The organism is Bacillus sp. N1(2025) (assembly GCF_053470005.1).
This window is the reverse complement of sequence record NZ_JBLTJB010000009.1, coordinates 1-115,343: the sequence shown is the minus strand read 5'-3', so window position 1 is coordinate 115,343 and position 115,343 is coordinate 1. Positions and strand designations below refer to the sequence as shown.

The 115,343-nt window shown below is 46.0% G+C and carries 84 protein-coding genes; 41 read left to right on the top strand and 43 right to left on the bottom strand.

The features are described from left to right. The first annotated feature begins 192 nt into the window (after nucleotides 1–192). The 4 genes from ACNFN4_RS17830 to ACNFN4_RS17815 all read left to right on the top strand — a co-directional run bounded on the left by ACNFN4_RS17830 (nucleotide 193) and on the right by ACNFN4_RS17815 (nucleotide 2,831). Nucleotides 193–627: a dUTP diphosphatase gene (locus tag ACNFN4_RS17830; protein ID WP_003154017.1), complete on the top strand. Its 435-nt coding sequence runs from the start codon at nucleotides 193–195 to the stop codon at nucleotides 625–627. A gap of 307 nt (nucleotides 628–934) precedes the next feature. After that, the gene (locus ACNFN4_RS17825; RefSeq protein WP_448200364.1) at nucleotides 935–1,759 is read left to right on the top strand and encodes a poly-gamma-glutamate hydrolase family protein; all 825 of its coding nucleotides are present in this window, start codon (nucleotides 935–937) and stop codon (nucleotides 1,757–1,759) included. A gap of 105 nt (nucleotides 1,760–1,864) precedes the next feature. Continuing rightward, nucleotides 1,865–2,014, top strand: a complete 150-nt coding sequence (locus tag ACNFN4_RS17820; protein ID WP_014418013.1) for a hypothetical protein — start codon at nucleotides 1,865–1,867, stop codon at nucleotides 2,012–2,014. Then, a complete protein-coding gene (locus ACNFN4_RS17815; RefSeq protein WP_014418014.1) occupies nucleotides 2,001–2,831 on the top strand; it encodes a prohibitin family protein in 831 nt (276 codons plus the stop codon). Before ACNFN4_RS17820 ends, ACNFN4_RS17815 begins: the two co-directional genes overlap by 14 nt. A 27-nt stretch (nucleotides 2,832–2,858) precedes the next feature. Here the strand turns inward: ACNFN4_RS17815 and ACNFN4_RS17810 are convergent, their stop codons facing one another. Beyond that, on the bottom strand, nucleotides 2,859–3,308 hold the full coding sequence (locus ACNFN4_RS17810) for a YndM family protein (protein ID WP_014418015.1): 450 nt from the start codon (nucleotides 3,306–3,308) through the stop codon (nucleotides 2,859–2,861). A gap of 153 nt (nucleotides 3,309–3,461) precedes the next feature. On the opposite strand from ACNFN4_RS17810, the gene ACNFN4_RS17805 reads away from it, so the two are divergent. After that, nucleotides 3,462–3,890 carry a hypothetical protein gene (locus ACNFN4_RS17805; protein ID WP_014418016.1) on the top strand — a complete coding sequence of 143 codons (429 nt, stop codon included), beginning with the start codon at nucleotides 3,462–3,464 and terminating at the stop codon, nucleotides 3,888–3,890. A 338-nt stretch (nucleotides 3,891–4,228) separates the two neighbouring features. Here the strand turns inward: ACNFN4_RS17805 and lexA are convergent, their stop codons facing one another. Next, nucleotides 4,229–4,849, bottom strand: coding sequence for a transcriptional repressor LexA (gene lexA / locus ACNFN4_RS17800; RefSeq protein WP_007611720.1), 621 nt, complete (start codon nucleotides 4,847–4,849; stop codon nucleotides 4,229–4,231). Between the two features lie 155 nt (nucleotides 4,850–5,004). On the opposite strand from lexA, the gene yneA reads away from it, so the two are divergent. From yneA to ACNFN4_RS17770, 6 genes are all read left to right on the top strand, one after another. Beyond that, nucleotides 5,005–5,316: a cell division suppressor protein YneA gene (gene yneA, locus ACNFN4_RS17795; protein WP_003154001.1), complete on the top strand. Its 312-nt coding sequence runs from the start codon at nucleotides 5,005–5,007 to the stop codon at nucleotides 5,314–5,316. Nucleotides 5,317–5,331: 15 nt separating this feature from the next. Next, the gene (locus ACNFN4_RS17790) at nucleotides 5,332–5,982 is read left to right on the top strand and encodes a YneB family resolvase-like protein (protein ID WP_021493418.1); all 651 of its coding nucleotides are present in this window, start codon (nucleotides 5,332–5,334) and stop codon (nucleotides 5,980–5,982) included. Nucleotides 5,983–6,050: 68 nt separating this feature from the next. Continuing rightward, entirely contained in the window at nucleotides 6,051–6,284 is a 234-nt protein-coding gene (locus tag ACNFN4_RS17785; protein WP_003153997.1) for a DUF896 domain-containing protein, read from the top strand. 166 nt (nucleotides 6,285–6,450) lie between these two features. Beyond that, the gene (gene tkt / locus ACNFN4_RS17780; protein ID WP_448200363.1) at nucleotides 6,451–8,454 is read left to right on the top strand and encodes a transketolase; all 2,004 of its coding nucleotides are present in this window, start codon (nucleotides 6,451–6,453) and stop codon (nucleotides 8,452–8,454) included. Between the two features lie 151 nt (nucleotides 8,455–8,605). Further along, complete coding sequence (gene sirA, locus ACNFN4_RS17775) at nucleotides 8,606–9,052, top strand: sporulation inhibitor of replication protein SirA (RefSeq protein ID WP_003153995.1); 447 nt, start codon at nucleotides 8,606–8,608, stop codon at nucleotides 9,050–9,052. Between the two features lie 85 nt (nucleotides 9,053–9,137). Then, nucleotides 9,138–9,356, top strand: coding sequence for a YneF family protein (locus ACNFN4_RS17770; protein WP_003153994.1), 219 nt, complete (start codon nucleotides 9,138–9,140; stop codon nucleotides 9,354–9,356). Between the two features lie 73 nt (nucleotides 9,357–9,429). Here the strand turns inward: ACNFN4_RS17770 and ACNFN4_RS17765 are convergent, their stop codons facing one another. Beyond that, nucleotides 9,430–9,603: an aspartyl-phosphate phosphatase Spo0E family protein gene (locus ACNFN4_RS17765; protein ID WP_012117647.1), complete on the bottom strand. Its 174-nt coding sequence runs from the start codon at nucleotides 9,601–9,603 to the stop codon at nucleotides 9,430–9,432. 201 nt (nucleotides 9,604–9,804) lie between these two features. On the opposite strand from ACNFN4_RS17765, the gene ACNFN4_RS17760 reads away from it, so the two are divergent. From ACNFN4_RS17760 to ACNFN4_RS17750, 3 genes are all read left to right on the top strand, one after another. Continuing rightward, nucleotides 9,805–10,512 carry a cytochrome c biogenesis protein CcdA gene (locus ACNFN4_RS17760; protein ID WP_088056486.1) on the top strand — a complete coding sequence of 236 codons (708 nt, stop codon included), beginning with the start codon at nucleotides 9,805–9,807 and terminating at the stop codon, nucleotides 10,510–10,512. A gap of 84 nt (nucleotides 10,513–10,596) precedes the next feature. Further along, a complete protein-coding gene (locus ACNFN4_RS17755; protein WP_007410327.1) occupies nucleotides 10,597–10,959 on the top strand; it encodes a response regulator in 363 nt (120 codons plus the stop codon). A 79-nt stretch (nucleotides 10,960–11,038) separates the two neighbouring features. Further along, nucleotides 11,039–11,530: a CcdC family protein gene (locus tag ACNFN4_RS17750; RefSeq protein WP_007611735.1), complete on the top strand. Its 492-nt coding sequence runs from the start codon at nucleotides 11,039–11,041 to the stop codon at nucleotides 11,528–11,530. A 27-nt stretch (nucleotides 11,531–11,557) separates the two neighbouring features. Here the strand turns inward: ACNFN4_RS17750 and ACNFN4_RS17745 are convergent, their stop codons facing one another. From ACNFN4_RS17745 to sspO, 4 genes are all read right to left on the bottom strand, one after another. Then, on the bottom strand, nucleotides 11,558–11,986 hold the full coding sequence (locus ACNFN4_RS17745; protein ID WP_007410325.1) for a DUF2621 domain-containing protein: 429 nt from the start codon (nucleotides 11,984–11,986) through the stop codon (nucleotides 11,558–11,560). 233 nt (nucleotides 11,987–12,219) lie between these two features. Next, nucleotides 12,220–12,591, bottom strand: coding sequence for an Hsp20/alpha crystallin family protein (locus ACNFN4_RS17740; RefSeq protein ID WP_007410324.1), 372 nt, complete (start codon nucleotides 12,589–12,591; stop codon nucleotides 12,220–12,222). 94 nt (nucleotides 12,592–12,685) lie between these two features. Then, nucleotides 12,686–12,832: a small acid-soluble spore protein P gene (locus ACNFN4_RS17735; protein WP_003153984.1), complete on the bottom strand. Its 147-nt coding sequence runs from the start codon at nucleotides 12,830–12,832 to the stop codon at nucleotides 12,686–12,688. 29 nt (nucleotides 12,833–12,861) lie between these two features. Further along, entirely contained in the window at nucleotides 12,862–13,008 is a 147-nt protein-coding gene (gene sspO / locus ACNFN4_RS17730) for an acid-soluble spore protein SspO (protein WP_003153982.1), read from the bottom strand. A gap of 231 nt (nucleotides 13,009–13,239) precedes the next feature. Here sspO and acnA point away from each other — a divergent pair, with 231 nt between their 5' ends. From acnA to ACNFN4_RS17695, 7 genes are all read left to right on the top strand, one after another. Continuing rightward, nucleotides 13,240–15,966 (top strand): aconitate hydratase AcnA, encoded by a 2,727-nt coding sequence (gene acnA / locus ACNFN4_RS17725; protein WP_017417878.1) that lies wholly within the window; start codon nucleotides 13,240–13,242, stop codon nucleotides 15,964–15,966. A 61-nt stretch (nucleotides 15,967–16,027) separates the two neighbouring features. Beyond that, complete coding sequence (locus ACNFN4_RS17720; protein WP_017417879.1) at nucleotides 16,028–16,537, top strand: TlpA family protein disulfide reductase; 510 nt, start codon at nucleotides 16,028–16,030, stop codon at nucleotides 16,535–16,537. 78 nt (nucleotides 16,538–16,615) lie between these two features. Next, nucleotides 16,616–16,741 carry an FbpB family small basic protein gene (locus ACNFN4_RS17715; RefSeq protein WP_012117651.1) on the top strand — a complete coding sequence of 42 codons (126 nt, stop codon included), beginning with the start codon at nucleotides 16,616–16,618 and terminating at the stop codon, nucleotides 16,739–16,741. Between the two features lie 63 nt (nucleotides 16,742–16,804). Continuing rightward, on the top strand, nucleotides 16,805–16,951 hold the full coding sequence (locus tag ACNFN4_RS17710; protein WP_003153977.1) for an acid-soluble spore protein N: 147 nt from the start codon (nucleotides 16,805–16,807) through the stop codon (nucleotides 16,949–16,951). Between the two features lie 24 nt (nucleotides 16,952–16,975). Continuing rightward, nucleotides 16,976–17,218: a small acid-soluble spore protein Tlp gene (gene tlp / locus ACNFN4_RS17705; protein WP_007410320.1), complete on the top strand. Its 243-nt coding sequence runs from the start codon at nucleotides 16,976–16,978 to the stop codon at nucleotides 17,216–17,218. A gap of 86 nt (nucleotides 17,219–17,304) precedes the next feature. After that, nucleotides 17,305–17,721, top strand: coding sequence for a YbgC/FadM family acyl-CoA thioesterase (locus ACNFN4_RS17700; RefSeq protein WP_448200362.1), 417 nt, complete (start codon nucleotides 17,305–17,307; stop codon nucleotides 17,719–17,721). 15 nt (nucleotides 17,722–17,736) lie between these two features. Beyond that, a complete protein-coding gene (locus ACNFN4_RS17695; RefSeq protein ID WP_007611759.1) occupies nucleotides 17,737–18,036 on the top strand; it encodes a hypothetical protein in 300 nt (99 codons plus the stop codon). Nucleotides 18,037–18,067: 31 nt separating this feature from the next. Here ACNFN4_RS17695 and ACNFN4_RS17690 read toward each other — a convergent pair whose 3' ends face one another. After that, nucleotides 18,068–18,355: a HesB/YadR/YfhF family protein gene (locus tag ACNFN4_RS17690; protein WP_007410318.1), complete on the bottom strand. Its 288-nt coding sequence runs from the start codon at nucleotides 18,353–18,355 to the stop codon at nucleotides 18,068–18,070. Nucleotides 18,356–18,443: 88 nt separating this feature from the next. Then, nucleotides 18,444–19,025, bottom strand: coding sequence for a glycerol-3-phosphate 1-O-acyltransferase PlsY (gene plsY, locus ACNFN4_RS17685; protein WP_007410317.1), 582 nt, complete (start codon nucleotides 19,023–19,025; stop codon nucleotides 18,444–18,446). Between the two features lie 151 nt (nucleotides 19,026–19,176). On the opposite strand from plsY, the gene ACNFN4_RS17680 reads away from it, so the two are divergent. The 3 genes from ACNFN4_RS17680 to parC all read left to right on the top strand — a co-directional run bounded on the left by ACNFN4_RS17680 (nucleotide 19,177) and on the right by parC (nucleotide 24,401). Then, entirely contained in the window at nucleotides 19,177–19,584 is a 408-nt protein-coding gene (locus tag ACNFN4_RS17680) for a CoA-binding protein (RefSeq protein ID WP_007410316.1), read from the top strand. A 423-nt stretch (nucleotides 19,585–20,007) separates the two neighbouring features. Next, nucleotides 20,008–21,975, top strand: a complete 1,968-nt coding sequence (parE, locus tag ACNFN4_RS17675) for a DNA topoisomerase IV subunit B (RefSeq protein WP_007611767.1) — start codon at nucleotides 20,008–20,010, stop codon at nucleotides 21,973–21,975. 2 nt (nucleotides 21,976–21,977) lie between these two features. Then, complete coding sequence (parC, locus tag ACNFN4_RS17670; protein WP_094295882.1) at nucleotides 21,978–24,401, top strand: DNA topoisomerase IV subunit A; 2,424 nt, start codon at nucleotides 21,978–21,980, stop codon at nucleotides 24,399–24,401. 53 nt (nucleotides 24,402–24,454) lie between these two features. Here the strand turns inward: parC and ACNFN4_RS17665 are convergent, their stop codons facing one another. Both ACNFN4_RS17665 and ACNFN4_RS17660 read right to left on the bottom strand, forming a co-directional pair. Next, complete coding sequence (locus tag ACNFN4_RS17665) at nucleotides 24,455–24,580, bottom strand: hypothetical protein (protein WP_003153957.1); 126 nt, start codon at nucleotides 24,578–24,580, stop codon at nucleotides 24,455–24,457. Between the two features lie 24 nt (nucleotides 24,581–24,604). After that, the gene (locus ACNFN4_RS17660; RefSeq protein ID WP_003153956.1) at nucleotides 24,605–24,958 is read right to left on the bottom strand and encodes a hypothetical protein; all 354 of its coding nucleotides are present in this window, start codon (nucleotides 24,956–24,958) and stop codon (nucleotides 24,605–24,607) included. Nucleotides 24,959–25,334: 376 nt separating this feature from the next. Between ACNFN4_RS17660 and ACNFN4_RS17655 the strand changes: the two genes are divergently transcribed. The 13 genes from ACNFN4_RS17655 to ACNFN4_RS17595 all read left to right on the top strand — a co-directional run bounded on the left by ACNFN4_RS17655 (nucleotide 25,335) and on the right by ACNFN4_RS17595 (nucleotide 37,904). Next, on the top strand, nucleotides 25,335–26,753 hold the full coding sequence (locus ACNFN4_RS17655) for an alanine/glycine:cation symporter family protein (RefSeq protein WP_021493412.1): 1,419 nt from the start codon (nucleotides 25,335–25,337) through the stop codon (nucleotides 26,751–26,753). Nucleotides 26,754–26,957: 204 nt separating this feature from the next. Further along, a complete protein-coding gene (locus ACNFN4_RS17650) occupies nucleotides 26,958–27,914 on the top strand; it encodes a sugar kinase (RefSeq protein WP_448200361.1) in 957 nt (318 codons plus the stop codon). Nucleotides 27,915–27,943: 29 nt separating this feature from the next. After that, nucleotides 27,944–28,963: a zinc-binding alcohol dehydrogenase family protein gene (locus ACNFN4_RS17645; RefSeq protein WP_414971891.1), complete on the top strand. Its 1,020-nt coding sequence runs from the start codon at nucleotides 27,944–27,946 to the stop codon at nucleotides 28,961–28,963. A gap of 13 nt (nucleotides 28,964–28,976) precedes the next feature. After that, nucleotides 28,977–29,612: a bifunctional 2-keto-4-hydroxyglutarate aldolase/2-keto-3-deoxy-6-phosphogluconate aldolase gene (locus tag ACNFN4_RS17640; protein WP_021493409.1), complete on the top strand. Its 636-nt coding sequence runs from the start codon at nucleotides 28,977–28,979 to the stop codon at nucleotides 29,610–29,612. A gap of 1 nt (nucleotide 29,613) precedes the next feature. Next, nucleotides 29,614–30,690: a mannonate dehydratase gene (gene uxuA, locus ACNFN4_RS17635; protein ID WP_128496658.1), complete on the top strand. Its 1,077-nt coding sequence runs from the start codon at nucleotides 29,614–29,616 to the stop codon at nucleotides 30,688–30,690. Then, entirely contained in the window at nucleotides 30,687–31,523 is an 837-nt protein-coding gene (locus tag ACNFN4_RS17630) for an SDR family oxidoreductase (protein WP_053285107.1), read from the top strand. Before uxuA ends, ACNFN4_RS17630 begins: the two co-directional genes overlap by 4 nt. Before the next feature lie 83 nt (nucleotides 31,524–31,606). After that, nucleotides 31,607–32,608 carry a substrate-binding domain-containing protein gene (locus tag ACNFN4_RS17625; RefSeq protein WP_014418031.1) on the top strand — a complete coding sequence of 334 codons (1,002 nt, stop codon included), beginning with the start codon at nucleotides 31,607–31,609 and terminating at the stop codon, nucleotides 32,606–32,608. Between the two features lie 76 nt (nucleotides 32,609–32,684). Then, on the top strand, nucleotides 32,685–33,956 hold the full coding sequence (locus ACNFN4_RS17620; protein WP_159354213.1) for an MFS transporter: 1,272 nt from the start codon (nucleotides 32,685–32,687) through the stop codon (nucleotides 33,954–33,956). Between the two features lie 118 nt (nucleotides 33,957–34,074). After that, nucleotides 34,075–34,890 carry a hypothetical protein gene (locus tag ACNFN4_RS17615; RefSeq protein WP_022553278.1) on the top strand — a complete coding sequence of 272 codons (816 nt, stop codon included), beginning with the start codon at nucleotides 34,075–34,077 and terminating at the stop codon, nucleotides 34,888–34,890. Then, a complete protein-coding gene (locus tag ACNFN4_RS17610; RefSeq protein ID WP_038461489.1) occupies nucleotides 34,887–35,495 on the top strand; it encodes a DUF4166 domain-containing protein in 609 nt (202 codons plus the stop codon). Before ACNFN4_RS17615 ends, ACNFN4_RS17610 begins: the two co-directional genes overlap by 4 nt. Beyond that, complete coding sequence (locus ACNFN4_RS17605) at nucleotides 35,489–37,117, top strand: YndJ family protein (protein WP_448200360.1); 1,629 nt, start codon at nucleotides 35,489–35,491, stop codon at nucleotides 37,115–37,117. Before ACNFN4_RS17610 ends, ACNFN4_RS17605 begins: the two co-directional genes overlap by 7 nt. Before the next feature lie 109 nt (nucleotides 37,118–37,226). Then, nucleotides 37,227–37,490, top strand: a complete 264-nt coding sequence (locus ACNFN4_RS17600) for a hypothetical protein (protein WP_014418036.1) — start codon at nucleotides 37,227–37,229, stop codon at nucleotides 37,488–37,490. A gap of 144 nt (nucleotides 37,491–37,634) precedes the next feature. Then, nucleotides 37,635–37,904 carry a hypothetical protein gene (locus ACNFN4_RS17595; RefSeq protein ID WP_014418037.1) on the top strand — a complete coding sequence of 90 codons (270 nt, stop codon included), beginning with the start codon at nucleotides 37,635–37,637 and terminating at the stop codon, nucleotides 37,902–37,904. A gap of 296 nt (nucleotides 37,905–38,200) precedes the next feature. Here ACNFN4_RS17595 and thsB read toward each other — a convergent pair whose 3' ends face one another. From thsB to ACNFN4_RS17580, 3 genes are all read right to left on the bottom strand, one after another. Then, complete coding sequence (gene thsB / locus ACNFN4_RS17590) at nucleotides 38,201–38,773, bottom strand: Thoeris anti-phage system ThsA activator ThsB (RefSeq protein ID WP_014418038.1); 573 nt, start codon at nucleotides 38,771–38,773, stop codon at nucleotides 38,201–38,203. After that, nucleotides 38,763–39,656 carry a Thoeris anti-phage system NAD(+) hydrolase ThsA gene (gene thsA, locus ACNFN4_RS17585; RefSeq protein WP_014418039.1) on the bottom strand — a complete coding sequence of 298 codons (894 nt, stop codon included), beginning with the start codon at nucleotides 39,654–39,656 and terminating at the stop codon, nucleotides 38,763–38,765. The genes thsB and thsA overlap by 11 nt, the downstream gene beginning before the upstream one ends. A gap of 296 nt (nucleotides 39,657–39,952) precedes the next feature. Next, a complete protein-coding gene (locus tag ACNFN4_RS17580; protein WP_326233322.1) occupies nucleotides 39,953–41,458 on the bottom strand; it encodes a cellulase family glycosylhydrolase in 1,506 nt (501 codons plus the stop codon). 443 nt (nucleotides 41,459–41,901) lie between these two features. Here ACNFN4_RS17580 and ACNFN4_RS17575 point away from each other — a divergent pair, with 443 nt between their 5' ends. Beyond that, nucleotides 41,902–42,213, top strand: a complete 312-nt coding sequence (locus ACNFN4_RS17575) for a DUF4870 domain-containing protein (protein WP_014418041.1) — start codon at nucleotides 41,902–41,904, stop codon at nucleotides 42,211–42,213. A 49-nt stretch (nucleotides 42,214–42,262) separates the two neighbouring features. Here ACNFN4_RS17575 and ACNFN4_RS17570 read toward each other — a convergent pair whose 3' ends face one another. The 18 genes from ACNFN4_RS17570 to ACNFN4_RS17485 form a co-directional block, all read right to left on the bottom strand. Beyond that, the gene (locus ACNFN4_RS17570; RefSeq protein WP_448200359.1) at nucleotides 42,263–43,663 is read right to left on the bottom strand and encodes an ATP-binding protein; all 1,401 of its coding nucleotides are present in this window, start codon (nucleotides 43,661–43,663) and stop codon (nucleotides 42,263–42,265) included. Between the two features lie 2 nt (nucleotides 43,664–43,665). Next, nucleotides 43,666–44,373: a response regulator transcription factor gene (locus tag ACNFN4_RS17565; protein ID WP_017417897.1), complete on the bottom strand. Its 708-nt coding sequence runs from the start codon at nucleotides 44,371–44,373 to the stop codon at nucleotides 43,666–43,668. Nucleotides 44,374–44,516: 143 nt separating this feature from the next. Next, nucleotides 44,517–45,788, bottom strand: a complete 1,272-nt coding sequence (locus ACNFN4_RS17560) for a glycoside hydrolase family 30 beta sandwich domain-containing protein (protein WP_014418044.1) — start codon at nucleotides 45,786–45,788, stop codon at nucleotides 44,517–44,519. 51 nt (nucleotides 45,789–45,839) lie between these two features. After that, a complete protein-coding gene (locus tag ACNFN4_RS17555) occupies nucleotides 45,840–47,378 on the bottom strand; it encodes a glycoside hydrolase family 43 protein (RefSeq protein WP_160216949.1) in 1,539 nt (512 codons plus the stop codon). 170 nt (nucleotides 47,379–47,548) lie between these two features. Next, nucleotides 47,549–55,408, bottom strand: a complete 7,860-nt coding sequence (gene bamC / locus ACNFN4_RS17550; protein ID WP_448200358.1) for a bacillomycin D non-ribosomal peptide synthetase BamC — start codon at nucleotides 55,406–55,408, stop codon at nucleotides 47,549–47,551. Between the two features lie 83 nt (nucleotides 55,409–55,491). After that, complete coding sequence (gene bamB / locus ACNFN4_RS17545) at nucleotides 55,492–71,583, bottom strand: bacillomycin D non-ribosomal peptide synthetase BamB (RefSeq protein ID WP_448200357.1); 16,092 nt, start codon at nucleotides 71,581–71,583, stop codon at nucleotides 55,492–55,494. A gap of 44 nt (nucleotides 71,584–71,627) precedes the next feature. After that, nucleotides 71,628–83,576, bottom strand: coding sequence for a bacillomycin D hybrid PKS/NRPS BamA (gene bamA, locus ACNFN4_RS17540; protein ID WP_448200356.1), 11,949 nt, complete (start codon nucleotides 83,574–83,576; stop codon nucleotides 71,628–71,630). A 19-nt stretch (nucleotides 83,577–83,595) separates the two neighbouring features. Further along, a complete protein-coding gene (gene bamD / locus ACNFN4_RS17535) occupies nucleotides 83,596–84,798 on the bottom strand; it encodes a bacillomycin D biosynthesis malonyl-CoA transacylase BamD (protein ID WP_020955900.1) in 1,203 nt (400 codons plus the stop codon). Nucleotides 84,799–85,357: 559 nt separating this feature from the next. Next, on the bottom strand, nucleotides 85,358–86,143 hold the full coding sequence (locus tag ACNFN4_RS17530) for a 3-hydroxybutyrate dehydrogenase (RefSeq protein ID WP_014418050.1): 786 nt from the start codon (nucleotides 86,141–86,143) through the stop codon (nucleotides 85,358–85,360). Between the two features lie 12 nt (nucleotides 86,144–86,155). Continuing rightward, nucleotides 86,156–86,818, bottom strand: coding sequence for a CoA transferase subunit B (locus ACNFN4_RS17525; protein WP_007410136.1), 663 nt, complete (start codon nucleotides 86,816–86,818; stop codon nucleotides 86,156–86,158). A 17-nt stretch (nucleotides 86,819–86,835) separates the two neighbouring features. After that, complete coding sequence (locus ACNFN4_RS17520) at nucleotides 86,836–87,537, bottom strand: CoA transferase subunit A (protein WP_007410135.1); 702 nt, start codon at nucleotides 87,535–87,537, stop codon at nucleotides 86,836–86,838. Between the two features lie 24 nt (nucleotides 87,538–87,561). Further along, entirely contained in the window at nucleotides 87,562–88,998 is a 1,437-nt protein-coding gene (locus ACNFN4_RS17515) for a GntP family permease (RefSeq protein WP_020955901.1), read from the bottom strand. Between the two features lie 303 nt (nucleotides 88,999–89,301). After that, nucleotides 89,302–90,498, bottom strand: coding sequence for a cytochrome P450 (locus ACNFN4_RS17510; RefSeq protein WP_015239958.1), 1,197 nt, complete (start codon nucleotides 90,496–90,498; stop codon nucleotides 89,302–89,304). 1 nt (nucleotide 90,499) lies between these two features. Next, nucleotides 90,500–91,519, bottom strand: coding sequence for a biotin synthase BioB (gene bioB / locus ACNFN4_RS17505; protein WP_007410132.1), 1,020 nt, complete (start codon nucleotides 91,517–91,519; stop codon nucleotides 90,500–90,502). Between the two features lie 2 nt (nucleotides 91,520–91,521). Next, nucleotides 91,522–92,223, bottom strand: coding sequence for a dethiobiotin synthase (gene bioD, locus ACNFN4_RS17500; RefSeq protein ID WP_448200355.1), 702 nt, complete (start codon nucleotides 92,221–92,223; stop codon nucleotides 91,522–91,524). Beyond that, nucleotides 92,220–93,380, bottom strand: coding sequence for an 8-amino-7-oxononanoate synthase (bioF, locus tag ACNFN4_RS17495; protein ID WP_448200354.1), 1,161 nt, complete (start codon nucleotides 93,378–93,380; stop codon nucleotides 92,220–92,222). Before bioF ends, bioD begins: the two co-directional genes overlap by 4 nt. After that, complete coding sequence (bioA, locus tag ACNFN4_RS17490; protein ID WP_065180820.1) at nucleotides 93,370–94,716, bottom strand: adenosylmethionine--8-amino-7-oxononanoate transaminase; 1,347 nt, start codon at nucleotides 94,714–94,716, stop codon at nucleotides 93,370–93,372. Before bioA ends, bioF begins: the two co-directional genes overlap by 11 nt. Then, entirely contained in the window at nucleotides 94,716–95,483 is a 768-nt protein-coding gene (locus ACNFN4_RS17485; protein WP_448200353.1) for a 6-carboxyhexanoate--CoA ligase, read from the bottom strand. Before ACNFN4_RS17485 ends, bioA begins: the two co-directional genes overlap by 1 nt. A 277-nt stretch (nucleotides 95,484–95,760) precedes the next feature. On the opposite strand from ACNFN4_RS17485, the gene ACNFN4_RS17480 reads away from it, so the two are divergent. The 3 genes from ACNFN4_RS17480 (at nucleotide 95,761) to ACNFN4_RS17470 (ending at nucleotide 97,733) form a co-directional block, all read left to right on the top strand. Continuing rightward, complete coding sequence (locus tag ACNFN4_RS17480; protein ID WP_014418060.1) at nucleotides 95,761–96,168, top strand: GtrA family protein; 408 nt, start codon at nucleotides 95,761–95,763, stop codon at nucleotides 96,166–96,168. A 6-nt stretch (nucleotides 96,169–96,174) separates the two neighbouring features. Then, on the top strand, nucleotides 96,175–97,068 hold the full coding sequence (gene galU / locus ACNFN4_RS17475) for a UTP--glucose-1-phosphate uridylyltransferase GalU (protein WP_014418061.1): 894 nt from the start codon (nucleotides 96,175–96,177) through the stop codon (nucleotides 97,066–97,068). A 74-nt stretch (nucleotides 97,069–97,142) separates the two neighbouring features. Further along, nucleotides 97,143–97,733: a DedA family protein gene (locus tag ACNFN4_RS17470; protein WP_007410125.1), complete on the top strand. Its 591-nt coding sequence runs from the start codon at nucleotides 97,143–97,145 to the stop codon at nucleotides 97,731–97,733. Between the two features lie 54 nt (nucleotides 97,734–97,787). Here ACNFN4_RS17470 and ACNFN4_RS17465 read toward each other — a convergent pair whose 3' ends face one another. The 11 genes from ACNFN4_RS17465 to ACNFN4_RS17415 all read right to left on the bottom strand — a co-directional run. Continuing rightward, the gene (locus ACNFN4_RS17465; protein ID WP_029973826.1) at nucleotides 97,788–99,317 is read right to left on the bottom strand and encodes an acyl-CoA carboxylase subunit beta; all 1,530 of its coding nucleotides are present in this window, start codon (nucleotides 99,315–99,317) and stop codon (nucleotides 97,788–97,790) included. 17 nt (nucleotides 99,318–99,334) lie between these two features. Further along, the gene (locus tag ACNFN4_RS17460; protein WP_100261827.1) at nucleotides 99,335–100,114 is read right to left on the bottom strand and encodes an enoyl-CoA hydratase; all 780 of its coding nucleotides are present in this window, start codon (nucleotides 100,112–100,114) and stop codon (nucleotides 99,335–99,337) included. 13 nt (nucleotides 100,115–100,127) lie between these two features. Then, nucleotides 100,128–101,027 (bottom strand): hydroxymethylglutaryl-CoA lyase, encoded by a 900-nt coding sequence (locus tag ACNFN4_RS17455; RefSeq protein WP_007410122.1) that lies wholly within the window; start codon nucleotides 101,025–101,027, stop codon nucleotides 100,128–100,130. Nucleotides 101,028–101,042: 15 nt separating this feature from the next. Then, a complete protein-coding gene (locus tag ACNFN4_RS17450) occupies nucleotides 101,043–101,255 on the bottom strand; it encodes an acetyl-CoA carboxylase biotin carboxyl carrier protein subunit (RefSeq protein ID WP_007410121.1) in 213 nt (70 codons plus the stop codon). Beyond that, nucleotides 101,252–102,601, bottom strand: coding sequence for an acetyl-CoA carboxylase biotin carboxylase subunit (locus ACNFN4_RS17445; RefSeq protein ID WP_021493381.1), 1,350 nt, complete (start codon nucleotides 102,599–102,601; stop codon nucleotides 101,252–101,254). Before ACNFN4_RS17445 ends, ACNFN4_RS17450 begins: the two co-directional genes overlap by 4 nt. A gap of 21 nt (nucleotides 102,602–102,622) precedes the next feature. Next, nucleotides 102,623–104,263, bottom strand: coding sequence for an AMP-binding protein (locus ACNFN4_RS17440; RefSeq protein WP_448200352.1), 1,641 nt, complete (start codon nucleotides 104,261–104,263; stop codon nucleotides 102,623–102,625). 45 nt (nucleotides 104,264–104,308) lie between these two features. Then, a complete protein-coding gene (locus tag ACNFN4_RS17435) occupies nucleotides 104,309–105,451 on the bottom strand; it encodes an acyl-CoA dehydrogenase family protein (RefSeq protein WP_003153894.1) in 1,143 nt (380 codons plus the stop codon). Nucleotides 105,452–105,590: 139 nt separating this feature from the next. After that, the gene (locus tag ACNFN4_RS17430) at nucleotides 105,591–107,129 is read right to left on the bottom strand and encodes a glycoside hydrolase family 10 protein (protein WP_426616751.1); all 1,539 of its coding nucleotides are present in this window, start codon (nucleotides 107,127–107,129) and stop codon (nucleotides 105,591–105,593) included. Nucleotides 107,130–107,249: 120 nt separating this feature from the next. Next, a complete protein-coding gene (locus ACNFN4_RS17425; protein ID WP_426616752.1) occupies nucleotides 107,250–107,630 on the bottom strand; it encodes a DUF1360 domain-containing protein in 381 nt (126 codons plus the stop codon). Between the two features lie 74 nt (nucleotides 107,631–107,704). Beyond that, nucleotides 107,705–111,508 carry a non-ribosomal peptide synthetase gene (locus tag ACNFN4_RS17420; protein ID WP_448200351.1) on the bottom strand — a complete coding sequence of 1,268 codons (3,804 nt, stop codon included), beginning with the start codon at nucleotides 111,506–111,508 and terminating at the stop codon, nucleotides 107,705–107,707. An 18-nt stretch (nucleotides 111,509–111,526) separates the two neighbouring features. Next, nucleotides 111,527–115,343 (bottom strand): amino acid adenylation domain-containing protein (locus tag ACNFN4_RS17415; protein ID WP_448200350.1); only part of this gene is annotated, 3,817 nt, incomplete at its 5' end.

Below are 115,343 nucleotides of genomic sequence, written 5' to 3'. Positions count from 1 at the left end.
CTGTCATGTGAAAATGGAGGAAAAAACTGATAGGAAGGGCCCTCATTTTAGGTTTATTCTCATTGACTTCGCTGTGCTTCCTCTTCGGCTGCAAATACACCAAAATCAACATTCTTATCAGTTAAATGGTATAATGGGGCACGGATTGGTCATCAATACGACTGAAATAGGGAAGCAAAAGGAGCAGCGAACATGACTTTACAAATCAAAATTAAATATTCAGATGATACGCAAACGAGAATCAGTAAAATTGAACAGGGCGATTGGATTGATCTGCGGGCAGCTGAAGATATCACAATCAAAAAAGGTGAATTCAAACTTATCCCGCTTGGAGTTGCGATGGAACTGCCGGAAGGATATGAGGCCCATGTCGTTCCGCGTTCAAGTACATATAAGCATTTCGGTATCATTCAGACAAATTCAATGGGAGTCATTGATGAATCATATAAAGGCGACAATGACTTCTGGTTTTTTCCTGCATTCGCGCTTCGGGATACCGACATTTCCAAGGGGGAGCGGATCTGCCAATTCAGAATCATGAAGAAAATGCCTGAAGTGGAGCTGATCGAAGTAGACAAGCTCGGGAACAATGACCGCGGCGGACTGGGATCAACAGGCACGAAATAAAACGAAAAAAGACTGCTTAACAGCAGTCTTTTTTTATGGAAACAGCAGTTACATTCAATTTGTTTCGGGATTCTTGAATTGGGAAATCATACGTCACGTTCGAATTTGACTTCGAAATAAGCGGCCGCTCCGTAACCGTCTATGCCAAGAGCAAATAGTTAAGCCTTCCGTCTCTTTGAACAGAAAGACTTTTTTAGGTTAAAGGATAGAAGTTGTTTTGATGTTTTTATTCTTCAAGATGAACGGAGGTTTTGTCCAACGTATATAATATTGTGACAAAAGTGTAAACAAAAGAAAGGATGATGTTATGGCAAAAAGGGTTAGAAGAGTAGACCGTAAAGTAGCTGGCAAAGAGGCAGAGCAGAAGAAACCGTCCAAAGTCACCCTGTTCTGCCGTTCGCTTCAAAGGCTGAAGCATTTGTATTGTAACATAAACATACAAATGCCATCAATAACCAAAAAAGGAATTTTAGTTTTGATTTTACCGTTTTTGCTCCTGCCGTTCTTTCAGGCTAATGCCGCTTCAGATATTTACGGCAGTTTCGAGGAATTAAAGCTGAATGAAAATCCTTCCGATTTTTCCATTTCAACGCGAGAACATAACCCTTCTGTCCTCATATTAGCTATACACGGCGGAGGCATAGAGCCGGGGACCAGTGAGTTAGCCAGAGAAATTGCCGAAAACCGGAGTTTATATTTATTTGAAGGGTTAAAATCAGCCGGTAATGCGGCTCTGCATTTGACAAGTTCGCATTTCGATGAACCTAAGGCCGTGCAAATGGTGAAAGAGCACTCTAATGTCATTTCATTGCACGGTTACGGCAGTGATGATAAAAAGATAAAAATCGGCGGTACAGACAGAGAACGGGCCGAACTTTTGACCGATGTGCTGAAACGGCACGGGTATCCTGCCGTTCTTCTCGGCATAAATGATAAATATGCAGGCGTCAGTCCGAACAACCTTGCCAATCAATCTTCATCCGGATTGAGTATTCAAATCGAAATGAGCACCGGCTTCAGAAAATCACTATTTGACACTTTTACGCTGAAAAGCAGAGCATCCACACAAAACGGGACCTTTTATCAATTCACAAAAACGATTTCTGATTTTATCAGTGACAATTATGAATAAGCACGCCTATTTTGTCGGCGGGGCTTTTTCTTTTGAAATTTATGAAACTTTAAGTTCTTAAGATCGTATACATAATTGACAGGATGAAAGAAAAGAGGTGGGCAAATGAAAGTGATGATCGGGTCTATCATTCTTCTTGTCATCATCGGATTCGGTTTATGGCTGATGCTTAGTCCAATCTTTAAACAAGTGGGAAGCAGAGCCAAAAAATTCAAAAAGTCATGGGAGGAAGAAGATCAGCATGAGCGAAAATAAGCGCGGAAACACAAAAAAAATTCTCGGCGGTGTGATTATAGGTGCAGCCCTTTTAATTGCGGGCGTTACAGCGTCACTATTCATTGAAAAAATACCGAACGGTTATGTCGGGGTTGTATACTCACCGAATGGCGGGGTAAAATCCGACACATTGGACCAAGGCTGGCACTTAGTCGGTTTATTTAATAAAGTAACGGAATATCCGGTGCGTATGCAGACAGTGAATAATGAAAATATAAAAGTGGCAACCTCAGACGGTAAAAATATAGAAATGGATATCGCTTACAACTATGTCGTGCAGCCTGATAAAGTAGTCGATCTGTTTAACAAATTCGGCGCGGTAAACGTTGAAACGATTGAAAATACATATTTAAAAACAAGGCTGTGGGATGCGGCGCGAAAATCAATCAGCAAATACTCGGTTATTGACACATACGGGCAAAAATCTGCAGAAGCCGCTGCCGATGTTCAAAAGAGATTTGCTGATGATATGAAGAGTCTTGGATTTTTAATTGATGATCTGACGCTTGGCGTACCGAAGCCGGATAAAGCCACACAGGAAGCTATCGATGCAAGGGTGAAGTCTTCACAGGAACTTGAACGGACACAAACTGAAATTAAAATAGCCGAAGCCGAAGCGAAAAAGAAAAAAATTGAAGCGGAAGGGATCGCTGATTACAACCAAATCATAAAGAAATCAATGTCCGATGAAATGATTAAATATAAATGGATTGAAAAATGGGACGGAAAAACGCCGAAAGCGACAGGCACAGACTCGCTGCTGCAGCTGCCGCTGGACGATCAGAAGCAAAAATAAAAAGAGAAGGAGGCGATTGCCTCCTTTTTATGTTTTTTCCTGAGGGTCTTTTTCCGGCACTAATTCTTCAGACGCCTCGGTTTGATAGCTCCATAGCGTGCTATCCGCCTCTGTTGTGTCCTGATAATCTTCGGGAAGTACATATTGCTGCAAATACCGGTGAAAAAATGCCTCAAAAACAGAAATGCCAAGTGCAGAGATAACCGATGCCGCGGCAGGAGAGACATTAAATCCGCCAATGTTCATAAGGAATATCCATAATATAATGAATGAAATTCCGAAATCAGCTGCAACGGCTGTGAAATTGCTTGTTCTCGGCAGAATCATGCAATCACCCGCAAAATAAGTGATTAAACTTAAGATCACTGTAATAAACAGAACGTTTAAAAAGGTTACTTGGTACATAAGATCCAGAACAATGTACAGTAAAGCAAGTGTGAGCGCCGTTTTAGAAGCGAAAGCAATTACGTGTTTCATTTGAACCACCTTCGTTATTTCGTTTAGTCTTCATTGTAAGCAATCCGCAAATTTTTAAACTGGTATATAGTGGTTATAAAGTATACGTTTTAATAAAATGTGAATAGACATCACAGGATTCACAAGTTAAAATATGTAAAAAGGGGGATGCAAATGAAAAAATACTGGATTTGTATTGCTGTTTTTTTATTATGTTTTAGCGGAATACACTCAGCTAAAGCGGCTACCACTGAATTCGGATCAAAAACAAGCTTCACTTTGGAGGGAAATGCAAAAGAGTTTCATATTGAAAATCCTGGGGCTGTAGCTGCCGACGATTACTTTTTAGGATATAAGTTCACCATCATGAACAACTCTTCGTGCGGTTTAAGCATGAAACTCCAGCGGATGGCGCTGAACGGAAATTTTTATACATTAAGTTCTAAAAACTACAGCGGCAGCTGGTTAAACCTCAGTGCCCAGGATAAAAAATCAATTGATCCGTATCACAAATACAGAATTCTGGTTGAAAGTTCTTCAAACGTCTGTGGCCCCGCCTATATTAAAGGGTTATACGGTGTAGAATATTATCATTTTGATTGAAAATAGATACTCGCTAAAGGCAGCGGGTTTTTTTATATTTAAATATAACCTATTGTACTATGTACTAAATATTCATATATAAATTTTGATCGCCCGCCCAAAAGAAAAGATAGACAAAAACAAATTCATCACGCACAAATATACAAAGTTGAAAAATGGATGAAAAGTTTCTTTAGGGAAACATTATTAGTTGACTTCAAAAGTGTGATGTCGGATAATAAGAATGTAAGTTTTTCCTCCTTAGCAGATTCGTTTCTTAAGCCAGGGCGAATCTGCTTTTTTTATGCAAAAAAACCCCTCTGTAAGGGGTTTTTTACGATAAATGAAGTTTAATAGAATTAATGTACGGCTCTGAATACGCCGATAACTTTCCCCAAAATGCTTACGTTTTGCAGGATAATCGGCTCCATCGTCGGATTTTCCGGCTGCAGCCGCACATAATTGTCTTCTTTATAGAAGCGCTTAACCGTCGCTTCATCATCTTCGGTCATAGCTACGACGATTTCTCCGTTATTGGCCGTGTTCTGCTGTTTGACGATGACGTAATCTTTGTCAAAAATGCCGGCGTCAATCATACTTTCTCCCATGATTTCTAACATAAAGACATGTTCGCCCGGAGGAACCATCCGGTCAGGAAGCGGAAAATACTCGTCGATATTTTCAACAGCCGTAATCGGAATACCCGCCGTCACTTTCCCGATGACCGGAACGTTTACGACCTGGCTTTTCGGAATTTGGACTTCTTCTTCATCCAATACCTCAATCGCTCTCGGTTTAGTAGGGTCCCGTCTGATCAGGCCTTTTGTCTCCAGCCGCGCCAAATGGCCGTGCACGGTTGAACTGGAAGCCAGTCCTACTGCTTCTCCTATCTCTCTTACAGAAGGCGGATATCCTTTCGTTTTTACCTCTTCTTTAATAAAACGCAGGATATCAAGCTGCCTTTTTGATAGCTTCGTCATATTTCGCACCTCAAAACGTCGATTTTAAGTAGATTATAGCATGATTTTCCTGACAGTACAAACATAGGTTCGAAAAAACGATTGACAGAAACATTTGTTCGTATATACTGAAAGGTATAAAAAGCGAACAAACATTCTTATTGGAGGTTGTTTACATGGCGAAAGAATCTATCATATTTGTCGGACTGTTTACTGCGATTTTAAGTGCCGCTATTTTACTTGTCTCATGTGCGGGAAATGATCAGTCCCTCAGCCAATATGTTAAAATAAAGGTTCAGGACGGCGATACACTCTGGTCACTTGCGGATCATGTAGCAGAAAAGAAACACATTAATAAAGAAGATTTCATTGAGTGGGTGACGGAGAATAATCATCTCCAAACTGCTGATATAAAGCCCGGAGACGAACTTATTCTTCCGGTTAAGAAGAAGCATCCGGCCGTATATCAGCTGGCCATTGTCAATTAGAGAGGAAAGAGAGAAATGAAGGCGCTCATTTATGCCCGCGTAAGCACAAACAAAGAACAGCAGCAAACGTCATTAAAAAGACAGGAAGAGGAGCTCAGTGAGATCGCTGCTGCAAACGGCATGGAAGTCGTGAAAGTCATTTCTGAGAAAGCCAGCGGTTACGAAATGGACCGCGACGGAGTATTTGAAATGCTTGATGAAATTAAAAAATCACATATTGACGCGATATTGGTGCAGGACGAAACGAGATTGGGAAGAGGAAACGCCAAGATTGCGCTTTTGCATTGCATTTACAGGGAGAACGTAAAGATATATACGACGGCTCATAAAGGTGAACTGGAGCTTTCCGAAGCTGATACGATGGTACTTGAAATCGTCAGTATTGTTGAGGAATATCAAAGGAAAATTCACAATATGAAAATCCGGCGGGGAATGAAAAGAGCCGTGAAAAACGGCTACAAACCTGAACGGAATCTGAAAAACAGGCATGAAAACAGCGGAAAAGAAAAAAAAGAGGTTCCGGTTTCGGAAATTATCAGGCTGAGAGCCAACAAGCTTACCTTTGCAGAAATCGCAGCGACCTTAAGAGGATTCGGCTATGATGTGTCCAAAGCCACGGTTCACCGGCGGTTTCAGGAATATACCGCAGATACAGAAGGCAGCTGACGCGCATCAGTTGTAAAAAAGACTGCGTTTTAGTAGTATATAATCAACACGCACCAAAGGAGCTTATTATGATTTCTAAAGAAAAAATCGCAAGAATTAACGAATTGGCTCAAAAAGCTAAATCAAACACAATAACGGATGAGGAAAAAGCTGAACAGCAAAAGCTTCGCCAGGAATATTTGAAAGGATTCCGCTCCTCAATGAAAAATACGTTAAAGAGCGTAAAAGTGATTGATCCGGAAGGCAACGATGTCACCCCTGAAAAATTAAAAAGAGAACAACAGAAAAATAATCTTCATTAAACAGAAAGAATACGGCAATACGTATTCTTTTTTCGTATATACTAATATCAGGATGTGCTTTACGACAATTTTCAACAAGTTTATCTCAAATTTAAGCTGAAAGAGTTGAGAAAAAGTCAGCATCGCTTTATGATGAAAAGGTACAACAATAAGGAAGGGGATTATAATGGATACAATTGAAAAGAAATCAGTTGCCACCATTCGTACACTATCTATAGACGCAATTGAAAAAGCGAATTCCGGACATCCGGGCATGCCGATGGGAGCCGCTCCGATGGCATATACGCTGTGGACGAAATTTATGAATGTAAATCCGCAGAATCCGGGCTGGTTTAACCGCGACCGCTTTGTTTTATCAGCAGGCCACGGTTCAATGCTTTTATACAGCATGCTGCATTTAAGCGGATATGACCTCAGCATTGAAGACTTGAAACAGTTCCGTCAATGGGGAAGCAAAACACCGGGACATCCGGAGTTCGGGCACACAGCCGGAGTAGACGCTACGACCGGACCGCTTGGACAGGGTATTGCAATGGCAGTGGGAATGGCAATTGCAGAACGCCATCTGGCTGAGACATATAACCGTGATTCATTCAACGTAGTTGATCATTATACATACAGTATTTGCGGAGACGGCGATTTAATGGAAGGCATTTCTTCCGAAGCAGCTTCTCTTGCAGGCCATCTTGAATTAGGCCGTCTGATCGTATTATACGATTCTAATGACATTTCCTTAGACGGCGATTTAGACCGTTCTTTCTCTGAAAATGTAAAGCAGCGTTTTGAAGCAATGAACTGGGAAGTTCTTTATGTTGAGGACGGAAACAACATCGCTGAATTGACGGCTGCAATTGAAAAAGCGCGCCAGAATGATAAAAAACCGACATTGATCGAAGTGAAAACGACAATCGGTTTCGGTTCTCCAAACCGCGCGGGCACATCCGGCGTTCACGGCGCTCCGTTAGGACAAGAAGAGAGCAAGCTGACAAAAGAAGCGTATGCTTGGACGTTTGAAGAAGATTTTTATGTTCCGGAAGAAGTATACGGGCATTTCAATCAAGCTGTAAAAGAAGCCGGCTCGAAAAAAGAACAGGAATGGAATGAACTGTTCGCGGCTTATAAAGAAAAATATCCTGAGCTTGCTGAACAGCTGTCACTCGGCATGAAAGGCGAGCTTCCTAAAGACTGGGATCAGGAAGTTCCCGTTTATGAAAAAGGCAGCAGCATTGCTTCCCGTGCATCTTCAGGTGAGGTGCTGAACGGGATCGCCAAGAAAATTCCTTTCTTTGTCGGGGGATCTGCTGACCTTGCGGGTTCAAATAAAACGACAATCAAAAATGGAGGAGACTTCACGGCCAAAGACTACGCCGGGAAAAACTTCTGGTTCGGTGTCCGTGAATTTGCGATGGGCGCTGCATTAAACGGAATGGCGCTTCACGGCGGCCTCCGCGTATTCGGCGGCACATTCTTTGTGTTCTCTGATTATTTAAGACCTGCCATTCGTCTGGCGTCATTGATGGGTCTTCCCGTCACTTATGTATTCACACATGACAGTATTGCCGTAGGAGAGGACGGGCCGACTCACGAACCGATTGAGCAGCTTGCTTCTTTACGCGCACTTCCTAACCTTTCTGTGATCAGACCTGCTGACGGAAATGAAACCGCAGCTGCATGGAAGGTTGCCGTTCAAAGCCAAGATCATCCGACAGCTCTTGTATTGACACGCCAAAACCTGCCGACGATTGATCAGCAGGCTGAAGAAGCGTATGCGGGCGTGGATAAAGGGGCTTATATCGTTTCCAAAGCCCAAACAGAATCACCGGCCGCTCTTCTTTTAGCGACAGGTTCTGAAGTCGGACTTGCGATCGAAGCTCAAGCGAAACTGGCTGAAGAAAACATTCACGTATCTGTAGTCAGCATGCCGAGCTGGGACCGCTTTGAAAAACAATCGGCCGAGTACAAAAACAGCGTGCTTCCTCCGAATGTGACGAAACGTCTTGCGATCGAAATGGGTTCAAGCTTCGGATGGGGCAAATTTACCGGTCTTGAAGGAGACGTTCTCGCAATTGACCGTTTCGGTGCTTCAGCTCCGGGAGAAACAATTATGAAAGAATACGGGTTTACTGCAGAAAACGTGGTTGACCGCGTGAAAAAACTTTTAAACAAATAACGAGACAAAAGAGGATGAGTCAAATCATCCTCTTTTTCCTGTTTATGCGACAAAAATAGAAGGGGCGGCATAACAGTAATAGACAATTCTTTCTTTTCTCCTTTTGTATAATAGAAAGCAATAACGAAGCGCTGTAAAAGGGGATGAGGAAATGGAACGTCATTACTATACGCACCTGATAAAGGATGAGTTTGCGAACCACTACTTCGGGCGGGAAACGGCTATGTTTGAGTTGTTTCGAGACTATCATTGGACAGATCTGACACCCCAGGAATATCAAATGACAGAAAAGCAAGTTCAATATATAACGGAACCGATTCCGGTGATACATATGCATCAGCGTCTCCAGCTGCATTTAAACCGAATGAGTTACAGCCGTTTGGATTCCATTTACCGGCTTACACTGCCCGGAGAAAAGGGCCGCGCCACCTTCATGATGAAAGACAGTTTAATTGAGATTGCAGCTTCGGGAGATTATGAGGCGGAAACGATTTTCTTTGAGATTCTGCGTAAAATCAGCCCCTGTTTTCTTGCAATGGATTTCAAGACACGGCGCTACGGGTGGTTAAATCCGGTCAGAGAAAGAAATTTTGTCTAAAAACGAGGAAAAAGAGATGTAAATGTTGTATAATAGCCTTTGGTTTAGTACACTTTAAACTAGACAACATGAAGGAGGAAATAAAATGACTTTATGGGTTGGCATCCTAGTGGGCGTTGTCGCATTGCTCATAGGTGTTGCACTCGGGTTTTTTATTGCTCGTAAATATATGATGAGCTATTTGAAAAAGAATCCGCCTATTAATGAACAAATGTTACGCATGATGATGATGCAAATGGGAATGAAACCTTCTCAAAAGAAAATTAATCAAATGATGAAAGCCATGAATAATCAAGCGAAATAATACGTACAGATTATGATATAGAGATACATGGTTATAAAAATAAAAAACCCGGAGAGGGTTTTTTATTTTGGCGTCATGTTTCACCCCAACTGCCGGTGTGCAGTTCTTTTTGATATTGTATGAGAAGGTGGTCAAGCTCCTGGCTGAGTTCTATCGTAATGTTTGATGTCATTCCGTTTGTCATGACGATTTTAAGCAGCTCTGCCCGTTTTTTTTCAATTTCATTTAATAGATGCTCTCTAATCACAGGGATATATCCTTTCATACATAAATCTTTCACCTGAGTCGCTATTATTATATCCACATTTATACTGTTTTTCAAATAAGAAGGAGTATAATATCTCGATGTCAAATTAAATTATATAAGCTTTTTCTATAAAAAGTAATCCTTCTCGGGAAAGTGTTAAAAAAATGAAATGATTTTGTCATAACTCGAAGGGAGTGTGTCATCGTGAGTTTTAATTACTTTCTGACGTTTGGGGCCGGATTTCTGTCTTTCATTTCTCCATGCTGTCTGCCGTTGTACCCCGCCTTTTTATCTTACATAACTGGTGTCAGTATGGACGAGGTGAAAACAGAAAAGGTGATGCTGCAAAAGCGCGGCCTCGTGCATACACTTTGTTTTTTGCTTGGTTTCTCCGTGATTTTTATCGCATTGGGATATGGAACTTCATTTATCGGCAGTTTTTTCACCCAATATCATGAAGCGATCCGCCAGTTTGGCGCTATCATGCTGATCCTTTTCGGGCTGATTACTGCCGGTGTGTTTCAGCCGAAATTCATGATGAAAGAGCGGCGCATTCACTTTAAGCGCCGTCCGGAGGGGTTTATCGGTTCGGTTCTGATCGGTCTTGCGTTTGCAGCCGGCTGGTCGCCGTGCAGCGGGCCCATTTTAGGAGCGGTATTTTCGCTGGCCAATACAAATCCTTCTTCAGCAGTGCCGTATATGTTTTTATATGTTCTCGGATTTGCGATTCCTTTTCTTGTTCTTTCATTTTTTATTACCAGAATGAATTGGATTCGCAAGCATCAGCTGCTTATCATGAAAATCGGCGGCATTCTTATGATTCTGATCGGAGTTATGCTGTTTTTTAACTGGATGAGCTACATTCTGATCGTTCTGTCAAATCTTTTCGGAGGATTTACGGGTCTGTAACGGATTAATAACTTTTGAACTATTATATACCCTTTTGTTTTTGGTACAATAAGACTAGTTAATGTTAAATATGTGGAGGGGAATATGACACGAGTTTTAGTTGTAGATGACGCCAAGTTCATGAGGGTGAAAATCAGAGAGATTCTGGAATCGGCGAATTACACAGTGGCCGGGGAAGCGGCTGACGGGGAGGAAGCTCTGGCAGTATATCAAAAAATCCGTCCCGACCTGGTGACTATGGATATTACCATGCCGGTCAAAAACGGTATACAGGCGCTGCAGGATATTTTAGCTTTTGACCCGAAAGCCCGGATCATCATGTGCACCGCCATGCGGCAGCAGCGGATCGTTCTGGAAGCTATTGAATTAGGCGCTAAAGACTTTATCGTTAAACCGTTTGAAGCATCTAAAGTGCTGGAAGCCGTAGGGCGGGTAACGGGAACGTAAACGTGTTCTCTTTTCAAATTGGTTTTTTTTATGTTTTTGGAGTATAGTATATAGTATCAAACTCCGTGCAAGCAAAGGAATGATAAAGATGATGATTATAATTTCATCCGTTATTGCAGCGGCCATGGCAATTTCCGTGATGATCGTCAGGATTAAATCCTCCGACAAGCCCGCTTCACCTAAAAAAATAATTCTCCCGCCGATTTTCATGAGTACGGGAGCGCTTATGTTCCTTTTTCCGATTTTCAGAGTGACGGGCGAAGAATTTTTGGAGGCCATTACGCTGGGCGTAATCTTCTCTATTTTTCTGATTAAAACATCTAAATTTGAGATTAAAAATAATGAAATCTATTTAAAACGGTCAAAAGCGTTTGTGTTTATCCTGATTGGTTTGCTGGTTATCAGAATCGCTATGAAATCCATTTTGAGCACGACGATTGATTACGGAGCTTTAAGCGGAATGTTTTGGATTCTGGCTTTCGGAATGATTGTCCCGTGGCGCATCGCGATGTTTTTGTCTTACCGCAAACTTTCGAATGAACTGAAGACCGCTGATATTCAGATGAATTAAAACCTTTCCGTCCGCCGGAAAGGTTTTTTATTTGAGCAGGGCTTGATAAGGAGTAAGATCAATCTGTTTTTCACGGAGATGCTTTTTTAAAAATTGATGATCACGCTTAGGAGTGGCCAGTATGTAACCCCTGATGATTAAATCACGGTTTATTTGTTCAGCTTCCTCCGCTAAGGAAAGTTCACCGATTTTTCCGGCGATTTTCGCTTTGGCTACATCCCGAAAGAGCTCCGGCACGGGGGCGACCAGTTCATCCAAAAACGCCTTGTCACCCTCATTCCATAAGTGCCTGCTTTTTTCAATATAATAGTCCTGCCAATCCAGTTCTGACCGGCCGTCTTCTTTCGGTAAGCGTTTTAAAAATTTTCGAAACATAAAAAACCCGCCGATAGACAGCAATCCGATCATCACGATGACCCAAAATAAAATAAACCACATAAACCAGCCTTCCAGCATTGTTCTATCTCCTCCTTACTTTAACCATATTGTAAACGAAGACAGAATAGAAGAACACATGAAAAAAAGAATAGAAAAAATGATAGATGTCCAGTCATTCCGGTTGCTAGAACATATTCTATCGTATAGTGATTCTGCTATTTGGCCATGGGAGATTCACTTTGAGGGTATATGACTGATATGACCGGACAAAAAAGCCGCTTCCATTGAGGGATGAAAGCGGCTTTTTTATGTTATAGAGGAAATTGAAAGGAAAAAGAGGCAGGAGTCTCATTTGGCTCCTTGTTCATGGAGACGGTCAGAATATGGTTGGTGAAATCAGTGAAAATATGTTTGTCATTCAGATAAAAAGGAAGCATCATTTGTTTGTTTAACGTCCGTTCAAGCGTTTTAACAGAGAGCATAAACTCATTTCCCGAAAGAGTGACGGTTATCGCTTGCACCTGCTTCAGCGCCGTCAGGTCGGCTTCAATGATATATTGACGGCTTGTTTCATATAGATCGATCGGCAGCGTCTCGTCATACCAAGCATACGGGTCCTCGTAAAACTGCCGCAGCCATTCTTCCGTATCATCAAATTCTTCAGCGTTTTTTGAGTGATTCATGGAAGCATCCCTCCATATTAAAAAGCCTTACTATAACGTATGCAGAAGCTTTGAATGGGTGAATGGCACAAAAAAACAGACACCGGGGTCTGTTTTACATATCGTGGCTTGTATTATGTTTTTGTCTTGTATGGTTGCGGTTTTTCACTTTTTTGCTTCCGCTCAGCGGTTCCGGCTGGCCGGGGTTATGGCCCTTCGGAGCATTTTTATGCATATCTTTACTCGTATTTTTATTTGTCATGTTAAAGCCTCCTTTTTAAGGTGTTCCGGCTATTGGTTTGTTTTTCTTTTTTTATTGTTCTGCCGTTCTTCTTCCGTCAGGACGAGCTGGTCATTTTCTATATAACCCGCGCCTTTTCCTTGGCTTTTCGCATCATTCATGCCGTTAATCACATGATTGGCTTTCCGTTTTACCATGATCATCACCTCAACATTAATATGGCTCTTTACAGCCCGTTGTATGAGGCGGAAAATCGGACAAAATTTACCGAAAATCACGCTGATAAGACGATCTTATTGTATTTAATAAAAACATTGATATTTACTTATGTATGATTTTATACTAAGATGAAATTGTGAGAAAATTGTGATGGAATGTGAACATTCATCTAAAGAACGATCTTGATCATTGAAGGGGGATTTTGGAGAATGACAAATCAGCAAAAAGTCGCAACACAAGACGTTTTCCAAGCAAGAAAAACATTTTCTTCAAATGGGAAAACATACAACTACTATTCATTAAAAGCATTGGAAGACGCAGGGGTCGGCAATGTTTCAAAACTTCCTTATTCTATTAAGGTTCTTTTGGAATCTGTTTTGCGTCAGGTAGACGGACGTGTCATTACAAAAGAACATGTTGAAAATTTAGCAAGATGGGGTACTGCTGAATTAAAAGATATCGATGTGCCGTTTAAACCGTCACGGGTTATTCTACAGGACTTTACCGGCGTTCCGGCCGTAGTTGACCTGGCATCTTTAAGAAAAGCCATGGCCTCTGTTGGCGGAGACCCTGATAAAATCAATCCTGAAATTCCGGTTGACCTGGTCATTGACCACTCCGTACAAGTCGACAAAGCCGGTACGGAAGACGCGTTAGCCATTAATATGGACTTAGAATTCGAAAGAAATGCAGAACGTTATAAATTTTTGAGCTGGGCAAAGAAAGCGTTTAACAATTATCAGGCTGTTCCGCCTGCAACAGGTATCGTTCACCAGGTAAACCTTGAGTTTTTGGCAAGTGTCGTTCATACGAAAGAGGAAGACGGAGAACTTGTGACATATCCTGATACATTGGTGGGAACAGATTCCCATACAACAATGATTAACGGAATCGGCGTCCTCGGCTGGGGTGTCGGCGGTATTGAGGCGGAAGCGGGAATGCTCGGCCAGCCTTCATATTTCCCTGTTCCTGAGGTCATCGGCGCGAAACTTGTCGGAAAATTGCCTAACGGAACGACGGCGACTGACTTGGCGCTGAAAGTCACTCAAGTGCTGCGCGAAAAAGGCGTAGTCAATAAATTTGTTGAATTCTTCGGTCCTGGTGTTGCTGAGCTTCCGCTTGCGGATCGGGCGACTATTGCCAATATGGCGCCGGAATACGGAGCGACTTGCGGATTCTTCCCTGTTGACGAGGAAGCACTTTCTTACCTGCGTCTGACCGGCCGTGAAGAAGAGCAGATCGATATTGTGGAAGCATACTGCCGCAACAATGGTTTATTCTATACGCCTGACGCGGAAGAGCCGATTTTTACAGACGTTGTGGAAATTGATCTGTCAAAAATCGAAGCGAACCTTTCAGGACCGAAACGTCCGCAGGATTTAATCCCGCTTTCCGTTATGCAGGAAACGTTTAAAAAACATCTTGTCAGCCCGGCCGGCAACCAAGGATTCGGAGCGGATGCTGCTGAAGAGAACAAAGAAATTTCATTTAAACTTAACAGCGGTGAAGATGCGGTTATGAAAACAGGGGCGATTGCAATCGCCGCTATTACAAGCTGTACGAATACATCAAACCCTTATGTATTAATCGGTGCCGGATTGGTAGCCAAAAAAGCGGTAGAATTAGGCTTGAAAGTGCCGAATTATGTTAAAACATCACTTGCACCGGGGTCTAAGGTTGTTACTGGATACTTAGTCAACTCAGGCCTGCTTCCTTACATGAAGGAGCTCGGCTTTAACCTCGTAGGGTATGGCTGTACGACATGTATCGGGAACTCCGGCCCGCTTTCTCCAGAGATTGAAGAAGCGGTTGCCAAAAATGATCTCTTGATCACTTCTGTCTTGTCGGGTAACAGAAACTTTGAAGGCCGGATCCATCCGCTTGTCAAAGGAAACTACCTTGCGTCACCTCCGCTTGTTGTCGCATACGCATTAGCAGGCACTGTGAATATCAACCTAAAAACGGATCCGATCGGTGTCGGAAATGACGGACAAAATGTTTATTTCGATGACATCTGGCCGTCCATGGATGAAATCAATTCTCTCGTCAAACAGACTGTTACGCCGGAATTATTCCGCAAAGAGTATGAAACAGTATTTGACGACAACCAGCGCTGGAACGAAATCGAAACGACGGATGAAGCGCTGTACAAGTGGGATCAGGATTCCACTTACATTCAAAACCCGCCGTTCTTTGAGGAAATGTCTGTAGAGCCTGGAAAAGTTGAGCCTTTAAGAGGACTTCGCGTTGTCGGCAAATTCGGCGATTCCGTGACGACTGACCACATTTCTCCGGCCGGAGCGATCGGAAAAGACACACCGGCGGGCAAATACCTGCAGGAAAAAGGCGTTTCTCCTCGTGACTTTAACTCTTACGGCTCACGCCGCGGAAACCATGAAGTCATGATGAGAGGAACATTCGCCAATATCCGCATTAAAAACCAAATCGCACCGGGTACAGAAGGCGGATACACAACACATTGGCCTACCGGGAAAGTGACATCTATTTATGATGCCTGCATGCGGTATAAAGAAGATAAAACGGGTCTTGTCGTCCTGGCCGGAAAAGATTACGGAATGGGCTCTTCACGTGACTGGGCTGCAAAAGGAACAAACCTGCTCGGCATCAGAACAGTCATTGCCGAAAGCTTTGAAAGAATTCACAGAAGCAACCTCGTCTTCATGGGTGTGCTGCCGCTTCAGTTCAAACAGGGTGAAAACGCGGATACACTCGGCTTAACCGGTAAGGAAGTCATCGAGGTGGATGTTGATGAATCTGTACGTCCGCGCGACTTGCTGACTGTCAGAGCAATCAGTGAAGACGGTACGGTAAAAACATTTGAAGTTGTTGTCCGTTTTGACAGTGAAGTGGAAATTGATTACTATCGCCACGGCGGCATTTTACAAATGGTGCTTCGCGATAAAATGAAACAGTAGCAGAATGAACAAAGGAGAGAAAGCAGTCTGCTTTCTCTCTTTTTATGCGGGAGGCCTTGAGATGCTTGCGAAATGGCTGGGCGGAATATTACTTATCGGGTTGTTAGTGTATGCGGGCTGGAACATTTATTCTGTACAAAAAAGTCCGAAAGAAGGGACAGAAGAAGGGATGAAAGCCCCTGACTTTACACTTGATACATTGTCAGGAAAAAGCATCTCCCTTTCTGATTATAAAGGAAAAAAAGTGCTCCTCAATTTCTGGGCGACGTGGTGCAAGCCGTGCCGAATGGAAATGCCCGATATGCAGGAGCTGCAGAAAGAATATCCTGATATTGCGGTAGCAGCCGTTAATTTTACGTCCTCTGAAAAAAATATACAGGCTGTGAAATTATTTGCTGATCATTATCAGCTGACATTTCCTATTCTGATTGACAAAAGCGGAATTAACGGAGATTTCAACGTGCTTTCTTATCCGACAACATACATATTAGACGAAAAAGGAACCATTCAGCATATTCGCGTAGGCACAATGACAAAAAAAGAAATGAAAGAAAAACTGGATCTCGAATAGAGGTTCAGTTTTTTTATTGTGAAGGGCTTAGGTTTTGAAAAATTGGAAAAAATGAATGAAAACACGGAGGTGAGAAGATTGAAAAAAATGCGAAAACGTTCTTTTCATGAATTGGTTATGGAAAATAAACGTGAGCTGATGACCAATACGGAATATTTGAATCAGCTTGAAGAAAAGCTGGAGCAGCGGTTCAAACAAAAATAACCTTTAATTTGCAGTCATGTTTGCACCTCCTTTTGCAAAATATACTCTTAAGGAGGGATGAACATGGGCATAAACAAGAAAGACGGCCAGCCGCAATACGCTCCGAGCCACTTAGGGACAAAACCCGTTAAATATAAACGCAACAAAGGGGAAAAGTTTCATGACAAGTCAAACGGACATCCGATTGTCATGCAGACGAAAGGCGAATAACATCATCAAAGGAGAGCAGACATTATGACAAACAATTATCAAAAACCGAATCCGGATGACCGTTCCGATAACGTTGAAAAGCTGCAGGATATGGTGCAGAATACAATTGAAAATATAGAAGAAGCCAAAGAATCAATGGAATTTGCGACAGATGAGGAAAAACAGCGCATTCAAGAGAAGAATGCCAGACGCAATGAAAGCATTGAATCGTTCCGCAGTGAAATCCAGGATGAATCGGCTGCAAGAGAAAACGGCTATCAATCATAATAAAAACCAGGGAAACCTGGTTTTTTTCTCTTTCCGGCTCGTTGTGATAAAATGGGGCTAATCTGATAATAAGGGAGCAGAGAACGTTGCATGTGTCAAAAAAAGAAATAGAAGTGCGTTATGCGGAAACAGATCAAATGGGCATCGTCTATCATGCCAATTACTTAGTCTGGATGGAGGTCGGCAGAACGGCGCTGATTAAGGAACTCGGATTCCTTTACAAGGATATGGAAGGTAGAGGAGTGCTGTCCCCTGTATTGGATATCAGCATTTCTTATAAAAAGCCGCTCCGCTACGGAGAAACGGCTGTCGTACATACTTGGATTGAAGAATATAACGGATTTAAAACCGTTTACGGCTACCACATCTATAATCCGGATCAAGAACTTGCCATCAAAGCGACATCCTCTCATATATGCGTTGATAAAGAGAGCTTCAAACCGATTCAGTTTCGCAAAGCTTTTCCTGATTGGCATGCCGCTTACGAAAAGGCAAAAAAATAAGGAGCGGCTGCAGTTATGGCATTTGGAATTACGCGTAAGGAACTGGAAAGATGGAAGCGGGATGTATCGGAAGGGAAAATCGCTTTTTTAACGCATTACTGGCTGGACGACCGCTTTCCGGAGGCTAAGACCGTGACGAAGGCCGGTTCAAGCGATCTCAATAAACTGATCAGATGGGGAGCGGAGTACGGGCTGAAGCCGGAGTGGATTCACCATAAAAATGAATTTCCCCACTTTGACCTGCTCGGTGATACGCAAAGAAGCATATTAGAAAAAGAACGTCTGACTGATCATCTCAAAAGGTTCAGGCTGTAAAAAAAAGAACGCATCCGCTGCGTTCTTTTTTTTACACATAATCAAATACCGGCTCTTCTGCCTGATCTGAATATGTGACTGACAAATCGTGATTATCAAAGTACCATAAGTCGCTTTCTTCAATAAAAAAGGTAATGCCTTCAACTTCCGTGCTGGTGCCGATGTTCATCGGCCGGTCTTTTAAAATGCCGAGAGAAAAGCCTTTCTGAACGTTGCTGCATCCCCCGTAACGGACAAAGAAACGGACATGGTCGCCTGTTTCCAGATCGAGCTCTTCTTTGTACCAATCCAGCGCGCCTTTCGTTACTTTCATGTTCATCCGGAACACTCCCTTTTTGTTTCTCATATAAAGAAATTATCTCTATTATAAACGCATATGGCATTTTGATGTCAAAATTGAAGTTTCATCAAAACCATTTGATCTTCGGTTCTGTTTTGTTTATAATCCGTTTGATGTTTGCCCTGTGTCTGTAGATAACAAACGCGGTCAAGAGCGTCACTACGACTAATAAATAAGGGTCTTTTACAAACAGACAGTAAATAATCGTATAAATCCCTGTTAACATTGAAGACAGAGAAACAAATTTCGTAAGGAATAAAAATACGAAAAATACTGCAACCATCGTAACGAATAACAGCGGAGCATAAAACAGCAGGACGCCCCCTGATGTGGCTACGGCTTTGCCTCCCTTAAACTTTGCGAACACGGGGAATACATGGCCGATTACTGCTGCCACCCCTGCGAGAAGAGGATGAATGGGGACGTGCAGCAAATATGGGAGCGCCGCGGCCAAGGTGCCTTTTAAAATATCGGCTGCGATGACAACAGATCCCGCTTTAACGCCAAGCGTGCGAAAAGCATTTGTAGCGCCCAAATTGCCGCTTCCGTGTTCTCTAATATCGATCCCTTTCGCAAGTTTGCCTACGATTAAACCTGACGGGATGCTGCCTATTACATAGGCCAAAATAATCAATAAAGCAATCAACATCTACATTTCTCCTTTTCAATGTCCCTTCACTCTATTTTAACACGAGTTGTTACCGTCTGATGACAAGTTTTTTGAGAATTAAGCTGACAAAGCGCTTTTTTTGATTCCGGTGAAGCGGTCATGTACAATATATCAAAAGGAGATGGTAAAGATGCAAAATCCTTCAAAATCAGAGATTAAAGAAATTCTGGACCGGAGCAAACGGATCGCAGTCGTCGGGCTGTCAGACCGTCCCGACCGGACTTCTTACATGGTTTCCAAAGCGATGCAGGATGAAGGGTATGAAATTATTCCCGTCAATCCAACGATTGATGAGGCGCTTGGCGTTAAAGCCGTCGCTTCATTAAAAGACGTGGAGGGACCGATTGATATCGTGAATGTGTTCAGACGCTCTGAGCAGCTTCCCGGCGTCGCTGAAGAATTTTTACAGACGGACGCTCCCGTTTTTTGGGCGCAGCAGGGTCTTGCAAATGAAGAAGCGTATCGCATGATTACAGACAAAGGACGGACGGCTGTTATGGATTTATGTATAAAAGTCGCCCGCGCTGTTATAAAATAGGAACAAAAAAGGCAAAAATCCTTGGCAAATCAGGGGTTTTTGCTTTTTTATTGAAAGAATACTCTTTGCGTATGATGATGAAACAGATACAATAAAGCATGAACAGCTTTTTTAGAAACCCCTTTATACGGGGGTTTACAGTCTGTTTGCGATGGCCGGCATAAAGCTATATAATAGAAAGCGAACTCATGTTCTTATCCGCCGAAAAGGGCACCAAAAAGATGAAAAGCCGTTCGAATGTATGTCTTACGGCCTAAAAAACGAGCCATTCGCTTAAATATGTTGCGAAATCAAGCATATTGGTTATAATTGTGAGTCCGAGGAGAATTGGACCGAAGCTTGCGCATACTGAAAAACAAAGACATGAAAACATTTAAAAAAGAGAATGATTAAGAGCAGGTTTTTTGAAAGGGGTTTGTACGTTTGGCTAGAAAACAGCAATTTGATTACAACGAAGATGCCATACAGGTGCTTGAAGGCCTGGAAGCCGTCAGAAAACGACCGGGAATGTACATCGGTTCGACGGACGCACGAGGCCTGCACCATCTGGTATATGAGATCGTCGACAATTCCGTCGATGAAGTTCTTGCCGGCTACGGAGATCATATTATCGTAACGATACATAAGGACAACAGCATCTCCGTACAGGACAGAGGACGCGGAATGCCGACCGGGATGCATAAGCTCGGAAAGCCGACGCCGGAAGTTATTTTCACCGTGCTGCATGCCGGGGGGAAATTCGGACAGGGCGGCTATAAAACAAGCGGCGGTCTGCATGGTGTCGGCGCATCTGTCGTAAACGCGTTATCGGAGTGGCTGACAGTTACTATTGAGCGTGACGGATATGTTTATAAACAGCGGTTTGAAAACGGCGGCAAGCCCGTGACTTCACTTGAAAAAATCGGAACCACCAAAAAAACGGGAACGCTTACCCATTTTAAACCTGATCCGTCAATGTTCAGCGCAACGGTTTATAATTTTGACACGCTGTCAGAACGTCTGCGCGAATCAGCTTTCTTGTTAAAAGGTTTGAAAATAGAATTAATTGATGAACGGAACGGCGTAAAAGAAGTATTTTATTATGAGAACGGAATTGAAGCATTTGTCGCTTATTTAAACGAGGAAAAAGACGCTTTATGCGAAGTGGTTTCCTTTGAAGGCGAGCATCACGACATTGAAGTCGATTTCGCGTTTCAGTTTAATGACGGGTATTCAGAAAATATGCTGTCATTCGTTAATAACGTCAGAACAAAGGACGGCGGCACCCACGAATCAGGAGCCAAAACGGCAATGACAAGAGCGTTTAACGAGTATGCGCGAAAGGTTGCCCTTTTAAAAGAGAAAGACAAGAACCTTGAAGGCGCCGATATCAGGGAAGGTTTGTCCGCAATCATTTCCGTGCGTATCCCGGAGGAACTGCTGCAATTTGAAGGCCAGACGAAAGGGAAGCTTGGAACAAGTGAGGCGAGATCCGCCGCGGATGCCGTCATTTCCGAGAATCTTGCTTATTTCCTGGAAGAAAACCGCGATACAGCAACCCTGCTTGTCAAAAAAGCGATTAAAGCAAGCCAGGCCCGTGAAGCGGCCCGTAAAGCGAGAGAAGAAGCGAGAAGCGGCAAAAAACGCAAAAAATCAGAAGCGACGCTGAGCGGAAAACTCACACCGGCCGGTTCCAGAAATCCGGCGAAGAATGAATTGTATCTTGTGGAGGGAGACTCTGCGGGAGGTTCTGCAAAACAGGGAAGAGACCGGAAATTCCAAGCCGTGCTGCCCCTTCGCGGAAAGGTCATCAACACAGAGAAAGCAAAGCTTGCAGACATCTTCAAAAATGAAGAAATCAATACGATTATTCATGCGATCGGAGGCGGTGTCGGCGCAGATTTTGAGATAGACGACATCAACTATGACAAGATCATTATCATGACGGACGCGGATACCGACGGCGCGCACATTCAAGTCTTGCTGTTAACGTTTTTCTACCGCTATATGAAACCTTTAATCGAGCACGGAAAAGTCTTTATCGCCCTTCCGCCTCTTTACAAAGTGAGCAAAGGAAGCGGTAAGAAAGAGATTATTGAATATGCTTGGTCCGACGAAGAAATGGACGGCGTTTTAAAGAAAGTCGGCAAAGGGTATACCATCCAGCGCTATAAAGGTCTGGGAGAAATGAACGCAGACCAGCTCTGGGAAACGACGATGAATCCCGAATCGCGAACGCTCGTCAGAGTCAAGATCGACGATGCGGCACGGGTAGAGCGCCGCGTAACGACATTAATGGGAGACAAAGTAGAACCGAGAAGAAAATGGATTGAAAAGAATGTTGCCTTCGGATTAGATGAGGAAAGCAATATTTTAGAAAATGAAAACTTGTCGGTCGCTGAGGAGGTTTAATAGTGGCACAGCCAGAATTATTTCATGATTTACCGTTAGAAGAAGTAATCGGCGACCGTTTCGGACGCTACAGTAAATACATTATTCAAGACAGGGCGCTGCCCGACGCTCGTGACGGTTTAAAGCCGGTGCAGCGGAGAATTTTATACGCCATGCACGCAGACGGAAATACATTCGATAAAAATTTCCGTAAAGCGGCGAAAACGGTCGGAAACGTTATCGGTAATTATCATCCGCACGGTGACAGTTCCGTTTATGAAGCGATGGTGCGGATGAGCCAGGATTGGAAAGTGCGGAATGTGCTGATTGAGATGCACGGCAACAACGGAAGCATTGACGGCGATCCGCCGGCTGCCATGCGTTATACGGAAGCGAGATTATCTTCTATCGCGTCAGAGCTTTTGCGTGATATTGATAAAAATACGGTTGAATTCGTTCCGAACTTTGATGACACTAGTAAAGAACCGGTTGTTTTGCCCGCCATGTTCCCTAACTTGCTTGTCAACGGATCAACCGGGATTTCAGCGGGCTATGCGACTGATATTCCCCCTCATCATCTGGGTGAGGTCATTGATGCCGTCATTAAACGGATTGAATCTCCGGATTGCACCGTCGATGACTTGATGCAGGTGATTAAAGGGCCTGACTTTCCGACAGGAGGCATTATTCAAGGAGTCGACGGCATTCGGAAGGCTTATGAAACCGGTAAAGGCAAAATTATTATCCGCGGCAAGGCTGAAGTGGAATCCGTAAGAGGCGGACGGGAGCAGATCGTCATTACAGAAATTCCGTTTGAAGTAAACAAAGCCAATCTCGTAAAGAAAATGGACGAATACCGCATAGACAAAAAAGTCGAAGGCATTTCTGAAGTCCGGGATGAAACTGACCGCACGGGGCTTCGGGTGGTCGTTGAGTTAAAGAAAGAAGCCGATGCAAAAGGCATCTTGAATTTCTTATATAAAAACACTGATCTGCAGACAACATATAACTTTAATATGGTCGCCATACATAACCGCCGGCCGATGCTGATGAGTCTTACAGCCATCCTGGATGCGTATATTTCCCACCAGAAGGAAGTAGTAACAAACCGCTCCGTCTTTGAATTGCAAAAAGCAAAAGAGCGGCATCACATCGTTGAAGGACTGATGAAGGCACTGTCTGTGTTAGATGAGGTCATAGCGGTCATCCGGGCAAGCAGCGACAAGAAAGATGCGAAACAAAACTTAATGTTTAAATTCGCATTTACGGAGCCGCAGGCCGAAGCGATCGTATCCTTGCAGCTGTATCGTCTGACAAACACGGATATTACGGCGCTAAAAGAGGAAGCGGAAGAGCTCAGCAAGAAAATTCAGGAGCTCGAAGCCATTTTAAGTCATGATAAAAAGCTGTTAAAAGTCATTACAAGCAGCTTGAAAAAATTGAAAAAGACCTATGCTGACAGCAGACGGTCTGTTATTGAAGAAAAGATTGAGGAAATTAAAATCAATCTTGAAGTCATGGTTGCCTCTGAGGACGTATATGTGACAGTCACAAAAGACGGCTATGTAAAACGAACAAGCCAGCGGTCATTTGCCGCTTCTAACGGCCAGGATTTCGGTATGAAGGATACTGACAGGCTGATTCACCAATTTGAAATGAATACAACGGATGTTCTCCTGCTCTTTACCAATAAGGGAAGCTATGTTTATTGTCCGGTTCACCAGCTTCCCGATATCAGGTGGAAAGACATGGGGCAGCACGTAACGAACATCATCACGATTGACCGTGATGAAACCATCGTGAAAGCTATACCGGTAAAAGAATTTGATCCATCTTCATATTTATTGTTTATGACGAAAAACGGCATGGTGAAAAGAACTGAAATGACGCATTACAAAGCGCAGCGTTACTCGAAAGCGCTTGTTGCCCTTAACCTTAAAGGGGACGACGAGCTGATTGATGTTCATGTCACAGACGGCGGCAGCCAGCTGTTTATCGCCACCCGCCTCGGGTACGGTTTATGGTTCGGTGAAGATGAAGTAAATGTAGTCGGTGCCCGTGCGGCCGGCGTAAAGGGTATAAATCTAAAAGACGGTGATACCGTCGTATCAGGACAAATCCTGCATGAGACAGATTCGCTTGTCCTCGTCACACAGCGGGGAGCAATCAAGCGGATGAACCTATCTGAATTCGAAAAAACATCCAGGGCGAAGCGCGGTGTCATCATGCTGCGTGAGCTTAAAAAGAACCCGCATCGCGCAGTCGGCGTATTCGCGTGCGCTTTAGCCGACATGATCACTGCGGAAACAGAAAAAGGCGAGAGAATCGAAATCGCCGTGAAGTCCTTGCGGGCGAATGACCGATACAGCAACGGTTCCTTCTTTACCGATGAAGCTGAGACAGGGCCGGTAACAGATGTATGGCGTATCCCCGCGTCTGATGTTTAAGAGTAAAAATAAAATAAAAAAAACCTCCGCTCATTGAGCGGAGGTTTTACTATTTAGCTTTCATGGCTGCCGAATAAGTCAGTGATAGCGTGAATGACTTCGATTCCCTGCCATACAAATAAATTCAATGCAGTGAATGAAAACAACCCTAAAATCACCATTCGTAAGATAAACAACATGTTTAACAACCTCCTCATTTTATGTTACATAGATAGGCGATGTTGAACATGAAGCTCATCGAAATACGAGGACTGATAAAATTTAGCGATTAAAAAGCTTTTCTTTCGCTGTCTTCTCCGGGAAGCGGGGCGTCTCCTGTCTGATATCACGATCAGTGAGACAGAAGCGGCAAAAAGCGCCGTCAAGATATATGAGCCCGTCAGCGATTTTTTCTCATCATCAGCATTTTGGCCGGCCTTCATTTCGTGCATTTCCTGCTGGTCGGCTACCGCTTTAAAATGATGAGCAGTATCAAACGCATGGGGAATGGAGAGCAAATGAAAGCTTGCAATCGCTAAAAATAAAATAGAAGCTTTTAAAAACAAGATTTTTTTCAAATGTTCTCCCCCCTTCATAAGTCTGAATATTTTTATTATAATACCCTAATTTAAATGTAAAGTAAACATATTTATTAAATTTAAAAAATTATTATCCTGGTTAAGTATATACCATTTCATCCATCTTTTCATCTCTTTTTTCTTAAAGACCTATTTGTTATGATATGCACTCATTCCTTATGACGTGACAACATTTTTCGGGCTGTAAGATAAAAAACGGGGCATGACAGCAAAAGACGTGATGAAGAAACCGAAACATTTTCTTAAAAAAACTTCTCAACCACTGTTGTTGTGATATAATAATACTCGTTGTGTTAAAAGATCTAACATATGCAGCAAAAATGACAGTAAAAGATATGTAAAAGGGAGGTTAAACATGGAGGCTTTCATCAGTGAAATCATAAATGTTCCAAATGATTTTATTTGGAAGTATCTTGTTTATATTTTAGTCGGGATCGGATTGTACTTTACGTTCCGTTTTCGCTTTATTCAATTCCAATACTTTATAGAAATGTTCAGAATCGTCGGGGAGAAGCCGCAAGGAAATAAAGGAGTGTCTTCAATGCAGGCATTCTTTATCTCAGCCGCTTCTCGTGTCGGAACCGGAAACTTGACCGGCGTCGCGCTGGCGATTGCAACAGGCGGTCCCGGCGCAGTATTTTGGATGTGGATCGTAGCGATTGTCGGTATGGCTTCCAGCTTTGTGGAAAGCACCTTGGCGCAGCTGTATAAAGTGCGTTCCGGTGACGAATTCCGCGGCGGTCCGGCATATTACATGGCAAAGGGACTGGGCGCCCGCTGGCTCGGTATTTTATTCGCCGTATTGATTACCGTTTCTTTCGGACTTATCTTTAACGCCGTGCAGTCAAATACGATTTCTGTCGCGTTTGACGAAGCATTCCATGTGAATAAAACAGTTATCGCAATCATTTTAGCTGTATTAACGGCTTTCATTATATTCGGCGGTCTGAAACGTGTTGTTTCCGTCTCGCAATTAATCGTTCCGGTCATGGCGGGTATGTATATTCTGATCGCGCTGTATGTCGTGATTGTAAATATTACAGCGGTACCTGAGCTGTTTGTTACGATTGTGAAAAATGCGTTCGGTCTTGAACAGATCGTCGGCGGAAGCTTAGGAAGCATCATTATTATCGGTGCGCAGCGCGGCCTGTTTTCAAACGAAGCGGGTATGGGAAGCGCGCCGAATGCCGCAGCGGCTGCACATGTGTCGCATCCGGCTAAGCAGGGATTAATTCAGACGCTCGGCGTATTTTTTGATACATTTATCGTTTGTACATCGACTGCCTTTATCATTTTATTGTACAGCTTTACGCCTAAAGGAGACGGCATTCAAGTGACGCAAGCCGCACTGCAGCACCACCTCGGCGGATGGGCGCCGACATTTATTGCGATTGCGATGTTTTTATTCGCATTCAGTTCTGTCGTCGGCAACTATTACTATGGTGAAACGAATATTGAATTTATTAAAACAAGCAAAACATGGCTTAATATTTACCGCGTATTCGTCGTAGTGATGGTGGTATACGGATGTTTGGCTGACTTCCAGATCGTCTGGGACATGGCAAACTTGTTTATGGGACTCTTGGCTCTCATTAACTTAGTGGCAATCTTATTGCTGAGTAATGTAGCCTACAAGATCTATAAGGATTATGCCGCTCAGCGCAAAAAAGGTCTTGATCCCGTATTCAAAGCCGAGAATACTCCGGAGCTCAGGCATATTGAAACATGGGCGGAAGAAGAAGGTACAAACCCCGAACGTAAGACTGCTAACTGAGGAAACATGCATACAATTTTCAAAAAACCCCTTACATTTTGTTGTGAGGGGTTTTTTTATGCGAAAAATCGGGTTATTTTTACTGAAAACAGTTTTTTTTTGAATTTGTTGTATTTTTCTCTTGTGTGTGTAAGGGCTTTCATATAAAGTTTAACTAAACCGGTTTACCAAACCGATTTAGTCTTAAAGGAAAGGAGTATTGATGTGGCTTCTGATTATGGCATTTTTACGATCGGTGATGCGATGATCACCTTAAATCCCGCAAGCACAGGGCCTTTGCGTTTTGTTACCCATTTTGAACGAAAAGCAGGAGGAGCTGAACTGAATTTTGCGATTGCATGCGCCAGATTGAATCTGCACTCAAAGTGGGTCAGCAGACTGGGGAAGGATGAGTTCGGCAGAGTGATTTATCAGTTTGCCAAAGGAGAAGGAATTGATGTGACTGACGTCTCCTATGTTGAAGGCTTTCCTACATCTTTAAATGTCAAAGAGATCAGAAATGACGGTTCAGGTAAGACGTTTTATTACCGTTTCAATTCACCAATTCTGACTCTTGCACCGGAAGATATAACAGAGAATATGTTTGCCGGCATTCACATCGTTCATCTTACCGGTGTGTTCCTCGCGCTTGATAAGAAAAACCTTGAAATTGCTGAAAGGGTGCTTTCCATCGCCAAAGCAAGGGGGATTCCCGTATCTTTTGATCCGAATATCAGGTTGAAGCTGTGGACGATTGAGGAGGCGCGTGCGGCATTTCATCAAATCTTTCCGCATACTGATATTCTTCTGGCGGGCCGGGACGAAATGAAACAGCTGACAGGTCTAGGGGAAAATGAAGCATTAGCCCGGTTTGCAGAGACCTATTCAATCTGTCAGCTTGTCATAAAAGACGGTGAAGCAGGTTCTGCGCTGTATCATGATCATAAGTGGGTTCACAAAGAGGCTTTCCCGGTTGCGCCTGTTGACACGGTAGGAGCGGGTGACGGCTTTAATGCCGGCTACCTGTACAGTTATCTGCATGGTTTTGAACCGGAAAAACGTCTGGAGTTTGCCAATGCGGTCGGTGCGCTCGTCACCACAGTTTCCGGTGACAATGAAGGGCTTCCCTATCTAGAAGAGGTTCTGTCATTTGTAAACAAAGAGACTGTGATTGAACGTTAGCAAGCACAACTTAAAAAGCGGGTGAGAAAATGAAAGCGGTTCTAGTACGGAAAGCATTTGATCTGGTGGTGACGGAATGTGAGAAACCGTCTGTTGCCCATGCGGATGATGTTCTTGTCAAGGTGAAGCGGGTCGGAATTTGCGGATCAGATTTGCATATTTATCATGGGACAAATCCGTTAGCGTCCCTGCCGAGAGTAATCGGTCATGAAGTCACAGGGGAAGTCGCAAAGACCGGTTCTCTTGTCCGGCGTTTCAAGCCGGGTGACCGCGTAGTGATTGAACCGATATCTTATTGCGGAACATGCTATGCCTGCCGGAAAGGACGTCCGAACGTCTGCAAAGCGCTTTCGGTGTTCGGCGTTCATGAAGATGGCGGGATGCGGGAATATATCGTGCTTCCGGAAAAGCAGCTGCATGCCGTTTCGCCCGATCTGCCCTGGGAGGAAGCGGTCATGGCAGAACCATATACGATTGGCGCCCAGGCCGTTTGGAGAGGCAGAGTCGAGAAGGAAGATACCGTTTTGATTCAGGGGGCGGGGCCGATCGGAATCTGCATATTAAAAATGGCAAAGCTCAAAGGCGCTTCCGTCATGATAACCGACTTGAATGATGAACGCTTGGCATTCGCCGAAAAAAACGGTGCGGACGTTACCGTCAACGCGCAAAAAGAAGATCCCGTTTTGCGGGTGAACGAATGGACAAAAAATGAAGGCGCCAATGTCGTCATTGATGCCGTCTGTCTCCCCTCAACGTTTGAAACGTCCATTGACGCGGTGTCTCCGGCCGGTCATGTGGTTGTGCTTGGTTTTGATGAGAGGACTGCCGGCATTTCTCAGCTTCCGATCACAAAAAAGGAAGTCACGATAACCGGTTCAAGATTGCAGACGAATCAGTTTCCGTACATTACAGACTTACTGAATAAAGGCCTGTTAACGCACGGCGGTCTTATTACACATACATTTTCAGCAGATGACGTCCATCAAGCATTTCAGTTGATCGAACAGCACCCGGGCAAGGTGGGAAAAGCAATCATTACGTTTGATTAAAGGAGGAGCGAGAATGCTGCCTAAGTACGCTATTTACGAAAAACTTCTGCATGCACAAGTGGTGGCTGTCATAAGGGGACAAAACAGCCAAGAGGCGCTTGAAGTTTCAAAAGCGGCCATTTCAGGAGGTATCAGCGCCATTGAGCTTACATACACAACTCCTGAAGTGGAAGATGTCTTTAAGGAACTCCGGCATCAAGATATTCTTCTTGGAGCCGGCTCTGTAATGGATACAGAAACGGCGAGACACGCCATTTTATCAGGCGCCTCATTTATCGTCAGCTCTCATTTTGTAAAAGAGATAGCATCTCTATGCAACCAGTACAGCGTACCGTATCTTCCGGGATGCATGAGCGTGTCTGATATGGCTTTGGCGCTCGAAGCCGGATGTGATGTGGTAAAGCTGTTCCCCGCTAATTCGTTTGACCCTTCATTTATCAAGTCGGTCAACGGTCCTCTGCCGAATGTCCGCATTATGCCGACCGGGGGTATCTCATTAAACAGCATGAATGACTGGCTCTCTGCCGGAGCGGTCGCGGTCGGTGTGGGAAGCGACTTGACAAAAGCATATCAAAAGGGCGGCTATGAAGCTGCCGTATCCCTCAGCAAAGAATACGTCTGCCGAAAACACGAATATACGGGGGTGTAACATGAATATCACGTTTCGCTGGTATGGCCAAGGTAATGATACGGTGACTCTTGAACATGTCAGACAAATTCCCGGGGTCAAAGGCATCGTCTGGGCTCTTCACCAGAAGCCCGCGGGCGAAGTATGGGAAAAGGAGGACATTGAAGCGGAAGTCAGATTCATTCAATCCTATGGGTTTCATGCAGAGGTCGTGGAAAGCGTGAATGTTCATGAAGCCATTAAACTCGGTCATGAAGAACGCGGACAATATATTGAGCACTATAAACAGACCATTCGCAATCTGTCCGAATTCGGTGTGAAAGTCATCTGTTACAATTTCATGCCGATATTTGACTGGACGCGTACCGATATGTTCCGCGCGCTGGAGGATGGGTCAACCGCACTGTTTTTTGAAAAAGCGAAAGTGGAAAGTCTATCTCCGGAGGAACTGATCCGCACGGTTGAAGAATCTTCTGATTTGACGCTTCCCGGGTGGGAGCCGGAGAAAATGGCCCGGATCAAGGAACTGTTTGAGGCCTATCAAACGGTTGATGAAAAACAGCTTTGGGCCAATCTTGAGTTCTTTTTACATGAAATTCTTCCTGTAGCGGAGGAACACGGCATTCAAATGGCCATTCATCCGGATGATCCGCCCTGCTCAATTTTTGGCCTGCCCCGTATTATCACCGGTGAGAAAAGCTACGAAAAGCTGCGAGAGATTTCAGATTCACCCGCCAATTGTATTACGTTATGCACGGGTTCGATGGGAGCGGATCCCGCCAATGATATGGTGAAGATCGCCAAACACTATGCGGGAGCTGCGCCGTTTGCCCATATACGAAATGTGAAAATCTGCGATAACGGTGATTTTACGGAAACTTCGCATCTTACCAGTGATGGGTCCATTGATATTACCGGTGTGGTAAAAGAATTGCACGGCCAAGACTATAAAGGATATGTACGGCCTGATCACGGCCGTCATATCTGGGGCGAACGATGCCGGCCGGGTTATGGTTTATATGATCGTGCCTTAGGAATTATGTACTTGAACGGACTGTGGGATGCGTTCTCGTTTCATGAGAAAGGGGTGAAGAGATGAGACCGATTCATGAACGTTTATCAGGAAGAACCGCTGTCATAACAGGCGGGAGCGGTGTTCTCTGTTCAGCAATGGCAAAGGAGCTTTCACGGCAGGGGATGAAAATTGCGATCGTCAGCCGGAATGCTGATAAAGCAGAGCGTGCGGCGGGCGAGATTGCTGACGCTGGAGGAACCGCGGTTTCTGTACCGGCTGATGTTTCAGCCCGTGATTCGCTCGAAAAGGCAAAAGACGAGATTATCAGCCGGTTCGGTTCTGTCAATCTTTTAATTAACGGAGCCGGGGGAAATCACCCTGATGCGATCACTGCAAGTGAGACGTATGAAGAGGATGAACAGGGCACATCATTTTTTGATATGGACGAAACGGGGTTTTCCAGCGTATTTTCAACCAACTTTACCGGTGCATTTCTGGCATCGCAAGTGTTTGGAAAAGACCTTTTGAAGGCGGAATGTCCCGCGATTATTAATATTTCTTCTATGAGTGCGTATACACCGATGACAAAGGTGCCCGCCTACAGCGCGGCCAAGGCCGCGATTCAGAATTTTACGATGTGGATGGCTGTTCATTTCGCAAAAAAAGGGATGCGGGTGAATGCCATCGCTCCGGGTTTCTTTTTGACAGCGCAAAACCGTGAGTTGTTATTACAGGAAGATGGAAGTCTGACAGACCGATCCAATAAGATTATGGCACATACACCGATGAAACGTTTCGGGAAACCGGAAGACCTTCTGGGAACGCTCCTGTGGCTTTCGGATGATTCATGCTCAGGCTTTGTCACAGGGGTCACCGTTCCCGTCGACGGAGGTTTTATGGCTTATTCCGGAGTGTGACAGAACCCATGTCCCTGTCAGATTGTAAACTATTTACTTCTGACTTATACTAGTGAAAAATGAAGACAGACGGGGATGAGTCTATGAAAACCATTACAATTTCTGATGTGGCGAAATATGCAAACGTATCTAAAAGCACCGTATCTCAATTTTTAAATCAGCGCTATGACTATATGAGCGAGAAAACGAAACAAAAAATAGAAGCGGCCATTCAAGAGCTGAACTATCAGCCGAATTTCGTCGCCCGCAGCTTAAAACAGAAATCAACATTTACAGTAGGTGTGGTGGTGGCTAATATTCTTCACACCTTTTCCACTCAGGTCATCAGGGCGGTGGAAGACTATTTTCATGAACAAGGATTTCATATTATTGTCTGCAATGCGGATGATGAACCGGAAAAAGAAAAGAAATATATTGAAATGCTGCGGGCCAAGCAGGTGGACGGAATTATTATTTTTCCGACGGGCGAAAATCTCTCTTTATATGAAAAGATGAAACGCGATACGTTTCCGGTCGTGTTTATGGACAGAACCATTGAAGAACTCGGGATTCCGACAGTGATGCTTGATAATCATCATGCAGCCGGTCTTGCCGTTGACCGGTTTATCGAAAGCGGCATAAAGAGAATCGCGATTATTACGACGTCCATTATTCGGGAAATCAGTCCGAGGGTAGAAAGGATTGAAGGGTATAAGAAGGCGCTTGACCGCCACGGAATGTTGGTGCGGAACGAATATATCAAAACAGCCGATGCGGCTGATATTTCCAATGTTTTGTCAGAGCTGTTCTCACTTCAGGAGCCTCCGAAAGCGATATTGGCGGCAAACGATATCGTTCTTGTTGAGGTGCTGAAGTATATGAAGGAGCATGATATGACAATTCCGGATAAGGCAGCCGTCATCGGAATTGATGAAGTTCCTTTTGCGGGTTTTTTTACTCCTCCGATTACGACGATCGTTCAGCCTGCGGCAGAAATGGCGCGAAAAGCGGGAAGCCTTCTTCTTCGCCAGATACAAGAAAAAGATGGCGGTGAAAAACGGATTCACCGCTATAAACCGGCGCTGCTCGTAAGGCAATCCGGATAACCGGTTTCATTGCATAAACCGGTTTACTCCGGCAATTTTAATATCTGAATATTATGAAATAAGAGGGAGGGATTTTATGTTCTCAAAGGATAGATTCCCTATTATTCTTCTTTTATTTTCAGCCGGGGTGATTAACTATTTAGACCGCTCAGCGCTGTCTATTGCAGCGCCGTTCATACAGCAGGATCTCACATTGTCGGCAACCCAAATGGGGCTGATTTTCAGCAGTTTCTCTGTCGGATACGCTGTGTTTAACTTTCTCGGCGGTGTTGCATCTGACCGGTACGGGGCTAAATTGACATTGTGTACGGCGATGATCGTTTGGTCTCTTTTCAGCGGAGCGGTTGCGCTTGCTTTCGGATTTGTAAGTCTTTTGATTATCCGTGTTTTATTCGGTATGGGGGAGGGGCCGCTGTCTGCTGCCATAAGCAAAATGGTCAACAATTGGTTTCCTCCGTCTCAGCGCGCCACGGTCATCGGCCTGACAAACAGCGGAACGCCGCTCGGCGGAGCGATCTCCGGCCCGATTGTCGGGATGATTGCTGTGGCGTTCAGCTGGAAAGTTTCCTTTGTCCTGATCATGATCATCGGTTTAGTCTGGGCGGTCATCTGGTTTAAATTTGTCAAAGAACGGCCGGCGCCGACGGAAGACGTTCCGGCAATGAAAGCAGCGATTCAATCGCATGAGCAGCATATCCCGATGACCTTTTATTTGAAACAAAAAACGGTTCTCTTCACGGCTTTTGCCTTTTTCGCCTACAACTACATTTTATTTTTCTTCTTAACATGGTTTCCGAGCTATCTGGTGAAAGAACGCGGTTTAAGTGTTGAATTTATGAGCGTGGTGACTGTTATCCCTTGGATTCTTGGATTTATCGGTTTGGCGGCAGGCGGAATGATTTCTGATTATGTATTCAAAAAAACCGCCGGAAAAGGGGTTTTGTTCTCACGGAAAGTCATTCTTGTCACTTGTCTGTTCGCTTCCGCTGTACTGATCGGATTTGCCGGACTTGTTACCACTACCGTAAGTGCCGTTATTCTCGTTGCTTTATCAGTCTTCTTTTTATATATAACGGGCTCTATCTATTGGGCGGTCATTCATGATGTGGTTGATCAAAGGAATGTCGGGTCAGTCGGCGGCTTTATGCATTTTCTTGCAAACACGGCCGGTATTATCGGGCCTGCTTTAACCGGCTTTATCGCGGACAAAAGCGGATCATTCTCGGGGGCGTTTTTGCTTGCAGGCGGATTAGCCGTTTTGGCCTCGGCTGCGGTAATCCGTTTCGTGCGTCCGATTATCATTCAAACCGCTTCTGAAGATAAAAAAGACACGATACCTTATTCATAAGTCATCAAAGTCACTGAGGCTGTCCTGCCGATAACGGGATGGCCTTTTCGTTCTGCCGCTTGATCTGTTCCTATGATAATATAGGAATTGTTTACAAAAGAAGGGAAGAGGAGGGGGCATGAAACAGAAGCCGATATATGTCGAAATCTATATTGCATCTGATATAGAAACGCTTTGGGAATATACGCAAACCCCGCATCTTCATAAGGAATGGGATCTGCGTTTTTCTGACATTACATATCTTCATAGGCTGCCAGATGAACCGCAGAGATTTCTATATGAAACACGAATCGGTTTTGGGCTGAAGGTATGCGGCACGGGCGAATCAATAGGTGACATAAGGCCTCGCTCGTCAGAAAGAGTGTCTTCGCTCGCTTTTGCCTCTGATCATCCGCTGTCACTTATAAAAGAAGGCAGGGGCTACTGGAAGTATATAGAGCGGGATAACGGACAAACCGCATTTTTGACTCAATATCAATATGAAACGGCCCGCGGTCTGCCGGGAAGTTGGATAGACCGGTTTTTATTTCGTCCTCTGCTAAGCTGGGCTACCGCATGGAGCTTTGATGCGTTGCGGCTTTGGATAGAACAAAACAGACATCCGAAGATATCAGTCCGTTTCGGGTTTGTCTATGTCTGTATGTGTCTCGTATTCAGTATGTATTGGTTTTTTCAAGGCTTTCATGATGGCTGTGCCGATGCAGAGATCGTGAGGGGAGCGCTGGAGACAGGGTTAGGGGTATTATGGCTGCTTCCCATGCGGAGAAAGTGGCTGATTCACACCGGGCAGTCAGTCTTCTTTTGTGTAACGGCACTGCTATATTCCGGCGGCGGATTCGTGATCTCATTAGGAGTGCTTACGATAGCCGGCATGATTCTTAAGCTCAAGCTGCCGAGCGCCTGGCATACAAAGCGAAAGAGAGAAGTGAAATGACGGATTCAATGTATGAAAAAACGATTACTCATTATCAATCACTGCACCCGATGCTGCAGAAACGGTACAGATTTGACGGATCACGCACGTTTTGCGGAGAAGGCGTTATGTCAGAAATAAAGGGAGGTTCTTTTCTTGTCAGAATGCTTTTAAAGACAGGTGTTTTTTTCAGATGTTTTTTCTCAGAGAGGGGAAACGATATCCCTTTCACTATCGAAAACAAAAACAGGCAAAATGGCGTGGAATGGAATCGTACCTTTTTCTTTAAAGGCAAAACGCGTTTTTTTGATGCGGTCATGGAATATGATGAGCGGGAAAACAGAATTCTTGATTACTTCGGCAAACCCCGCATCCTACTGTCTGAACTGCATTTAGAAGCGTCTTCAGAAGGAGGGCTTGTTATTACATCCGGAAGGCAGTGGCTCCTGATAGGCGGAAAGAAAATCCCGCTTCCGGCATGGCTGTGCGGCAGTTCAACCGTTTATGAGGCTTATGATGAGGAAATGAATAGCTTCAGCATAAAGGTTCATGTGAAAAATCGGATACTCGGCACGCTTTTCTCTTACCGGGGGACTTTCCGGGAAACAGAGGGAGAAACATGCTGAAGCGTCATCTCATGGTAAGCGTGATTTGCTTTTTGGGATTTGCGGCGGCTGAAGCTCCGCATATATCAGCTGCTGAGACGTTTGTTTTATTTTCCGTACTTTTTTTCGTTCCTGCTGTATTCGATTTTGCTTTTCGGCCGTCAAAGACCTTAGAGAATGTGTTGTTACGGAGTTATCCTGTTGCCGCTTTATGTGCGGTGCTTGCGCTTGTCACAGACTTCAGTTTTTTTGCCGTTGTGTGGCTCATTTATACGTTTGGGCTGGCACTGTATGCTGTCCGGCGGCTGATGAAAACAAATATTCACAGAACAGAAGAGATGTCTGTTATGGCGGGTTTCATTTATTTGGCCGGGGGCGGATTCTGGTTCTTCGCATATGTCCTTGAGATTCCCGTCATGAATTTCGGCCCGCTTATCGTTCTGCTGACGGCGGTGCACTTTCACTATTCCGCTTTTCTCATTCCGATCTTTAACGGATTGCTCGGCAGGATCATACGGGAGAAACGCGAACTTTACCGGTGGAGCACGGTCATTATTTTGATTTCGCCGATCCTTATTGCCTTGGGGATTACATTTTCAAAGACACTTGATGTGATTGCTGTCGCTCTGTATCTGGCGGGTCTGTATGTAAATGCATATCTCGTCTTTAAGGCGCCGTTTGTTACGAAAACAGGCAGGATCTTGATCAGGAGTTCTTCGGCTGTGTTAATGATCACAATTGCTTTTTCTTTGATATATTCGTACGGTGTCTACCGCGAGGAGGCAACGCTCACGATCAGCCAGATGATTTGGATTCACGGGGCCGTCAATGCATTCGGCGTTATCCTGCCGGCTTTGGCGGGGTGGAGGTTGGAAAATCCGAGACCGTTTGATGAGGGCAGTGATAGAACGTTCAGCCGTATTTACGGGAAGAGAACGATAGGCAAAGAATTTTTGACTGATATTCATACAGCAAATGACATCCATTATACCGGCCTTCTGAATCAGATGAGAGAACTGCATTCTGAAGACTTTTCAATTGAAAAACTGGCGCCGGCCGTTATTTCCTTTTATGAAGAGACAATTGATTATGACATCATGGCAAAAGTGACGTGGAGCAGATGGTTTCGTCCGTTCGCGCGCGTGTACGAGCCGTTCAGCAGAAGAGCGGGGCAGATTCACCTGTCCATGAATCCGGATTGGTATATTATGCACAGTGATATCATAGGCGTTGACTCTGACAAAGACGGCAGAAAAAATGTCCGTGCGTGGATCAGAACAAATGAAAAGCAGAAAACCGTTTTTACTGCGCTGTATTCAGAGTACAGGGCAAAAGGGGAAGGATACATGAATATATCTCTCCCGCTGCCGTACGGCCAAATGACGGGCATTTTAAAACCTTATGCGCGTAAGCAGAATCTTGTTTTGACAAGCAGACGGCGAAAAAGCGGAGCGGGTGATGAAGGGATTTATCTGCAGACGAAATGGGGGGCGTGTCATCTTCCGCTGGCAGAGACATTTCTTATTTCAGCCCAGAGCGAAACAAGCCTGAAGGCCGTTCATCATATGTGGCTGTTCGGACTGAAATTTTTAACTGTGCATTATCGGATCACTCACGCTTCCGCAGGTAACCGAAGCAAATAACAAGCTGCAGAGCCGTCTGTTCATCAGGCGGCTTTTTCTCATCTACATGGGTTATATTCACCTTAGCTCAGCTGTCAGGGATGGGCATGAGCGGTTATGTTGTCAGTGAATGAGGATGGGACGCAGCCTCGGTCTTGCCAGTCTTTGCCTGTCTTTCATGATTCGCGAAATGAAAACGACCGCAAAGATACCTGTTACATTGAGCGGTATGGTGAAGGCAGCCGGGCATATGTCCTTGCTGAAAATCTCGTTTTTATCCATTTTAGCCCATGACATGATTTTTACGAAAATGTTTGGCTTCACAACGGCATATGCGCTGCGTATAGGTGTCAGTGAGAAAGAAATCAGCTTGTTGTATGTGGGGATCGGATAAAATTCATGACAATATATGTATTTTTAGTGAAAATAAGTATCCTATCTACAAAATATGACAAATTCCCTTTGTACAAGATGGTAAAATCAGATTACCTGCTAAGTGAGAAAGCAGCAGGCAATAAATCATAAGGGGGCAATATTAATGTTAAAAAGTAAAATTAAAAAAATAGCCGGTGCGGCTGTAATTGCTGGAGCATTATTAGTTTCTGTGTCGCCAGCAAAAGCAGAAACTCTTCCGGGATTGATCTGGGTCATGGACAAATATACTGACGCTTTTAAATTCGACATGTTTATTAAAAACGGAAATGAAAAATGGGTTTATGTTTACACAAGATTATCCGATGGCAAAGTTGATGTGGAAGAAGTAAAGTGTGAAACAATTTATAAAGATCGATGCTATGTAAAGCAGTAAGAAATAAATACAAATCGTAATACATCCTATTTTTTTAATTCTGTCTCACCAACTAAGTATACTTAAGATAACGAGACAGAATTTTCATTAAAGATTTAACTTCCTAGAATATATATTATGTAAACTAGATAAAATGAAATTCATATCCAATAATCTATCTTCATCATTTTAATACCAAAACCTCTACCTCCTCAATAAATTAAATTGGTCATAGAGGTTTTTGAATTAATGAGCTACCATGAGGACGAAACTGAAAATCTATTCTTTCTCTTTAAATTATATTCACCCATAATAGATTAACATGGATAAAAATAAACCGAACCTGCAGAAATCTTTGAATTAATCATAAAATCTTTGTTCTCTAAAGCTTTTTTAATTTGGTCTTTTTTATAAGGAATATGAATAGTTGGTACCTTTAGCATAGAGTCTTTAAAAACAGGGACTCGACTCCATAAATTCACCACTTCTGATCTGAAAACCTTTGTAGTGCAGTCGATGATGTCACTCTTTTCGGAAAGTTCAGGGTATACAACGATAACTGGTAGCCCCTTCACATTAATACCGTAATCAATTTCTTCTCGCAAAGCTTTGCTGTTTTCAGTATGCTTACTTAAAAAAAAGATTATATTTTTTGATTGATCTAATCTTTTTCTTAATCTTGGCTTTAATGTTTTCTCCCAATCACTACCGTCCCGTACATTGTATGTTTTATCGTGGGAGTCATTAAATGGGTAGTTATTATCTTTTCCTTTCCATGCTCTTAACATGTTATACGACACAAAATCCTTGGTTGCATTAGCCCCTAAACTACTTTCACTAAACGGTTCACTGACATAGAAAGCAGCATAATTTCCATTCCTATAACCCATTCTTCTCAAACTCCTTTAACTTATAAAAATTGATCTTCTTGTGATCATTTTTGTACAAAAGAATTGTAACTTTGGCTGGTTCTCTAAACTTTACTTTACTGATCTGAAATGTCCACAACATTATATGTAATAGTTCATTGACTCCAACATCAGAATCCACATGTCTTGTTATTCCAGAACCTAATAAGGGGATAAACACTTCTTTGCTTGCATGTAATGTATTGATTTCATTCCATACATTAAGCATGCAGCTTGCATATTCATTTAGTTTTAATTGGGCACGATTTTCCCTATCAAACTTCGAAAAAGCAACTAGAAAAAAATCCATATCTTTAAAGACTGATCCCAAGCTGTAACGTGTTGTTTTTCCTCCAAAAGGTCTTTCAACATTTTTTTCTTCAATTTTAAGTTTTACGTCATCTTTAATTTTCTGATCCAACTCAGTGATATCTTGATGTGAATAATAACGCTTTATATATTGACCATTTAATGTTTCGCGGGCGATTATTACGTCATCTACTTGAGTGTCAAAATACTCATTAAATGCAATGACTTTATAATTATTTCTTGGCACTTCAAAAATATCACCTTTTTTAATTTCAACTTCGGAACCATTGAGATTAAGAGTGATATTATTCATAAAAAGTAGTCTAATGAATTGAACAATTATTATGACTAGCGACAACCCTACTAATATAAGTAAAATAATTAATCTACAACGAGCATCCAAGTCTAGAAATGAAATGAATGTACTCACACTAGTTGGAATAGTCAGAATTATACTCAGAGCCCACCTTCTAAATGTCTTATCTCTTATTAATTCTTTAAACTTCCACATAAAACCTCCAATGTTAGTATTGCGATCACTACCTATTATATTCATATTTTCAATTTATTACAATGAAAATATGAATATAGAACCATGACATAAATCTTGTGTAATGATTATGTCTTATCTAATAATGAAGAGCGCCTTTGACTAGGCCCTCTTCATTATTAGATTTAAATTGAACATCTGTTCAGTGAATCATATCTACTCCTGGGCTTTCTTGAGATTGCTAACAACATTTGTACAGGCCCATATACTGTTTCAGAGTTTCATCCGCCACGTAAACCTCCTTGTATTGCTGTTAAGATGATAAAAGCGGACATCGTTGCTGATGTCCGCCTAAAGCTTAACTAATTGGGTTCTGTTCCCCAAATCAGTTTTCCTTGATGATATAATGTGATTTTTTTCGTTGTTTTAAACGTATTTGATTGGAAAAAGGAATAATCGCCGCTTTGTGCATAATTGCTCCAGTCATCATTGTGAAGACGAAGCTGAATATTCCCTGTGCTTGCTCCCGGTGACAGCGTTCCTGTTTTAAACCCCAGTTCCAGATAGGTATCTGCACCTTGCTTAGGTTTATGCAGCGTCACAAATTTGTGGGTCAGATTGCCGCATCCAATCTGCGCGTAGTCACAGTCAAAGTCAAAGTTTTGGCCTTTGTTTTTCACGTTATACCAGTAACGGGCAGTGACATCTTTTAAATCCACCGTCGCATCGCCGTTATTTTTTATGTGAAGCTGCGGGCGGATTTGATTGCTGTTCACACGCCCATCCCCTGCTTTGTATTGTACAGAAATACCTTTTTCCTGTGTGGGGTTATCTTGTGCTGGCGTTTCAGGGCGTTCTTTCGTTGAATCTTTGTAGCCGCGAATGTTTTCTCTAACGAATGTTCCTGAAGCAGTTAAATCTGTAAGCGGCCAGCCGCCTGTTTTAGATGCTCCCGGCTTTAAAGCCGAGGATGATTCCTGCTTATCAGAAAGATTCCAGTTCACCCAGCTGATGTTCTTGCTGTCGAGATAATTCAGCCATTCCCGCGACTGGCCAAGGAATACACCGCCATTTCCAGACGCATCGCTTGTTCCCCATTCCGTCACGAAAATAGGCGCTCCTTTGCTGAGTGCGTAGTTTGCTTTATCCCGTAAAGATTGGCCGTGTGTGCCGGCATAAAAATGAAGCGCGTACATGACGTTTGCATCTTTTAGCTGGTCATCGGCAGCATCATTCACATCCTGGCTCCATGTACCGGTTCCGACAATGATGATGTTGTCTGGATCATTTTTGCGGATAACGGAAATCACTTCTTCCGCATACGGTTTAATATCACGCTTCCAGTTCACGTCACCGTTTGGTTCGTTTGCAATTTCATAAATGACGTTTGGCGTGTTTCCGTAAAGACTTGACATCTCCTTGAAAAATTCTTTTGCCTTCTCTTTATTTTGGTTTGGGTTGCCGTCATTTAAGATATGCCAGTCAATGATGACATATATCCCAAGTTCTTTTGCCGCTTCAACCGCTTCTTTTACTTTATTTTTCACGGACGGGTTGTCAATATAACCGCCATCTGCCGTATACATTGCCGCGCGGAAAACGGTGATGCCCCAATCGTCTCTCAGCCATTTTAAGCTGTCTTTATTGACGAAATCGCCATACCATTGCAATCCATGTGAACTGATCCCTTTCAGTTGTACCGCTTTGCCGTCTCGGTTTACGAGTTGTGTACCTTTTATGCTAAGCTGACCATTCTTGGCTACTGGCGTTTTTGTCCCTGCTGCAGATGCCGGCGAAGGCAGCAAGCCGCCCATTGTCAATACCGCAATCAATAAACACGTAATAAAAATAGAAATTGACCGTTTCATATCTAATCTTTTCCTCCCTCGCATCATTTTGGCTCTTCACTTCTTATGAGCTCGAACTCATTGTAAAAATCTTTCTCATGATTGTCTATCAACCTAATTTCTTGTTTTTGAGAGGTGTAAAAGCCTGTCAATTTGCTCTATCTCTATTAAATAAGACACACCTGACACATATAGAACAAAGAAAACCGGACTGAAACGGGACTTTACACGTCATTTTTCAATCGAATCCAACGTAGACACGCTGAATGTGATGAGTCTCAATATGGCATTGAATCTTATGATTGCTGTAAGAAGACGAGCCCTTGCCCGTCCTTGTTAATGTAAGGTTGATGTAAGGTTTGGATTAATACGGGTTAAGGTTGGAGTTGTACAATAAGATTGTACTTCAGTGAGGGATTCAGCCAGAAGAATTCCCCTTCAATAAATCATAGAGGTGAAAAGGTTTGAGAGAAAATAAAATTTTGTCTTCATTATGTTACTTCAGTATATTTTTTGCGCCGTTTCTGTTTCCGATTATCGTCTATTTCTTAGGCCAGGACGATGTGAAATATCATGCGAAAAAATCTTTGTGGACGCATCTGATTCCTTATTTGATTTTTGTAATTGGCATCATCGCTTCAGGTTTACTTGGTATGAATGACATCAGGCACGCCGGGCCTTTCCTGCTTGCGACGTATGCTGTTACATTCCTTGTGGCGATCTACTTTTTCATTTGGAACATTGTCAAAGGAATCAAAGTGTTTTCGGAACAATAGGAAAAAAAGGTTCTGTTATTGATCAACAGAACCTTTTTTTGTATAGCCATTATGATAATTGTATATCTATCGTTGTCCCTTCTCCCGTGGTGCTTTGAATGGTGATGTCCCCTCCGTGCTTTTGGATAATATCCTTTGCTATGGCCATTCCAAGACCAGAGCCTGCATGCGTCGTTCCTGTATTTGTGCCCCTGTAATAGCGATCAAACACTTTTTCCAGCTCCTCTTCTTCTATCCCTTTGCCGTTGTCCTTAATTGTCACATGAGTTCGTTCTTTTTGTTCAAGCTGTACAACGATCTTCACATCAGGATCATTGTGAACGAGGGCATTTAAAATGAGATTCGTGACCGCTCTCCGAATTAATATCGCATCAAGGTTCAGCATCAGCTTTTCCAGGTTCGTTTGAAGTTCAATGGATTTATCCGCATATCTAGAATCGTTTAACATATCAATTAACGTTTCCCGCAGCAGCGATACAAGGTTTACCCGCTCTGTATGTAACATCACATCGTTGTTTTTCAGCCTTGTCGTTAAATTTAAATCTTCCATCACATCTTTCATATAGAGGGATTTACTCTGAATGATCTGGGCGTACTCTCTGATCTGTTCGACTGTGAGATGGTAATTTGGATCTTGGATGATTTCTGCATAGCCTTGAATAGATGCTAATGGTGTTTTAATGTCATGAGAAATATGACTGATCCACTCTTCACGCATTTGCTCTAATTTATCTTTTTCTTTTTTGCTTGAAGATAGTTGTTCCGATAAATGATTGACATTATAGAAGACATCTTTATAAATGCCTTTGGATTTCATTTTGATCGTATAATCTCCATTAGCTAACCGCTGGATTCCTTGAATGACACGGCCGAGCGGTTTTGTGAGCTGCCGGCTGAATAGATAGCCGATGAGTAACGCGATCAATGCATCTATTGATAATAATATGATGGTCCCTGCATTGAACTTCGTCACAAATTCCTTGGTATCATATGAGAGGACATACTTTCCGAGAGAGGGATTTTTAAACCCTATAAAGTAACTGTACTCCTTGCCGTTTACTTTTTTTCCGCCGGCGTAAATGGTTGATAATAATTGTTCATCCTTATATTTATGTAAATTTACAATTTCAATAGGCGTATATTTTTTCTTCAGTCCTTTAGGTTCTCTATCATGATAAACATCCTGTCCGTTTTCATCTAATATTTGAATCCATGCATTCTGCTCTTTTAAAGCTTTTTGGCCCTCTTTGTTTACTGTGATACCATTGTTCGATAACGTGACATATTGCCGGAATGATCTTGTGAAAGTTTCCGGTGTACTTTCTTCGTCATGTTGGGTGTTCGCCTGGAAAACGAGCCAAAACATAAAAATAAATAAATTAATGAAGACTGTAATGATGGTCACTATGATGACAGAGACCATGTATCTGCCTGTTAATCGCCAATTCATCCTTACGCATCCTTTACAACAAATTTGTAGCCTAACCCTTTCACAGTGACGAGAAAGTCTGGTTTTGATGGGGTGTTTTCTATTTTCTCACGGAGCCTGCGTATATGAACCATCACCGTGTTGTCAGAACCGAAGAAATCTTCTCCCCATACCGCTTGATAGAGTGTTTCTTTACTGATCACCCGATTGGGATGCTGCAGAAAATAGGTCATAAGCATAAGTTCTTTAGGTGTTAACTCAATAGCCGCTCCATTTTTGGTGAGCTCGGCTTGTTGTTGGTTTAATTCAAATGGCCCTTTTTTTATTACGGTTCCGGTTTGAGAAGGCTGTAAGTAAGAGACCCGTCTCAGCTGCGCTTTGACTCGATATGCAACTTCCTTAGGGCTGAAGGGTTTTGTAATGTAGTCGTCCCCGCCGATGGCAAGTCCTACAATTTTATCCGTTTCCTCCCCCTTTGCAGACAAAAAGATAATAGGAACGTGTGAAATGTCTCTTATTTGCTTGCAGATATCATAGCCTTCACCGTCTGGCAGCATGATATCCAATATCACCAGATCGGGATTTTCTTGATGAAATTGAGCCAATCCGTCACGGGCAGTCGAAGCGGTCACTACGCGATCAATGCCTTCTCTTATTAATACGGTTTTGATCAGTTCCAAAATTTCTTTTTCATCGTCTATGATTAATACTTTGCTGTGAAGCCGTGACATATATTGATCACTCCTTGAAGTCATTGTCATTATTATACCCAATGTCCGTGTATCGTTAAAAAAATCAACACTTCTCTCCCACAGAAAATAAGCCAATTTTCTTTTTCGAGTAAGAAAATTGGCTTATTGCAATGCTGATGCCTTTAACGCTTTACAACAAATGTTGTCACGCTTTGAGCCGGAAGATGGGCCCAAAAATGATTGTCCGTTACTTTGAGATCCGTTCCAGGTTGAAGATTGCTGCTGCTGCTCGTGATCCATCTGGATACTTGCGAAGCAGTTCCATTCTGCAGTACAAAGTTTTGGTTGACCCCTGTGTTATTTTTATTAATGGCAACAATCACGACTTTATTGTCTCCTTTATAGGCTGACACGTAAACATTCGGTTCAGGATTTTTCGTTGCATCAATCCTTACATAGCCAGGGCGCACAAATTTTGAGAAATGAGCCATATTGTATCCGCGTTTGCTGATCATCCCATCTTCTTTCATAGGGCCGTATGATCTGCGGATGTACCACCACACATAAGCTTGAAAATCTCCCTCTACCATTGAATGATGAATATGCTCTGAAACACCTAAAGCCTCAGGCCAGCGATCCGCTGAATTGTTGTCACTGTTCGGATAGTATACCTCCGTCATCCATAGCTCTTTCCCTCCTCCTTTTTGTTTGAAAAGAGGATAAGGGAATTGGCTGACCTGAGTGCCGTACAGGTGGGCTCCGAGGATATCCATATTCCTAAGCGCCTGCGGATCGTTCAAAATGGGGTCCGATATATTTTTCAGGTATTGAAATGATTCCGGCGCAATCACGCGGGCATTAATGGAACCGGCATTTTCTCTCATGAAACGCAGGATTTCTTGGGGCGTCCACCATGTCCATTCGTGAGCGTAATCAGGCTCGTTTTGCATAGAAATCGCATACAGATTCACACCATTACTCTTCATGAAATTAACGAAATCGTTAAGATGCTGCGCGTATGCGGCGTACTTATCGTATCTCAGCCGCTTAGCTGATGTGTCACCATTATGATTGAAAGTCTCAACCATATCGTTCGGCGGATTCCAAGGGGAAGCGAAAACGATTGCTCCATGTTTGATCGCACTCTTTGCAGTCTCCACTTCCTTGTACCAATTATTTCTATTTTCATCTACATGAATTCTTAAGACCGAAAAACCTAACTGATTCTGTCCATTGCCAAAAGCGGTCTCCCGTTGAGGCGCAGTCAAATCTCCAATCCAAGCCGGGTGGTTCATTCCTCCAAAACCGCGAATCACTTGTCTATCTGCAGATATATTAACTGTCGCATCACTTGCTGCTGAAACTTCAGTAACTCCCGGTCCTAAGAGCATGACGGACATCATTGTGAAACATACCAATAATACACAAATTGATTTTTTTACGCTCGACATCATTTTTTCCTCTCTTTCATATGTCTTTTATGGACTTAGAAAACGTACCTTTGCTTATCTTTGTGTAAACTGCCAGTAATCAACGTTAAACAAGTTTCCTGTACCAGTTCCCGTAAATACAAAGAATACGTTGTGAACACCGGATGCGCCGCTTACCGCAGTTTCTATTTCTCTCCAGGATTGCGTTCCGCCTGTCGAAGGGACATTCAAGGTTCCGACAAGCTTACCGTTTGCACTGTCTAGCCGTACTTCTATTTTTCCGCCTCTAGCGGACGCTACATTTGCTTTAAACGTCCTAGCGCCGCCTGACTCGAAGTCTGCATTTCCAACAGCAATCCAGTCTCCGTTATGAATGTTTGTGACATGTTGATTATTGACCGGCCCGCCGGGTGCTGAGGATGCCTCTGTCAAAATTCGTCCGTTCCAGGCAAACGTTTCCGCTTCTACCCGGTGATATGGATTCAAGTTGGATAGCTGTTTGACACCTGCAAAATTTGCCGCTACCTCTTGCAGGGAGCCATCTGGATTATGCACAAGCTTATTAATATGGGGAGAACGGTATCCTTTGCCGGCCCCGTAAAGAGCGGAGCTGACAGTTTGAGTATGATACACCACATACCACTCGTTTTTAAAATTGAAAACAGCATGGTGATTGTTCCCGCCGCCTCCGAAAAATGCTCCCGGATTTTTCAGAAAGTGCCCTCTATACGAAAAGAAACCCATGGGACTTGAGCTGGTCATATAGCCAATCTCACCTGGAGGTTTATCGGCCGGGTGCGCGCCCCCGAAATTGATACAATAGGAATAGTAATATTTCCCGTTATACTTATGCATCCCTGAGTCTTCAAACATAAATGGCGCATCAATGGTCGATGCACTTCCGGCAACACTGGTCATATCAGGACCTAATTTCATGACTCTTGCTGTTTTAGGATTGGCCCATTGTCCCTGCGTTGGATTTGAACCGCCCGGAACGCCTCCGCCGGCATATAGGTAACCGGTACCGTCATCATCTACGAATACTGCCGGATCAAAAAGCCATACAACACCGGACATTCCTGGCGTATTTGGCGTTACCAGCGCTTTTCCGATCGGATCTGTCCATGGACCGGTCGGGCTGTCTGCGGTGAGAACCCCGATACCTCCGCCGCCGTTTGCGAAATAAAGGAAAAATTTATCCTTACCATTGATCTTTTTCACCGCGGCTGACGGGGCCCATGATGCTCCTGCCCATTTGGCAATCCCCCGGCCGCCATTCGCCCCATTGGCACCCGCTGCGGGAATCGCTCCGTGATCTGTCCAGTTCACCATATCCGCTGAAGATATGACGGATATTTTATTCAAATTGGCAAATGAATTATCCTTAATCGTGCCGTCGCTATTATATTCATAGTCATCGCTTGACATATAGATGTAGACTCTTCCGTTATAGGTCAGCGCAAACGGATCTGCGCCCAGATGATGGTCGATAAGCGGATTTGAATTCCCGGCATGTTTTGCAATTGGAGTGCTTACCGCATTCGCATATTCCCCAGGTAAACAGCTCAATAATAAAGCAAGAATCAATAAACATACGCTGCACTTTTTCATCAGCTTAACATCCTCCTGTTTCCGCATATTAGGTTTTTAAAAAATATGATAACAACAGGTCATGAAGAATGCGTAAAATGAATGATTTTTAGAGTGAAAACGCTGCAAATATCTGACCCTCTTTTATGAAAAATGCCGCCGATTGCAGTCAGCGGCATTTTGCTCTGGATCATTTACATTTTGTCAAACTTTGCGTCCCCCGCAAACGATCCTATTGACAGTTGTTCTTCAAGAACAAGTCCGTGATGATGCCGTTCTTCAATCCTTTTGATAATAGATCGAATTGCATCCGTATTTTCTTCGATATTGTGAGGGTCAAAGATCGTCACATGGTCTCCTTTTAATTTGTACTCAAGGTAATGCTGTGCGGTTGATTGCGTCCATCCTCTATCGGTCAACTCGCCGCATTGAAAATGATGAATGTTGGCGTTCACCGCGCCGGAATTGATCAGTTTATTGTGATATGTGAGATAGCTTCTGATTTTATCCTTAATGGAAGGAATGGTTAATAATTCTCTATAATAATCCGGAATGATATCCAGATTCCGATGAATGATCTCTTCGGTTTCCTCTTCCGAAAAATAATTCACCGAAACGGCTCTTTTAGAATCAAGCATCATAATGTCCGATACGATGCGTCCGCGCTTCTCCAAGGCTTTGGCGACCTCAAAAGCCAAATTCGACCCCGAGGAGTAACCAAGTAAAACAAAGGGCCCTTGTTCCTGAATGCCTATCATGCTTTCTGCATACCGGTCAACGATCTCTTGCTCGTAAGACGGCTCTTCTAGGAAATCAGCGGCATAGACGGTGCAGCGGCCGTCAAGTCTTTTCGCCATTTCATTATAGACCAGCCCGTACCCGATTAAAGGCGGGAAACAGAACACAGGGATTGAACCGTTCTGATTCATCTTGACGAATACGTTATCCGTCTTGGACTCGAAAACTGCCGCTTGAATGGCGCGTGCCATTGTTTCGATGGTAGGAAAATCGTATACGGCTTGATAATGCATTTTGATTCCCATACGGTCGTTGATTTGATGAATAACTTGCAATACTTTGAGCGAATGGCCGCCAACGTCAAAGAAGTTATCTTTAATTCCCGGGTCACTGAGTGCTAAAATGTTCTTCCATATCTCGGCCAGCTGCTTTTCAATTAACGTTCCGGGCGCTTCGTATTCGGTTCCGGTGAGTCTATTTCCCTCAGGAGCCGGCAAAGCTTTTCGATCGATTTTTCCATTTGCGGTTATCGGCATCTTCTCCATTTGTACAAAGTAAGCCGGTATCATATAAGCGGGCAGTTTGTTCAGTAAATGACGCTTCAGCTGCGCCGTATTTAATGAATCGTCTCCTGACAAGTAGGCGCACAGCTGCTTTGAGCCCTCTTCTTCAATCGCGATGACGACCGATTCTTTGACAGATTCCAGTTGCAATAAAGCCGCTTCGACCTCGCCAATTTCAATCCGGTAGCCCCGGATTTTCACCTGATGATCAATTCTTCCCAAATACTCGATATTGCCGTCAGGCAGCCACCGGGCGACATCTCCCGTTTTGTACATTTTTTCGCCCGCGGCAAACGGGTGTTCAACAAATTTCTCAGCCGTTAATTCCGGGCGGTTCAAATATCCTCTGGCCAGTCCCTCTCCTGCCACATAGAGTTCGCCCGGTATGCCCATTACCTGAATGTGCTGATATTCGTCCAAAATATACGCTTGCAGAGTAGGAATAGGTTGTCCGATGTTGCTTCTGCCCTCGTCGATTTCCCGTTCCGTGATTTCTTTATATGTGACATGAACGGTGGTTTCGGTAATGCCGTACATATTGATTAATTGGGTTAAAGGATATTTAAGCTTCCAGTCTTTCAAGAAGGATGGATTTAACGCCTCTCCGCCAAATATGATTTTTCGGATGTTTAAATTGGATTCGGGATCTGCGCGCTCCTCCTGCATCAGTTGGTAGAAATAACTTGGCGTTTGATTTAAAATGGTCACAGCTTCCGATTTTAACAATTGCAAATACCTTTCCGGGTTTTTTGCTATTTGTTTCGGAACAATCACTAATTTGCCCCCATACAGCAGCGCTCCGTACATTTCCCATACTGAAAAATCAAAGCAGAAGGAATGAAACAAAGTCCAAGTGTCCGATGCGTTAAAATCAAAAACATTTTTGTTGTTAAATAACAGACGAACCACGTTTTTATGTTCAATGAGCGTGCCTTTCGGATTCCCCGTTGTTCCTGATGTATAAATAACGTAGGCTAATTGATTTGGCATCACGTTCAGATTGAGATTAGATGCTTCGGCGCCGTATGATGACGGATCGTCAAGGAAGACAGTATGACTTTGATAATCGGTATCTTCCAGAAGATGATGCTGCAATAATAAGATAGAGACGTTAGAATCCTCAAGCATATAATGGATGCGTTCTTTCGGATAATCCGGATCGATCGGTACGTAAACGCCCCCGGCTTTCAAAATAGCAAGGATGCCTATCACCATCTCCGGTGAACGTTCCGCCATAATGCCGACAAGATCCTCGGCCTGAAGTCCTTTGGCAACCAAGGTTCGGGCCAGCTGATTGGCGCGTTCATTTACTACCCGATACGTCAGCTTCTTATCTTCAAAAACAATCGCCACGTGCTCCGGCGTTCGCTCCGCTTGTTCTTCAAACAATTGATGAATCGTCTTTTCCTTTGGATACTCCGCCGCCGTATCGTTGAACTTGTCTATCAGGAGCGAACGTTCATCCGCTGTTACGATATCAAGGTCTTGTACGCGAATTTCCTGATCGTCCGCCATTTGCTTCATAATTTGCATGAAATGCGTCTGCATCCGTTCGACACTTGCTTGATCATAAACATCGCGATTGTATACAAAACGAATGTCAATTTCTCCATCCGGCATCACGATAAAAGTAAAATCGTAATGTGTATGTTCTTCCATATGAAAATCGAGAATGTCTAATGCGTTGTCATCCTGCTTCATATGTTCTATTTGTTTCTCAACCGGGTAATTCTCAAATACCATAATATGATTGATCAACTGCTGCTTTTGCTCAGTTTGAGCCTGAATGTCATACAGCGGAAATGTATCATATTTTTGAGAAGCCAGTGCCCGCTCCTGATTCATTTTCAATACTTGTGCAGCTGTCATTTCAGGCTGCGTATGAATACGTACGGGAATAGTATTGATAAATAAACCGACCATGGTTTCAATTCCCGGAATTTCTGCCGGTCTGCCGGATACGACCGTGCCGAAGACGACATCCTGACTCCCGTTGTATCTTTGCAGCAATAAGCCCCATGCGGTTTGTATCCATGTATTGACGGTGACTTGCTGGCGGCTTGCGGCCTGTTTGATTTCGTCTGTGAGCCGCTTTCCTAAACGAAACTCATGCTCACCTTTTTCGTATCCTTTCGCTTGGCCGGAAGATTGTTCTTGTAACAAAACAGTTTGCCCTTCATAACCTTCTAAATAGTTACGCCAATAGGCTGACGCCTGCTTGTGGTCTTGTTGATCCAGCCATTCGATATATCGGCTGTATGGAGTGACGGTTCCCCGCTTCGGCTGCCTTTGCTCGAGTATCGCATAATAGGTTTCAAACACTTCTTTCGTAACAAGAGGCAAACACCAGCCGTCCATTAAAATATGATGAAAGCTCCATATCAATCGCGCTTGGTCTTCCTCTGTCCGCAGGATCGATACGCGCATTAAAGCATCCCGGGTGAGATTGAATCCCCGCGCCTTATCTCTTCTTGCAAAATCGGCAATAAACTCGCTGCGCTGGTGACTGTTCATGCTGCGAATATCTTCAACGGCCGTTTCAATCGGCTTTTGCCGGAATACAATCTGTAAAGGCTGATCTTTCCATTCTGTATAAAAAAGAGTCCGAAGAATGTCATATTTTTCGGCAAGATGCGCCAAACTCATCCTGAATGCATCGATATCCAAGAATCCTTTCAGATCAAAAGCGGCTTGTTCAAAGTAAGCTTCGGAAGCCGAATCGATCAAGCTGTGGAACAACATTCCTTTCTGCATCGGGGTTAATGGGTATATATTTTCAATGTCACCGAGATGACTCGTTTGCTGCACAAATTGATCCAATTCACCGATCGTTATACCTTTTAACGAAATATCGCTTGGCGTCAGGTGAATTTGATCTTGAGCATCACAATGTGCGATGACTTGCTGCAGGCTGTTTTTTAAGAGATCGGCACAGGCTTCCATTGTTTCTCTCTGATATTGTTTACCGCAATAGCTGATGGCCAGCGACAATCGGCCGTCTGAAATCATGCCGTTGATATCAAGTGTATAGGTCAAGGGACGGTTGTCACTGGCTGTTTTCCCGCTTGAGTAAGGGGATACCTCCATCTTGCCGTTCCGGACATCTTGATCAAATTGACCCAAATAATTGAAACGTATTTCCGGATGTCCGGTCCATTCATGTGCCTTCGGGTGATCGGATAAATATTTGATCAGGCCGTAACCTATTCCTTTTTGGGGGATCTGACGCAAATTTTCTTTCACTGTTTTAATCCGCCCGGGGATATCCTGATCAGCTTTGATTTGAAGCGAAACCGGATATAGGCTTGTGAACCATCCCACCGTACGCGAAATATCGAGATCCGGGATGATAGACTCTCTGCCGTGTCCTTCAAGATCAATGAGAATGTCTTCATGTCCGGTCCAACGATGAATAGCAATTCCCAGACCGGTCAGTAATAAATCATTCATATCGGTCGAATAAGCCCGGTGAGCGTTTTTTAATAAACGTTCGGTTTCCTCAACGGTCCATTGAACGATGACCGTTTCCCGGTCTTTGGCCAGACCGGTCTCCTGCTCATTGTCCTTTGGCAATGTATGCTGCGGATTATGTTTCTGTCTGAACCAGTATTGATTTTCCGCTTCGAATTCCTGACTTTCTGCATAACGATTCAACTGTTCAGCCCATAACAGGTAAGAGTCCGTTTTCTTCGGAAGCCGGATCGCTTCGCCGTTTTGGAGCTGCTCATAAGCTGCCGCTATATCCTCAAGTAAAATCCTCCACGATACGCCGTCGATGACCAGATGATGAACCGCAATCAGCAAATGATCTCCCTCTTGACACCGGAACAATCCTAGTTTCATGAGCGGTCCTTCGGCTAATTGAATGGATTGCTGAATCTCATTGGAAATGGTTTCTATCGTCTGGGACACATTTTTTTCTTCGCGTAATGAGATCACTTCAAGGCTGAACAGATCACCTTCTTCGATCCCCCGATTTCGGGCTTCATATCCATCTTCTGTCGGAACATAGACCATGCGCAAAGCATCGTGATGCTCTGTGATCTTCTTCATGACGTCCCGAAGCTTTGATTCATCCAGTCCCTCTTTCCAATAAAGCATAACCGCTTGATTATAATGGTGTAATTCCGGGTATTTCTGGTCAAAAAACCAATGCTGAATCGGTGTCAGCAGCGCCCGGCCTTTAATTTCCCCTTGTTCTGCGATTCGGGTTACCGGCTCTACGTATGGAACAAGCTCGGAGATCGTTGGGTATTTAAACAAGTGTTTGATTTCAAACTTATACCCGGCTTGGTATAATCTTGAGGACACTTGAATCGACTTAATGGAATCGCCCCCCAATTCGAAGAAATGATCTGAGATTCCGACCCGTTCTAAGCCTAAGACCGACTCCCACACCGCGGCCAGTATGTTTTCCAGTTCTGTTCGAGGAGCTTCATAGTTCATGCCTGTAAGATTCTCTCTTGGAGAAGGAAGGGATTTACGGTCTATTTTCCCGTTGAAAGTAAGCGGCATCTCTTCCAGCTGAACGAAATACGCAGGTATCATATAGGATGGAAGCTGCCGGGACAGCTCTTCACGGAGTTCGCCTGCAGTTAAAGCATGTTGTGCGGTATAATAGGCGCACAAGGATGTTTCCCCATCGATTTCCCGGGCGATAACGATGGCTTCTTTGATCGCCGGCAGCTGAAAAAAAGCGCCTTCGACTTCGCCGATTTCAATGCGGTAACCTCGGATTTTCACCTGGTGATCAATCCGGCCCAAATACTCGATATTGCCGTCCGGCAGCCATCTTGCCAAGTCTCCCGTCCGGTATATCCGTTCTCCTGCTGCAATCGGATGGTTTACAAACTTCTCGGCCGTCAGTTCGGGACGATTCAAGTAGCCCCTTGCAAGCCCATCGCCCGCTATACACAGTTCTCCCGCCACACCGGTCGGCTGCATATGTTCCAAATCAGCATGTAATATATACAATTGAATGTTGGAAATCGGTTTGCCTATCGGAATCGATGCATACGTTTCTTCCGTCTGGCAATCAAAGTATGATACATCAATTGTTGCCTCAGTCGGTCCGTACAAGTTGATGATTTGAGCCTGGCTCACCGACGTGATGATGCGTTTGAAGCCTGCGACATGTACAGGCTTCAAAGCCTCACCGCTTGCAAACACATGTCTTAATGACGCTAATTTTTGTTTCAACATCCCGGTTGACTTCTGATCCATGGATTCCAAGAAGGCATGCAGCATCGCCGGTACAAAATGCATTGTGCTGACACCTTTTTGTGCAATTGTATCTAAAATCAGCTCGGGATTCTTTTCTCCTCCGCTTGGCAGCAGCACCAGTTTAGAACCTGCCATCGTCCACCAGAACAGTTCCCACACTGATACATCAAAGGTGATCGCAGTTTTTTGCAGAATCGCATCCCGCTCATCGAGAGGGTATTTTTCCTGCATCCACACCAGCCGATTGATGACCGACCGGTGCTCAACCATAACCCCTTTCGGCTTCCCCGTTGAACCCGATGTATAAATAACATAGGCCAGATGATCCGGACCAGCAGCCGGCTCTACATCCGACCTGTCTTCACAAAAGTTTTGCGGATCTTTCATATCCAGCACTTTTCCCGTAAAAGGTACTCTCTCTTGCGATTGATTCTGCACGAGTAACAACTTCGTATCCGAATCCTCCAATATGTATCGAACCCGTTCCTCGGGATAGCCCGGGTCAATCGGTACATACGCCCCGCCGGCTTTCAAGATCCCGAAGATCCCTACAATCATATCCAGGGAGCGTTCGGCCATAATCCCGACCGGCTGATCCGGATGCACGCCTTCAGATTGCAGTGTCCGAGCGAGTTGATTCGCCCTTTCATTCAATTCACGGTACGTCAGACGGCTATCCTCGTAGACAACAGCCGTTTGATCAGGGGTACGTCCCGCTTGTTCCTCCAAAAATTGATGAATCGTTTTTTCTCTTGGATACTCTGCAGCCGTTTGATTATAGGCGATGAGTTGATTTGTCTCTGAGTCTGACAGAATATTAAGCTGGCGGATCATAAGGTCGGGTTGGAATAACAAGATCGAAAAAATCCGGTTTACATGTTCGATCACTTGCATCATATACTGGAGATCATAAGCTTGTTCATTATAAGTTAACTTTAAATGAATCGAATCATTTTCTATGGAAAACTGAAATAACGTATCAGCAGCGGCCGTTTCTATAAAACGAATGGGGTGAAGCTGATCTAGTGATACGATCGTGTGGATCATTGGCAAATGATTTGAATCGTAGTTCAGATTTAATGGACCGGCCATTTTATCGAAAGGAACGTGCTGATGTAAGATGGCTCCGTTCAGCGTATGTTTAAATTCATTAAATATGGATTTAAACGTGCCATCCGCATTTATGTTTTGTTTGATTAACATGACTTGATCTAAACGAAGGTCTTCATCGGTTTCGTCTTCAAAGGTCGGAACACCTACAATAACGCCCTCTTCCCCCGTATATTTGTACAAAAGACACTCGATTCCGACCAGGAGAACCATATAAACGGCCATTGGCGATTTATTCGTCATCTTCATGATGCGCAGGGATACATCGGAGCTCAATGAACTGTGAATACGGTTGGGTGCACTCGACGCATCGTGCTCTATTGTTGAGTCCGACATTTGAAACGAAGGGATTGCACTGGGACGATCTTCCGCATCGAACATGCTGCTCCAGAACAACTCCTGTTGCTTAAATTCTGACATTAATATCCCTCCAGTAAGTTTTAGCCGGCTGATGGCTGTCCCCGTAAAAACACCATGCCGGGGACAGCCGGTACCGGCCGTTTTTAGAAATTCAATTCGATTTCGCTTGCAAAGTGTTCACTTTTGTTTACTTTCTCACTTAATTGAATTTCTTTTAAAGGAATCGATGGGTCTTTTATGATCGCCGACAGAATCATGGCGTAATCCTTGCTCAGCGTAGCGATGGTTTTCTGTTTGAACAGCTTCGTGCAGTACTCAAAGCTTCCTTGAATCTCGTGCGGATTCATCACGAAGGTCAGCTGCAAATCAAATTTGGCCGCCGTATTTGTTTGTTCATATGGTCTCACCGCGAGAGAGTCCAATTCGATATCCGTTTGTTCCGTATTTTGCAGAACAAACATCGTATCGAATAACGGATTACGGCTTAAGTCCCGTTTCACTCCCAATTTCTCAACTAATTCTTCAAAAGGATATTCTTGATTTTCATAAGCTTTCAGCATCGTTTCTTTTGTTTCCGTTACATAGTCCATAAAGGTCTTTTCTCCAGCCGGGGCCGTACGGATGGCCAGCGTATTCACAAACATCCCGATAATATGCTGTAAATCTTCATGCATTCTTCCCGCAATAGGCGTACCGACGACGATATCTTCCTGACCGCTGTATTTGGCCAGCAGTATATTATAGGCTGACAGCAAGATCATGTAAGCGGTCGATCCGGTCAATTCTTCCATCTGTTTTATCCCCTGGACCACGGTCTCATCGAGAGCGAAATTGTATCGCTTTCCTTCAAAGCTTCGAATTCGCGGTCTGGTAAAATCTTTCGGAAGCTCAAATGGCGGGAGTTCCTCATGAAATACGTTCAGCCAATAGTTCTCCTGCCTCTTGATGCGTTCCCTCTGCTCCGCCTGCTGCTGCCATTCAGTGTAATCTTTGTATTGAATCCGGAGCGGGGTTAATTCTTTGCCGTCATACAATTGAATCAGTTCTTCAACAAAAATATTCATAGAAGCGCCGTCTGAAACGATATGATGCATGTCAAACATGAAAACATGTCTGTCCTGTTCTAATTCGATGAGTCCGGCCCGAAGCAATGGAGCCTGACTGAGATCGAAAGGCCGCACGAAATTGCGGAACAGCTCCTCGACCTGCTCATCAGCTGCTTTGTACCTTTCTATAGAGAAATCCGCCTGCGGCTTGATCACCTGCACCAGCTCTCCGCGGACCATTTCAAATCCGGTTTGTAGCGATTCATGGCGCTGGATCAGACTTTGGAACGCAGATTGTAAACGATTCATGTCCATCCTGCCTTCCAATGTCAAAATCCCCGGCATGTTGTAACTTAGTTCTCCGCCTTCAATTTGTGTAGACAGGTAAACCATCTTTTGCACAGAAGATACAGGATAAACATCTTTGGCTTCTGCAACAGGGATTTCATCCGGTCCGCTGGTTTCCGCGCCTGCAATGACCCTCGCCATTTCTTCAATCGTCGGGTATTGAAACACTTCTCTCAATGAAATGCTTTTGTCGAATTGCTTATGGATCTTGGTAACGAGCGTCATCCCCCGTAACGAATGCCCGCCGAGATCGAAAAAGTTATCTTTGACGCCGACTTGTTCTACCTTCAATACTTCTTTCCAGATGTGAACCAGCTGCTCTTCCGGCTTTGTCCTTGGAGCAACATAGTCAATCCCGGTCTGCAAGCCTGCTTCAGGCAGCGGTAACGCGCTGCGATTCACTTTTCCATTGGAGGTTAACGGCATTTGCTCCAGTTGCATCAAGTATGAAGGAACCATGTAGCCTGGTATTTGATCGGAGAGTTTTTCTTTAAGCTGATTGATCGGCAGTGACTTCTCCCCTGTAAAATAGGCATACAAATCGCTTTGCCCCTCTGCATTTTCTCTGGCCAGGATCACCGCTTCTTGTACATGCTCGATGTTGAGAAGAGCGGCTTCCACCTCGCCAAGTTCGATCCGGTAACCGCGAATTTTAACCTGATGATCCTTTCTTCCGGCATATTCAATGTTTCCATCCGGCAGGTAACGGGCAAGATCGCCTGTTTTATACATCCGCTCTCCGATTACAAACGGATCGGCCACAAACTTTTCACCCGTTAATTCAGGCAAGTTCAGATACCCTCGTCCTACTCCGTCTCCGGCGATGCACAGCTCACCCTTTACACCTATAGGCAGCATCCGATCATGGGAATCAACAATATACACACGGTTGTTGCCCAGCGGTTTGCCGATCGGCACGTAACCGCCGTCGTCAGCGGATGCCAATGTCCCCGGTACGATATGAAAGACCGATGCATCCACACAGGTTTCCGTCGGACCGTATACATTGGTTATGAGCGGCATTGATGACCCGTTCGAAGCGAACAATTCAAGCAATTGCGCCGCCGTCGCCTGCGGGAGCGCCTCTCCTCCAATAAGCATGTGCCGGATCGTTATCCCATGAAGGCTGTCTGCAGCGATAAGCAATTGCAAATGTGACGGTGTTCCGTCTGTTACGTCAATGCGGTGGGTGCGATAATAGTTTGACAAGGTATAACCGTCTGATACTGATGCTTTAGGGACGATATACAGTGCATGTCCCCCTAACAGTGCCGCGAAAATTTGCTTGACCGATGCGTCGAAATAGTACGGTGCCAACAGAGACACACGCAATCCCGAATCATAAGCACCGTACACTTGTCCGCGGAGCCCCTCCATCAAATGAAGGACCTGGCGATGCTCAATCAGCGTGCCTTTTGGCTTGCCGGTTGTGCCTGATGTGTAGATCACATACGCCAAGTGATCCGGTCCGGCTGCCGTCACCAGATTCGAGCCGTCCCCGCTGTTCATTCGTTCGTCATTCAGCAGTAAAATCTCTCCGGCAAAGGATACACGATCTTGTAAATGGGGCTGTGCCAGCAGAACCTTTGCTCCTGAATCCTCCAGAATATAGCGGATGCGTTCCTGCGGACTGTCCGGATCCATCGGCACATACGCGCCCCCGGCTTTCAGGATCGCCATAATCCCCACGATCATTTCCAGAGAACGTTCTGCCAGAATACCCACAGGCTGGTCAGGCTGCACGCCTTCGCTTCTTAAAATCCGCGCCAGGCGGTTGGCCCGCTCATTCAGCTCACGGTATGTGAATCGGCTTTTCTCGTAAACTGCGGCCGTATGTTCCGGCGTGCGCTCCGCCTGCTCCTCGAACAATTGGTGAATTGTTTTGTCCCTTGGGCAGTCTATCGCCGGTTGGCCCCATCTCTCCACAATCTGTTCTTTCTCCTTCGCGGTGATCATCTCCAGCGATGAAAGCGGCGCCTGCGGATCATTCGCAATCGCCTCGATCAATTGGATAAAGTGCTTTGCCATGCGTTCCGCAGTTTCCTGCTTGTACAGCGCCGCTGCGTAACCGATCATACCTGTAATTCCGTCTTCATTTTCTGCCGCTTGGAACGTCAGGTCGAACTTCGCCATCGCATGGTTGTCCGGATAAGGGGTAAAACGCACATCATCGAGGCTCAATTCTCCCCGTTCTGTGTTTTGCCATATGAACATCGTGTCAAACAGCGGATGGCGGCTGAAATCCCGGGACACATTCAGCTTGTCCACCAGTTCGTCGAATGGATACTCCTGGTTTTCGTATGCTTTTAATGTATGTTCTTTGACTTCCTGCACGTACTCCCGGAATGTTTTTTCCCCGACCGGATTCGTTCGTATCGCCAGTGTGCCCACGAACATGCCGATTAAGCTTTCCAAATCCGAATGGGTTCTTCCGGCAATCGGGCTGCCTACTACGATGTCTTCTTGCCCGCTGTATTTGGCAAGCATGGTCGTATAAGCAGCCAGCAGCACCATGTACAGCGTGCTTTCGCTCTTCACCGCCAAGCCTTTCAGCTGTTCCGTCAACTCCGGTCCGATGACAAACTCGATTTGTCCTCCTTCAAAGCTCCGCGCAGCCGGTCTTCCGTAGTCGGTTGGCATATCCAACACCGGAACCTCTCCGCTGAACACATCCAGCCAGTACGCTTCCTGTTTCTTCATCCGTTCGCTTTGCATATCCGACAGCTGCCACGCCGCATAATCTTTATACTGAACCCTTAATGGCGGCAATTCTTTTCCTTCATATAATGAAACGAACTCTTCAATCAAATTCTTGATAGATACGCCGTCGGAAATGATATGATGCATGTCAAACAGCAGCAAATGGCGGTCTTTCGCAAGCTCGATCAGTCCTACCCGCAGCAGCGGCGCTTTCTCCAAGTCAAATGCCCGCACAAACCCATGAATGAGGGCTTCCGCCTGTTCTTCTTTCGCTTGAGTGAATTCCACTGCAAATGGGACGTCGTCATAGATCCGCTGCACCGGTTCTCCATCTATCAGTTCAAAGCCGGTACGCAGCGTTTCATGGCGCTGAATCAGCTTGCGGATCGCCTTCTCGACAAGTTCCCGATCCAGAGCTCCATCGGCTCTCATGACACTCGGCATGTTATAGCTCAGCTCTCCGCCTTTCAGCTGATTCAAAATGTACAGCCGTTTCTGCGCCGAGGAGACGGCATAGTATTCTTTTGCGTCAACGGTCGGGATAGATGTATATGCTGTGTGTTTCATTCCGGTAATCGTTTCTGCCATTTCTTCAATTGTTGGCGATCGGAACACTTCCCGCAGCGGCAGGCTGACCCCCATCTCTTTGTGCAGCTTCGCTGTCAGCGTCGTTGCCCGCAGCGAGTGACCGCCGATGTCGAAGAAATTGTCTTTCACGCCGATACGCGGAAGTCCAAGCACCTCTTTCCAGATATGCGCCAGCTGCGCTTCCGCCGCTGTACGGGGAGCAACGTATTCGCCCCCCGTTTGCACGCCTCCTTCTGGTGCTGGCAATGCTTTGCGGTCGACTTTTCCGTTTGCCGTGAGCGGAATCGATTCAACAAAAGCCCATTTCACGGGAATCATATAGTCAGGAAGGTTTTTGGCAAGATCTTTCCGTAATGCTGAAGGATCAGTCGCTTTTGAGACGCTGCAGTACGCGCACAATTCATTTTCACCCAAAGCGTTTTTTTGAATAAGGACGGCTGCTTCTCTCACCGCCGGGTGATTGGCCAATATGACCTCAACTTCTTTCGGTTCGATCCGGTAGCCCCTTATTTTCGCCTGATCATCAATGCGGCCGAGGTATTCGATTTGCCCGTCCTCACGCAGCCTTGCCAAATCTCCGGTGCGGTACATAACGGCTCCCTCTCTGAACGGATCAGGCAAAAATTTCTCTCCCGTTAAAGCCGGGTTATTCACATAGCCTCTCCCGGTATTTGCTCCGGAAATATACAGTTCTCCCGCAATGCCCAAGGGCTGAAGCTGTTTGTTCTTGCTGATGACATACATATTGTTATGGCATATCGGTTTGCCGATCGGCGGATATTCAGGAATATCATCTCCCGGTTGAATGGTATACGTCGACACTACATGAGTTTCTGACGGACCGTAATGATTGTGCAAATGCAAGCCGTGTGTGCGGAGCACTTTCTGAAATAAACGGGATACTGTCAATTGTTCTCCTGCTGTAATCAAATGCTTCACACAGCGTGGAAATGAATATGCATAGCTCTCTTCGTTAAAAAGCATTTTGGCAAAAGCAGTCGGGAAAAAGACGATGTCCGTCTGATGTTTATTAATAAACGAAAACAGCTGAGCCGCGTCCCGCTTTATTGATTCAGGCACGATGTGGAGTGTGCCGCCGCTGAGCAGGGCTGAAAACAGCTCTTGATAGCAGACGTCAAATGCCGGAGATGCGTATTGAAGCACATTGGTTTTGAAATCGATGCCTGAGTTTGTAAATTGGTCATACAGCAAATTGGCCATATTTCTATGTTCAAGCAGCACACCCTTCGGTTTCCCCGTCGTTCCTGATGTATAAATAACGTAAAGCAGATCCTCCGCCGTGTTTATCGTCTGCACATTGCTCCCGTCCGGTTCTGTCTCCGCTTCTTCTATGAATGTGACAATCTGCGTTGCTGCCTCGGGGACTGACCGGTCTTTCTCTGTCACAACATGAGTGCAGCTGCTGTTTTCAATGATATAGCGGATTCGTTCGGCAGGATGGCTCGGATCAATCGGAACAATGGCACCGCCCGCTTTTAAAATGCCTAAAACAGCAATCGCTAATGATGGTGAACGCCCGGCGATCACAGCCACCGGCTCCTGATGCTTCACACCTCGCTTACGGAGAATCCGCGCCAGTTTATTGGCCGTTTCGTTCAGCTCTTTGTAAGAAATCTCCGCCCCTTCGTATTGAATTGCGATTTCTTGCGGCGTTTGTGCCGCCTGGCGTTCAAACATAGTATGAATCGTTTCGTATTCAGGCTTCTCTATTCCCCCGGAAAGCGGAGTGAGCAGCTGTTCTTTTTCTTGCTGCGTCAGAAGTTCCATTTCTTCTATTTTGACAGACGGCTGCTGCAAAATTTGGTGAATGAGCTGTTCAAAATGTCCGCGAATCCGCTCTGCCTCTGATTGTCCATATTCATTTTGGTTGAAATCAAAATGAATGGTGAGTTGTTCGCCAGGGATGACAACTACATTAAAATCGTAATGAGTATGTTCTTCTATATGGAAATTCACGATATTTAAATCCGCAGCATCATGACCCTCTTCGACTTGCTGCCCTATCGGATAATTTTCAAAGATCATGATATGATCAATTAAGTTTTGCTTTTGTTCCGTTTGGGCCTGAATTTCGTATAAAGGATAGGTATCGTACGATTGGGAAGCCAGCGCGTTTTGTTGAACCATTTGCATCGTATCAGCAAAAGTGCTGTCTTCATCGCAGCGGATGCGAACCGGAATGGTATTGATGAACAGGCCGATCATCTGTTCCACATCAGGAATTTCCGCCGGCCTTCCCGACACAACACTGCCGAAGACAACGTCTGCGGACCCGCTGTATTTCTGTAATAAAACTCCCCATAACGTTTGGATCAACGTATTTAATGTAACCTGATGCTGATTTGCGATCTGCTGTAATTGTTTTGTCTGTTCGTGATTAAATCGGCAGATCACATTGGCATAGGCGTATTCTTTTTGTTCATGCTGCTCTATTTTATGAAGAAGCGTGGTTTCACCTTTATATCCTTCAAGATACCCGCTCCAGTACCGCTTTGCCGCTCCCTGATCTTGGCGGTCAAGCCACTCGATATAGTCGCTGTAAGGAGCTGCCGATGACGGTTCTGGTTCCCTGCCTTCCTGTAAGGCGCTATAATGATCAAACACTTCCTTCGTGATAAGAGACAGGCACCAGCCATCCATCACAATATGATGGAAGCTCCAAATCAAATGATATTTGCGGTCTTCCATACGGAAAATCGCTATGCGCATCAGCCGATCCCGAGCCAAGTCAAATCCTTTTGCCTTATCTTCTCTTTGATAGGCTGCGATTGCATCCTCGCGCAGGTGCTCCTCTCTATCACGCAAATCTGCAAAATGAATTTGCGGTGTTTGCGTTTTATAGACAATTTGTAAAGGAGTATCGTTCCAGCCGCTGTAAAAACGGGTTCTGAGCACGGCGTATGTTTCAAATAATCGTTCAAGGCTTGCTTTAAACCAATCAATCTTTAACTCTCCCTGCAAATCGAACGATGCTTGTTCAAAATAAGAACTTGAGGCCTCGTCCAGCAGGCTGTGGAAGAGCATTCCTTTCTGCATCGGAGTGAGCGGATACACGTTTTCAACCTCACCTGCATGCGGCAGTTGAATGAGGAGCTGATCCAATTCGTCAATGGACATGCCTTTTAACAAAATATCGCTTGGCGTCAGTTCCGATTGTTCTTTATGAACGCAATGCGTAATGATGGTCCGCAGGCGGCTTTGAATCGTTTCCGATAACCGCATGATCGTTTCTTTTGCGTACTGTTTGCTGCTGTAGCTGATCGTAAGCCTCAACCGGCCCTCGGTGATCATTCCGTTTATATTCAATACATACGGTCTTTCTTGATTTCCGCTTGAGTCTGAACCGCAAGAATAAGAAGATAATTGAACCCCATGCTGCTGTAAATCTTGGTCAAACTGTCCCAGGTAGTTAAAGCTGATCTCAGGATTGAGTTTCGATGGCATTCCGCCGCTTAAGTACCTTGCTATTCCATATCCGATCCCTTTATGCGGAATTTGACGCAATCCTTCTTTGGTCGTCTTGATATAATCAGAGATCTCTTTGCCCGGCTGCGCGTGCAGCACAACCGGATACAGACTTGTAAACCACCCGACCGTGCGGGAGATATCTATATCCTGTATAATCTGTTCTCGGCCGTGTCCCTCTAAATGAATCGGAATTTGTTCCAGTCCTGACCAATGCGATATGGAAAGACCCAGAGAAGTTAAGAGCAAATCGTTTATTTCCGTGTTATAAGCGCGATTCGCTTGTTTTAATAAGAGCTCCGTTTCCTCTTTCGTCCATTTCACAGCTGCTGTTTCACTGTCTTTTGCAGTTGTATGAGTTTCATGAAAATCTTTAGGCAGCGGTTTGACTTCGGTTTGTTCGATCTTTGTCCAATATTCCTGTTCTTGTTTTATGGTTTCACTTTGCGCGTATTCTGAAAGTCTCTTAGCCCATAATTGGAAAGAGTCTGTTTTTTGCGGCAGTTGAATCACTCGCCCGTTCTCGGCTTGCTTGTAGCCGCTAACGATATCTTCCAGTAAAATGCGCCATGAAATCCCGTCTACAATCAAATGATGGATGGCAATGAGCAAATGATCTCCATTTGCGCATTGAAACAACCCGGCTTTCATTAACGGCCCATCACTTAAACGCATACTGCTTTGTATCTCATCAGCTTTGGCTTCAATTGTCCGTCCCGGATCGGAATCTTCTTTCAGATTCAGGACGTCTAAGCGGTACAGTCCGCTTTGGGCGATTTCTTCATTCTGTGCCTCACAGCCATTTTCTGTAGTCCGGAACGTCATGCGGAGCGCATCGTGATGTTCAGCAAGCTTTTGCAGGGTTTGACGAAGCTGCGTTTCCTGAAAACCTTCCGGCGCATGCAGCATGACGGCTTGATTGTAATAATGCTGATCTGTCGTTATGTGATCAAAGAACCAATGCTGAATAGGAGTCAGGCTGACTTTTCCTTTGACCTCACCTTGATCGGCTATACGCAGATTCTGCTTGATATGCGGACTCAATTCTGCAATTGTTGCATATTGAAACAAGTCTTTGATTTCCATTTTGTATCCTTGCTGATTTAATCTGGAGGATACTTGAATGGATTTAATGGAATCTCCGCCAAGGTCAAAGAAATTATCAAGAATACTGACGTTTTCAGCGCCTAATACCGATTCCCAGGCAGAAACTAATATTTCTTCCGCTTTTGTTCGGGGAGCTTTATACTCTGCTCTGTCCTGCAGCTCGAAATCCGGAGCCGGCAGCCCTTTTCTGTTTATTTTTCCGTTAGAAGTTAAAGGCATTTCATCAAGCTCGATAAAATAAGCCGGAACCATATAACTTGCAAGGGTTTGAGACAATTGTTTCCGGAGCCGGGCTGCCGTTGTTTGCCCGCCGCTCACGTAATATGCACACAATTGTTTAAATCCGTGGACGTCCTCTCTGGCTGTAACGACAGCTTCCTTAATCGCTTCTTCTTGAAGCAGTGCCGCCTCGATCTCGCCTAATTCGATACGATAGCCTCTGATTTTCACTTGTTCATCTATTCTGCCCGCATATTCAATGTTTCCGTCCGCCAGCCACTTCGCCAAATCTCCGGTCTTATACATCTTCGCTCCGGGTTCAAACGGGTCATCGACAAATTTTCCCGCCGTTAATTCGGGACGGTTTAAATATCCTCTTGCCACACCGGCGCCGCTGATATAGATTTCTCCCGGGACACCGATCGGTGCGGGTTTCATATTTTCATCAAGAACGTAAATGCTCGTGTTTGCCGCAGCGGTTCCGATCGGTACCGATTCCCGCCTGTCCTTTGCGGCATCATAACGGTAAATCATGCAGCCGACAACGGTTTCCGTCGGTCCGTACTCATTGCATATTTCAATCCGGCCTTCGAACTGTTCATGAATGCTGCGGGCTAACCGGGTGCTTAAGTTTTCCCCGCCCACAATCATTCTACGGACAGCCGTTTGATCGGCAATGTTCATTTCTTTCAAAACCTGCAAATGGGCCGGGGTCAATTTAATGATATCCACCCTTGGGTCCCGCACAATCGATTCAAGCAGAGCTGTTTTATCCTCTCCGTCATAGACGATGATTGCATTGCCTGTGACAAGCGGCGTGAAAATAGAAGTCACCGTCAGATCAAAAGAAATTGACGAATACAATGGGAAGTTGGCTTTCTCGCCTTTTACATAAACCTCTTTCGCCCACCAAATATAATTGGTCAAGCCTCGGTGCTCGATTAGTACGCCTTTTGGCCGGCCTGTGGAACCTGACGTATAAATGACATATGCCAAATGGCTCGCATCATTTATCGGAGCAAGGTCAGAGTCATCTTGGTGATAAGAACTTTCATCATCAAGTAAAACCGTGGCGCCTTCATAGGCAAGCTGTTTCCTGACATCCCGCTGCATTAAAACGATTCCGGCTTGGGAGTCATCCAGCATATACCGGATGCGGTCTTGCGGATATTCCGGATCTATAGGGACATAGGCTCCGCCTGATTTTAAAACGGCAAGGATTCCGACCACCGATTCGATGCTGTTTCTTGTGATGATGGCTACAGGCTGATCCGCCTGCACTCCTTTCGCTCTTAACGTTCGCGCCAGGCGGTTGGCCCGCTTATTGAGCTCTCCGTACGTGAGCTGCCTATCCTTATCAATGACGGCTGCTTGATCGGGCGTACGCTGCGATTGCTCTTCAAATAATTGATGAACCGGCGTCTGCGGAAACGGCGCGGCCGTGTCGTTAAGCGTCTGCAGAAGGGTTTTTCTTTCGCCTTCCGTTAACAACTCCGCTTGATCCACCCGGATATCCGCATCTGTCACGACTTGATGCAGGATTTGCATGAAATGTTCCCGAACCCGCTCTATGCTTGCCCGCTCATACACATTTGCATTGTATTCAAAAGAGATGTTCATCTCGTCGCCCGGTATAACGGTCAAATTAAAATCGTAGTTGGTCTGTTCTTCCATTTGCACGTTGGAAATCGTGATGGATGTTCCGTTCTGGCGGCCTATACTTTCCATATACTGATCAACCGGATAATTTTCGAATATCATTAAATGTGTAATTAAATCTTGCTTTTGCGTTGTACGCGCTTGAATATCGTACAGCGGGTGCGTCTCAAATTGTTGAGACGCTACAGCCCTTTCCTGCGCCTCTTTCATAAGCTCAGCAAACGTTGTCCCGGCTTCACATCGGAACCGGACGGGAATGGTGTTAATGAATAAGCCGATCATGGTTTCCACGTTTGGAATTCCAGCAGGTCTTCCGGATACAACACTTCCAAACACAACGTCCCGGCTTCGGTTATATTTCTGCAGCAAAACCGCCCATGCCGTCTGCAGCAGCGTGTTCAGCGTGACATGATGCTTGCCTGCCGTCCGCTTCATTTTCGAAGTGAGATCGGAGCTTATGTCACACGTCACTTTTTCAGGAACGTATCGTCCGTCTTCCGCTGCATGGTGATCCTTAGGAAGGCCGGTTTGCTCCTCATATCCCTCCAAGTACTGATCCCAATAAGCCGTGGCCTCTTTCGCATCTTGCCGGCCAAGCCATTCAATATATTGACTGTACGGAGTAATTGATGATTGTTCAGGCTGCTTTTGCTGAAGCAAGGCAAAGTAATTCTCGAATATTTCTTTTGTAATCAGCGGCAGGCACCAGCCGTCCATCAAAATATGGTGGAAACTCCAGATAAAACGGTATGTTTTTTCATCCGTACGAAGGATGAATAACCGCATTAACGCGCCTTTTTCTAAGTCGAACCCCCGCATCTTATCTTCTCTGGCATACTGCTGAATCATCGCTTCTTTTTGTGATTCCTTCATCTCTCGTAAGTCATTGAATTGAAAACCGATTTTTTTCGTTTTGAATATGATTTGGAGCGGCTGATCCTTCCAGCCTCTGTAAAAATTCGTGCGGAAAATGTCATATTTTTGCGATAAGCCTTCCAAGCTTTTTGAAAATGAATCAATCTCCAGATCTCCATGCAGATCAAACATCGTTTGCTGAAAATAAGCACCTGAATTCGGATCAAATAAGCTGTGAAACAGCATGCCCTTCTGCATCGGCGTTAATGGATAAATATTTTCCGCTTCGCCTAATTCACGCGTCTGCTCCAAAAGCTGTTCCAGTTCGTCGATTGAGATGTCTTTTAACAGGATGTCACTTGGTGTGAGAGAAGTCTGCTTCCGGCTTACGCAATGTGCAATGACTTCTTGCAGACTTTCTTTCAACCCCCGGGCAAATTGCGCCATAGTAGATCTTTCGTATTGTTTGCTGCTGTAGCTCAGTGTCAGTGATAATGTCCCTTCGGCAATCATGCCGTTCAAATCAAGCACGGCCGTTCTCTCTTGGTTTTCGTTCATTGATAACCCTGTGGAAAAAGGCGAGATGCGCAAAGCCTGATGCTTCAGGTCTTGGTCAAATTGTCCCAAATAGTTAAACGATATCTCCGGATTCAGCTGCAGGCTGTCGGCTTCCGGATGCCCGGATATATATTTGATGATGCTGTAATTCATTCCTTTGTCAGGGATGCGGCGCAGCCCTTCTTTTACGATCTTGATCCGCTGCGACAGGTTTTTTCCGGCTTCCATCCTCAGGACGACAGGGTACTGGCTTGTGAACCATCCTATCGTGCGGGAAATGTCAGCATCCGGAATAATCGGTTCTCTCCCGTGGCCTTCCAAATTCACGACAATGTCTTCCGTGCCTGTCCACTTGTGAACGGCTAGCCCTAACGAAGTCAGCAGCAGATCGTTGATATCCGTGTTGTAGGCGCGGTTCGCATGTTTTAATAATTGCTCCGTTTCCTCTTTTGTCCATTGAATCGTCACTTCTTCGCTGTCTCTTAATAACGATCCTTCGCTGATAGTGTCCTTAGGCAATGGCTGAGGCTTTATACTTGAAAGCTCAGTCCAATACGCAATCTCCTCTTCCATATCGGTTTTTGCCGCATATTTGGACAATTGATCGGCCCAGAATGGAAACGAGTCTGTTTTTTGCGGGAGCTGGATCGTTTGTCCGCGTTCTGCCTGCTCATAACCGCTTGCAAAATCTTCGAGTAAAATACGCCAGGATACTCCGTCAATCAGCAAATGATGAATTGCAATCAGCAAATGATCTCCGTCCGGACATTGGAACAAACCGAGCTTCATCAATGGCCCTTTGTCTAATACCATGCTGCTTTGAATCTCATTCGCTTTATCGGCAATCGCTTGAGCCGGTTCGGTTTCCCCTTTATAATTCATCACTTCCAGATGGTATAGTTCACTTTCATCTGTTCCTGTAATTCGCGGAGCGTATCCATCCGGCGTTTTTTCAAAGATCATCCTCAAGGCATCGTGATGCGACGCGATCCGTTCCATCGTCCGGCGAAGCGGAGCCTCTTGAAAGCCTTCCGCCGAATATAACATGACGGCCTGATTGTAATGGTGTGCATGCGGCATTTTTTGCTCAAAAAACCAATGCTGTATCGGGGTCAGCTTGGTTCCGCCATTCACTTCTCCTTGATCAGCCACCCTGCTGACCGGTGCTACAAACTGACTAAGTTCAGCAATCGAGGGGTGTTTAAACAAATGCTTCATATCAACCTTGTATCCGGCTTGATACAATCTGGATGACACCTGAATTGATTTAATCGAATCTCCGCCAAAATCAAAGAAATTATCCAGAATTCCTATACGTTCTGCTCCTAATACTTCTTGCCAGATGGACGCCAGCAGTTCTTCTATTGTGTTCCGCGGGGGTATGTATTCGTTTTCCGTCCGCGTATTTTCGTCAGCAGCAGGCAAAGCTTTCAGATCAATCTTTCCATTGGAAGTGAGCGGAATGCGTTCCAAAGGGATAAAACGGGAGGGAATCATATAATTCGGCAGTTCCCGGGATAAGTCTTCTCTGAACTGCGCAGCGGTCAAAGAAGGCTCGCCGACATAATAGGCATACAATTGTTTGGCCCCGTCTGCGCCTTCCCGCGCGACGACTGCGGCTTCACGAACGTTTTCCAGGTTGAACATGGCTGCCTCTACCTCGCCGATCTCAATCCGGTAGCCGCGAATTTTCACTTGATGATCAATCCGCCCTAAATATTCAATCCGTCCATCTGGCATCCATCTGGCGAGATCCCCCGTTTTATACATCTTTTGACCAGGGACATGCAGATGCTCCACAAATTTTTCCTCCGTCAATTCAGGCCGATTGAGGTAGCCGCGGGCCACTCCCGCTCCTCCGACATACAGCTCTCCCGGTACGCCGATCGGCTGGATTTGATGGTGCGCTCCTAAAATATAAGCTTGATGGTTGGCCACCGGGCTGCCGATTGTGATCTGTTCATCAGCGGACTGAACAGGGTGAAATGTAGATACCACGCTGTTTTCTGTCGGTCCGTATTCATTATTGATCCGAATGCGAGGCTGCAGAGAATGCAGCTTCTCAACTGTATCTGTTTCCAGCTGCTCACCGCCTACAACAACATGCTGAACATGGATGAAATCCTCTCTGTTCATCTGTTCGATCATCGTTTTCAGAAGACGGGGAGAAGTTGAGAAATGAGTAATTCTCTCTTGTTTTATGGCATTTTGAATGGCGAAAGTTTCTTTATTCTCTTCATTAGGCAAAAGGTGCAAAGTTGCTCCCGAGATGAGCGGGCCGAAGAAATTTAAAATGAACGCATCAAAAACATACGGGTACAAGACAAGCACGCGATCCGCCGGAGAATGCTTAAAAAACGCCTTCTTCCATTGGAGCGAGTTTACAATGCCGCCGTGTTCAACCATGACCCCTTTCGGCTTTCCTGTAGTACCCGACGTATAAATGACATAGGCTAAATGGCTGTGTTCCGCTACTGGTGATAACAATGAGCAATCGGCATGGTATGATGTTTCATCATTCAAATCGATCACCGGTCCGTCAAAGGCGAGACTGTTTTTTAAATGATGCTGAACAAGGAGAACGTCTGCATCCGCATCATGAAGCAAATATTGAAGCCGCTCTTTTGGATATTCAGGATCCAGGGGCACATAAGCGCCCCCTGCCTTCCAAACGGCTATAATGGATACGATCATCTCTAATGAACGATCAGCGAGAATGGCGACTAACGTATCGGGTTGAACCCCGCAATTACGCAATGTTCTTGCCAAACGGTTCGCCTTCTCATTCAGTTCCCTGTACGTCAAATGGTCGTTTTTAAACTTGACGGCCGTATGCTCAGGCGTTCTTTCTGCCTGCTCTTCAAATAATTGATAGACTGTTCTGCTCCCGGAGAAATCTCTGATGGTGTCGTTAAAATCAAACAATAGCTTCTGTTTTTCCGCTTCCGGTAAGATCTCTGCCGTATGGATCGCGGCTTGAGGCTGAAACAGGATCACAGACAGCAGCTGATCCAAATGGGATACAATTTGATTGATATAGCGCTCATCGTACAGATTGCCGTTATAAAAAAGCTTCAAATGAATCCCGTTGTTCTCCAAATCAAAGTGAAACAGCGTATCGGTTGCAGTATCTTCTTTAAATTGCAAGGAATGAATTTCGTTAAGCGAAACGACGGTATGAATCAGAGGCATATGCTCGTCATTGTATTGCACGCTCAGATGCCGGACCATTTTTCTAAACGGCAGGTTTTGATTTTTCAGAGAATCATTAACGGCTTCTTTCAGCTGCCCGAATACGGTTTTAAATGTGCTCTCGTTTGAAAGCGTATTTTTTAAGAGGACAATGTTGTTAACGGCTGACTGGCCGGCTTTTTGCTTCGATACCGTCGGAATGCCAAGAATCAGGCTCGTTCGATCCGTATATTTATACAACAAGCATTCAATACCCGCCAATAAAATCAGATAGGCGGCCATATCGGAATGATTCGCCATTGTCATGATTCTTTGAGATACTTCCGGAGATAAGGAACGGCAGATGCATTTTTCCTGGTAGCCGGTACGGGCCAACGATGCTTTATCCGCTGCTTTAAAGTAAGGGAATGCGCTTAGGCCGTCTTCTTCATCAAACAGGTTTTCCCAGTACGTTTCTTGGTTTTTAAATACCGACATTGGAGCACCTCATTTTATATAATTTAAAGAAATAATGCTTTTCCCTAAAAGTTCAATTGAATAGAATCAAGCGCGTTCTCTTCTTCCTCATTGCTGCCGCTCAATCCGATATGTTCGATTAGAATGCTAGGCTGTTCCAAAATCGCCGATAGGATGTGTAAGTAGTCGTTTGATAAAACCTCGATTCTGCTTTTCTTAAACAGTTTTTTCGAATATTCAAACAGTCCGTGATAGTTGTCGCGGTCCGCCTGAATCGACAAGGTCAAATCGAATTTGGCAACCGGATGATGAAATGGATACGGCTTGAGTTGAAGGGAATCGAAAGTCAATTCAGCATGATCAAGATTTTGCAGCACAAACATCGTATCGAATAAAGGATTACGGCTTGAATCTTTTGGAAGATGCAGATGCTGAATTAATTCTTCCAATGGATAGTCTTGATTTTTATAGGCGTTCAGCATGTTTTCTTTTACTTCGTTTAAGTAGGCATCAAATGTTTTACGGCCCGCCGGGTGATTGCGAATGACTAACGTATTGACGAACATTCCCACGACCGGCTCTACATCCAAATGAGTCCGCCCGGCAGATGGCGTTCCTACGATAATATCTTCTTGTCCGCTGTATTTGGATAAAAGAATCGTATAGGCTGCCAATAAAATCATATACAGTGTTGCTCCTGTGTCTTCTTCCATTTGGCTTAAACGCTGTTTCAAGTGTTCGGGTATAAGAAATTCAAATGATTCGCCTTCGTAATCGCGTATGGCAGGCCGCTCATAATCCGCAGGCATATCCAGTACAGGAATATCACCGTGAAACTGATCCAGCCAATACGCTTCCTGGCTCTTGATGTTCCGTTTCTGAATGTCCGATTGCTGCCAAACTGCAAAGTCTTTATATTGAATAGAGAGCGGGTCCGGTTCGTTCCCCTCGTAGATTCGGCTTAAATCTTTCATCAGAATATTGACGGACACGCCGTCAGAAATGATATGATGCATATCAACCACAAGCACGTGCCGCGCAGGTTCAATTTCAATCAGTCCGGCCCGCATCAGGGGCGGTTTGGCTAAGTCAAACGCTTTGATGAAATCAAGCACACGGTCTTCCGCTTCTTCTTCGCTTGCTTGAATTCGTTCTATCGTAAAGTCGACGTTCTGATGAATACGCTGTGCCGGCTCGCCTTCATATAAATCAAAGCTGGTCCGCAACGCTTCATGACGCGCGATTAATTTTCGGAAAGCGGCGTTTAACCGTTCGGGATCGATCGTCCCTTCCACATTCATGGCACCCGTCATATTGTAAGTCAGCTCGCCGCCTTCTGTGTGACTTAACAAATACATCCGCCTCTGAGCTGAAGAAACCGGATAATATGGCATTTCCTTTGCAGCCGGAATCGGTACATATCGATTTTTGTCCATGTGTAACGCCTTGTCAGCCAATTGTTCAATGGTAGGAAACTTGAATATGTCTTTGAGAGACAGATTCACATCCAGCTCTTTGTGAATTCTGGCGGCTAAGGCAGCCGCTCGGATGGAGTTGCCTCCGAGATCAAAGAAATTATGTTTGATCCCCGCATGGCTTATTCCGAGCACTTCCTTCCATAAATCTGTCAGTTTGGACTCCGTCTCATTACCCGGCGGAACATATTCAGCTGTCTGCTGCAGACTCGCTTCTGGTGCAGGCAGTGCCTTACGGTTTATTTTCCCGTTGGATGTTAACGGCATATGCTCCAGATGGACAAAATAGGACGGAACCATGTAGTCCGGAAGCTGCGATGACAATTGTTCCCTAAGCTGCGCAGCCGCTATAGGCTTGTCGCTTACGTAATACGCGCATAATTGTTTTAAGCCGTCTTCTTCTTCTTTCACTGTAACCGCGGCTTTTTGCACCGCTTCCGCGTTATGCATTGCTGCTTCAATTTCACCAAGCTCGATTCGGTGTCCCCTGATTTTGACTTGTTCATCAACGCGCCCAATATATACAAGATTTCCGTCCTTCAATCGCTTAGCCAAATCCCCTGATTTGTACATCTTCGCTCCCGGGACATACGGGTTTTCAACAAATTTCTCTGCCGTTAAATCCGGGCGGTTCCAATACCCTCTGGCAACACCCGGTCCGCTGATATATATTTCGCCGATTACCCCGAACGGAACCAGGTTTCTGCTTGCATCGGCCACATAAATATCCGTGTTGGCAGCCGGAGTGCCGATCGGTACAAATTCCCGCTTGTCCCGTTCTGCGTCGAAGTGATAAATCATACATCCGACGACAGCTTCCGTCGGTCCGTATTCATTGAAAATGTCCAGCCGGCCTTTAAACTGCTCGCTGACACTTTTGGCCAGACGGGTGCTTAAATTTTCTCCGCCGACAATCATTTTCCGTATTGCGGTGCCGCCAGCGATATTCATCTCTTTGATGACGTGCAGGTGTGCCGGGGTCAATTTGATCATGTCTATTCTTGAGTCCCGCATAATCTCAGAAAGCACAGCGCTTTTGTCTTCGCCGTCAAAGACAATGATGGTATTTCCCGTAACCAGCGGTGTAAATATCGAGGTCACAGTCAGATCGAAAGAGATGGAAGAGTATAATGGGAAGTTGGTTTTCTCACCTCTTACATAAACCTCTTTCGCCCACCAAATATAATCAGCCAGTCCCTGATGCTCAATGAGTACACCTTTTGGATTTCCCGTGGAACCTGACGTATAGATCATGTAGGCCAAATCATGCGCATCGCTGTCCGGTTCAAGATTCGAGTGATCCCCATGGTATGAGTTTTCCTCATCCAAAAGCACAATGTCACCATCATACGGTAATTGATCCAGCAGGCTGCGCTGTGTCAACACAACCTCCGCCCTTGAATCTCTCAGCATATATTGAATCCGATCTTCCGGATATTCAGGATCAATGGGCACGTATGCGCCGCCGGCTTTCAGAACAGCCAAAATTCCGACAATCAGCTCGATCCGATGCGGGCAGATGATGGCAACGAATTGATCCGCTTGTACGCCTTTTGTCCGTAACGTCCGCGCCAATCGGTTCGCCCGTTCATTGAGCTGTCTGTACGTATACCGCTCATTGCCAAAAATAACGGCTTCATGATCGGGACTCTGTTCCGCCTGCATTTCAAACCACCGATATACCGTTTCCTTATGCGGATACGGCGTCTTTGTGCCATTACACTCCGTCAGCAGTTGATGCCGTTCGGTTTCAGACAGCATAGGAACGGAAGACAATGTCATCTCCGGCTGCTCAACAAGACTGTTTAAAATGGCGGTATAGTGTCTGGTGATCTGTTCAATGGTGTCTTTTGTGAATCGTCCCGGTTTATAATCAAAATGCATCTCTATCTGTTGACCGGCATCTTCGATCGTAAGCATCAAATCATATAAAGAGACCCCTGGATTTCGTTCTTTCACTTTAAATGTACATTCATTGTGCCGGATTTCATGAAATTCAATGTTTTGAAACACAAACATCGTGTTAAACAGAGACTTTCCGGTTGTTTCCCGCTGCACATTTAATTTCTCCACAAGCCGGTCGAATGGATAGTCTTGGTTTTCGAAAGCGTCAAGCGTCTGCTGCTTTACTTCTTCCAGATAATCCGTAAACGTTCTATTGGCGTGCGGCTTCGTCCGGATTCCGATGGTTTGTATGAAAATACCGATGATTTTTTCGATATCCGGATGATTTCTTCCTGAAGCAGGCGTGCCAACGACAATGTCTTCTTGTCCCGTATATTTATGAAGCAGCACATTATAGGCGGCCAGAAGCACCGTATAGAGAGTCGTTTCCGCCTTTTGCGCTAAATCTTGAAGCGAACGGATGACATCCGGCTGTAAGGAGCATGTCACACGCTGTCCCTCAGAAGACCGTTCTGCCGCATTGGAACCGTCTGTCGGAAGGTCAAGGATGGGAATTTCGTCTTGAAATTGTTCCAGCCAATATGTCTCCTGCCGCTTCATGGCATCGTCATTCAGCCGTTGGTTTTGCCATTCTGCGAAATCTTTATATTCAAATTCAATGTCCGGTAATGGTTTCTGATGATATAAAGCCAGCAATTCATTTGTAAGGATGTTGACGGAATAACCGTCCGAAATGATATGATGCATATCGATGAGCAGTTCGGCCTGCTCGTTTTCAATCTTGATCAGCTCCGCACGAACTAACGGAGCTTGGTCCAGGCGGAACGGTTTTACAAACCGGTCTGAATAGGCATCAAATTCGTCCCGGCTCATTGTCCGGACATGAACGTTAAAATCAACTTCGTTTTCAAGTTTCTGAACGATATCGCCATCTATAATGTCGAAATACGTGCGAAACGCTTCGTGCCGCTGCATCACTTGTTGAAGAGATGAGATCAGGGCTTGCTCATCGTACTTCCCTGTTATTGAGATGTGGCCGAACATATTTTGCGCCAGCTGATCCGGTTCCAGTTGGTGCAGGAAATATACTCTTTGCTGCGCCGGCGATGTCGGGTAATACGCTTTTTTCTCGGCAGCCTTCATCGGGAGGTGCACGACTTTCATTTCGTTCTGAATGAAACGTGCTAATTCCTTAACAGTCTGGTGATTAAAAAATTGTCCGATTGAAACCTTTTGATGAAATGTCTTCTGAACTTTGGAAAGCATAAGCGTCGCCTGGAGTGAGTTTCCTCCCAGAGCCAGGAAGCGATCTGATCTGCCAACCCGTTCAAGGCCGAAAAGTTCCTCCCAAATCCGCGCCAGCTGCCGCTCCGTTTCATTTACCGGCGCCTCGTAGGCTTCAGTAAAATTTGCCGTATTGCTTCCTATTGAAGAGACCCGCTTCTGGTGTTCGGCGTAAAGTGCTTGTAAATCATGCTGTTCTTCATCGGAAAACATCATCATGGCGTCAAGAGGGATTGAATCTCCCTCAACCATTTTTTGCAGCAATTTTGTAAAACCCGCTCCCCACTTTTTCATGATTTCCAGACTGATGACGTTCGTATTAAAGTCGAAATCAAGAACATATTCTTGATGCGCGTCTGTTATGTTAAGAAATAAATCGTAAAGGGTGCATTTTACCGGGTATGCAACGGGCTCCGCTTCCGCCTTTCCGAAATGCAGCTTTCGAAAAGGCCTGTCTAAATTAAAGATAATACGCATATCCGGCACTTGATCGTGCGGAAGCTCTCTGGCCACCAGTGTCATCGGGACGGCTTGGTGCCGCATTGCAAGATTCACGCTTTCTTTCATACTGCCAAGATAACCGGATAAAGTGCTTTCTGAAGAAGACGTGTTCTTCACCGGAATCATATTAACGCAATTTCCAATCAGATCATGCTGTTTCATATGCGATTGACCTGCTGCGGGGACCCCGATCACAAGGCCTGACTGTTTGGTAAGCCGGTGCAGAAAAAGATGAAATGCACCCAGCATCGTCACAAATACGCTATTTTTCATCTGAATGCTTAATGACCTTAAAGCCTCGCTCAATGGCCGTCCAAGCCTGACGGTACACCGGTCTCCCTCATACCCGTTCGGATAACGGACAGAAGCTGTGCTTGGCAGAATTGGCTGCTGTATCGGTTCAGAGAAATGACGCCGCCAATAACGGACCCCTTCTTCATAATGGCCGCTGTCAATCTGTGCCTGCTGCCAGTCTAAGTATTGGCGAAACGAAACATCTGCCTCTTTCGGCGAAATCGGTTTTCCTTGTACTATTGCCGCGTAGTTGCTCTCCAGTTCTTGAACAAAAACGGCGATTGACCATCCATCGGCAATGATATGATGGAACGTGAGCACAATCAGATGTTCATTGTGAGCCGATGTAAGCACATGGATTCTAAACAAAGGCTTTTGTTCATGGAAATGAAACGGCCGCTTGGCATCTTCTGTCAGCCATTTTTGGATTTCCGGCTCCCGATGTTCATGCGGGAGACCGGTAAAATCAATGACAGGTATATCTATATTCATCCGTTCCTGCACTTGCTGTTCCTCGTCATCGGGATGAATCACCGTACGTAAAGCTTCATGACGGTCAACGATATGCCGGACGGCTTGTTTTAATGGCGTATACTGCAGTTCGCCCTTCACTTTCAGCATAATGGACTGGTTTAAAGCGGCGGAAGCTTCATTCCCGTAATGGGATGCCATAACCAACTGCTTTTGTTCAGGTGAAAGCTCGCGCGTCCCGGACTTTTTACGGCCTCCGCCATCAGGGGAATCCGGACCTTCCGGAATAAATCCGCCTCGGCGAAGATCCTCCACCGTGTCTTTCACCGCTTGAATAATATTTTCGATATCATCCGCGGTATGCGCCGCAGACAAGAAGCAGTTGCGTCCCTCCCATACATAGACCCCTTTATAGTTGAGATGGTAAAAGAACAAGTCATTATCAAGCGATGAGACAAACCGGAATAAAGAACCGAATCGAACCATGCGGATAGGCACTTGTGCTTGTTCGAAGCAGTGATTCAGCTCATCGACCAGGTAGGCTGTTTGTTGATTAAGTTGCTCATACAGATGTTCTCCCTCGGTTTGTAAATGGCGAAGGACGGCTAATGACATCCTCATGGTAAGCGGGTGAGTATTGAAGGTGCCGGCCACAAACGTGCGCTTCGCCTCGTCTTGCGGGTAGGAATCGTCCCCATACTGCCAGGTACCCCCGTCGATCGCATTCATGAACTCAGCTTTTCCGGCAACTACCCCTAACGGCTGTCCGCCGCCGATGATTTTTCCGTAGGTCACTAAATCAGCCTGAATGCCGAACCATTCCTGTGCGCCGCCAAGACCGATCCGAAATCCGGTAATAATTTCATCCATAATCAGAGCTGTTCCGGATTGCTGCGTGATCGCCCGCAATTCTTTCAAAAATGCCTGCGGCTGCAAATCCGGTCTGCGGCTTTGTACCGGTTCCACCAGTACGGCTGCCAATTCATCACCAAGACTGCGGATCACATCCAGCGAATCGGGATTGTTGTAATGTAAAATAATCAAATCATCCATAAAGCTCTGCAGTATACCCGGAGCCAGCGGATTCGCAGACGCAGCCCCGCCTTTTGTGCCGGCAACCCCTAATACGCCGTCAAACGTGCCGTGATAAGATCCCGAGAACGCCACGACTTTCTTTCTTCCTGTCGCCGCCCGCGCCAAACGCAGGGCAACCATGACGGCCTCTGTTCCGGAATTATAGAAAGCGACCCTTTCCACTCCGGTACATGTGCGGATCCGGTCGGCAACTTCACCGGCGACATCTGACATCGGGCCGAGCGGAGGCAATGATGAACGGGTTGAATCATCGATAACCTGTGTAATAAAGGAAGGATGATGCCCGAAAAGGTTAACCCCGAATCCCATGGTGATATCGATATATTCATTTCCGTCAATATCCCACATTTTAGAACCGTCAGAACGTTCGGCGATAATCGGGTATACGATTTCCTTCCAATACGAACGGAAGCTGGACAAATTGCGGTTGTTTGCATGAGCAAATCGGGTATTGTCCGTATATTGTTTGGAACCTTTCGTTTTATCTGCGTATTTCTTGATGAAATCTTCTAAGTATTGTTTTTGCCGTGCGGTATAGTGTCCCTGATCATTCAGGTTCTGAGGCTGGAAAGGAACATAGGGTTTCGCTTCTTGAGCCGCTTTCTGTTCTGCAATGACGGTCGGAGGCCCCTGCTTGACAGAAGGAATTGATTTCTCTTGCGCTTTAGCGTATTCTTTCTCATCGGAATGATGTCCGCTGTTTCTCAACAAATTAAAGCTATTTAATTGAGCTTGCAAGGTATCCTGAATTAATTGATTCTGAGAAGCGATGATTTTTTCGAGCATATGCTCTTGATGACCTTCTCTGCGATCCGATTCAGACTGCGCTTCTGAAATGACCTGTATTTCCTGCGCCGGAACATTCTCTTGAGGCGGAGCGGATGCAAAGGACGATGGAACGGTATCAGCCAAGTAATCTATGACACTTTGAAGGTTGGTCAACGTATCAAAAAAACGATCCATCGGGATGTCTACCCCAAATTCGTCCGCGATGGCTTTTTTGACCTGTGACAGCATGATAGAATCCATTCCGAGCCCGATAAAATGAGCATTCAGATCGAGTTCCTCTCCCCTGATCCCCGAAGCATTGCTGATTACAGTTTTCAGGAAGGATTCAATATGCGCCTTCGATTGATTGATATTCAATGCCGCTTCTCCTCTCTTTTCGCCCTCGTTTAAGCGCAACTGGTCAGCTTCAGCCCAGCATCGGCTCCGTTCAAACGGATACAGGGGCAATGGCGTCTTTTGTACAGTTTCACCGGAATAAAGCGCGCGCCAATCGATAACGGCTCCTTGCACAAATAATTCGGCTGCGCGATTCAGCCATGTGATCCGTTCATCTTGCGTACGTAAACGCTGCTTAATCAGAGCGGCTGCTTGTTGATTCAGCTCTTCTTTATGAGCAGGCAGCATTTCCTTCATATTCTTGTAACCGATGTATACACCGGGAAGGTTTCTGTCTCCCTGAATCAGGCGGGTCAGCTTATCCGATAGTTCTTGTTTACCGGATACAATCATGGCAATGCCATGATCCAAATGAGCCCTGCCCGTACTGGCTGTATAACAAATGGACTTTAATGAAGCTTGGCTGTCATCCGATACAAATTGCCGGTACTGCTGTGCGAGTTCATAGAGTGATTTTTCAGTATGAGCGGATAAAACAAATAGGTGCGGCCCATGTTCATCCTCGGGCGCATACTCACTTTGAGAAATATATTCTTCCAGTACCACATGAGCGTTCGTTCCGCTAAAGCCAAATGAGCTGACTCCGCCTCGCAGCGGCTCATCACCCGATGTGAACTCCGAAACTTCCTGATTCACATAAAATGGTGATGAGTGAAAATGAATGAGCGGATTAGGTTCATTAAAGTGCGCTAACGGCGGATTTTTCTTGTGATTCAGCATGAGGACAGATTTGATCAGTCCGACGATGCCTGCCGCTTCAAACAAATGACCGATGTTCGATTTAACAGAACCAATCGCACAAAATTGTTTTTTTGCCGTATACTTTTCAAACGCTTTACAAAGCCCGTTAAATTCAACCGGATCGCCGAGCTTCGTCCCGGTGCCATGCGCTTCGATGAAAGACAGTGTTTCAGGGGCAATGCCCGCGTCTTTCCAAGCCGTCTCAATGACCTCAGTCTGAGCTGCCGGATTCGGTGCTGTAATCCCGGCGGTTGTTCCGTCTTGATTCATCGCGCTTCCCTTGATTACGCCGTAAATATGGTCTCCGTCGCGAACAGCATCCTGCAAAGGTTTTAGCAGGACTGCGGCCGCGCCTTCACCTGTGCCCGTTCCGTCTGAATCTTTGCTGAACGTTTTCGTGTACCCGTCCGAAGATTCCATATCAAGTCCGATACAGATCGGCAAGAGCGATGTCCGGATACCGCCGGCAAGAGCCATTTCACAATCGCCGGACATTAAAGATTTACATGCCATATGAACGGCGGCAAGCGATGAGGAGCATGCCGTATCCACTGTGACCGCCGGCCCTTTTAAATTTAAGAAATAAGCGATTCGGCTGGCTAGCACGGAAGGGAGATTGCCCACGATATATTGATGAAGTTCCTCCGGATAATTCGCAGAAAGGAGACGTTCATAATCGTAGCCCACCTTCGAGTACCCTGCATATACCCCGACTCGGCTCCCGTTCATGCTGCCGCCGGCATAGCCCGCATCTTCAATCGCATGCCATGCAGACTGCAAAAACAGTCTTTGGTTAGGGTCCATAAACTGAGCCGTTTTAGGAGCTAAACCGAAGAACGAATGATCAAAGCGGTCGATTTCATCTAAATAGCCGCCCTTCACAAACTGATTCTCATTGAACTCGCTTTGGATGGACTTTAAATAATCCGCCGCATCTTTCAGCCGGGATTCGGGGTATTCTCGAATGCTGTGCTCACCTTTTTCAAGCAGATTCCAAAAATCACTTTTCGTTGACGCTCCCGGGACATTGAGCGACATCCCGATAATGGCGATATCTTTCGGTGTCACATGGCTTGGTTTCGCTGCCGCGTCCTGCTTGATTTCAGCCCGGCTTTCAGACAGATATACCGCTAAATCAGTGATAGAAGGATACGTAAAGAGATCTGAAACGGAAAGCTCGCGTCCGAATTTCTGTTCTATGCGCTCGGCAATCTGCGATAACTGTAATGAATTTGCTCCCATATCAAAATAACTGTCAGCGAGGTGAACCTTTTTTCCATCGAGCACTTCGGAAAAGATAGACAGCAATTCCGTTTCTATCTCATGAATGGGTGTCTGTCCGGATGTTTCCGGGCTGCTCTCCAAACATTCATTGATGGCGGCAGACTCTGTTGAAAAATTCCCTGCCTCATACTGTCTGGCAAGTTCGTAGCGTTTAACCTTTCCGCTGGTTGTTTTAGGGAGTTTTCGGATCGGAAGGACTTCTTTTATGCTCCAGCCGCCCCGCTTGTACAAATGCTTTTTTATCTCTTTGACAAGCGGTGCGAATTTTTCAGGTGATTTTTTGTAAACAACAAAGAGCACGATTTCTCCGCTTTGTGTCTTTTGATCATATACACCGCAGGCGGCAACCCTTCCTAAGTCAACCTCTTCCATTTCAATCGCGACCCGTTCAATATCGTGCGGGTAGATATTTTTTCCGTTCACGAAAATAATGTCCTTTTCTCTTCCGGTTACGACTAAGTTACCACTTTCACTAATGAATCCGAGGTCTCCCGTTTTTACCCAGCCGTCAGAAGTCAGCACTTTTTCCGTACTCTCTGGGTTGTTATAATACCCTTGCGTCACATTGTCTCCTTTGATCTGGATATGGCCGATGATTCCGTCTTCTACTCTTTCATTTGTTTCATCGGAGATCCGAAGCTGACAATAGTCAATAGGTTGTCCCACCTCGACGAATGAAGCGCAATTTTGGTCCTCTTTGCTGACGTTTACAGCTCTTTCACCAAGATTTAAATAGTCACGATGCAAATAAACGGGAACGAATTCTTTACCTATTTTAGAGAACGCTGCGCCAACCGAAGCTTCCGCTAAACCGTAAACATTCAAAATGGCGGATCTTTTCAGATTGAATGCTGCGCATCTTTTCAAAAATTCGTCACACAGCTCCGGCAATATCGGTTCTGCACCGTTTGCGATGACCTTGATGTGGGATAAATCCCAGTCTGGTTCGTTTTTCAGAAATTTAAGGAAGTAGTTGTACCCGAAATTAGGAGATGATAGAATACTGGCTTTATGTTCATGAGCTTTTTTCATCCAAAGAATAGGTCTGCGAATAAATAACTCTGTAGGCATTAGATTTTGATTGATTCCGGTTATGAAGGGAACAAGGTGGCAGGCGATGAGCCCCATATCATGCGTTAAAGGCATCCATGATAAGAAAGAGTCTTTCGAATGAACGTGTAGGGCAGTCCCAATGGCGCACGTGTTATGTATTAAGTTGTGATGCGTTAACATGACTCCTTTTGGATCTCCTGTTGATCCGGAAGAAAATTGGATAAAGGCGAGTTCATCCGCATCAGGTTCATAAAATGAAGCGGGGTAATCGTAGATTTGATCTTGAATGACGTCAGATTTTTCGTTTAATTGATGATGGAAATCCTGTAAATCGTGTTCTGCAGCGTATTTCTTTATTTTGTCCAATACTTTTTCAGAGGCAATCAGAAAGGGATGATTTAATATATTCCAAATGCGCCAGACCTTCAGTTTATGGTCATCATCTTCTCCGATACTGACCGGAACCGGGATCATTCCTCCTAATATACAAGCCCAAAAAGCAACGACAAATGATTTGTTTTCTTGGATTTGAAATACAATTTCCTGCTTCGGCTTAATGCCGAGATGCTGTAAATAGCCAAGATACCCTTGCGCCTCTTCAAACAATTGGCGGTAAGAGACAACCGTCTCGTTTTTATCGGATTCGATAAAACGGATCCCGCGATCAGAGATACTGCTTCTTTCCCGAATGACATCTACTAAGGTTTGGAATTGACTGGTATACATAGGTCCCCTCCTGGGCGCTTTATTTTAAAATCCGCAATTCTTCCCAAGCCGGAAGCTGTTTAGCTTCACAAATTAATTTGCATAAATGGATCGAATGTTCGAGTTCTTGTTCTGAAAGCACGTCTTCATGCCTTTTCATTCTCTCTTTCAGCTCTTGGATTTGCGTAAATAATGGCGTCGTCATAGTGGAATAAGCCGCTGAATCCTTGTTGTAATTTCGCGCAATGACGGATTGAATCATCAATTTATTCAGTTGTTTTTTGCGTAAATGGACAATATGTTTCTTTCTTTCCGTTGAATTGGAAAGCGGGGGAACATCAGATGTCTGTCCTAAGGGATAAGGTACAATGTGATTCGTTGTTTTTCTCAGCAGACCGGCTAAGACATTGTTCGGACCCATTTCGATGACTTCTGTGACTCCATGTAAAAGCAAGTAATGCATCGATTCTGTCCATCTAACCGGCATCGTCATGTGCTGCTTGAGATGTTCGCTGATCGAATTTCCGCTGCTGTAAGGGCGCGCGGTGACATTTGAAATGATCGGCCATACGGCATCCCGGAAGGAATACCGGTGTAATACAGTCTGGAATTGTTCGGAGGCTGATCGTATCATCGAACTGTGAAAAGGCGCACTGACATTCAAATAAGTGTATGCCGCACCCTTTTCCTCCGCCATCTTGATGACACGTTCCACAGCTTGCCGGTGTCCGGAAATCACATGCTGCTGTTCTGAATTCATGCAGGCTACACCTGCCGGAAAGTCTTCCGTCGATACTTTCGAACATATTTCCTGCAAGGTTTGGAGAGAGAGCTGTGTCACGGCGGCCATCGTCCCCTGCTGATGGGGATCCGCATTTTGCATAAGAATTCCCCGCTCCCTTACAAGTGTAACGGCATCCTGAAAAGAAAGGGCGCCGGCACAGACAAGCGCTGAATATTCGCCTAAGCTATGGCCTGCCAGGAAGCGGGGCTTCACCCCTATTTCCTGCATATACACTTGAAAAGCAATCACACTGACCGTTAAAATAGCGGGCTGCGCGTTCATTGTCTTTGTCAATTCATTCATATCTCCGTTAAAACACAGTTTTTTTACATCCAAGGAGATCGCATCGCTCGCTTCTTCAAACAATCTCTTTGCGAGCACAAAATCATTCCAAAATTGTTTGCCCATTCCTACAAATTGAGACCCTTGTCCAGGAAATAAAAAGGCAAGATTGTTCATGAGATTCCTCCGATCATATTGAACAGGGGATACAATATCCTACAAAATATCCCTTTATCTAACATCCTAGCATGATTATAACAAATGTGTATAGAATACTTTCGGAGGAGTTATTGTTCGTTTTCACAAACGAATTAGATATATTTATTCATAAAATAAAACATGGGGATTTCACCGAAAATCAGTCTTAAAGAGAGATGATGAAAGCCGGGGTGGAGCCTGTTACCGGCTCTTCTTCACTTCGGACGCGCTCTTCATGTTTCATATGTTTTAGGGCTATTGGCATTATTGTGTCAGAAATTACATATTTTCTATTTATTGTAAAAAATCATTTGTATATCTGTGAAAGATTGTAAACTGATTGCGCTTGATTATAAATGTGGTGCAAGAGATGGATCTGGATGGGGAAAATCCGCAAGGACGAAATACGCCGCAGAACATGCGAATGACCCTGCCCGGATACCGATTGACGCAGTAAATCGGCCTATTGAGTGAACAAGGTTTTCAGGCATAAAAAAACAGCCGTTCAGAGCGGCTGCTTTTTTAAAAAGTATAAGAACTATTGAGCGGTATACCCGCCATCCATGACTACGGCCTGACCTGTGACCCCTTTTGCTTTGTCGCTGGCCAAAAATACGGCGTAATCAGCGATTTCCTTCACTGACAGCAGCCGTTTTTGGGGAACGAGCGGAAAGATGACGTCCTCAAGCACCCGCTCGTACGGTACATTCCTTGTTGCGGAAATGTCCTTTAACTGATTGCGGACAAGCTGAGTGTCCACATATCCCGGACAAAGCGCATTGACGGTAATACCGTCAGCCGCGCCTTCAAGTGCGCCGACTTTCGTTAAACCAATGACGCCGTGCTTGGCGCTGTTATATGCCGCTTTCCCGTGAAAACCGATCAGTCCGTTGACAGACGCCATATTAATGATTCGACCGAATTGCTGTTTTTTCATAATGGGAAATGCATGCTTCATTGCGATAAATGGCGCAGTCAGCATGAGACGAATGAGCCGTTCAAACTGTTCGGTGGGAAATTCCTCGATGGGCGCGACATGCTGAATGCCCGCATTATTCACAAGGATATCGAGACGTCCGAATTGTTTCTCGACCGTCTGCAGCATATCGGCCACTTGCTTTTCATTTGTTACATCGCATGTGATGCTGACTGCTTCACAGCCTTCATCTTTCAGTCTTGCCGCCGCTTCTTTCCCCGCTTGTTCGTTTACATCAGAGATGATGACGGCTGCTCCTTCACGGGCGAATTCTTTTGCGATTTCAAGCCCGATTCCTCCGGCTGCTCCTGTTACAACGGCTGTTTTTTCAATAAGCAATGAATGCATGACGGCACCTCCTCATTTTGGTCTGACCCCGTTTTTTAACGACTGGCTGACAGTAAAATGACCTTCTGTTTTCTCAAAGACCTCCTCCATTGTTACACCTTCCTGCAGTTCGGTGAGCGTCATACGGCCATCATGAAAATCGAATACAGCCAAATCTGTGATCAGCCGATCGACCACCTGCCTGCCGGTTAAAGGCAGCGTACATTCCGTTCTCACTTTAGATTCCCCATATTTATTAACGTGCTCCATAATGACAATAATCCGTTTTGCTCCGTGGACCAAGTCCATGGCGCCGCCCATTCCTTTGATCATTTTTCCTGGGATCATCCAGTTCGCCAAATCTCCCCGTTCGGACACTTCCATCCCGCCGAGGATCGCTACATCAATGTGGCCGCCGCGAATCATGGCAAAGGATTCGGCACTGTCAAAATACGAGGCTCCCTTTACTTCGGTGATGGTTTCTTTTCCCGCGTTGATCAGATCGGGGTCCTCCGTTCCTTCCGCCGGATAAGGCCCGATCCCGAGCAAGCCGTTTTCAGACTGAAGCAGGACGTTATAATCATTCGGTATCTCATTGGCTACAAGCGTCGGCATCCCTATCCCCAAGTTCACATTCATTCCGTCCTTAATTTCCTTTACAGCCCGTTTGATCATTCGTTTTCTGCTATCTCTCATTCTGTCAGCCTCCTTTATCATGCTTGCCGGACGGTGCGGCGTTCAATCCGTTTTTCATGAATCCCGCCGAGCAGCACGTGCTGCACAAAAATACCCGGCGTATGAATTTGATCCGGATCAAGCTCTCCGGCATCGACGATTTCTTCAGCCTCTGCAATCGTCACTTTGCCTGCCATTGCAGCGAGCGGATTGAAATTTCTCGCCGTCTTTCTGAACATCAGGTTGCCCAGAGGATCGGCTTTCCAGGCCTTTACGATGGCGGCGTTCCCTGTAATCCCTTTCTCCAGAAGATAGGTGCGTCCGTCAAATGTCTTATGTTCTTTTCCCTCGGCTACTGATGTTCCGACGCCCGCAGGTGTGTAAAACGCCGGAATGCCCGCCCCTCCCGCGCGAATTCTTTCTGCGAGCGTTCCTTGGGGCACCAATTCGACTTCCAGCTCTCCGCTTAAAAACTGCCGTTCAAAGGTTTTGTTTTCTCCCACATAGGATGCGACCATTTTTTTGATCTGCCGGTTTGCAAGCAAGAGGCCTAACCCCCAATCATCAACACCGCAGTTATTACTGACAACGGTCAAGTTTTTTACGCCGCTGTCCCTGATCGCGAGAATTAATTGTTCCGGAATGCCGCACAGGCCGAAGCCTCCTGCGATGAGGGTGTCTCCGTCCTTGATCAGTGCAGCAGCATCTTGATAAGAGTCCATCACTTTTCCTTTTCCCATATTCGTTTCCCCTTTCTGTTTTGGCTACACAAGGCCCGTCAGACTGTAAATGGCGATGATGACAAACACAGCGGCTGTTTTAATGACGGTAATGGCAAAGATATCCCTGTAGGATTGGCGGTGGGTCAACCCGGTGACCGCGAGCAGCGTAATGACGGCGCCATTATGCGGAAGAGTGTCCATCCCGCCGGAGGCCATCGAGATCACCCGGTGCATGACCTCCGGCGGGATGTGGAATGTATTGATTGCTTCTGTATACGCTGCTGACATCGTGCTTAAAGCGATGCCCATTCCTCCTGATGCCGATCCTGTAATCCCGGCAAGCGCAGTGGTCGTCACCGCTCCGTTGACGAGCGGATCTGTAAACGTCTGCGATATGCCGCTGCTGACCATTTTAAAGCCGGGAAGCGCCGCAATGATGCCGCCAAATCCGTATTCGGCTCCTGTATTCATCGACGCCAGCAAGGCACCCCCGATGCCCTCATTCAGTCCTTCTTTCAAATTGAAGAGGACTTTTTTCCAATCGAACAAAATCGTGGTCATGATTCCGATGAACAGTGCGAGTTCGACTGACCAGATCGCAGTGACGGAGGAAAGGTCAATCTTCCCGAACGCTTCTAAGCCGAGCGGCGCAAAATCAAATCCGTCAGGGTACCAATGCGGGAGCCACATCGTGAAGCATTTGTTCATGACTCCCACAAGGATAAGCGGAACAAAGGCGAGCACTTGCCGCGCGGGGCTGGGTTGCGGTAAAACAGGCGTATGTGTTTCATTAGCCAGACTTGAGGATTCCTCTGCAGCGGTAACTTCAGATTGAAATCCAGCATAGCCTTCTCCGGCATTGGCCGCTTTTTTGCGCCGGGATTCTAAATAAATCATTCCGGCCGTAAGCACAAATGCTGCACCAATCAGTCCGAGCCAGGGAGCGGCATAAATGTTTGTTTTAAAAAAAGCGGTCGGAATGACATTTTGAATTTGCGGTGTGCCGGGAAGCGCATCCATTGTAAATGTAAAGGCGCCCAATGCAATCGTACCGGGTATCAGACGCTTGGGAATATCAGCTTTAATAAATAGGTTTTTAGCAAACGGATAAATGGCAAACACCGCTACGAAGAGACTGACGCCGCTGTACGTTAAAATCGCACCCATTAAGACGATGGCTAGAATGGCTCTTTTTGCTCCCACAAGCTTGACGATTGTTTTTGCAATCGACTCAGCGAGCCCGGATATTTCAACAACCTTGCCAAAAACGGCCCCTAAAAGAAATACGGGAAAATATAGCTTAATAAATCCTACCATCTTCTCCATAAATATATTCGAGAAGAAAGGAAGTACGAAGCTTGGATCTGTCAGGAGCACGGCAAACAGCGCACAAATCGGGGCGAATAAAATGACTGAAAAGCCCCGGTAAGCCGCAAACATCAGCATGCCTAATGCCAATAAAATAATAACAATGTCCACAAATCCCCCTCTTTTCTGCTTAATATTAGTAAGCGCTTACAAAAAATCGAGAAAATAAAGCAAAAAACATGCCGGTTTTGCACAGTTTCTGAGGCTGAAAAATGTGCATCATGGTGAATGTTCCGTTTTGGCGAAAGAAAGGGAGACTCTTGCTGTATTAGATTGATTGGCTGAGCAGTGAGTTTTTTTAGGGATAGTGAGATGGATCAGAGAGGATTTTTGCTTTATAAATATGTATTCTTTTTTCTTTCATTTATTTCCTGCAAGAGGAACCGATAAAATCCGGCCCTCCTGCATGGTCATTCAGCCAATGACAACCGGGAGCTCTTTGAGCGACCTAAAACCAATGAGCTTGCGGTATTCAAGGCGGTGTGCAGCCAGCCGAAGCTTAGGCATCCGCTCAAACAGTGTAAGAATTGCAATTTGTGCTTCGATGCGCGCTAATGAGGAGCCTATGCAAAAATGGGCGTTCTTTCCGAATGCAAGATGCGGGTTCGGCTTTCTTTGGATATCCATTTTGTGAGGTTGATCGAATATGCTTGGATCGCGATTGGCTGCCCCTAAAAGGATATATACCTGCTCTCCTTTTTTTATGGTCTTCCCATTTATTTCGCAGTCTTCTGAGGCGGTGCGTGCCGTCAGCTGCGCGGGGCTGTCGTAGCGCAGACATTCCTCAACTGCAGTTTCAATAAGCGAGGGGTTTTCTCTCAGTGCGCTAAGCTGTTCAGGGTGTTTCAATAAAGTAAACACACCGTTGCTTATGAGGTTTACCGTCGTCTCGTGTCCGGCTATGACAAGTAAGATACATGTCGCGAGCACTTCCTCTTTTGAAAGCTGTTCCTCCATAATAAACCTGCTGATCAAGTCTTGCTGAGGGTGCGCTTTCCGCTTGTGAATCAAATCTTTGAAATATGACGTCAGCCTGCCTGCGGTGTCGCTTGCTCTGACTAACGTCTTTCTTGATCGGGTAAGATCAATGGCCTGGATGACGTCTGCCGTCCATTGTCTGAATTGATATCTCTCCTCTTTCGGCACTCCGAGTATCTCCGCAATGATAAGGCTTGCCAATGGAAAGGCAAACTCTGAAACAAGGTCCGCGGTTTTTTTGATTTGGACTTGATCCAACAAGTCATGAACCGTTTCTTTTATACAAGGGCGAAGTGATTCCGCCGTCTTTGCGGTAAATTCTTTACCGATAAGCATCCGCATCCGCTTATGGTCTGATTGATTTTTAAATAACAGCATATCGTGCTGGATATGCGATAGATTTTGATATTTCGTTGAAGCTTCCGGAAGAGGAATGCGGTTTTTAAACCGAATGTCTTTCAGAATCGCTGCCGCTTCTTTGTACCCGGTGACATACCAGCCCGGATATTTTAATACGGTTCCTTTATAAACAGGATCAATGGATCGCAGTTTGTCATAAAACGGGTAAGGGTCATTCCAAAAATCCGAATCCGCATGGAGAGACGGATGTGCAATCGATAGGTCCGCCGTCATCTTATACCTCCGTATTGCAGGCGGATTGCAGGCCGGCTTTCATTTCTTCAACGGATTCGACTTCAAAACCTAAATCATGGAGCATTTGATGATCCTCTGTTTCTTGCTGCCCTGCTGTCGTTAAGTAATCTCCGACGAAAATCGAATTTGCGGCGTAAAGTCCCAGCGGCTGTAGCGAACGAAGGTTGACTTCCCGGCCTCCTGAGATACGGATTTCTTTTGACGGATTGATAAAACGGAACAAGGCGAGCACTTTCAGGCAATACACCGGATGTAATTCGCTTACCCCTTCTAACGGAGTTCCGTCAATCGCATGCAGAAAATTAACCGGGATGCTGTCGGCGTCAAGCGCTTTTAAGCTGTTCGCCATATCAATGACGTCCTGTTTCGTCTCTTTCATGCCGACGATGACACCAGAACAAGGTGACATCCCCGATTGTTTCGCCGTTTCCACTGTATTGACCCTGTCGTCATACGTGTGGGAGGTCGTAATGTTTGAGTGATTCCTTTGTGATGTATTGATGTTATGATTGTACCGGTCTACTCCTGCCTGTTTCAGCCGCTCTGCCTGTTCCGGCTTCAGCAGACCGAGACATGCGCAGATTTTTAAACCGTACGTTTCTTTAATTTCTTTGACAGCATCAACAACTTGATCTACTTCTCTGTTTGACGGTCCCCGCCCGCTGGCGACGATACAGTATGTCCCTATATTCAGGTCGTGGGCGCGTTTTGCCCCCTTTAGCAATATATGCTTATCCACCATCCGGTAAGACTCAATCGGCGCTTTTGATATTGAAGATTGTGAACAGTACCCGCAATTTTCCGGACACAGGCCTGATTTGGCATTCATAATCATATTCAGCTTTACTTTTTTTCCGTAAAATCGTTTTCTGATATGAAAAGCGGCATGCATCAGCAATAAAAGATCCTCATCAGGACAATTTAAAATGGCCAGCGCTTCTTGATTCGTTACTTCCGCCCCGTCCAGCACTCTCTCTGCAAGATCCATCCATTGATTCATGTTTATCTCCCCATTTGTGTCAGATTCATGAAAGAGGAAACATCTATATGTTTCTCAATCATGTGTTGAATGTTTTCCGATGAAACGTGATCCAGCTTCGGTGTGATTCCCAAAATCGGAACTTTGCATAATGTTTCAATCATGCTCGGGTTTGTCTTTTCGTCCAGCCCCGGCCTGCTCCTTACGCCGTTGATAATAATGCCGAGAACCTCTATCCCCATGTTTTTCGCATATTCAACGGTTAAATATGTGTGGTTGATGGTTCCGAGATCAGGCCTGGTGACAATCACTGCCGGCAATTCTAAGGCTTTTATCAGATCACTGACTAAGTAATTTTCACCAAGCGGGACGGAAATGCCGCCTGCCCCCTCGACGATGAAACACTCATGACGATTTTTGATCTTACTCCAGTGGGCCATGACTTCATCCATACTCACGGATTTCCCCTCAAGCATGGCGGCCGTGTACGGCGCAAGCGGCTCTTTCCATTCAAATGGCGTAATTTCTTCATGAGACAGTGCGGTTTGTGACATGTCTTTCAACAGCGAGGTGTCACTTTCCGGATGAGTCCGCGGCACGCCGCTTAAAAACGGCTTAAACACTCCGATATCCGCCTGTTTCTGCCGGAATGCCGCGGCAAGTCCGCAAGAAACGATGGTTTTTCCGACGCCGGTATCTGTTCCTGTGACAAAAAAACTTCTCATTTGTTTATATTCAGCTCTTTTCTAATGGAATCAAATGCTTCTGTCAGCTCGTCTATGTCCTGTAAGCTGCGATCCGCCGTAACGGTCAGCCTGATTCTGCTTTCGCCTTCCGGAACGGCGGGCGGGCGGATGGCCGGGGCGCAGATTCCCTTTTTCTCCAGCAGCGCAGCGGCTGAAACCGCTGTTTTTGCATCACCGATGATAACGGGGATAATCGGTGTATCTCCGCCTCTTACGGTAAAGCCCATATCGGCCAGACGCGTTTTTATCGTTTTGACAGACGACTGCAGCTCACGGCGCGTATCGTGCATATCTGATATGATGTCAAGTGCCGTATGCGAAGCTGCACAAATTGACGGCGGGAGGGCCGTCTGAAAAATAAACGTCCGCGCCTGATTCAGCAAAAAATCAATGAAAATGTTTGATCCCGCGGCAAAACCGCCTTCCGTTCCTACAGCTTTGCTTAATGTGCCGATGACAACATCAGGACAAACACCGAAATAGTCACTGGTTCCTCCGCCGTTTTCCCCGAGTACACCGGTTGCATGCGCGTCATCTGCTATCACAAATGCCTGGTACTGCTTTGCAAGCGCCATTATGCGGTCAAGAGGCGCAATTGTGCCGTCCATGCTGAAGACGCCGTCTGTGACGATAAAGCGGCGGTTCCGAGCCTGGACGGAGGCAAGTTTTTTCTCAAGATCAGCCATATCAATATGGCGGTACACGATGGTTTCCGCTTTTGATAAACGGCAGCCGTCAACAATGCTCGCATGGTTCAGTTGATCGCTTAAAATGACATCGCCTTTTTGAGGCAGTGAGGCAAGCACGCCGATATTCGCCAAGTAACCGCTTGAAAACAATAAAGCCGCTTCCGTCTGTTTAAAGTCCGCGATTGTTTGTTCAAGTTTTTCGTGCCACACAGTATTTCCTGTCGTTAACCGTGAGCCGCCGCTTCCCGCTCCGAACCGGCTCAGCGCCGTTTGCGCGGCTGTGATCAGCCGTTCATCTTTTGACAGGCCTAAATAGTCATTGGACGCCCAGGTCTGCCGCTTTTGCTCCTTGGTTTTGAGAGCGATTTCCTGTGTTCGCAGCGTCCGATACAGCCCGTCTCTTTTCACCGCGTCGAGCCTTTTGAGGAGCCATCCGTCAAAATCCACGGCCGGTCACCTCGGCTATCGCTTCTTTCATAATGGAGATCATGGCTTGTAACTGATCGGTTGTGCTGGCAAGCGGCGGCAGAAAGGCGATGACGTCTCCGAGCGGCCGTGTCAGCATACCAAGCTCTCTCATTTTCAAGGACACCTTGTATCCCATCCGCTTTTCAGGCGGATAAGGCTGTTTTGTCCCCTTATCCTGCACAAGCTCTATGCCGCACATGAAACCGAGCTGGCGGACATCGCCGACATGAGGAAGCTGCTTCAGATCATGAAGAAATTTCGCTGCCGTTTTTGATTTTTCGGCGACTTGTTCAACGATGCGCTCTGATTCGAATAAACGCAGATTTTCAATTGCCGCGGCACAGCCAAGCTGATTTCCTGTATAGGAATGGCCGTGGAAAAATGTTTTCATTTTGTCGTAGTCATCGTAGAAGGCTTCATAAATGGCTTCTGTGGCAAACGTCACAGCGATCGGCAAATAGCCTCCCGTAATGCCTTTCCCTGCCGCCATCAAGTCCGGCTGGACATTTTCATGCTCACAGGCAAACATTTTTCCGGTGCGGCCGAACCCCGTCGCCACTTCGTCAACGATCATTAACACATCATATGCCGTACACAGCTTTCGTACGCCTGCCAGAAAGCCTTCAGGCATGACGATCATCCCGGATGCGCCTTGCACCATCGATTCAATCGTAAGTGCGGCAATCTCTTCGTGGTGCTTTGCAAGCAGCTGTTCGAGCGCGTGAAGGCATTCATCCCGGCACTGTACGGGGGCGCCGCTTTCAGATCTGTATACATACGGAATCGGGGCTTTGTAGCTTTCAAACATCAGCGGGCCGTACACATGGTGGAAGAGTTCAATGGAGCCGACGCTGACGGCTCCGATCGTATCGCCGTGATAGCCGTTCTGCATAGAAATAAACGTCTGTTTCTCGGGTCTCCCTATGTTTTTCCAGTATTGAAAGGCCATTTTCAGAGCGATTTCCATTGCTTCCGCTCCGCTGTCGGAGTAAAAAACGCGTGTCAGCTTTTCCGGTGTGATGCCTGTCAGCATCTCGGCAAGTTCTGTTGCGGGAACGTTCGTCATACCCAGCAAAGTCGAATGAGCGATTTTTTCAAGCTGTTTTTGAATCGCTTCATCCATTTCTTTTTTGCGGTGGCCGTGTACATTGAGCCATACTGAAGAAAAGCCGTCATAATATTCTTTGCCGCTGATGTCTTTCAGCATGATCCCGTTTCCGCTTTCAATGATTAACGGATCTTCATCGTAATCTTTCATTTGTGTGAAAGGCAGCCAAAGATGCTGTTTGCTTTTTTCAATCATTGATTGTTTCATCATTTCTCCTCCCGCTGAATGAATACAGGCTGCTTCTCCAAAAAATGGATACAGCTCTCTGTATCTATGGAGCCATCTGTAAAGAAAATCCGGCAGCCGCTTTCATCTCCGGCATTTTTCATCTTGGCAATCCGCTGATATCCCAGCTTCTTTGCGGCAACGTAGCCTGTTATGTAATCAGGATCATCCGACCAGCACAATTCAGCAATAATCCCCGGATATGCGCAAACTTTTGCCGCGATGGCATGTGCTTCTTTTATTCGTGAATTTTCCGGCATGTTGTGAGTAAAAGCCCATTTTTGAAAATCATGTGACGGCCAATCCACTCGAGATACCCGCACACCTCTATTTCCTCTGCCGTCAATGCGTTTTCCTGCCCGGATATCAAACAGGACCGCTCCTCTTGCGTCTGCATATTCCGCAATGTTTTCGTACGCTTTCTCTATCATGTGCGGGGGAATTCCCGCCTTTTGCAGAAGCTTGCGGGCGATCGCTTGTCCTTTTTCCGGCGTGTCTGTTTGATGGAAAGCAACCGGCAAAGGGCGGATCGTTTCGATCGGTTCATTAACGCTTTCAAGCTGAATTTGCATAAAATCAGGTATCCCTCTTGAGTGCGAGAAGCCTTTATGTAATAAGCCATCTACCGCTTCCTGTAAACCGTCGTAAGTGATGAGCCGTTCTCCGCCGGAAATGTGTTTTCCGCCCTGCTCATGGGGGGCGTTTCGGGAAGCTCTCATTCTGACGCTGTAATAGGTTTCTTCCCGCATATATTCCCCTCCTTTCTCTTACTTTGAAAATTAATGTTAACCAAAATAATTAAAGGTTAACACTTATACAGAATATTAGTGCCCCTCACGGAATATGTCAACCTAAACTATCAAACTGTTAACTTAATGAGTTTTGCAAAGCCTCATTACGTTTTCATGTTTTGTTCATATTTTAGTAATTGTTTATTCAACACTGTCCGTTAAAGTAATCCATATCAACAAATAGGACAGCGATCCGCATCTTACTTATGAAGGGAGGTCAAAGCCGGATGCCGTTATGCTGAAAGAAAAAGTAAAGACAGCAGGCCGTTTTTGCACTGTAGGCGTCGGAAATACGCTGATTGATTTTGGTGTCTTCTTTCTTCTCGCCGCTTGTCATGTCCCCTATCTTCCGGCGCAGATCTGCTCCTATTCGGCAGGGATCATCAACAGCTATGTATGGAACCGGAAGTGGACGTTTCGTGTAAAACGCAAGGCTGACGGGAAAGAGATCATGCGATTTCTCATGATTAATCTTGCCGCGTCGGGAATCACCTTTTTGCTGCTTTACGCGTTTCAAAAAGGCGGCTGTTCGCTATTGGTGAGTAAGTTCGCCGCCACTATCGGCGGAATGATGATGAATTTTATCGGAAACCGAATCTGGGTATTTGGAGATTCGCTGAAAAACATACAGGATCAGGAGTGAAGATGAATGAGAAAAAAAGTGAGAAAAGCGGTCATTCCCGCAGCAGGTTTAGGAACGAGATTTCTGCCGGCGACAAAGGCGCAGCCGAAAGAAATGCTGCCGATTGTCGACAAACCGGCCATCCAATATATTGTCGAAGAGGCCGCAGCGTCAGGAATTGAAGATATACTGATTATTACAGGGAGAAACAAACGCTCGATTGAAGATCATTTTGACCGGTCGGCGGAATTGGAATTCAATCTGCGGGAAAAAGGCAAGACGGAGACGCTGAAGGAGATGCAGCAGATCGCCGATTTGGCCAATATTCATTACATCCGTCAGAAAGAACCGCTCGGATTAGGACATGCGGTGCTGTGTGCGGAGCATTTTATCGGAGATGAGCCTTTTGCCGTTCTCTTAGGTGATGATATTATGGTATCTGACACTCCCGCTCTTTCACAGCTCATAGACGTCTATAACCAACACGGCACAGAAACGATCGGCGTACAGCCCGTCGATCCTGCTGATGTCAGCAAATATGGTATTATACAGACGGGGCGGCAGAGCGGTCATGTATACCAGGTTGAGGATCTGATTGAGAAACCGGCTGTTGAAAAGGCGCCCTCTCATATTGCCGTGATGGGCCGCTACATATTAACCCCTGCTATTTTTAAAACGCTGAAGACGATCGGAAGAGGCGCGGGCAACGAAATCCAATTGACAGACGCGCTGCGCGAAGTGTGCCGCACCCGAAGCATTTATGCGCGGGAGCTTGAAGGAAGCCGGTTTGATATAGGAGATAAGTTCGGCTGTTTTATGGCCGGCACGGAGATCGGGCTTCTGCGGGAAGAAATGAGACCGAAACTTTTAGCTTATTTAGAAGAGGTGTTAAAAAGAGAATCTGAAGAAATCGTGCGCTAAAAAATAATTTGTAACCATTTTGCTTGTCAATCAGTCATATAATTGGGTAAAAAGATAAAGAGGTTGTGAACAGTGTGGGCAATTTTATTAGTGAAATATTATCCTGGCTGACAAGTATGGGCTATTTAGGGATTGCGCTCGGATTAATGATCGAAATCATTCCGAGTGAAATCGTTCTGGCTTACGGAGGCTATATGGTGTCAGAAGGTACGATCAGCTTTATCGGCGCCATTGTCGCCGGTGTGATCGGGGGAACGATCGCGCAGTGCTTTATTTACTGGATCGCCCGTTATGGGGGACGGCCGTTTTTGGACAAGTACGGCAAGTACTTACTTCTGAAAAAGCATCATGTTGATGTTGCGGAAAACTGGTTTCGCCGTTACGGCGCCGGCGTTGTGTTTTCGGCGCGGTTTATCCCGGTCGTCAGACATGCGATTTCCATCCCGGCCGGCCTTGCGAAAATGCCTCTTTCCAAGTTTGTCATATTGACGACGCTTGCCATTATTCCGTGGTCTGTCATTTTCGTTTATCTCGGGTATCAGCTCGGGGGACAGTGGAAAGACGTAGACAGCTATGCCGGAATGTATACAACTCCGATCATTATATTGGCGCTCGTATTTATTGTTGTTTATTTTGTTGTAAAGAAAATGAGATCAAGACTGTGAAAAAAGACTGCATAAGAACGGCTGTGAGCCGGATCTGTGCAGTCTTTTTTTTATTTATACCGGGTATACGGGGTGTTTCCGGTGTGTGAATGTCAGTTGTTTGGACATGTAAGCAGTGAGGCGTTTATTGAGTTCATCCCGCAAGGAATCAGCAGGAACAATGCCGTCAATCACCATTTCAGAGGCAAGCCGGTAAAGGTTAATGTCTTCCTTATATTCATCACGCTTTTCTTGAATAAAAGCCGGTCTTTCTTCAGGGGCTAGCTCGCTGATTTTCTTTGCGTAGACCGCATTCACCGCTGCTTCAGGACCCATTACGGCAATTTGCGCAGTCGGAAGCGCTAAACAGCAGTCCGGTTCAAAAGCAGGCCCCGCCATCGCGTATAATCCGGCACCGTAGGCTTTTCTGACGATAACGGAAAGCTTCGGAACAGTCGCTTCCGCCATTGCGGAGATCATTTTTGCGCCATGCCTGATGATGCCCGCCTGCTCAACCTTCGTTCCGATCATGAATCCGGGAATGTCTGCTAAAAACAGAAGCGGAATATGGAATGCGTCGCACAAAGCGATAAATTTTGCGGCTTTATCCGCCGAATCGAGAAATAAAACCCCGCCTTTGACACGCGGCTGATTGGCGATAATGCCGACCGGCTGTCCGTGAATCCGCGCAAGCCCCGTTATTAATTCCTGCGCAAATAACGGTTTAATCTCAAAAAATGTGTCTTCATCAATGACACGTTCAATTAAATCCATCATGTTGAACGGTGCGTTTTGATGTGCCGGGATGACATCTGAGAGCGGTTTTTCAAAAGCTATCGGGTTCTTAGATTTGTTGACTGGCGCTTTTTCAGTATAATTTGCCGGAAAGTAGCTGAGATATGTCTGCGCCATCATGATTGCTTCTTGTTCCGTCGGGGCGAGGAGATCACCGCAGCCTGATACGGAACAATGCATACGGGCGCCGCCCATTTCTTCAAGCGATACTTTCTCGCCAATCACCATTTCCGCCATACGCGGGGAGCCTAAGTACATGGATGCATTGCCTTCGACCATAATGACAATGTCGCAAAAGGCCGGAATGTAAGCGCCGCCCGCAGCGGAAGGGCCGAACAATAAACAGATTTGCGGAATGCGGCCCGACAGCTTTACTTGATTATAAAAGATGCGGCCGGCTCCCCTTCTGCCCGGGAACATGTCGACCTGATCCGTAATTCTCGCACCTGCGGAATCGACTAAGTACAAGAGCGGACACTGAAGCTTTTCCGCCGTCTCCTGAATGCGGATGATTTTTTCCACCGTTTTCGCGCCCCACGAGCCCGCCTTTACGGTTGAGTCGTTTGCCATCACACAAACGGTTCTGCCGCCGATGGTTCCGATCCCGGTAACGACCCCGTCAGCCGGCAGTCCGTCTGACATGCACTCGGCGAAAAAAGCGTCTTCAACAGATATGCCGTCATCGAATAAAAGCTTCAGCCTGTCTCTTACAAAAAGTTTTCCCTTCTTTTCATTGCTTGCGTGATATTTCGCGGCTCCTCCCTTTTCAATCGTTTTGCTGCGTGTCTGCCGTTCTTTTTCGTAATCCATCCGAGTCCCTCCATGTTTTATTTTCCTTTGTATTCAGGGGGTCTTTTTTCTTTAAAAGCGCGCAGGCCCTCTTCTCTGTCAAGTGTGGGGATGACTTGTTCATATGCTTTTCGTTCGATTTCGAGTCCTGTATTGAGATCTGTCTCCAGACCCTTGTTTATCGCGGATTTTGCTTGTCTGACGGCGATCGGCCCATTAGCGGCGATTCGGCCGGCCAGTGCTTTTGCTTTTTCCATAAGTTCATCGGCTTCACAAACATACTCGATCAGCTTCATGTCTTTTCCCTCTTCTGCAGAAAGTCTTCGGCCGGTATAGATCAATTCTTTTGCCGCGCCGGGACCGATAAGCCGGGGCAGTCTCTGCGTTCCGCCCGCTCCGGGAATGATCGCAAGCCCTGTTTCAGGAAGGCCGAGGCCCGCCCGGCTGACGGCGATTCTGATATCGCAGGCAAGAGCGAGTTCAAGGCCTCCTCCGACAGCGGTGCCGTTCAGCGCTGCAATGACCGGCTGCGGGAGAGCTTCAATGGATGCGGCCGTTTCACCGATACGCCTGACGCTTTGTTGGACTTGTTCATGGTCCATCCCCGCTCTTTCTTTTAAATCAGCACCGGCGCAAAATGTGTTCCCGGTGCCGGTGAGAATGACACAACGAATGGATGGCGAGTTTTTGATGTCTTCAATCACACGCTGTAAATGATCAATCATTTCTGAAGACAGCGAGTTGGCCGCATGCGGGCGGTTCAGCGTGATCAGACCGATCGTTTCTTGACAGACGGAATACAAGACGCAATCTTCCATGGCTTCTCCTTTCTCATTTCGTTCTGAATGCCTGCAGGTTTCTGCTTGGCAGGTCTTTGCCTATTTTATCCGCGATCCAGCCGGCGGCATAAAGAAGTTTATTCATGTCCGTCCCGGTATCAATCCCCATTTGTTCGAGCATATAAATGACGTCTTCTGTGGCAGCGTTGCCTGCTGATCCAGGGGCGTACGGGCAGCCGCCAAGCCCGCCTGAGGAAGTATCAAAGGATGTGATGCCCATATCAAGAGCGGGAATGATATTCGCTAGAGCCGTTCCTCTTGTATCATGGAAATGGAGTGCGATTTTTGAGGCGGGAATTCTCGGCAAAAGGGCTTCAAGCACGGCTATGACCTGCAAGGGGTTTGCCGCGCCGATCGTGTCGCCGAGCGATATTTCATCAACACCCATTTCGAGCAGGGTGTCTGACAGGCGGATGACTTGTTCGACCGGCACGTTCTGTTCGTACGGACAGCCGAACACAGTGGACAGATAAGCTCTCGTCGCCATTTTTTCAGCTTTTGCTTCAGTAATAACCCGCCTGAGCTCTTGAACGGTCCGGTCAATCGGTTTGTTTACGTTTTTTTGGTTATGGGTTTCGCTTGCAGATAAAAATACACATGCCTGATCGATTCCGCCTTCTGCCGCATGCTCCAGCCCGATGAGGTTCGGAACGAGAGCCGCGTAGACCGTATGTTCAGATCTGGCAATGCCTTTTGCGACGTCCAGGCTGTCACGAAGAGCCGGAATCCATCTCGGATGCACGAATGATGTCACTTCGATATAGGGAAGGCCTGTTTTTGAAAGCATATTGATCCACTCAATCTTATCTTCTGTATCCACCCACGCCGATTCATTCTGCAAGCCGTCACGCGGTCCTACTTCATTGATGCGGACATGTTTCGGACAGTTCATGCTGCACCTCCCGTTTTATTGAAGTTCAATCAGGACCTCTCCTTCATCAGTGAAATCACCTTCTGATTTTTTCACTTCTTTCACCGTACCCGCTGCATCAGCGATAATCGGAATTTCCATTTTCATAGATTCCAAGATGGCCACTTCCTGTCCTTCTTCAATGACATCACCCGGCTTCACATGAATTTTCCACAGGTTTCCCGCCATCTGAATTTTTATGACGCTCATTTTGACGCCCCCTCGTTCATTGTTTGTAAAAAGCCGGTTGTCGCCTCACCCTTTTCAAACACTTCTGAATGGGCAATTTTTGTCAGCAGCGGAATGTTGGTTTTAATCCCTTCTACATGATATTCGCCAAGGGCGGTTTTCAGTTGTTCAATGGCTTGTTTTCTCGTATTCGCCGTGACGATCATTTTGGCAATCATCGGATCGTAAAACGGAGAAATGACGCTTCCCTTTTCGACGGCGCATTCGTGTCGCACTGACGGGTGTCTTAAAACGGAAAAAGACGAGATGGTACCGGGTGACGGGTAAAAGGTGACCGGATCTTCCGCATAGATCCGCACTTCTATCGCATGACCGCGGTGGTTGATATCTTTCTGCGAGAAAGTCAGCGCCTGCCCAGCGGCAATTTTCAGCTGTTCTTCCACAAGATCCAGTCCTGTAATTTCTTCTGTCACCGGATGCTCCACCTGCAGTCTTGTGTTCATCTCTAAAAAATAGATTTGTTTCTTTTGGTCGACGAGAAATTCTATTGTGCCTGCATTTTGGTAGCCGATCGATTTTGCGGCTTTAACGGCGGTTTCACCGAGTCTTTGTCTTAATTCATCGTCAACAAACGGTGACGGTGCTTCTTCTATCACTTTTTGGTGGCGCCTTTGTACTGAACAGTCACGTTCAAACAGATGAACGGTGTTGCCGAAAGAATCTGCGAGTATCTGAATTTCAATATGACGGGCATTTTCAATGACCTTTTCCATGTACATTGCGCCGTCTCCGAAAAAGGACGCGGCCCGCTTTTGATTGCCTTCGAACGCTTTGGCCAGCTCTTCTTCTGAATGTACGATCTGCATGCCGATTCCGCCGCCGCCTGCGGACGCTTTCAGCATGACCGGAAAACCGATGGCACGGGCTTCGGCTAAGGCGGAGTGAACATCGGGCAATGGCTCTGAAACACCGGGAACGATCGGGACCTTTGCTTTTTGCATCGTTTTTCGGGCTTCTATCTTGCTGCCCATCTTGGCGATGATATCACCGGGCGGACCGATAAATGTGATTTGTTCCTTCCGGCAGCGTTCGGCGAACAGGCTGTTTTCTGACAGTAGCCCGTAGCCCGGATGAATGGCGTCCGCTCCGGCGGATTTAGCGGCTTCTATGATTCTGTCGATATGTAAATAGCTTTCATTTACTCTCGATTTACCGATCGGATAGGCCTCATCAGCAGCTTTTACATGCAGCGCGTCCCGGTCGGCTTCTGAATACACAGCTGCCGAGGGGATGCCGAGACGTTTGCAGGTGCGGATAATTCTTAAGGCGATTTCTCCTCTGTTGGCAATCAGGACTTTTTTAAACAAATGTGAAGCACTCCTTTTTCATTAAGTTAACTTGAGCTCTTCAATCGTTTTTTCCCGCAGCTTGAATTTCTGAATTTTTCCGGAGGCTGTCATTGGATATTCATCTGTAAACAAAACATACCTGGGGACTTTATAGCGGGCGATATGTTCTTTGCAAAAGGCTCTGATGTCTTCTGCGGAAGCGGTTTGTCCGTCTTTGAGCCTGATCCACGCCGCGGCCTCTTCTCCGTATTTCGGATCAGGCACGCCGACGACCTGAACGTCTGCTACCGCGGGATGCCGATATAACATTTCCTCAATCTCGCGCGGATAGATATTTTCGCCGCCCCTGATCAGCATGTCTTTCAGACGGCCCGTGATTTTGCAGTATCCGTCCTCGTCCATGACCGCTAAATCACCGGTATGCAGCCAGCCGTCTTTGTCTATCGCTTCTTCGGTCGCTTCTTGATTTTTATAATAGCCTTTCATGACATGATATCCGCGGGTGCAGAGCTCTCCTTGTTCGCCCCGGGCGGCTTCTTGGGATGTTCCGGGCCGAACGATTCTGACTTCGATATGGGGAAGCGCGCGCCCCGCTGTTTCCACTCTTCTTTCAAATGAATCATCCGTTCTTGTCTGCGTAATAACAGGTGATGCTTCGGTCTGTCCGTAGGCAATTGTAATGTCGGTCATCCCCATTTTGCCGATCACTTCTCTCATGACTTCCGCCGGGCATGGCGAGCCTGCCATAATCCCGGTTCGGACGTGGGAAAGATCATATTCAGAAAAACGGCTGTCATTTAGGAGGGCGATAAACATCGTCGGTACACCGTGCAGAGCCGTGCAGGATTCTTTCTCCACCGTTTTCAGAACGGCCGGCGGAGAAAACTGTTCGATCGGAATCATCGCCGCACCCGCGGAAACACATGCCAGCACGCCGAGCACACACCCAAAGCAGTGGAAAAACGGCACGGGAATACATAAACGGTCACTTGAAGTAAGCTTCATGCATTCTGCGATATTGGCCGCGTTATTTACGATATTAAAATGTGAGAGCATGACGCCTTTCGGAAATCCGGTCGTACCTGATGTATATTGCATATGAATGCAATCACCCTTTTCCAGGCTGTCCATCCTTCCGTCAAGCTCTGCATCCGTTACAGACTCGGCATCCTTCAGCAAAGAATCCCAACGGTGCATCCCGGGCGGGCTTTTATCACCGATATATAACACCGTCCGTAAAAATGGATAACGTTTCGAACGCAGCCTGCCGCGCTCACACGTTTTCAGCTCCGGAATCAGCTTATTCACCATCTCAACATAAGATGTCTGCCGGTAGGAATCCATGATTATCAGGGACGAGACATCTGAATGTGCCAGCAGGTAATCGAGCTCTGCGATTTGAAAATTTGTATTAATGGTGACCAGAACGGCGCCGATTTTCGCCGTTGCAAATTGCGCCGCGAGCCATTCCGGAATGTTCGATGCCCATATGGCCACATGATCTCCTTTTTCAACTCCCAGCTTCATCAGCCCTTTTGCGGTTTGCCGGCATAACCGGTCAAACTCGGCATACGTATAACGAAGGCCGCGCTCAGGGTAAACAACCGCTTCATGATCCGGAAAAAGCTTCGCGGTCCGCTCAAGCAGCTTTCCGGCTGTTAAATGGATAAGTTCAGCCATATGACCTGCCCCCCTTCCATCCCTGTCTTAGTAAACGTTTTCATTTCACTTCAAAAGCTGTCTTGCGATGACCATTCTTTGAATTTCTGACGTTCCTTCGCCAATCTCCATCAGCTTTGCGTCACGAAGCATGCGTTCGACACCGCATTCCTTCATATAACCGGAACCGCCATGAATTTGGATGGCCTGAAGGCACGTTCTGACGGCCATTTCTGAAGCATAAAGCTTGGCGAATGCCGCTTCTTTCGTAAATGGCAGGTTTTGATCCTTCAGCCATGCCGCTTTAAGCACCATCTGTCTGGCAAGGTCAATTTCCATCGCCATATCGGCCAGCTTAAATTGAATGGCTTGAAATGACGATATCGGACTGCCGAACTGCTTGCGTTCCTTCGCATATGACAGCGACGCCTCCAGCGCGCCTTGAGCGATACCGACAGCCAGTGCCGCAATCGAGATCCGCCCGCCGTCTAATGTATATAAAAATTGTTTAAAACCTTTTTCAGGATCACCGAGCAGGTTATCGGCAGGCACCCTGACATCCTCCAGCACAAGCTCGGCCGTATCCGATCCTCTCACACCCATCTTGTCGTACGGATTTGTGATCGTAAATCCCGGTGTGTCTGTGGGGACGATGAGAGCTGAAATGATCGGTTTTCCGGCGGAGTTCTTTCCCGTAACGGCGGTGACAATGACCGTGCGGGCGTAATTTGCGTTTGTGATCCAGCATTTCTCTCCGTTTATCACATAGTCATCGCCCTTTTTCTCGGCTTTTGTCTGGGTGCCGCCGGCATCTGAACCGGCATTCGGCTCTGTCAGCCCGAATGATCCGAGCGCTTTTCCCGAAGCAAGCGGAATAAGATGTTCTTGCTTTTGCTGTTCAGTACCGAAATAGTATAATGGGCTTGCGCCGAGTGACACGGCTGCCGCGTAGCTCAGCCCCGTGCTGCCGCAGGCTTTTCCGATTTCTTCGACCGCTGCTGCATATGAAATGGTATCACCGCCCGCCCCGCCGTATTCTTCCGGAAACGGAATTCCGAGCAGCCCGAGTTCGCCTATTTTTTTAAATGTGTCTATCGGGAAGACGGCTGATTGATCAACCTCATGGGCTTTCGGGGCAATTTCATTTTTGGCGAAATCTCTGACCATTTCGCGCACCATCTGCTGTTCTTTTGTCAGTTGAAAATTCATTAACCTTCCTCCTTCTGCTGCTTTCTACATTTTATTAATGGGGGTCTTTATTCATTCCATCCAAATGAAGTCTGAACATTCGGACTCATCCGCCGCAAAAAAACTGACAGCGCCGCAACTGTCAGTTTATTAATAATGGCTATTTAATCGTCCGTTTTGCGGAGGGACGGCTCTCATGGTGTAGCCTGTCAACGGAAGTAACGATATAGGTGCAGGCTTCTTCCGCCCGAATATCAGTATCTGAAAATGTCTGCGTCCGTGACGATGTTTTTCTGACTGTATCCACTAAATAAGGCTGCTTTCCCTTTTCTGCGCGGTAAATGGCGTAATAAGCCGTTTTTTTACCGTTGGATTTCGCATCTTCAATATAGAGTGTATGGCCTGAAGCGTTCTTCTCCGCCCGTTTGACAGCCGGTTTTTTTAAAGCGGAATGTCCGAGCCAAGGCATCTCGGGAATTAATGCGGGCCGGCTGTACATGTCTTTGATCAAACGGTTTTTCACATCGAGCGGATTACGGTTTAAATCCTTTAAACTGAAATGCATGCTGCCTTTTATCCATGCTGATCCCCTGTTAAGAGCAATCTGTCTTCCGTATTCCCCCGGGTCGGCCCAGGCCGGATCAGCATTGTTGTTGATTTTATAAGCTGCCTGCCCGATATATAAATGCACCGGCCGATTGTTCACTTCTTTTCCCCACCAATCCGCTAAGACGTCATATGCCGCCGCTTTAAATCCGATGCTCCAGTAAATTTGCGGTGCGATGTAATCAATGTATCCTTTTTGGATCCATTCTCTCGTATCAGCATATAAATCATCGTAGTTCCGCACCCCTGCGGCCGTTTCGGAGCCTGTCGGGTCATCTGCGGCATTTCTCCATACGCCGAACGGGCTGATTCCGAATTTGACATAAGGTTTTTCTCGTTTGATGGTTTGGTTGATTTCTTTTACAAGCCGGTTGACGTTATCCCTGCGCCAGTCATCAACTGATGCAAAGTGAGCTTTTCCGTACCGTTCGTATTCCGCCTGATCGGGGAATTCCTGTCCGGCAATTTTATAAGGATAAAAATAATCATCCATATGAACCGCATCAATGTCATAACGGCTGACCACCTCTTTGATTCCATCCGTTATAAATTGTCTTACTTCCGGAATGCCCGGATTATAGTACAGCTGTTTTCCGTATGCAGCGACCCAGTCCGGATGGGAACGCGCGGGATGATCATCTGAAAGCGCATTCAAATTTGTATGATTCATCGTGATCCGGTAAGGATTGAACCAAGCGTGAAATTCAAGATTCCGTTTATGTGTCTCTTCAACTAAAAAAGCAAGCGGATCGTAGCCGGGATTTTTGCCTTGTGTTCCTGTCAGATACTCTGACCAAGGCCCGTAATCTGATGGATAAAAAGCATCAGCCGCAGGCTTAATTTGGACGATAACGGCGTTCATTCCCATCTCCTGAACGTCATCCAGCAGCTTGCTGTATTCTCTTTTTTGCTCTTCCGGTGACAGCCCTTTTTTAGAGGGCCAGTCGATATTGGTGACAGACGCGATCCATACGGCTCTCATTTCTCTCTCCGGCTGAGTGCCGCTTGCTTGTGCGGATGCTGAGAATGTAAAGATGCCGGCTGTCAGTACAACGGCCAAAAACCATATCATGCTAAAACGGCAGCTTTTCATGTTTTTCCCCCTCTCTGCTTTACGGTATTCCGAAGCATTCCGGGCGGTGAATCAGAAAGCCTGCTTTGCTCCTCTCAGCCTAAAAGGGAAAGAAAAAAGTCCTAAAGCGAATAAAACGCTTCAGGACTTTTTATGTTTCATGGCGGCGAGCACGTCAATGATCTTCGTTCCGACGCCGACACAAGTTTCAAGAATGGCCTGCGCTCCGGCGATGGACAAAATGAAAATAACCGGATGTGCATAGCGGGGCCAGACCAAATAGCAGATGCCGATCAATATGGCGCACCAGACGCCCGCACACCAATAACATTGCAGCATATAACCGAATGCGGAGGAAGGGACTTTTTTTTGGACGGCGCGCCCGTTTTGATCGACGATTTTTTCTTGCTTTATAAAGGGTTTTCTTATGAATTCCGTAATCTTATCAAATACGATCAAATGGGTCAGCCGGTAGCTGGCAAGAATAATCATTACATACGTAAGCCAAGATAGGTTCGTCATGTCAAAGCCTCCAAAAAAACTGAGTTTGATTCCCCTATCTTGCCCTTTGTCTTCTTCAGCCATTCTGCCGGATGTTACAGATTCCGCTCCAAGCGTCTTCCGCTGTTTGCAATGATGTCCAGTATGACCTCAGCATTTTGCTGTGCAAAGGCGGGTTCAAACATATCTTTATGGGCGCCCCCGCCTTGATATTCCTGATAGAGTCCCGTTGTGGCGCCTTCCCATTTCATCGGCTCGGTCTTATCACTGTGCTCTTCCTTTATGCCGGCCTCGATAAAATGGAGGTTGGCCGCGATTTGGCCGTCATTTATCAGTTCCGCCCAGTACGTTTGATAGCGCTCTGTCTTTTTGATGACCGCTTCTCTGACGGCTTCCGGGACGTTGTCGGCTGTTGCGTTTGTTGGCTGCGGCGGCAGTGCGTCAAGCTTTCTGTACGCGTCTGCGATAATGACGTCACTGATTTCTAAGCCGCACTTTTCCATCGCTTTTGCCGCCTCGAATGCCGTATTGCCGCCTGCCGAATATCCGAAGAGGATATAAGGGCCTTCCGGCTGGATTTCCAGCATTTTATCAATGTATTGTTCCATTCTGCTGTCTTCTTCAATAAAGTTAAAACCGTACACAGCAGCCCGTCCATTTAATGCCGCCGCAAGATCTTTAAAGAAAATGCCGAAACCTGAGATAGGCGGAAAACAGAAAAGATTGCGGCCTTTCGGCTGGTTCAGTCTGCTGATATGCTGCTCTGCAGCTTCTGACAGTGTGCTGGAATATAGCTTTTCAGCCAATTGTTCAATTGTCGGATATTCAAATATCATTTCAATCGGCACATCCATCTGCTGCCTGGTCTTCAGCTGATGAATCACTTGCAATGCTTTCAAAGAATGGCCGCCCAGCTCAAAGAAGTCATCCTGTATGCCCAGCTCCCCGCAACCGAGGATCGGCGTCCAAATGTCGATCAGCTCACGCTCCACCCAGTTTCGTGGCGGAACGGCTTTTGATGACGTTTTTTTCCGTTCTGGCGCAGGCAGCCCGCGGCGGTCCACTTTGCCGTTTGCGGTAAGCGGCATACGGTCAAGCTTAATCACATACTGAGGAATCATATAGTCGGGAAGCGACCTGGCCAATAGAGATCGAATGGTTTTTTCTTCAACATGCGCGCCCGTATAATACGCACAAAGGATTGCTTCTTGTCCTTCTTTTGCTACGATGACTGCCGATTCCCTGATTCCATCTATTTCAGTCAAGCGTGCTTCAATTTCGGCCGGCTCAATCCGCTTCCCGCGAATCTTGAATTGACGGTCAATACGGCTGATGTATCCGATGCTTCCATCAGGCAGCCAGTGTGCCAAGTCGCCTGTTTTGTAGATCTTTTCTTCAGGATGAATCGGGTGGCTGACAAATGCTTCACTTGTTAAGTCAGGCCTGTTTAAATAGCCTTTGGCAACCCCGTCACCGCCGACACAAAGCTCACCGGGCACGCCGATCGGCGCAAGTCCGCCGTTTTTATCAATGATATACGCGGTTGAATTGCTGATCGGTTTTCCGATTGGGATCGGCTGAGAAAAATCGTGCCTGATTTCGTAAAAGGTAGAAAATGTCGTATTTTCCGTCGGTCCGTATATGTTATAAAGGCTGAGATTCGGACAGCGGTGTCTGACCTTATTGATGAGCGCCGGGGACAATGCTTCTCCGCCGACATATAAGGTGTGCAATCCGGAAAACATCTCCGGATCTGCCTGGGCGAACTGGTTAAAGAGCGCCGTCGTCAAAAACAAAATCGTAATCCGGTTGGAAGAAAGATAATTGCCGAACCTCTCAGGGGCAAGCATTGTCGAGCGGTCAACCACATGAAGACAGGCCCCGTTCAAAAGCGCTCCGAAGATTTCAAACGTCACTGCGTCGAAACCGATGGACCCTGTCAGAATGAGACGGTCCGTCATGCCGGCCGACGTGTAATTGCTGTTTGACACGAGCGATACGACGTTTCGGTTGGAAATCATCACGCCCTTCGGTTTTCCTGTTGAACCGGATGTATACATAATATAGGCAAGGTCATCAGGTGCTGTATCGGTATTCAGTTTTCCCGCATCAGCGGTTTGTTTCTCTGCGGCAGCCGGGATAGAGATGATGTGAGAAAAGTCAAAGTCAGTCTCAATCCCTTTTTGCACCGTTAACAGCTGTGCTCCGCTCTCAGTGAGCATATCGGCGATCCTGTCGGTTGGCAGTTCTGCATCAAGAGGAAGGTACGTCCCTCCCGCTTTCAATACAGCGAGAACAGCGATGATAAATTCCGGTGAGCGTTCGGACAGAATCCCGGCAATTCCCTTTGGCGCCAAACCGTTTTCCAGCAGGGTGCGGGCGAATGCAGTTGACCGTTCATCGAGCTCCCGGTACGTCATCGTCAGCCCGCCGGCGTGAAGCGCTTGATGGTCCGGGGTTTTCTTCACCTGTCGGCTGAATAGGCTGATGATGCTTTCGTCTCTTTCATAAGTTGTTTTCGTGTCATTAAATTCGCCGATTATTCTTGATTTTTCCTTTTGTCCGAGCATCGGTAGCCGATCAGCGGGAACATCGGGATTGAAGGCGGCGCCGCGCAGAGCTTCTTCCAAGTGTCCTTTTACGCTCTCTATCCATACTTCGTCATAAACGTTCGCATTGTAGCTGAATTTGATGAGCAGCTCATCGCCGGGCGCTATGATGAGGTTAAAATCGTAGCCCGATTGTTCCGACACGTTGACATTCCCGATCCGGAACGGTGCATCCGATTCCTTTTCCGCGTCTTTCATCTGCTGCTGGATCGGATAATTTTCAAACACGATGATATGGTCGATTAAATCCTGTTTCAGCTCAGTCTGAGATTGGATGTCAGCAAGCGGATGATAGCTGAACGCCTCTGAGTCAAGCATTTCTTTCTGGCAGCGGCCCAGCAGTTCTCTAAAGCTTTCGTCACCCGTTTTAATGCGTACCGGCACGGTATTGATAAACAGCCCGATCATGCTTTCCACGCCGTCAATGACGGAAGGCCGCCCTGATACGACGGCGCCGAATACGGCATCGTCCGTCCGGTTGTAGCTCTGCAGCATCAGGCCCCATACAGTCTGCATAAGAACCGCGAGCGTAGCGCCCTCTTCTTTGGCGATGGTTTTCAGCCTGTCTGTCAGATTTTGATCTAAAGAAAACAGCAGCTCTTTCTTACGGTAGCCTTTTTCCTGAGGACGGGCCGATATTTTCGGGAGTCCTGAGGGTGTCTCGCAGCCTGCTAAATATCCTTTCCAATACTCAGAAGCCGCGTCTTTGTCCTGATCAGTCAGCCATGTAATATAAGTGCTGTAAGGCTTTGCGGGCGCCAGTGTGACGGGTGAGCCTGATTCAATCGCCCGGTACATATGCATGAATTCCTGAAGGACGATGCCGAGGCACCAGCCGTCCATAAGGATGTGATGGTGGCTCCAGACGCATACATATTCCTCGTCTGCCGTTTTAAACAAAGAAACACGCATCAGCATATCCTTTTGCAAGTCAAAGCCTTTTAAGCGGTCACGTTCCTTAAATCGCTGTAAATAGACGCTCTGTCCCGCTTCGTCCAAATGTGTAAGATCTTCGCGGTGCAGCCGGAATTCCCGCTCACGCAGCACAACTTGGCGGGGGCCGTTCAGCTGAGCGACATGAGGTAAAAAAACCGTTCTGAAAATATCGTGGCGGCTGATGACAGACTGTACGCTTTGCTCAAACAATTCCGGACGAAGCCGGCCTTTTATGGTGAAGACGGATTGCTCGATATATGCAGCCCCCTCCTTTTGCAGAAAGGAATGAAAAAGCATTCCTTCCTGCATTCGGCTGAGGGGATAAATGTTTTGGATATTTTTCGTTTTGTCCATGTGTTCCTCCCGCTCGGTTTAGTGGAAGCTGAGTAAGTCGGCAATATCCTGCAATGCTTCCTCAGTCAGCTCCCGATCATCAAAGTCACTGACGGTCTTCTCCGTATCGGTTTTGCTGAGGCAGTGTTCCGACAGTTTCAGGAGATAATACCGGCAGCTTTCGGACAGCCGTTCGATCGTATCTTGCCGGAAGCGCTCCGTTTCATAGGAAATGCTGACGGTCATCCGGCCTTTTGCCGCAATCGCGCTGATTTCAAGTGACTGCTCCCGTTTCCATGTATCTGTCACATCATCTCCGCCTCCCAAAGGAGAAAACTGAAACGCGTCAGGCTGTTCCGTTTCTGCCGGATTCCCGCCGGGCGCATCGAATTGTCCGAGATAATTAAAGCTGATCTCCGGTGCTTTCCCGAAAGTCATCCCGGCAAGCTCCGGCGGTGTCAAATATTTGAGGACGCCGTATCCGTTCCCTTTATCCGGAATGCGCCGCAATGTGTCTTTGACGGTTTTCAATGTGCGAATTTCATATTCTTCATGAGGTTCATAAACTCCGCTCCGGAAAAGCACCGGGTAAATGGAAGTGAACCACCCCACCGTCCTGCTGATGTCCGCACCTGCCTGCTCCGATTGGCGTCCGTGTCCTTCAAGGGCGATTTTCAACGCGTGCCGCGGCGACCACTTTTGAACGGCAAGCACGGCGGAAGCCAAAAGCACATCTTGCGTATCCGTATTGTAGGCGCTGTGCACATCTTTCAACAGGGCGTCCGTTTCACTTTCTGTCAGAGTGAAGGATACCGTGTTCCGTTTTTTTGCAGGAGTTTGAGATAAATCTGCCTGCTCGTAAGGAAGACTTTCTGTTTCATAGTGTTCAATCTCCCGCCAATACTCCGCCTGCTGAAGAAGCTGTTTACTTTCGGCATAATCGGTCAGCTGCTCCGTATATGTTTTGAATGACATGGTTTTCGGAGGGAGTTTGATTTCCTGTCCAGAGACGGCCTGCTCATAAGCAGAAGCCAAGTCTTCCAATAAAATCCGCCATGATATCCCGTCGACAGCGAGATGATGGACCGTCAGAAACAAGTAATCTTCTGCTTCGGAGCGGAACAGCCCCGCCTGTACAAGCGGCCCGTTCTCCAAATCCATGTTTCTCTGAAGCTCTGCGACGCGGCGTTTTACAAAACGTTCCTTCTCATGCTCATCGCCTTCCGTTTCTAAAATGGTCAGGCTGTAAAGCTGCTCATCTGCGAGGTCAGCCGGTCTGTTGAAGAGGAGAAGACCTTTCTCTTCGTCTTTTTTGCAGACAAGGCGCAAGGCATCATGATGAACGGTAATGGCTTTTAACGTTTTCCTCAGGGCCTCTTCATCTATTGAATTTGTTCTCGTCAGCATGACGGACTGGTTAAAATGGTTTGCTTCCTTCATGTCTTGTGTGAAGAACCATTTGTGAACCGGCGACCACTTCACTTCTCCTTCTGCAGGAGCTTGGCTGACCGGCTGCCGCTCTGTACGGACATAAGGCGCCAGCTCTCTAATTGTCGGCCGGCTGAAAATATCTTTTACGGCGATCTGTTTTCCTGCCTGATGTAATCGGGCTGATACTTGCAGGGCTTTGATGGAATCGCCGCCCAGTTCAAAAAATGATTGATCCGCGGCAATATTTTCAGTCCCGAGCACTTCGCTCCAAATCGCGGAAAGCTCTTTTTCCATGTCGCTTTCAGGCTCGGTAAATGCCCGTCCGGTGTGCGCTTTTTTCTGCGGCTCAGGAAGCGCGCGGCGGTCAAGCTTCCCGTTCGGTGTGACAGGCAGGGCTTCAAGTGTTTCAAAGAACGCCGGCACCATATAAGCGGGCATTTCATTTCTGAGCGCCTGCTGCACGGTTTCACTTTCTGTTCCTTCTTCTGTCACGATATAAGCGCATAGTTCCGTTTGGCCTGCTGATGCGGGCAGAGCGGTGACGACTGCTTCTTTGACACCTTTTATGCCTGTTAAGGCGGATTCAATTTCTTTCAGTTCCACCCGGTAGCCTCTGATTTTGACTTGCTCGTCCATTCGGCCGATATATTGCAGCGTGCCGTCCGGCAGCCATTTTGCCAGGTCGCCCGTGCGGTACATGCGCCGGTTCTTCTGGAACGGGTCTTGGACAAAGGCTTGAGCCGTTTGCTTAGGAAGATTGCGGTATCCTCTTGCAAGGCCGGAACCCGAGATGCAAAGTTCTCCCGTTACACCGATCGGCTGCGGGTTATCTCCGTTTAAAATATAAACGTGTGAATGCTCAATCGGACGGCCGATCGTAATGTTCTCACTTTGTTCTATATGTCTTGCCGCTGTAGTGGCGACGCTGTTTTCCGTCGGGCCGTACTCATTGGCAAGCTCAGTGTGTGGACAAACTGATAAACTGCGGCTGATAACGTTTTGGTCGACGGCTTCTCCCGCTAATGTGACAATCCGGAGAGACTCGGCATCACCCGGCTCCAGTACGTCAAGCAGTGTGCGATACAGCACGGGAACAATGATCATGTGAGTGATGCGGTAAGATGCAAGATAGTGTTTAATAGCAAGAATATCTTTCACTTCATCTTCAGCTAAAACGGCCGCTTTCGCACCGGAAATCAGCGGTGTGAACATGCTTGTTACAAACCCGTCAAAGGAAAATGAAAAGAGCTGAAGAATCGTATCTTTCTCATTCAGATCATAAAATTTGCTCCGCCATTGAAGGGTTTGGCTGACGGAACGATGTTCGACCATAACCCCTTTCGGCTTGCCTGTCGTCCCGGACGTGTAAATGATGTAAGCCAAATCTTCCGGTGCTGATAATGACTGAACCGGTGATGCGTCTTGTTCTTGGATATCCTCCAGTGCGAGCACTTCACCTTTAAAATGATCAGGCACTTGATCTATTGCGCCGTGTACGGTAAGGAGAAGCGCTGTGCCGCTGTCTGAGATGATATATTGCTTGCGTTCCTCCGGATATTCAGGGTCTATCGGGACGTAGGCGCCCCCGGCTTTCCAAACCCCGAAGACTGCCGCGACTTGTTCCGGTGATCTTGGTATCACAATGCCGACGGCGGCATCCGGTCCGATCTGCCGTTTTTGCAGAGCTCTGGCGATTTTATTCGACCATTCATCTAATTCTTTATATGTGATTAAAGTTTCCCCGCTGATAAGGGCTGCCGCATCCGGTGTTTTTCGCGCCTGGGTGATGAACAGTTCATGAACTGTTTTTTCAGGCAGCTGTTGATCCGCCATGCCGTTAAAGTCCGAAAGAATCCGGTTCCGTTCCGGAGCAGTCAGCATGCTGATCGCTTGTATAGAAGTTTCCGGTTCACGGACAATGTGTTCAAGCATCGTCATAAAGTGGGAAGCCCAGCGCTGCATCGTTTCTTTCCGGAATAATGACGCCGCATATTCAAACAGAAAATGAATCTGTCCCCCGCCTTCAGAAGCCTGCAAAGTGACATCAAATTTGGAAACCGGACGGGACACGTCCGCATTCTGAATATGCAAACCGTCCAACAGCAGTTCCTCATGCTCCATATTCTGAACGACAAGCATGGCGTCAAACAGCGGATTGCGGCTTGTGTCCCGCTGCACGCCGAGCCGCTCCACAAGCTCCTCAAACGGATAGTCCTGATGCTCATACGCTTCAAGCGCCGCCTGGCGGACTTCCGCCAAGTAATCGGTGAACCGTTTGTCTCCTTTCGGCTCCGTTCTGATGGCCAGCGTGTTGACGAACATGCCGAGAATCGGTTCAAGGTCTTTGTGCGGGCGCCCGGCAATCGGCGAGCCGACGATGATGTCTTCCTGCCCGCTCAATCTCGCGAGTAACGTATTGTACGCA

Excerpts from the sequence above, each read along its gene's own strand:
- ACNFN4_RS17665 (WP_003153957.1), bottom strand. The coding sequence starts at position 24,580 with ATGTTGTTTATCTTACGAATGGTGATTTTAGGGTTGTTTTCATTCACT.
- ACNFN4_RS17570 (WP_448200359.1), bottom strand. The coding sequence starts at position 43,663 with ATGAATTGGCGATTAACAGGCAGATACATGGTCTCTGTCATCATAGTG.
- ACNFN4_RS17710 (WP_003153977.1), top strand. The coding sequence starts at position 16,805 with ATGGGCATAAACAAGAAAGACGGCCAGCCGCAATACGCTCCGAGCCAC.
- ACNFN4_RS17600 (WP_014418036.1), top strand. The coding sequence starts at position 37,227 with ATGAGGATGGGACGCAGCCTCGGTCTTGCCAGTCTTTGCCTGTCTTTC.
- ACNFN4_RS17510 (WP_015239958.1), bottom strand. The coding sequence starts at position 90,498 with ATGACGGCGGACCTATCGATTGCACATCCGTCTCTCCATGCGGATTCG.
- acnA (WP_017417878.1), top strand. The coding sequence starts at position 13,240 with ATGACAAATCAGCAAAAAGTCGCAACACAAGACGTTTTCCAAGCAAGA.
- ACNFN4_RS17520 (WP_007410135.1), bottom strand. The coding sequence starts at position 87,537 with ATGGGAAAAGGAAAAGTGATGGACTCTTATCAAGATGCTGCTGCACTG.
- ACNFN4_RS17815 (WP_014418014.1), top strand. The coding sequence starts at position 2,001 with ATGAGCGAAAATAAGCGCGGAAACACAAAAAAAATTCTCGGCGGTGTG.
- ACNFN4_RS17620 (WP_159354213.1), top strand. The coding sequence starts at position 32,685 with ATGTTCTCAAAGGATAGATTCCCTATTATTCTTCTTTTATTTTCAGCC.
- ACNFN4_RS17820 (WP_014418013.1), top strand. The coding sequence starts at position 1,865 with ATGAAAGTGATGATCGGGTCTATCATTCTTCTTGTCATCATCGGATTC.
- bamD (WP_020955900.1), bottom strand. The coding sequence starts at position 84,798 with ATGAACAATCTTGCCTTTTTATTTCCTGGACAAGGGTCTCAATTTGTA.
- ACNFN4_RS17735 (WP_003153984.1), bottom strand. The coding sequence starts at position 12,832 with ATGACAAATAAAAATACGAGTAAAGATATGCATAAAAATGCTCCGAAG.
- ACNFN4_RS17485 (WP_448200353.1), bottom strand. The coding sequence starts at position 95,483 with ATGCGGGAAGAAACCTATTACAGCGTCAGAATGAGAGCTTCCCGAAAC.
- ACNFN4_RS17695 (WP_007611759.1), top strand. The coding sequence starts at position 17,737 with ATGGCATTTGGAATTACGCGTAAGGAACTGGAAAGATGGAAGCGGGAT.
- ACNFN4_RS17565 (WP_017417897.1), bottom strand. The coding sequence starts at position 44,373 with ATGTCACGGCTTCACAGCAAAGTATTAATCATAGACGATGAAAAAGAA.
- plsY (WP_007410317.1), bottom strand. The coding sequence starts at position 19,025 with ATGTTGATTGCTTTATTGATTATTTTGGCCTATGTAATAGGCAGCATC.
- ACNFN4_RS17605 (WP_448200360.1), top strand. The coding sequence starts at position 35,489 with ATGCTGAAGCGTCATCTCATGGTAAGCGTGATTTGCTTTTTGGGATTT.
- ACNFN4_RS17625 (WP_014418031.1), top strand. The coding sequence starts at position 31,607 with ATGAAAACCATTACAATTTCTGATGTGGCGAAATATGCAAACGTATCT.
- ACNFN4_RS17465 (WP_029973826.1), bottom strand. The coding sequence starts at position 99,317 with ATGGATTACGAAAAAGAACGGCAGACACGCAGCAAAACGATTGAAAAG.
- ACNFN4_RS17830 (WP_003154017.1), top strand. The coding sequence starts at position 193 with ATGACTTTACAAATCAAAATTAAATATTCAGATGATACGCAAACGAGA.
- ACNFN4_RS17785 (WP_003153997.1), top strand. The coding sequence starts at position 6,051 with ATGATTTCTAAAGAAAAAATCGCAAGAATTAACGAATTGGCTCAAAAA.
- ACNFN4_RS17530 (WP_014418050.1), bottom strand. The coding sequence starts at position 86,143 with ATGCATTCATTGCTTATTGAAAAAACAGCCGTTGTAACAGGAGCAGCC.
- ACNFN4_RS17790 (WP_021493418.1), top strand. The coding sequence starts at position 5,332 with ATGAAGGCGCTCATTTATGCCCGCGTAAGCACAAACAAAGAACAGCAG.
- ACNFN4_RS17435 (WP_003153894.1), bottom strand. The coding sequence starts at position 105,451 with ATGAATTTTCAACTGACAAAAGAACAGCAGATGGTGCGCGAAATGGTC.
- ACNFN4_RS17720 (WP_017417879.1), top strand. The coding sequence starts at position 16,028 with ATGCTTGCGAAATGGCTGGGCGGAATATTACTTATCGGGTTGTTAGTG.
- thsB (WP_014418038.1), bottom strand. The coding sequence starts at position 38,773 with ATGGGTTATAGGAATGGAAATTATGCTGCTTTCTATGTCAGTGAACCG.
- ACNFN4_RS17740 (WP_007410324.1), bottom strand. The coding sequence starts at position 12,591 with ATGAATCACTCAAAAAACGCTGAAGAATTTGATGATACGGAAGAATGG.
- ACNFN4_RS17560 (WP_014418044.1), bottom strand. The coding sequence starts at position 45,788 with ATGATGTCGAGCGTAAAAAAATCAATTTGTGTATTATTGGTATGTTTC.
- ACNFN4_RS17810 (WP_014418015.1), bottom strand. The coding sequence starts at position 3,308 with ATGAAACACGTAATTGCTTTCGCTTCTAAAACGGCGCTCACACTTGCT.
- ACNFN4_RS17640 (WP_021493409.1), top strand. The coding sequence starts at position 28,977 with ATGCTGCCTAAGTACGCTATTTACGAAAAACTTCTGCATGCACAAGTG.
- ACNFN4_RS17610 (WP_038461489.1), top strand. The coding sequence starts at position 34,887 with ATGACGGATTCAATGTATGAAAAAACGATTACTCATTATCAATCACTG.
- ACNFN4_RS17745 (WP_007410325.1), bottom strand. The coding sequence starts at position 11,986 with ATGCTGGAAGGCTGGTTTATGTGGTTTATTTTATTTTGGGTCATCGTG.
- thsA (WP_014418039.1), bottom strand. The coding sequence starts at position 39,656 with ATGAATATAATAGGTAGTGATCGCAATACTAACATTGGAGGTTTTATG.
- ACNFN4_RS17425 (WP_426616752.1), bottom strand. The coding sequence starts at position 107,630 with ATGACGAACCTATCTTGGCTTACGTATGTAATGATTATTCTTGCCAGC.
- yneA (WP_003154001.1), top strand. The coding sequence starts at position 5,005 with ATGGCGAAAGAATCTATCATATTTGTCGGACTGTTTACTGCGATTTTA.
- bioA (WP_065180820.1), bottom strand. The coding sequence starts at position 94,716 with ATGAAACAATCAATGATTGAAAAAAGCAAACAGCATCTTTGGCTGCCT.
- ACNFN4_RS17655 (WP_021493412.1), top strand. The coding sequence starts at position 25,335 with ATGGAGGCTTTCATCAGTGAAATCATAAATGTTCCAAATGATTTTATT.
- sspO (WP_003153982.1), bottom strand. The coding sequence starts at position 13,008 with ATGGTAAAACGGAAAGCCAATCATGTGATTAACGGCATGAATGATGCG.
- bioD (WP_448200355.1), bottom strand. The coding sequence starts at position 92,223 with ATGAGAAGTTTTTTTGTCACAGGAACAGATACCGGCGTCGGAAAAACC.
- bamC (WP_448200358.1), bottom strand. The coding sequence starts at position 55,408 with ATGTCAGAATTTAAGCAACAGGAGTTGTTCTGGAGCAGCATGTTCGAT.
- ACNFN4_RS17825 (WP_448200364.1), top strand. The coding sequence starts at position 935 with ATGGCAAAAAGGGTTAGAAGAGTAGACCGTAAAGTAGCTGGCAAAGAG.
- ACNFN4_RS17420 (WP_448200351.1), bottom strand. The coding sequence starts at position 111,508 with ATGGACAAAACGAAAAATATCCAAAACATTTATCCCCTCAGCCGAATG.
- ACNFN4_RS17460 (WP_100261827.1), bottom strand. The coding sequence starts at position 100,114 with ATGGAAGATTGCGTCTTGTATTCCGTCTGTCAAGAAACGATCGGTCTG.
- galU (WP_014418061.1), top strand. The coding sequence starts at position 96,175 with ATGAGAAAAAAAGTGAGAAAAGCGGTCATTCCCGCAGCAGGTTTAGGA.
- ACNFN4_RS17770 (WP_003153994.1), top strand. The coding sequence starts at position 9,138 with ATGACTTTATGGGTTGGCATCCTAGTGGGCGTTGTCGCATTGCTCATA.
- tkt (WP_448200363.1), top strand. The coding sequence starts at position 6,451 with ATGGATACAATTGAAAAGAAATCAGTTGCCACCATTCGTACACTATCT.
- ACNFN4_RS17755 (WP_007410327.1), top strand. The coding sequence starts at position 10,597 with ATGACACGAGTTTTAGTTGTAGATGACGCCAAGTTCATGAGGGTGAAA.
- ACNFN4_RS17615 (WP_022553278.1), top strand. The coding sequence starts at position 34,075 with ATGAAACAGAAGCCGATATATGTCGAAATCTATATTGCATCTGATATA.
- ACNFN4_RS17525 (WP_007410136.1), bottom strand. The coding sequence starts at position 86,818 with ATGAGAGATAGCAGAAAACGAATGATCAAACGGGCTGTAAAGGAAATT.
- ACNFN4_RS17450 (WP_007410121.1), bottom strand. The coding sequence starts at position 101,255 with ATGAGCGTCATAAAAATTCAGATGGCGGGAAACCTGTGGAAAATTCAT.
- ACNFN4_RS17440 (WP_448200352.1), bottom strand. The coding sequence starts at position 104,263 with ATGGCTGAACTTATCCATTTAACAGCCGGAAAGCTGCTTGAGCGGACC.
- ACNFN4_RS17630 (WP_053285107.1), top strand. The coding sequence starts at position 30,687 with ATGAGACCGATTCATGAACGTTTATCAGGAAGAACCGCTGTCATAACA.
- ACNFN4_RS17595 (WP_014418037.1), top strand. The coding sequence starts at position 37,635 with ATGTTAAAAAGTAAAATTAAAAAAATAGCCGGTGCGGCTGTAATTGCT.
- bamB (WP_448200357.1), bottom strand. The coding sequence starts at position 71,583 with ATGTCGGTATTTAAAAACCAAGAAACGTACTGGGAAAACCTGTTTGAT.
- ACNFN4_RS17750 (WP_007611735.1), top strand. The coding sequence starts at position 11,039 with ATGATAAAGATGATGATTATAATTTCATCCGTTATTGCAGCGGCCATG.
- ACNFN4_RS17805 (WP_014418016.1), top strand. The coding sequence starts at position 3,462 with ATGAAAAAATACTGGATTTGTATTGCTGTTTTTTTATTATGTTTTAGC.
- ACNFN4_RS17690 (WP_007410318.1), bottom strand. The coding sequence starts at position 18,355 with ATGAACATGAAAGTAACGAAAGGCGCGCTGGATTGGTACAAAGAAGAG.
- ACNFN4_RS17430 (WP_426616751.1), bottom strand. The coding sequence starts at position 107,129 with ATGAAAAGCTGCCGTTTTAGCATGATATGGTTTTTGGCCGTTGTACTG.
- ACNFN4_RS17580 (WP_326233322.1), bottom strand. The coding sequence starts at position 41,458 with ATGAAACGGTCAATTTCTATTTTTATTACGTGTTTATTGATTGCGGTA.
- tlp (WP_007410320.1), top strand. The coding sequence starts at position 16,976 with ATGACAAACAATTATCAAAAACCGAATCCGGATGACCGTTCCGATAAC.
- bioB (WP_007410132.1), bottom strand. The coding sequence starts at position 91,519 with ATGAATCAATGGATGGATCTTGCAGAGAGAGTGCTGGACGGGGCGGAA.
- sirA (WP_003153995.1), top strand. The coding sequence starts at position 8,606 with ATGGAACGTCATTACTATACGCACCTGATAAAGGATGAGTTTGCGAAC.
- uxuA (WP_128496658.1), top strand. The coding sequence starts at position 29,614 with ATGAATATCACGTTTCGCTGGTATGGCCAAGGTAATGATACGGTGACT.
- bamA (WP_448200356.1), bottom strand. The coding sequence starts at position 83,576 with ATGTATACCAGTCAATTCCAAACCTTAGTAGATGTCATTCGGGAAAGA.
- ACNFN4_RS17455 (WP_007410122.1), bottom strand. The coding sequence starts at position 101,027 with ATGAACTGTCCGAAACATGTCCGCATCAATGAAGTAGGACCGCGTGAC.
- lexA (WP_007611720.1), bottom strand. The coding sequence starts at position 4,849 with ATGACGAAGCTATCAAAAAGGCAGCTTGATATCCTGCGTTTTATTAAA.
- ACNFN4_RS17480 (WP_014418060.1), top strand. The coding sequence starts at position 95,761 with ATGCTGAAAGAAAAAGTAAAGACAGCAGGCCGTTTTTGCACTGTAGGC.
- ACNFN4_RS17645 (WP_414971891.1), top strand. The coding sequence starts at position 27,944 with ATGAAAGCGGTTCTAGTACGGAAAGCATTTGATCTGGTGGTGACGGAA.
- ACNFN4_RS17680 (WP_007410316.1), top strand. The coding sequence starts at position 19,177 with ATGCAAAATCCTTCAAAATCAGAGATTAAAGAAATTCTGGACCGGAGC.